Source organism: Candidatus Pelagibacter communis, assembly GCF_001179845.1.
Lineage (GTDB): Bacteria > Pseudomonadota > Alphaproteobacteria > Pelagibacterales > Pelagibacteraceae > Pelagibacter > Pelagibacter ubique_Q.
The window spans coordinates 1-113,637 of sequence record NZ_CVSB01000026.1; the positions used below are offsets into that span (position 1 = coordinate 1).

Sequence of the window (113,637 nt, forward strand, 5' to 3'; positions counted from 1 at the left end):
ATAAGCTTCTTGGTTTGGTAACCAAATATCAGGATGCACATCGATTTCACCCTTACCTCTATCAATCGCTGCGTAAATTGCTGTGTTGTTTCCAGGAACAAGCTCAGCCTCTCCACCCATTTTATCTGTAACAACTGCTGCTAATAAATTTGCAATAGCTGTAGCACCTGTCCAGCCTGGATCTCCAATTTTAACCTTTTCTGCTTGTGCAGAGAACATTGCTAAAATCGAGATTAACCCAGCTACAAGTGTAGTTTTAATTATTCTCATATTATCTCCTTTTAAATTTATAAATTAAGCTTAACGCGAATTGAGATAACGAGTCAAAGAAAATAAAGTTATAAAAAAAGAGTATAATAACTAAATATAGTTTATTCTGGATTTGCCGTAAGAGTTTTGATCTCTAAAATATTTTCGTTTGGATCTTTCACAAAGAACGTTTCTTGTTCGTACTTAGTACCTTTAAATCTTAGATAAGGTTCATCATAATATTTTGTACCACTATCTTTTAATCTTTGTTTAAGAGCATCAAAATCTTTTCTAGATAAATGAACTCCAAAATGAGGAACTGATACATTGCCCATATCCACATCATGTCTTTCATTGTCTAATTTGTGTTCACTTTTGTGAAGTGTTAATTCATTACCCCAAAAATCAACATCAGCCCATTCTTGAGCAGAATTGTCTAATCTGCATCCTAGGGTTTCGCTGTAAAATTTTTTTGCAACTTCTAAATCTCCACAAGGTATTGCTAAATGAAAACAATTAGTGTTTTTGTACATAATTAGACTTTAATATATGAATTTAATCACTATATAAAGCCTGTTTTTAAAACAAATCAGAAAAAAATTTAATAATGAACAATTTTTTACAATCAATAATTGATAGAGACCCTGCGGCAAAATCTAAACTAAGTTTAATTTTAACTTACCCGGGAGTAAAAGCGGTATTCTTTCATAGACTAGCAAACTTTTTTAGTACTGCAAAATTTCATCTAATTGCAAGAATCATTTCTCAATTTTCAAGATTCTTAACAGGTATTGAAATTCATCCAAATGCAAAAATTGGAAAAAATTTATTTATCGATCATGGAATGGGAGTTGTGATTGGAGAAACGTCTGAGATTGGTGATAATGTAACTATTTACCATATGGTTACATTAGGTGGAATTGCACCTAGTATAAATTCAAATGATCAACGTAATATTAAAAGACATCCTACTATAAAAGAGGATGTGGTAATTGGTTCAGGTGCACAAGTATTAGGTCCAGTAGTGGTTGGTAAAGGTGCAAGAATTGGAGCTAATGCAGTAATCACTAAAGACGTTGTAGAAAATGCTGTTATGGTTGGAATTCCAGCAAGAAGTGTTGGAATTGCTGATAGTGAATTTAAACCTTATGGTATTACACCTGATAGTGATAAAAAATCAGATAATGAATAACACACAAAACGATTTTATTTCAGGTATAGGAAACACTCCCCTAATCAAACTAAGAGCTGCTTCAGAAATTACTGGATGTAATATTTATGGAAAAGCAGAATTTTTAAATCCAGGAGGATCAGTAAAAGATAGAGCTGCCCTTGCATTAATTAAAGATGCTCAAGAAAAAAAATTAATTGCTAAAGGTGGAACTGTTGTTGAAGGAACAGCTGGTAACACTGGAATTGGTTTAGGTCTATTAGGAAATTCCTTAGGTTATAAAACAATCATTGTAATGAATGATAATCAAACCCAAGAAAAAAAAGATCTACTTAGAAATCTTGGAGCTGAATTAAGATTAGTACCACCTAAACCTTATAAAGATGATAACAATTTTGTTAAAGTAGCAGCTAGACTTGCAGATGAATTAAGACCAACGAATAATAACGGTGTAATTTGGGCTAATCAATTCGATAATACAGCTAATGCTAAAGGTCATTATGAAGGTACAGGACAAGAAATTTGGGAACAGACTGAAGGTAAAGTTGATGGCTTTGTGTGTTCTTCAGGAACAGGTGGAACTATTTCTGGAGTTAGCAATGCTCTTAAAGAAAAGAATAAAGATATAAAAATTTACTTATCTGATCCAAAGGGTTCTGCTCTGTATAATTATATAAAGAATGGTGAACTAAAATCAGAAGGAGGATCAATTACTGAAGGAATTGGTTCAAGCAGAGTAACAGCTAACTTTGGTGAGGCTAAGATTGATGATGCTTATTCTATAGATGATCATGAGGCACTACCTATACTTTATGATTTAATTCAAAATGAAGGCCTGAGTTTAGGTACTAGTTGTGGTATCAATATCGCTGGAGCAATAAGAATGGGTAAAGAATTAGGGCCTGGTAAAACTATTGTAACAATTCTTTGTGATAGAAGTGATAAATACGCAACTAAAATGTTCAATAAAAAATTCCTAGAAGATAAAGGTCTACCAGTACCTAATTGGTTTTAGATATAAATTTTATCAGCTAATCCGTAACAAAGTATTGCACTCAATAAAGTTAAAATACCTGGTGCAATCACTCCTTCAATAGATGTTTGAGGAGTATGACCTAACTTATTTATTTTAATTGTATAAATTCCCACACAAAAAGCTGAAAGGTTTTGTAAAAATACTAAGTTAAAAAAAGCCCATGTTCCTTGAAGTCCATCAGGTCTTATGAAGCCAACCCAAAAAGCCATAACTACTGCTCCGATAAATAATGATCCAAAAAATCTTGTCATTATAGCGCCTGAATCGTCCATACCAAATTTATCTAAAAATTTCTTTGTAGCAAAAACAGTTTGGTAAGCGTATGCAGCAAAAATTATGAAGTGAATAAGAAAAACGATTAAATAAAATATTCCATTAAATTTTTCAATCATAAATAAATTTTATCAAAAATTAAAATCGAATTAAATAGCTAAATCTGCTAGAATTTATCTATAAAATAAAGCAACAGGAGAAAATATGTCTATATTAGAAAAATATAGTGCTGCACTAAAAAATAAAGACGAATCAGCAATGAATGAGCTTTTGCATGATGATTTTAAATTTACGATGCATAAATCAGGAAATGTTTTAACAAAAAGTGATGTCATTAAGTGGGCTATGAGTGGCGATATCAATCAAGATAAAGTTAGAATTATTTACGAGAATGACGAAGTTGGAATTCACCATGCTTTTGTTACATTTAACGATGGAAATGTTGAGGCGGTAATGGCAGTTTATAAATATGATAAAGGTAAAATCATAAGTTTAGAAACTGGTGCTACTCCAATGCCAAAATAATTATATATATTTTGCGAGATTTCATTTAAGATTATAAAATGAGTCTTGCCACTTCTTATTTATTCTTAGGTGTAGCTGTTTTTCTTGGAGTTACATCAAATAGTTTTGCAAAAAGTGCTGAAGGGTTTACTTTACTTGTTCCGAGTATAATCACTGCTATTACAATTGTTCTGTGTATGTATGCTCTTTCATTGGTAATGAAAAATATTCCGATGGGTATAACTTATGCGTCCTTTGCGGGCTTAACAATTATAGCAACAGTGGTGGTTGGAGTAATTAGATTTAATCAAGTACCTAATTTATACTCATTATTTGGTTTAGCTTTTATTATTGTTGGTGTTTTAATGGTCAACCTGTTAGGTAATAATTAATTATGATTAATAAAAAATATGCTCAACCCTTATTTATGATTTTAATGTCCTTAGGTATGAGTGTTATTATGAGTGGTGTTGTTGTAGCAGTGAATACAGGTGTGTCAGATGGTTTCTTTTTTAGATGGGGATATTCTATAATGTTTGCTTATCCAATTGCTTTAATAGCAGCATTTACTCTAGCTCCTTTAATGAGACCATTGGTAAATAAAATTGCGTCAAAAGAATAATTATGAAACCGTTGTTAGGGTATTTATTTTTAGCTAACGGAATTATATTTGGTATCGCATCAAATAGTTTTGCTAAAATTTCTGAGGGATTTACTAAATTAACTCCATCTGTTTTATGTATTTTGTTTATGTGTATTACTATGTTTTCAATTGCAAAAGCAATGTCTGCACTACCAGTTGGATTTGCCTACTCTACTTATAGTGGTTTAACAGTTACAGGTGTTGTTCTTTTTGCAGTATTAAAATTTAATCAAGTACCTAATCTTTATGGAATAATTGGAATAATTTTAATTATTATTGGTGTAATAATGGTTAATTATCTTGGACGACTAAACTGATACTTTTTTAAAATCTCTGGAAGCTCATGTCTTCCATCTTCATTTAATGGTAATTCGTATTCACCAACCACTGTACTAGTATCTAAAGGTGAATATAAATGAGGATACATATCTCCATTAGATGCCTGCTCCCACAATAAATGTTCAAGGTTAAATGCATTTACTCTTAACAAAACTAGATTTTCTTTTTTAGAATAATGTTTATTTAAAGTTTCCTCTACCTGATCCTCTTCAGAAAAGTGAATATAGCCATCTTTAAGATCTTTTTCTGATCCACCATAAGTTCCAGATTGTTTAGCCTTTTGCCACTCATCTTTATCTATAACTTTGAAAATAAATTCTAAATTCATTTTACCAAGAAGAATTTGGACCTTTTAAGAATTCTATTTCTTCTTCAGTGGATTCTCTTCCTAAAATTTGATTTCTATGAGGATATCTATGAAATTGTCTGATTGCTTTTGTATGATCTTGCCAAAATTTTTTTATTTCATTGTATCCTTCGTGTTCTCTTAAATATTTGTTTAACAAGTAATAGGCCATTTCATGATCGCTGATTTCCTCGCTATGAATTAAAGGTAACAACATAAAAAATCTTTGATTTACATTCATAGCTTCTAAATAACCTGAATAAACTGCATCGTTTACAATCAATCTAGTTTTTTGATCTTGAGCAAAAGCTTTTTTGTCATTTCTAAACATATTTCTTGAAAACTGATCAAATAAAATTACTAACGCCAAACAACTCATAGGATTATCTTGCCAATCATCATATTCATTTTGACAAGCATGTTCATAATCTTTTAAAAAATTATCTTTAATTTTTTGATCAAACTTTTCATTTTTTTTGAACCGCATTTCAGAAGGGGTTTCTTTAAACCAGAAATCTAGAATTACTTGTGCTCTTTCCGGTATCATTCAGCTAAAGGTTTTAATAATTTTAAAATCTTTTTATGATTGGCTTTATTATTTGAAACAATAATATTTCCTCCAACAACAGGGTTTTTGTTTCCCCAGGTCGTTACTATTGCTCCTGCTGCTCTAACGATTGGCATTATTGGATGAATATCCCAAATTTTGTTCGCGCATTGTGCAACCATTTCAAGTCTACCTTCTGCTAATTGACAATAAGTCAATGCATCAAAACAAGGAAACTGCATTCTTTTTATAAATTTTGTAATTTTAGATTGCTGTTTTAAAGTTAATTGATTGTGAAATGCGGCAGCTAATTTTGCATTCGTAAAATTTAATTTTGAGTTAACTTTAAGTTTTCTTTTTTTATTATTTTCAAAAACATATGCAGAATTTTTGTTTATATTTAAATAATATTTTCTCATTTTAGGAAAATTTGCTAATCCTAAAATTGGTTCTCCATTGTAATTTAATGAAATAAGATTACTCCAACTAGGATTACCTACAACGTATGATCTGGTTCCATCAATTGGATCAATCACCCATGAAAACTCACTCTTTGTATTTTTATGACCGTATTCCTCTCCTATAATTTGATGATTTGGGAATTTTTTTGAAATTTTAGATCTTATAAATTTTTCAAAGGCTTTGTCTGATGTTGTTACAGGATCGTAACCTTTGCCTTTCATCTTATTGGTTATCTTAAATGGTTTATCTAACTTAGCGTAATAAAACTTAGTTAAATCTTTAGCAAGTTGATTTAAAAAGCTTGCATATATTGGATATTTTTTTGTATCAAATTTTTTCACAATGAACTCTTACTATTTAATTTATGTTGATTAAAGTTAAATTTTAAATAATCCTTAGCTTACTATTATGAAAATTGAGCTAATTGAAAATAAGGTTTATTTTAATAATGGGTCTGAAAAAAAAGAAATTCACCCATTCTGGTTACGAGAAAGAGTTAATGGTGAGGAATATTTAGATAAAGGAACTCAGCAAAGACTTTTTGATCCTACATTTTTAAGTAATGATGTTTCAATAAATAAAGTAAACCTTAATGAAAAATACCTAGAGGTTAATTTTAATGATGGTGTTAATTCAAAACTTGAAATTGATAAAATTGCTTCTGAATTTTCTAAAGAAGATATTGTAATTAGATCTATTGAAAAAACTAAATGGGACTCAACATTAAAAAATATAAAAAATTTTGAATACCAAGAAAATTTTTATGAAAGTAAAGAGATGCATGATCTGCTTGTTTCATTTTATAAATTTGGTTTTGTAATAGTAAAAAATATTCCAACATCTAAAAATTATATTGTTGAATTTGCAAATTCAATAGGCAGTGTTCGAAGAACAAATTTTGGTGAATATTTTGACGTAAAATCTAAACCTGATCCAAATGATCTTGCTTATACTTCATTAGCTTTGGCACCTCATACCGACAATCCTTATAGAAATCCTGTTCCATGTATTCAACTTTTGCATTGTATAGAAAGTAAAGTTTCAGGAGGATTATCTACTTTAGTAGATGGTTATACAGTTACTGAAGATTTAAAAAATCAATATCCAGAATTTTATAAAATTTTAACTGAAGTAAAAGTTAGATTTAGATTCATAGATAAAGAAGTAATTTTAGAAACTATCTCTCCTTTGATTGAACTAAATGAGGATAAAAGTTTCAAGCAGGTAAGATTTAGTCCTAGATTAGACTATGTTCCAATTTTAGAAAAAGAAAAACTAGATCTTTACTACCAAGCAAGGAAAAAAATATCCGAAATGTATAATTCAGATAAATATAGAATTGAATTTAAACTTGAGCCAAAAGACTTAATGATGATGGATAATCATAGACTACTCCATGGGAGAACAGCTTATGAGACAAAGGAAGGTGAGAGATTTTTACAAGGTTGTTATATTGATTACGATAGTACCGAGGGAAAACTTAGGCACTTAAAAAGAAAGTTTAATCTTTAAACAAATTTTCTATTTGCGCTTCAGCCTCTTTGATTGATTTTTCATAATCTAGTGCCATTTGATCTGCACTAATTATATCTACTTTTTCTATACCAAAAAAGTTAAGAATAAATTTTAACCAAGGAGTAAGAAAATCTTCTGAACTATTTAGTTTTGTTCCTCCAGAAGTAATCACTAGATAAGCATGTTTGTTTTTTAACAACCCCTCTCTTCTACCATTTGGTTTAAATCTAAAAGTTTCACCTATACGAGCAGCTAAATCCGACCAAGCTTTAAGAGTTGCTGGAGGTCCATAATTATAAATTGGCGCTGAAATTATTATGATATCACTCTCTTTTAATTCTTTTACAAGCTTGTCAGAAAGCTCAAACATTTTTTTATGTTCTCCTGTTTGATCTTTTTCATCTATGTTCATTCCAGATTCTGTAAGCCCACTTACAAAAAGCATCTCATCATCTAAATCTCTATAAATTACTTCATCTTCTGGTTTTTTAATTTTATCTAAAAGTTTTTTTGCTAAAGCTCTAGAGGTAGAGCCTTTTTTTCTAGCGCTGGAATCTATTTGATAAATCTTCATTAATACTTTTTATCCGAATTTTTGCATAAATGGAAAGATTTCAATTATATAAAATCCTATTGCTTGTAATTGATTAGTTAAAATTAAAATACCTGTAATTAGCAGAGTTATTCCGCCAATTTTTGAAATTAAATTTATGTTTTTCTTAAAATTTTTAGAAAATAATAAGAACCTTTGAATTAAGTATCCAGACAAGACAAACGGGATAGCGAGACCTAATGAATAAGAAATTAACAAGATTACAGCTCTTGATAAAGTTTCTTCAATAGATGCCAAAGCTAAAATTGAACCTAAAATTGGACCAATACATGGTGTCCAGCCAAAACCAAAGGCAACACCAATCACATATGGAAAAAGAATATTTCTTGATTCTTTTGCATCAAATCTTTTTTCAAAATTTAAATATGGAATATTGATAATTCCAATTAATTGAAGAGAAAAAATTATGATTACTATTCCTGCTGAAATTCTTAACACTTCTGAATTTTGTAGTAATGTCTGTCCCAAAAAAGATGCTGATGCACCTAAAAGAACAAAGACAGTTGAGAACCCTAAACAAAATAAAATTAATGGAAAAAAATTGATTTTTTTTTGATTTAAAATTTCTTGTAAAGATTGGCCAGAGATATAAGAAATATATCCAGGTATTAAAGGTAGAACACATGGAGATAAAAAACTTATAAGTCCTGCTCCAAAAGCAATTAGGTATTCAAACATTTATCCAGTATTTTTCATTGCTGCAGAAATACCTGCAATCGATGTCATTAAAGCATCTTCAAGGAATTTTTTTTCTAAATTTTTATATTTTTTATTTGTTAGTTTGTTCATTACATTTGCCTGAAGTATATTTAACATCTCTGTATAGTTATTTCTTATAAATAAAGCTTTTCTAAATTCTTTTCTCTCTTTTACCACTTCTTTCGGGGTAATTTTATTATGCAATTTGACCAGTGCCTCAAATTGAAATCTTAATTTTTTACCAATTCTTTTTAATGAGGCATCAGCTAAGTTATTTTCATAAATAACTGAAATTTCTGGATCCACCTTAGAAATTACCATATCTAGGATATCCATCGTTGATACAAAGTATGGCCAATTTCTTTCCATATCAGTCATTGTTCTTTTAAACTTTTTAATTGAACCATATCTAAGTGCTTCAGTTGTACCAAGCCAAGCGGGTAACATTAATCTAATTTGTGTCCAAGCAAATACCCAAGGAATAGCTCTTAAACTTTGAATATTATCAACATTCTTTCTTTTGGTTGGTCTTGATCCAATTGCAAGTTTTCCTAGTGATTTATGTGGCGTAACTGTTTTGAAGTAACGAATAAAATCCTCGCTTTGATTTAGATATTTTCTATATGAAGATGTAGAAATTTCTGACATTTTTTGAATTAATTCACGCCAATTAATTTTTGATCTTGGTGGAGGGTTTAAAGAAGCGTCCATTACAGCTCCTATATAGCTACATAAATTGTACTCAGCTAAAGGTTTATAGCCATACTTTTGCTGAATTACTTCTCCTTGATCGGTAATTCTAATTTTTCCGTTAACTGTACCAGAAGGTTGTGACTTTAAAGTGGCCTGTATTGGACCACCTCCTCTTCCTGGAGATCCGCCTCTGCCGTGAAAGAAAACAAGATCTATTTTATATTTTTTAGCTAAATTTCTAAGCTCTTCTTGAAGTTTATATTGATGCCAACTTGCAGACAATTTTCCAGCATCTTTACTGGAGTCTGAATATCCAATCATGACTTCCTGTTTTGACTTAATCATTTTTCTGTACCATGAAAGTTTGAACAAGTTTGTCATAACACCGTTAGCATTTTTTAAATCATCCAGAGTTTCAAAAAGTGGAACAACTCTTAATAAATTTTTTGTTTGTGCCTGCATTTGTAAAAAATAAACAGATAAAATATCAGATGCTGTGGATGTCATCGATATTACATAAGCACCAAGACATTGGGTTGGTTCTTTAGCAATTTGTTTAAAAGTATTCCATACCTCTTTGTTTTCTTTATCTCGAATATTTATTTTATCTACAAAATTTTTTCCTTGTTTAATATTTTTATTTAAAAGTTTTATTTTTTCACCTTCACTTAGAGAGGAATAATTTATTTTATTTTTCTTTTTAAAGATTTCATTTAAAAGTTTTTCATGTCGATCAGACTCTTGTCTGATGTCTAATCTTGCAAGATTTATTCCAAAACATCTAACTCTTCTAATTAAGTCTAGTAAATCAGCATTTGCAATATGTTGACCTTTGTTTTGATTCAGAGAACTTCTTACTTCTCTCAAAGGGTTAATAATTTCATATTTATCTTGGAGTAATTTTTTTTCATCTAAAGGCTTGTTTAAATTTATGTGTGCTTCTATTAATTGATGAGTATTTCTTACTTTGTCTCTTAATGGTCTTAAATAAACTCTATATGGTTCAAAACTTTTTCCAGTAACTCTACTGATTGCAGGAGAACATTCTTCCATGGATAAATCTTGAATTAATTGAGTAAGTTCTTTCTCGTACAGTTTTGCAGCTTGCCATCTAGAAAATAAAATTACTTTCTTAGTTACTTCTGAAGTTACATTTGGATTTCCATCTCTGTCTCCACCCATCCACGAACCAAATTGAATAGGATTAAAATTTCTAGGCAAGTCTTTGTTTAAATTTTTTCTAAAAATATCATTCAATCTTTTATAAACCTTAGGAATAGTATCCCACAAACTATCTTCAATTACAGCCAGTCCCCATTTTGCTTCATCCAATGGAGAAGGTTTAGTTCTTTTTAGTTCATCAGTTTTCCAAATTATTGCTATTTCCGAATATAGTTTTCTATCTAATTCTATGATTTTTGAGGGGTATTTTTTATAGAGATGTCTTTGCTCCATTATTGATATTAAATTTGCGTATTTTTGAATTAAAGTTCTTCTTTTAACCTCTGTTGGATGAGCAGTAAGAACTATCCCAATATCTAGCTTGGTAGCTAAATCATAAATTTTATTATTTGAAATTTTTTTATTTTTAAAAAGACTCTCAATTATATCTTCTATAAATAAATTTTGACTTTTGCTTTTAAAATAAGGATTTTCATACTCATTTAGTTTTCTAGATGCATCTAAAGACTCGGCCAAATTCATCAAATTAAGAATGTGCGAAAAAGCCCTTGTGATTTTAAAAGTTTTTTCTGGCGAAAGTTTTTTTACTTCTTTTGATATTTTTGAGAAAACTTTACTTTTATTTTTGTCTAATAATGTGTTTTTTGAAAGTAATCTTAATTTTTCAACAATATTAAAAAAAGCTGGTCCTTCTTGATCTTTAATTACTCTTCCAAGAAAAGTTCCTAATAATCTAATATCTTCTCTTAAAAGCTTTGTTGGTATTCGCTCATAGTAAAGATCTCTTTTCTTCATTACTTATAATAAATTTTTTTTGTAAAACTCCTCTTACATTTGTTTTTACACTAAAAAAGAATCCTGAATATCTAAATTTTCGCAGATCTGCTTTGCTCATCCCTTTTGTAGCCGTTGAAACGTAAAGTTCTTTTGTATTTTTACCTCCAAATGCACAATTAGTTATATTTTTTGCTGGAAACCGAATTTTGTGAATTAATTTTGCTTTTTGATTAAAAACAGAAATACAAGCACCATGGAAATGTGCTACCCATAAATTTTTATTTTTATCTAAAGTCATACCATCAGGTGCACCATCTTGGATTGAGAATTTTTTAAATATTTTTTTACTAATAATTTTATTATTTTTGTTTATTTTGATTTTATAAATATTTTTTTTTGAGCTGTCGGTATGATAAAAATTATACTGATCAATAAATGCTGGTCCATTTGTAATTCTATAATTTTTATCAACTTTTATTAAATTAAAATTTTTATCTAATTTGTATAAAGAACCTTTTTCAATTTTTCTTTCCAGGTTGTCCATGGTGCCAAACCAAAGATTTCCAGCAGGATCTGTTTTTCCATCATTAATTCTATTTAGTTTCAAGTTTGGTTCTATCTTAATTGACTTTAAAATTTGTTTGGATTTTAAATTTTGAATTCTTAGTTCACCTTGTAACCCTAAAATAAAAATATGATCTTTGATATGAGTAATAAAACCAATTTCTTTGTTTACTTTAAAGATTTTCTTTTTTTTATTTTTAATGTTGAAAGAGCAAATTTTCTTTTTTTTAATATCTACAAAATAAATTGAGTTATGTTCACTAACCCACAACGTTCCTTCACCCAAAGTACATCTTATTTTCCAAATAGGTTTTGGTTCTGAGGTTATTATTTTATTCATTTACTTCAAACTTTTTTATAAAGTCTTCATCGGGATTAATACCAATACCTATATTATCAGTTACTGATGCAAAACCATTATTGTTTTTAACTTGATCTAAAATTGAAAATTCCTCCTTTGGCAAATCTGTGATAAAAATATTTTTTTCTGTAGTATCAAACTCGAGCATTGATTTTGATGGAAATAAACCACCAGGCATATCTGGTTGTGCTGTCAGCAAATGAAGATTAACTGCAATACTAACTGCAGAGCCCCATACATGATTAATTACTGGTATAAAATTTGCTTGCGCTAGTGCTGCAACTTTTAAATACTCCGTAATGCCGCCAAGTCCACAAACCTCTGGTTGAGCTATATCAATACATTTATTTGATATTAATTTATTCCAGCCATATTTAGTAAATTCAGCTTCTCCTCCTGCAATGCTAGTAGAGATTTTTTGTTTTAATTCTCTGTAACCCTCATAATCTTCAGGAGCTACAGGTTCTTCAAACCAATAAATATCTAGTTCATCTAAACCTTTTCCAACATAAAGAGCGTCTTTCAAATTATAAGCGTGATTTGCATCAACCATTAATTTAAAATCTTTTCCAACAGTGTCTCTTACAGCTTGAACCAACTTTAAATCTTCGTTTGGACCTAATCCAACTTTCATTTTCATTGCTTTAAAATTTTTTGTTTTTATTTTCTTAGACTCTTCCTTGAACAGGGCGATCAATTCATCAACTGATTTTTTTTGTAACATCATTCCATATCCATACACTGGAACTTCATTATTACATTTACCCCCTACAAGTTGATAGAGAGGAGCATTTGTTTTCTTTCCAAGAATATCCCATAAAGCAATATCTACTCCTGATAATGCTTGAATTGGCATGCCCTTTTGACCACTATCTCTTAAAAGATTGTATACTTTTTGCCAGATATGTTCTTTGTTTAAAGGGTCTTCACCAATTACTAAAGGCTGTATAACCTTTTCAACAATAAACTTGTTCGCTAAAGCTATATTTCCAGGACCAAAACATTCACCCCAACCTGTTATTCCTTCGTCTGTTTGAACTTCAACAAGATGGGCTGTACGATGTTTATAATACTGTTGTGAATAGCCAAGTTCTTTTTCTAACTCATATCTAAGTACATGACTTTTAATAGAAGTTATTTTCACAATAGATTATAAAGCAACTACCTTCGAGTTTTGCTCTCCTAGGTTTTCTATTGATAATTTCATTGTATCACCTGCTTTTAAGAATTGTTGCGGCTTCATACCCATTCCAACACCTGGAGGTGTTCCAGTTGTAATTATATCGCCAGCTTGAAGAGACATAAATTTACTTAAATAAGATACAATTATATCAACATTGAATATCATTGTGCTTGTGTTACCTGTTTGCATTCTTGTACCATTAACATCTAAACTCATTTTTAAATTATTAACATCTGCAATTTCATCTTTTGTAACTAAGTAAGGTCCAATTGGTCCATAAGTATCATGAGATTTTCCTTTAACCCATTGACCCATTTTTTCAATTTGCCATTCTCTTTCACTGATATCATTTACTAAACAATAACCTAAAATATGATTTTGAGCTTGGCTCTCAGAGATATGTTTTGTTTCTTTTCCTATAACAATTCCTAATTCAACTTCCCAATCAAGTTTTTTTGATCCTGAAACTATTTCAATATCATCGTTTGGTCCATTAATTGAACTTGTGGCTTTCATAAAAGTAATTGGTTCAGATGGAACCTCAGCACCTGTTTCAGCTGCGTGATCAGAATAATTTAATCCAATTGCAACAAATTTACCCGGCTTAGTAATACAAGATCCTATTCGATCACTTGCAGATAATTCTGGTAAAGAAGATAAATCAGCACTTTGTAATTTAGTAATAGTCTCAAAATTTAAATGATCAGGATTTAAATCTTTAACATGAGAACTAACATCTCTTATTATACCATCTTTATCTAAAACACCTGGTTTTTCGTTTCCTTTATTTCCTACTCTTAATAATTTCATATTTTTCCTTTTGTTATTTAATTATATTGAAATTCCACCATCAACATGAATTGTACTTCCAGTTGTAAATGTTGCATCATCACTTGCTAAATAAACAGCCACAGCTGCTATTTCTTCAGCAGTGCCTAATCTTCCCATAGGTTGTCTTGCTATAAAATCTTTTTTTGCTTGAACAGGATCTGGACTTTGATTGACCCTATCTTGCCAAGAAGGTGAATAAACTGTTCCTGGTGCAATAGAATTACATCTAATATTTTTTTTAACAAAATCTGCTGCAATCGCTTTTGTTAAACCAATAACTGCGCCCTTTGTTGTTCCGTAAACAAATCTATTTGGAAAACCTTTAAAACTGGATGCGCATGAAGATATATTAATAATACTTCCGCCATTTTGTTTGATCATTAAAGGTAAAATAGCTTTGCACATAAAGTACATCGACTTTACGTTTACATTAGAAGAAAAATCCCAATCTTTTTCATCACATTCCAATATTGTTCCATGATGAACAAATCCAACAGCATTAAATAAAACATCAACTCTATCTAAAGTTTTTGTAAATTCTAAAATTGCATTATTATCTGTTGAATCTAGCCTTTGCACTTTAATCTCAGGAAATTCTTTATTTAAATCAGCTAAAGTTTTGTCATTTAAATCAGTAGCAGTTACATGAGCACCTTCTTTATGAAATGCTATTGCTGTTGCTTTTCCAATACCTTGGCCTGCTGCTGTTACGAGAATTTTTTTACCTTCTAATCTTCCACTCATTTTTTATTTATCCTTTCGATTTCATTATAAAGTGAACTATGATCAGTGTTTCCATGACCATTATCGACCAAGGATTTATACATTTCTTTCACTAAATTTGAAATAGGTAAATGAGTATTATATGAATTTGCACACTCCAAAATGTTATTCATGTCTTTTAAATGGGTAGATGTTTTGCCTTTTGGGGTAAAATCTTTATCTATCATTCTTCTTCCATGAGTTTGTAAAATTTTACTATCTGCCCAACCTCCAGAAAGAGCTTTAATTAATTTTACTGGATCAGCTCCAGCTTTTTCACATAAAGTTATTGCCTCTGCAACCGCTCCTATGGTAACTCCTACTACAATTTGATTTGCTAACTTTGAAACTTGTCCACTACCAATTGGTCCAACCAAAGTTGGATTTCCCATAGCTTTTAAAATATTTATAGAATTATCAAAGACAATTTGCTCTCCCCCAACCATTATAGCTAATGAAGCTTCTTCAGCTCCAATTGTTCCTCCTGAAACCGGTGCATCTAAATAATTTACATTTTTTGATTTTAGAATGTTTCCATATTTTGTTGCTATCGTTGGTTTAACCGAACTCATATCAATAACAGTTGATCCAGATTTTAAATTGTCTAATAAATCTAAATTATTCATTATTGAATCAACAGCGCTATCGTCTGTTAACATTGTAATAATAAAGTCATTATCTTTAACAACTTCACCTAAAGTTTTTGATATTTCGGCCCCAAATTCTTTTAAAGGTTCTGCCTTACTAATTGAACGATTGAATGCTTTTAATTTAAAACCAGATTTTAATAAATTTTTAGCCATTGGAAGACCCATAAGGCCTGTTCCAATAAACCCTATTTTCATCATGGTTTTGGTCTAAACTCGTGGAAGTTTTGTGTCATCGCCTCTGGGAAGAACATAACACATGCTAACACAATTAACTGAATTACTATAAATGGGGCAAAACCTCTAAATATATCTGTTAATGAAATGTGTGGAGGTGCAACAGATTTTAAATAAAAAGCGGCAGGTCCAAACGGTGGACTTAAAAATGAAACTTGCATGTTTACACAGAATAATATTCCAAACCAAATAGGATCAAATCCTAGAGCAATAACTATTGGTAAAAATACAGGCATTGCTAACAATACAATTCCAACCCAATCCATAAATGCTCCCATAATCAAAAACATAATCTGCATCATGAAAATTAAATACATTGGTTTTAAATCATAAGCCAAAATAGTTTCTGCTACATATTTTGGACCTCCTGCAAGAGAATAAGCACCTGCTAAAACTGTAGCACCAAAAGTAATTGTTAAAATAGTTCCTGATGCTTTAAAAGTTCTTGTTAATGCATCTTTAAATAAAAACCACGTAAGTTCTTTTCTTGCAAAAATTATGATTAATGTAGCAACCACGCCCATACCAGCTGCTTCTGTAATTCCTGTCATTCCAGAATATATTGAACCTAATACAATTATTACTATACCGATCGGTGGTAAAAGACCTGGAAGGTAAGACATTTTCTCTTTAAAAGTTAAAGCTGGTTCATCACTTAAAGGTGCTAAATGCGGCTGCAATCTTGTTCGAATTAAAATGTATGTAATAATTAAACCTGAAATCATTAAACCAGGAACAATAGCTTCCTGAAACAACATAGTAATTGAAGTTTCAGTAGTTAATCCGTAAATAATTAAAACAATTGAAGGTGGTATCATGGTTCCTAAAGATCCTGATGCACATATAATACCTATCGACATATCCTGATCATATTTTAATCTCAACATTTGAGGTAATGCGATCAAACCTAATAAAACTATTTCTCCACCAATAATTCCACTCATCGCCGCCATAATTGTTGCCATAATGGCAGTTACTACACCAACACCACCTCTAGTTTTTCTTAACCACGCATTTAACGCATCATAAAGATCTCTTGCTATATTTGAACGTTCAAGCAAGGAGGCCATAAAGATAAATAAAGGTACTGATAAAAATGAATAGGTAACAACTAATGAGTAATACCTAGAAAGTAATATTCCTAATGCATGTTCACCTATGTATAAAAATACTAGCACTGCACCCATAAAACCAGATGCAAAACCCATAGGAACACCTATAGATATAAGCAATAATAATCCTACTATAAGTATTATCGAAAGTGATCCTATATCCATTTTATTTTAATTCTTTAGAAGGATCGTATTGTTTTTCCTTAGGATTTCTCCAATCAATAATCAAATTATTTACAGATTGAACAGCAATAAGAAAAACACATAGAAGTGTTAGTGGCTTCATAGTAGCTGGAATTGGTGGATCCCAATAAGTTGCAAATCTCTCCCAATTTATAAATGATCTGTATGCATCTTCCATACCCCCATAAATTACAGCTGCAGCGAAAAGAACAATAATTAAAGTACTAATTAGGTCAAAAATTCTCTGTGTTGGTCTACTAACCCAATCATACAATAATACTATTCTAATATGGCTTCTTAATCTTGTTGCATATATACCGCCAACTAAATAACAAACTCCGGCAAGCCATAAACATAGTTCATTTGCCCACAAAGTTGGTTTAAACAACACATATCTCATAAAAATTTCATACATCATCACAATTACAATTACAGGAATTAGATATTTAATTGTGTGACTTAAAAATAAGGAAACTCTATCTATCCAATTTATTGGAAAATCATCTTTACTCGCGACTTTTTCATTTTGTTCTTGTAATTCTTTATCGATCATTGAGTAAAAATTTAAATAAATCGAAGGGCCTTTGCAGGCCCTTCAAGATTTTTTTTATTACATGATACCGTTAGCTTTCATATAAGCTTTGTGTATCTCAATAAGTGCCGCAGCTTCTGGAGATTTAGTCTTCCATTCTTCCCAAGCAGCAAGTGCAGCTTGTCTGAATTTAAGTCTGTCTTCTCTAGACCAGTCGTGAAGAGTAACGCCCATTTCGTTTAAAGCTTTAACAGCTTCAGCATTTTTTCTTTCAACTAAGCTAGTGATAGTTCTTCCAGCAATTTCTATTGCTGCTAACATAGCACCTTTTTCATGCTTCTTTAACTTCTTCCATACTTTCGTATTACAAGCCAAGTGGTCAGCTGGCATAGAGTGGAAACCTGGGTATGTAGCATATTTGTTTTGCTCATAGTGTCCACCAGCATAGTTTGTAGCTAAAGATGAATAGTCAGCACCATCGATTAGACCAGTTTGTAAAGCAGTTGGAACTTCACCAAAGTCCATTACGATTGGCTTAGCACCTAATGCTGTAAAGATCATACTTTCCATTCCTGGAGGTGATCTAAATTTAAAGTCTTTTAATGAAGCAACATCCGGAATTGGTCTGCTAGATATTAAAGACTCATGTCCTGGTATCCACCAACCAATTAATGTCATTCCATATTTGTTATAAAGTGCATCAACAGCTTCTTGAGCTCCTGGGAAATTCAAGAATTCATATTGTTGATATGGGTTATCGTATCCACCCATTACATCACCTGCAAATTGGAACGCTGCATTTTTACCAGTTTGGTAACCAGCACCAGTCATATCACAATCGATAATTCCAGTTTGTGCAGAGTTAAACACCTCAGCAGATTTACCTGTTACTGATGATGAGTAGAACATTTCTACTTTTAAGCTTCCGCCAGAAAACTTCTCTACGTTTTTAGCGAATTGAGCAGCAACTTCACCATTTGGTGAACTAGCTGTAAAGTGTGTTTCAATCTTTAAAGTCTTTGCATTAGCAGAGCCAAATAAAGCTACTGAAACAATAGCCACAGCTGCTATAGTTTTAGATATAAGTTTAAACATTATCTTCCTCTCGTTTATGTTTTTTCGAAAGTTAATCATAAAAGATTTTTGAGATCAATAATTTCGTTTAACTTTTATATATAGAAATTATATATATTAACTAAACAACTTATAGTTGTTCTAAACTACTTCTGAAATAAGAGGTTTTTTATTGAAAAAACAGAAGATATTGTCGACAGCCATCATGCTCATAGCTAGTCTTGTTTCATGTGTTGCACTTCCAATATGAGGCAAAACAAAACAATTATCTAATTTTAAATATCTTTTATCTAAGTTTGGTTCATTATTAAAAACATCTAAACCTGCTGCATAAATTTTTTTGTTTTCTAATGCATCTATCAAAGCATCATCATCAACAGTTGATCCTCTTGAAGTATTTATCACTACAGCATGTTTTGGTAACAAGCTTATTGTTGAAGAATTAAGAATATGTTTGGTTTCAGTTGTTGCTGGTGTGTGTATACTTACAAAGTCACACTCTGGTAGCATAGTCTTAATATCAGAAAAATACTTTGCTCCATCCTCTAGATCGTCAGGGAGTTTATTTCTGTTGTAATAAATTATCTTCATTCCAAAAGCCTTAGCACTTTTTGCAGCTATTCTTCCAATACGACCCATACCAATAATACCTAAGGTTTTACCTGTAACAGAATTTCCAATCATAAATTTAGTTAAATCTGGTTTTTGATTTTTCCAATTGTCTGCTCTGACTAAATTATAGGCTTCACCAATTCTTCTAGATGCAGCTAAAATCAAAAGTATAGTGGTTTCAGCTACTGCCTCATTTAATACATTGGGAGTATTTGTTACTTTAATTTTTTTTTCTTCAGCAGATTTAATTGAAATATTATCATATCCAACACCAACCTGAGCTATAATTTTTAATTTGCCATTTAAATTTTTAAAAAAATTTTCACCAATTTTATCAAAACCTGTTGATATCATACCATCATAATCATTAACAATTTTAATTAATTCACTTTCTGGAATAGGTTCGTCTTTTGGATTAAGAGTTACTTCAAATTCTTTTTGAAGTTTTTCTTCTGCTAAATCTGAGATTTTTCTAGAAACTAATATTTTCGGCTTCATATTAGTGAGAATCTCTTGGTAAACCTTTGGTATGTGAGACGTCTAAATATTTACCTCGAGAATTAATACATGCACCATCATCCAATTGACCAACAGTATTCCTAAATATTTCCTGCCAAGGAGTTTGATTATTTGGTTTAAATACTTTTTTATTTTTTCTTCGTTTTTTAAACTCAGCTTGAGAAATCAATAAATCAACTCTTCTTTTATTTAAGTCTATTTTTATTTTATCGTAAGTTTTAACAATTCCAAGATCTCCACCTACTGCAGACTCTGGTGAAACATGTAAGATTGATGGACTTTCTGATGTTCCACTTTGTCTTCCATCACCCAAAGTTGGTAGATGTCTAATTCCTTTTTTTAATAATCTATCTGGTGGTTGCATGTTAACTACTTCGGCTGATCCAGGATAACCAACGGGTCCACAACCTCTAATAATTAATAGAGAATTTTCATCTATTTTTAATTTCTTATCATTAAGTCTTTTGTGATAATCCTCGGGACCTTCAAAAACTATAGCTTTACATTCAAAAACATTTGGGTGTTTAGGATTTGATAAATATTGATCTCTAAATTCATTACTGATTACAGATGTTTTCATAATAGCAGATGAGAAAAAGTTGCTTTTCATAACTAAAAAACCAGCTTTTTCAGTCAATGCATTCTTAAATGTTTTAATTACTTTGTTATCTACATCAACTTTCTTTCTTAAATTTTCTCCTACAGTTTTTCCTGTAACTGTCTTTATTTTTGTATGAATTTTTTTGTTTTTAATTAATTCTTTCATTACCGCAGGTATTGCTCCAGCTCTGTGAAAACTTTCCATTAAGTATTCTCCTGCAGGTTGGCAATTTACCAATAAAGGAATGTTGTGCCCAAGTTTTTGCCAATCAGAAAGGTCAAATTTAATTCCCATATGTTTTGCAATAGCACTTAGATGAGCTGTACAATTACTAGATCCACCAATAGCACTTGCAACAACTACTGCATTTTCAAAAGCTTTACGTGTCATAATTTTTGATGGGGTTAAATCTTCATGAACCATTCCAACGATTCTTTTTCCTGTTTCGTAAGAAATTTGTTCTCTCTCTCTATAAGGAGCTGGAATAACAGCACCCCCTGGTAAAGACATACCTAGCGCTTCAGCAACAGAGTTCATTGAAGAAGCTGTTCCCATTGTATTACAATGTCCAGCACTTGGGGCAGAAGATGCAACCATATCCATAAATTCCTCGTATTTAATTTCTCCTTTGGCTAACATTTTTCTTGCTTCCCAAACTACCATTCCTGATCCAGCTAATTTTCCTTTGTAAACTCCATCTAACATTGGACCACCTGACAAAACTATTGCTGGAATGTTTACAGTTGCTGCAGCCATTAAAGCTGCCGGAGTAGTTTTATCACATCCTGTTGTTAAGATAACTCCATCAATTGGGTATCCATATAAAACTTCAACTAGTGACAAGTAAGAAAGATTTCTATCCAACATTGCTGTCGGTCTTTTTCCAGTTTCTTGAATTGGGTGAGTAGGAAATTCCATTGGTATGCCACCTGCTCTTCTAATTCCATCTTTTATTCTTTTACTCAAAGACATGAAATGTCTATTGCATGGAGATAGATCACTGCCAGATTGTGCTATTCCTATAATTGGATTGCCAGATTGTAATTCTTTTCTTGTAAGACCATAATTTAAATACCTTTCTAGATATAAGGCTGTCATGTCAGGGTTTTTTGGATTATTAAACCACTGTTGACTTCGGAAACTCTTTTTTCTTTTTTTAGGCATAATTTAAATAATGGTTTGTTTAAGTTATTGGTTATATAATAAATTTATGAATAATCTAATAGTTTTAAACAAGAATGACAATGTGGGCGTTAGCCAATTTATTATTCCTGAAAAAACTAAAATTGAAGGTTATGAGATCAGCACTATTGATCCGATCCCTTTTGGACACAAAGTTTGTTTAAAAACTATTAAAAAAGGTGATCCAATCATAAAATATGATCAAATTATTGGATTTGCTTTAGATGATATTAAACCAGGACAACATGTTCATTCTCATAATTTAGAATTTAGAGAATTTAAAAGAGATTTTAAAGTTACTGATAAAAAACATGTTATTGATGAAAAAGCAGACACCTTCTTTAATGGAATTTTAAGAGATAATGGACAGGTTGCTACCAGAAATTACATTGGAATTGTAAGTACTGTAAATTGCTCAGCTACTGTCACTAAAATGATAGTTGAGAGGATTAAATATTCTGACATTTTAAAAGATTATCCAAATATTGATGGCATAGTTCCAATTACTCACTCAACAGGATGTGGAATGAATACTGAAAGTGAAGGAATGCAAATTTTTCAAAGAACTATAGATGGATTTAAAAATCATCCCAATTTTTCTCATGTTTTTGTTATAGGTTTAGGATGCGAATGTGCGCAAGTCAGTTTATTTGATGAGTCTTTAAAAAAACATAACCGAATTCATTTTCTAACTATCCAAGATGAAGGTGGAACTAAAAAAATAGTCGAAAAAGTATTATCTCAAATTAAAAATTTGCTTTCAGATGCTAATAACGTTCAAAGAACCTCACAACCAGTAAGTCATCTAACTTTAGCTCTTCAATGTGGTGGTTCAGATGGATATTCAGGAATAACCGCAAATCCTGCACTAGGAGTTGCAGCAGATCTCTTGGTTAAAAAAGGTGGAAGTTCAATTTTATCAGAAACTCCAGAGATTTATGGAGCTGAACATTTATTAATTAATAGAGCAAGCTCACAAGAGACTGCTGACAAGCTAATAAAAAGAATTGAATGGTGGAGACATTATACTTCAATTAATAATAGTTCTATGGATAACAATCCTGCACCAGGAAATAAAAAAGGTGGCCTTACAACCATATTGGAAAAATCCTTAGGCGCTGTTGCAAAAGGAGGAAACTCAATCCTTCAAGATGTATTGCATTATGCTGAACCTTTAAAAAATAAAGGTTTTAATTTTATGGATTCTCCTGGTTATGACCCTGTATCTGTAACTGGTCAAGTTGCATCAGGTGCTAATGTTATTTGTTTTACAACAGGACGTGGATCTTGCTTTGGCTGTAAACCAGTTCCAAGTTTAAAACTTTCAACAAACTCAGCGATGTTTGAAAGAATGTCAGAGGATATGGATATTAATTGTGGTACAATTGCTGAAGGAAAAGAAAAAGTTGAAGAAGTTGGTCAAAAAATATTTGAATTAGTTGTAAATACTGCCTCAGGGAATAAATCAAAAAGTGAAATCAACGGCTACGGTGACGAGGAGTTTAATCCTTGGCAAGTTGGCGTTGTAATGTAATTTATTTTTCCTGTGCCTCGACAAACATCCTTAATTAACGTAATTTTATTAGCCGCTGGTGGATTTTTTATGTTTGTTTGTATGGACTCTACAGCAAAATATCTTGGAACAGTAATGCCAGTTACTCAAGCAATTTGGGGGAGGTTTTTTTTTCACTTGGTATCTTTAATTATATTTTTTTTAATTTTTAAGCCAAAAGTAAATTTAAAAAAAAATTTTAAAGTCCAAATAATTAGATCGATATTAATGGTGACTGCCACCTCTTTTATGTTTTATTCTTTACAGAAATTTGACTTGGTAGATATTTATGTTGTTTTCTTCACAGCGCCTTTGATCGTCTCGTTGCTTTCAGCATACTTCCTAAAAGATATATTGAGTACAAAAGGTATACTTTTAATGTTATTGAGCTTTAGCTCGATTGTTTATTCACTAGGTCCAAGTATGAGAATATTTAGTTTAGATTTAATATTCCCTATTGTTCCTCCAATTTGCTGGGCTCTTTATCAATTTTTTACTAAAGTTGTATCAGGTGATAACGATCCATTTGCTGCTATATTTTATACTTCAATCTTAGGTGCAATAATTTTTAGTATTTTTATATTTTTTAATTGGGTGCCATTAGAGAAAAATATCTTTTGGCTTTATTTAGTAATTCTTGGTGTGGCAGGTTTTGTAAGTCATTCTTTGATTATATATGCAATACAACTTTCTAATTTGTCATTTGTAACTAATTTTCAATACTCACAATTAGTTTGGTCTACAATTATTAATTTCTTAATTTTTGGTGTACCGTTTGATTATAATAAAATTGTTGGTGTAATAGGAATTATTGTTTTTGGTATAATGTTTATAAGAACAGAAGGTAAAAAGAAAAGTTAAATAGTGAGGTTTAAATGAAAAATATCGGTTTTATTGGTGTTGGGTATATGGGCTATGGAATAGCTAAAAATATTTTAAAACATAAAAATAAGCTTTTTGTAATTGCTAATAAAAATAGAAAACCAATTGAGAAAATTATCAGCGATGGAGCTGAGGAAGTAAAATCTTTTGAAGACTTTTCTAGTAAAAATTTAGATGCGATGTTTATGTGTGTTACCAACACTCCTATAGCAAAACTAATTTCTGAAAAAATATCTGATATTTTAGATAGTAAAACTTTAATTATTGATATCACTACTCACAATAAAACTGGCTCAATGGAAACTGAGAAAATATTCAAAGCAAAAAATATTAATTATGTTGAATGTCCTGTAATGGGAGGACCTGTTCAAGCAGAGGAAGGTATATTGGGAGGAATTGTTGGAGCGTCAGATGAAAATTTTAAAATTGCTGAACCATACTTTAATTTTTTCTGTAAAGAATATTTTCATTTTGGGACTGTTGGAATGGGAGCAAAATCTAAGCTTTTAAATAATTTTTTATCCCTTGGAAATGCTGCATTAGTTAATCATTTGGCTAAAAGTGCTACAGAAATGGGTTTAGATTTAAAAAAAGTATTTGATGTTGCAAAACTTGGTTCTGGAAATTCTGCAGCACTCAATAGAGTTTTTGACAATCTTTTAAAAGGTGATTTTACTGGATTTAAATTTACGGCAAGTAATTCTGTAAAAGATTTAACTTATATTCAAGACTTGTTAAAAGATTTTCCTGAAGCTGAAAAAGTTGCAGAGGTAAATAAAAATTATTTTCAAAAAGCTGTTGATGATGGTTACGGTGAAAATTTTATAAGTGAATTAATAAATAAAAAATAATTTAAGAAGCAACTTAAGTTACCGGGAATCTACTAAAGCACTAGGTTGTATTCAATAAATATATTTACTCAAAATTAAAATAAATAAATTGAAATTGTATAAATTATAATTACCTTTTTATAGAAGGAGGTTTATGTTAATACTTTCACCACCTGATACTTAGCTGAACAGCTCATATTTCAAAAATATAACAAAAAATAAATTCCTCTCGGAATTATAATGCCAAAGAGGCGATACAAGGGAGCTCTTTAGGTATACACTTAAAGAGCGAACCCTTTAAAAACTAATTTACAGATTTTAATATTTCTAGTGGAAGTGGAGCTTCTGGGTATTTTTTTTGACATAACTTTTCATAGTTTTCACAAAAACTCATGATGGTTTTTTGAACTTCTTTTTTATCTTTATTTGAAAGATTTAGGTCTTTAATTAATTCACTGCAATTTTTTTCTAATTCTTTTATTTGCTCTCCTGAAAAAAATTCTCCTGTTTCTATTTCCCAATAAGTGTCTTCAAGCTCATCATCAGTTAAATCATTTAATTTTTTCTGTAATAATTTTATAGTTTCGTCCTCTGTTGCCTTGTCTCTCATGGGAGAATTCTTAAGTTTTCCAAGGCATTTATCTCTTAATCCATCAATGAAATGAAAATAAGGTTTACCTTCAGAAAAATCTCTAAAGTGATTTGTATTAAAATATTTATCAATAGCTGTTTCTGTTGAAACCTTTTCTTTGCCCTTAATTATAGCTATTTGAACGTAAACTTCTTGGCTAATATATTCTTCAATATGATCTTTAACTTTTTGAGGTATCATTCTAACTTAGTACTTAATGTTCTTCTCTGTACCTATTATGACAAGCCTTACAATTACTCCACATCAATTTAGTAAGGACGCCCCCCACATCGTCAGCATCTTCAATTATAGACGCAAGTTGTGTCATATCATCAGAAGCCTTTAGCATTAATTTGGTAAATTTATCTTTTTCTTCCCATATTATGGGTAACGCTTCGGTATCAAATCCTTCTTTTGTATTATCAGGAAATAATTCAGATAACACTCTATAATTTTCACTCATTTCATTCATTAATAATACAGCATCTTCAAAATCAAGATTTGAAGTTAATGACTTAACTTTTTTTGCTGTTCGATAGTTTTTACTAAACAAGGCTTGTCTATTTTTAATGATTTCCTCAGCAGTCATCTCTGCATTTGAATTAAACCCAATTAATAAAATAATTGTTGATAATAAAAATATTTTAAAAGAACTGTTTATGTGTTTAACTAAAGTATGCATATAAAAAATACCATAACAGAGTATGGTGTTATTTCAAAGATTTTGCATTGGGTTAGTGCGTTACTACTATTTATTCAAATTCCACTTGGTTTCTATCTTGTAGATTTAGACTTTGGTGAACAAAGAATTAATATTGAAAATATCCATATCATAATAGGATTGTCTTTATTTTACTTAGTAATAATAAGATTACTTATTAAGATATTTAATCCTACACCAAAATTAGAACCTAGTATTTTTAAAGGACAAAAGTTTTTAGCAAAATTAAATCATCTACTTTTATATGTGACAATTTTATCAATCACAATTTCAGGGATTTTAAAAAAATTATTTAATGGAGAAACATTAATAATTTTATTTAAAGAAATAAAAATTCAAGATAATTTTGGATTAGCTGATCAATTTTATGAAATTCATATTTTATCTAATTATTTTATGATCGCTCTAATTTCAATTCATGTACTGGCTGTGATAGTACATAAAATTTTTTTTAATGATAATTTATTAAAAAGAATGCTTTAAATTTATTAATGACAATTAATTCCAAATTTTTTAAGACGCCAATAATTATATGGCCATGGAGTTAAAAATCCAACAATCAACATTATCGGTACAACCCACCATGTTAAAATTGCTCCACCAGTTAATAAATAGTCTGTAAGGTTCATCATTATTTCCATGCTTAGCATTGAAATCAAACTCATACCTGACGCAGTTTTTAAGGCTCCATTAAATGAGAAACCTTGCTTAATAAGAATAATAGTTTCAAGGATTATACTTGTGATTAAGCCATTAATAATAGCTAAAATCATAATCGCTAAAATAGGAAATGGTATTTGTGTTAATTGAAAAAATAAAATTGTCCCAAAATCACCTATAGAACAACCAATTACACACCACATAGTATTTTTTGCGCTGCGTTTCCAAGTGTGTTTACAAGACCAATGAAATGTAGAGGTACTCATAATTATTTGATAATAATATTTAATGATCTTTAAACAAGTATTTGACGAAAAATCTTCAACATATACTTATATTATCGCTTCGGCAAAAGGTCGCGAGGCCGTTATAATCGATCCGGTAATTGAAAATGTTGAAAGCTATATAAGTATTCTAAATGAATTAGAATTAAAACTAGTCAAAGTAATAGATACTCATATTCATGCTGATCATGTAACTGGTGCAAGTAAACTAAAGCAAGTAACAAATTGCTCTACACTTATGGGAGAACACACGCCTGCTGATGCTGTAGAAATTAAAGTAAAAGATGATGAAATAATAAAAATTGATCAATTAGAAATTAAAGCAATGTATACACCAGGTCATACTTCAGACAGTTATAGTTTCTTAATGGATAACTATTTATTTTCAGGAGATACTCTTTTAATTAATGGCACCGGTCGAACTGATTTTCAAAATGGTAGTTCGAAGGATGCTTATAACTCGATCTTTAATAAATTGTTAAAATTACCTGAGGACACCATTTTATATCCAGGCCATGATTATAACGGCAAAGAATCTAGTACAATTGGTAATGAAAAAAAATGTAACCCAAGATTGCAGGTTAAAAATGTTGATGAATATGTTGAGCTTATGTCAAATCTTAATTTAGCAAAACCAAAATTGATAGATATCAATGTAAGTAGAAATATAAAATTAGGTGCTAATTAAATACTACAAATATTAAAAACCAATAAGAGACTAATCCAGCTGAAATTGTTGCAATAATATTTTTTGAAAAATAACCTACAATAACAGCAACTAATGCTCCAAAAATTTTGGGATCATTCATTTCTATAAAAGTTCCAAAATCATTTATAAATATTCCTGGAAATATTATTGCTGGGAATACTGCAGAAGGAACATATTCTAACACTGCTTTAATTTTATCTCCCAACATATCTCTACTTATTAAAGCGATCATAGTCATTCTGGTGAGGTACGTTAATATTCCAGCAAAAATAATTGCAGTAAGTGTCATTTTTTTAACCTCAACAATAGTGCAGCTACAAATAAAGCAATTATTGGTGAAATAATTATGTAGGATTTAAATGGAGCATCAAAAAATAACAGAGAACTTAAACCACAAGTAATCATTACAATTACATGATCTAATTTTTTTAAATCCTGAACAACAATTGCTATAAACGTTAAAGGAATTGCAAATTTTAATCCGAGTTCCTCTGGAACAAATGATCCTAAAACAATACCTGATAAGGTTGCAATTTGCCAACAAACCCACATTGTGCAGCCAGTACCAATTAAATGATAATGTAAAAATTCTTCACTTCTATTTTTTTTGAAAAACTTATTAGACTCTGCAAAGCCTTGGTCTACAACGATATATGAAATTAACAATTTTTTAAAAAAAGATAATTTTTCTAAATACTCAGATAAAACTGCTCCATATAATAAATGTCGAGAATTTATAATACCAACAGAAGCAACTGCAACTAAACTAGATGCACCCCCTGATAACAATTGTAAAAATACTATTTGTGAAGCTCCTCCAAAAATTATGAAAGACATTGCGTAGACTAAATACGGGTGAAATCCAAGTTCAACACCGATTGCTCCACAAATTATTCCAAATGGAATTACTGAAAGCATATGTGGAGAAATATCCAACATCCCTCGAGTGAATAATTGTTTTTTGGTAAGCATTTGGTTGTTTTATTAAAAACAAACTATGTGATCAATATTAATCGGTCTTTTAATTCCAAACTTTTCGTCAGCTTCATGTTGATGTTCGTGATGGGAATGAACAAAAACTGGTATTAATAAATCGCTGTTGGTTTTTAAAGTATAAATAAAGTTTGTTCCTCTAAATTTTCGATCTACTACTTCTAGCTTTAGATTGCTTTTATCATCGTGCTCAAGGTCTTCTGGCTGTAATAAAAGTTGTACCTTAGAACCTTTTGGATAATGCTTAATAAAATTACCTTTAATTGTTCCAAGATCATCATTTTCTAATGAGTTTTCTCCTGTTACTTTTGCTGGAATTAAAATTCCACGATTTAAAAAATTTACTACTTCGACTGAGTTTGGAAAATGATAAACATTATAAGGATCATCAAACTGTTTTATTTGGCCATCTAATATGATCGCACATTTGTGTCCTAAATAAAAAGCTTCGTAAGAGTCATGAGTAACGATTATTGTAGTAATCTTTAATTTGCTTAAAATTTTTTTTAATCTTACTTGAATTTCTTCTTTAAAACTTTGATCTACATTCGATAATGGTTCATCTAACAACAAAAGATCAGGTTGTGTAATTAAAGATCTTGCAAGGGAAGCTCTTTGCGCTTCTCCAGCGCTTATTTCATGCGGATATTTTTTAAGTATTTTTGAAATATCAAGTAAATTAATGATCTCTTTAAAAGTTAGTTTTTTTTTCTTTTTTGTTTTATTTCTCTCAGCGCCTAACAATATATTCTTTTCAACTGTGTAATGAGGAAATAAGCTGTTATCTTGAAAAGCTAAAGATACATTTCTATCTTCAGGCTCAACATGTTTATCTTTAGAAGATATTAATTTTCCATTTAATTTAATTAAACCCTTCTCAACATTCTCTAAGCCAGCAATTGTTCTTAAGATTGTTGTTTTTCCAATTCCTGAAGGACCTAAAATACATAAAGTTTCTCCTTCATTTTCAATTACAAATGAAGCGTTTTTAACTTTGATTTTTCCACCAATTGTGAAATCAACATTTGTAATCTCTAAAAAATTATTTTTCATTTTTCTCTTAGAATATATTTAGATGTAAACATAATAAATATAGTTGCAATTAAAATTAAAAATAATGATGGAACTGCAGCAGCTTCTAACAAATCTTCAGATGCAGATATATAAGCTGTTGTTGCAAAAGTTTCAAAATTAAATGGTCTTAAAATAAGGGTTATTGGTAACTCTCTTATTATTTCTAGAGAAATCAATATAGCTACAAATAAAAGAGAATTTCTTAAGAAAGGAACATGAATATTCATGAAGGTTTTCTTTTTGGAGTAACCGAGTAGATATGAACTTTCATCAACTGAAATATTTATTTTTTCATAGCCTGACTTAATTCCATTAAATGCTAATGAATAAAATCTTACAAAATAAACTAAAACAAGACCAAGAACAGAACCAATAAAGATTTTTTTAATAGACAGAAATCCAAGAGTTTTAACAATGTTTTCATCAAACCAAGCAATAAAAGTAATAAATGCTACGGCTAAAATAACACCTGGAATAGCATAACCTGATATAGATATAGTTGATAAAAAATTTAAAACCCTATTTCTAGAAACTCTATTTCCATAATTTGAAATTAAAGAAAATAAAATCAAGACTATGCTAGATAAAATCACCAAATAAATTGTATTTAAAGTAAGTGAAATTACATCAATATCAAAAAGATTTTCTGGAAATTTAATTGTCCAATATAACATTTGACTTAAAGGAAATAAAAAACTTAAAAAGAAAATTATAAAACAAAACAAAAATGCAAAAAAAGATTTTTTTCCAGACAATGTAATTTTTTCTTTTTGTTTAAATCCACCTCTTGAATTAAAATGGTATTTAGCTTTTTTTCTAGAAAAATTTTCAATTATAAAACATGCAAATATAAATATTAGTAAGAAAAAGGACAATCTATTTGAAAAAGCCAAGTCATCAAATGTAATCCATGAATTATAAATTCCAGTGGTTAAGGTGTTTATTGAAAAAAAATCAACTGCACCAAATTCTGCTAATGTTTCCATCGCAACAAGAGATAACCCAGCAACTATAGCTGGCCTGGCAGCTGGTAATATTAAAGAATATAAAGATTTAAATTTTGAAAAACCTAAACTTCTTCCTAAATCAATTAAGTTTTGAGATTGATATAAAAATGATGCTCTAGAGAGAATATATACATAAGCGTATAATGAAAATGAAAGGGAAAGTACCGCTCCAAGGACACCATCGAACTTTGGGATATGCTTGTTGTATTCCCCTTCTCCAAATAAATTTGTCAAAATTGTAAAAGCTGTACCATAATTTTCAAAAAAGGCCGTCAAAGAATATGCATAAATGTAAGGTGGAACAGCGAAAGAAAGTATAAGACCCCATTTAAAGAAATCACTAAAAGGAAATTTATAAAATGAAACCAAGTATGCAGATGCAGTACCTATTATAAATGTTAAGATTAAAACACAGAATAGTAGTGTGAAAGAATTAAAAATATATTCAAATAAAAAAGTATCTTTTAATACTTGATAATAATTTGAGGTTTCTTCAAAAAAACTAAAAAAAACTGTAACGATTGGAATTAATACGCCTACTGACACCAATAAAGAGGATAGAAACCAGATATTTAAATTCTTTAACATTAAGGGTTTTATAATATAAAAAAATTTTTTTAATATGATTTTACTTTGATGCAGAAAGGTATTTTAGTGTATTTTCTGGTGTTGTTTCTATATACGGGTCATCATCTGTGCCTGAATTATTAATTCCAGGCTCCTGCCACCATTTTTCAACAATACCGTCATTAATAACTGCCATATATCTCCAACTTCTTTGGCCAAATCCATCATGGTCTTTGGAGATTAACATTCCCATATATTTTGTAAAAAGTCCTGATCCATCTGGTATTACTTTAACATTAGAAATACCCATTTTTTTTGCCCAAGCATTCATGACGTATGAGTCATTTACTGAACAACAATAAATTTCGTCTATACCAAGTTTTTTTAATTCATCAGCATTTTTTTCAAATCCAGGTAATTGTTGAGAGGAGCATGTTGGTGTAAATGCACCGGGTAAACTAAATAAAATTACTCTTTTATTTTTAAAAAAATCATCAGTAGATTTATTTGTCCACTTCCCACCAATTGCACATGCAATTTCATTATCCGAAGTATCACCTTCTCTGATTCTAAAAGTTACTTGGGGTATTTTAAATCCTTCAATCATATTTTTTAATGCCCACGACAATTTTTAGGAAAGGGTAAAGATCCTAAAGGAGAGTGACGTGGGCACCGTCTAAAAAGAAATATATCATCATTTAAAAGGAGTGAGGATGTCTAGAGCCTCGTCTTTTTCAATCTCAGATAATTTTCTATTATTTATTTTTCTTTTAATCTTTTCACACTCTGATGAGCATGGTTCACATGTTATCTGACCCTCAAGTGAACCGCTCATTACAGAAGAATTACTTAAATCAAAATTAAATAAATTCTTTTTCACTATGTGTTACTTCCAACCAGCAGCTGTCATAACTTCTAATGCAGCAGCTTGATTTTTTCCATAAGTTGAAACTTTAGTTGTTAAATCTTGTTTAAAATCTAACCCTAAATTATTCACAACTAGTGGACTTGGAGAAACACCATCAATCATTGGAAACTCAAAAGTATTATTTGTAAAGTGTTCCTGAGACTCTGGTGATAATAAAAAGTCAACAAGTGCAATCGCATTTGCTTTATTAGGTGCGCCTTTAACTAAAGCAGCACAACTAATATTCATGTGTGTACCTCTATCATTTTGATTTGGGAAAAACGCTTTAACTTTTTTTGCAGCTTCTTGTTGTTCAGCACCTTTTTTACCTGAAAGCATAAGTGCTAAATAATAAGTGTTAGCTACTGCAATATCAGCTTCGCCAGCTGCTACTGCCATAATTTGAGCTCTATCGTTTCCTTTAGAGTCTCTAGCCATGTTAGCAACAACACCTTTTGCCCATTCAGCTGTAGCTTTTTTTCCATTATTTGCAATTAATGAAGCTACAAGAGATTTATTATAAATATTGCTAGATTTTCTTATTACCAATCTACCTTTCCATTTTGGATCAGCTAAACCTTCATAAGTCAAACCTGATAACTCAGCTCCACTAACTCTCTCAGGTGAATAATAAATAATTCTTGCTCTTTTTGCTACTCCAACCCATTTATTGGTTCTGAAGTTTTTTGGAACAGATGCTTTAATTGTTGCAGATGATAAACCACCTTGAAGCAAACCTTTTGCATCCATAGCACCACATCTTCCAGCATCCGCAGTAATATAAAGATCAGCTGAAGAATCTGCTCCTTCTTCGGCTATTCTTTTTTCTAAAGCTCCTGATTTACCATTAATTAAATTTACTTTAATTCCTGTGGCTTCTGTAAATTTTCCATACATTTCAGCATCAGCCTTATAATGCCTTGCATTAAATACATTTACCTCATTCGCAATCGCAAAAGTTGATACAAATAAAGATGTAATTAACGCTAAAATTGATAATTTTCTCATTAAACTCCTTAATTATTACGTTATTTTTGAGAATGAGAACTATTCTCAATGAGAATGATTATCAATCGCAATAGTGTCGCAGCTTTAAATTTATTAATAATTTAAGGGGTTTTGCTATTTTTCTCTATTTCCAGTCGCCAATTTTACTGAATAAGAAATTTCTGAAAGCTTGAACTCTAGCTGTGTTTTTTAAGGATTGCGGGTACACAAAGTGTGCCTCTGTTATAGGCCCTTCTACTTTTGGAAGTACTTTAATTACGTTATTAGAATTTGATACTAAATATTCTGGAAGAGCTGCTAATCCAACACCTGACTCAACAGCTAACAATAATCCCATTACACTATTTACTTTCATTATTGTTTTTCTTTTCTTTCCATCGTGCATTCCAATTTTTAACGCCCAATCAGGGTTATAAACTGGAGAAGGAGCACCTTTTCCAAAAGAAATAAATTTATGTTTATTTAAATCACCTATTGTTTTTGGCATTCCATTTTTTTCTAAATATTTATTTGATCCGTAAATATAGTATTTAATATCAACTAATTTTTTCTGAATATAATTAAGTTGTTTTGGTCTTCTCATGAAAATTCCAATATCAGCTTGTCGAGTACTTAAATCTAATTCTTTATCATCAAAAACTAATTCGATTTCAATTTCAGGGTTAAGTCTCATAAATTCTTGAATTCTTGGTGTTAACCAGTGAGTTCCAAAACTTCTAACAGTAGTAATTGTTAATTTACCTGTTGGTTTATTTTTTTGATCTCCTAATGAAGTTTCCACTTCTTTAAGCTTACTAATTACTTCATGAGCTGTTTTAAATACATATTCGCCATTTTCTGTAAGAGTTAATCCTCTTGCATGTCTTTCAAACAATTGAACTTTTAAATCTTGTTCTAATGATTGAATTTGTCTACTAATTGCTGATTGGCTAAGATTTAAATTGACAGTAGCATTCGTAAAACTTCCTGCCTCAGCTACTGCATGAAAAATTTTTAATTTGTCCCAATCCATTATTTATTTAAATCAACTAATACCCTTCCTGAAATTTCACCTTTTAAAATTTTTGGATAAGTTTCAATCAATTCTTCCAAATTTACTGTTAAAACTGATTTTTCTAGTAAATCAAAATCTATTAATTTTGGAGCCTCTGCCCAAATAAATTCTCTTCTTTTAATACTGCAATTAGCAGAGTCCATTCCCCAAACTTTAATACCTCTTAACATAAAAGGAAGTAAATTTGTATTAAGCTCATTGCTGTTTGCATTTCCACAAACTGCAATTATTCCATTTGATTTTGTTTGAGCAATTGCATTTGCTAAAATTTTTCCACCAACAGTATCAACTACACCATCCCACAAACCTTTGTCTATTGGTCTTGGGTCTTTATCAAATTCAGCCCTATTTATAATGTTTTTAGCTCCTAATGATTTTAAATAATCTGATTTAGAATCTTTTCCAGTTACTGCAGTTACATTATATCCTAATTTTGTTAAAGCCATCACAGCTACACTGCCAACTCCACCTGTTGCACCAGTTACCAAAACATCGTTAACTTTTTCTCCTAACAAAATACTTTCTCTTGCTTGAATAGCAAAAGCACTCATTAAAGAAGTTAAACCTGCTGTTCCTAAAATCATTGCTTGTTTGCTTGTCAAGCTATCTGGTTTTTTAACTAAAAAATCTCCACTTACTTTTGCAATTTGTGAAAACCCTCCAAAAAAAACTTCCCCTACTCTAAATCCGGTAAGTATTACTTCGTCACCTTCTTTAAATTTAGGATTATCACTTCCAATAACTTTTCCTGAAAAATCAATTCCTGGAATATGAGGATATTCTTTAACTAATCTTCCTCCATTTTTTAGAATCATTCCATCTTTAAAATTTAAATCTGAATATTCTACTTTTACTGTTACATCCCCATGTTTCAAAAAACTTTTATCTAAAGACTTTACTTCTCGCGAAAAATTTTCGCCTTCTTGGTTAAGGACTATTGCTTTGAATTGATCGGACACTTTAATCTTTTAACGTAGTGCTGATAAATCGTAAATATCTATTTTGATAACTTAAATCTTCTTTAAATTGGCCTAAGTAAAAATTAGTTACTGTTGTTGCTTGTTCTTTTTTAATACCTCTCATAGTCATACACTGATGAGTTGAATCTATTGTAACTGCTACACCTTTTGCATCCAAAGCTTCCATTAAAGTATTTGCTATCTGAACTGTTAATCTTTCTTGCGTTTGTAATCTCTTTGAAAATATTTCAACTACTCTTGCAATTTTGCTTAATCCTACAACTCTTTCATTAGGTATGTAGGCAACATGAGCTTTTCCTATAATTGGAGCCATGTGATGTTCGCAGTGACTTTGAACTGATATATTTTTTTGAACAACCATGTCACTATAACCTTCAACATCGCCGAAAGTTTTATCTAATACTTTTTTTGCATCCTCATTGTAACCTTGAAAATATTCTTTGAATGCTTTTACAACTCTTTTAGGAGTCTCTAACAACCCTTCTCTTTTAGGATCTTCACCCATCCAAGATAAAATGGTTCTTATAGCCTCTTCAGCTTCTTTATCTGAGACTTTTTTTGTGTCTATATTTTTGTCGTCTGTGTCTTTTACTAATTTCATAGCGCCTTTTTATACAGTAATTACCTTAATTTAAAAATATTTAATATATTTAGATATGTGCTACATAATCACCTCTTATGTTCAAAAAAAGAGAAAATATCTACGATATTGAAGAGGGAAATCTTCTTTCACCCAAATTTGATAATGATGGGTTGATCCCAGTTATTACTATGTGCTCAAAAACTAAAGATATTTTAATGCATGGATATATGAATGTAGAAGCTCTTAAAAAGACAATTGAAACTAAAGAGGCACACTATTTTAGCAGATCAAGAAAAGCTATTTGGCACAAAGGTAAAACAAGTGGTTTTACACAAAAGGTTACTGAAATAAGAATTGATGATGATCAAGACTCAATATGGTTAACAGTTGATATTGGTGATGGAGCTAGTTGTCATGTTGGTTATAGATCTTGTTTTTATAGATCTATTCCTATGGGACCAATAGAAAATGGAAGAAAAGTTGAAATGGAATTTCTTGAGAAAGAAAAAAAATTCGACCCTGACGAAGTTTATAAAGGTCAGCCAAATCCTACAAAAATTTAAATGAGCGAGAAGCAAAAAAATGTTCTAGGTGAAGATCTAGAAGAATGTTCAAATGATCCTTTAACAGGTTGGTTTCGTGATGGTTGTTGTAACACGGACGAGAATGATCATGGACTTCATACAGTTTGTGCTAAAGTTACTACCGAATGCTTAGAGTGGATGAAAGAAGCAGGTAACGATTTAATTACTCCACATCCTGAATTTGGGTTTCCAGGTTTAAAAGACGGAGATGGATGGTGTTTGTGTGCTAGTTGGTATGCAAGAGCAGTTGAAGCCGGTAAAGGGTGTCCAATATTTTTGAAAAGAACCCACGAAAACACTCTTAAATATGTACCTATCGAAACTTTGAAAAAGTTTGCAATAGACTTATCTTAATTACATATTTCCATATCTTGGACCACCACTTCCTTCCGGTGTAACCCAAGTTATATTTTGAGAAGGTTCTTTAATATCACATGTTTTACAATGAATGCAATTTTGAGAATTAATTACAAATTTATTTACATCATTTTCTTTTTGAACCTCATAAACTCCTGCAGGACAATATCTTTGAGCAGGTTCATCAAATTTTTCTAATGTATAATTGATTGGTAAATCAGGATCTTTAAGTCTTAAATGAACCGGCTGATTTTCTGCATGATTGGTTCCAGTTAAATACACTGAACTTGTTTTGTCAAAAGTTATAACATTATCATATTTTGGATAATCTATTTTAGGCATTTGGTTTGCAGGTTTTAATGTTTCATGATCAGCATGTTTATGTTTAAGGGTAAAAGGAAGTTTTCCTCTAAATAAAATTTGATCGATACCTGTAAAAATTATTCCTAAAATTAATCCCCAGCTAAAACTAGGTTTTACATTTCTGGCTTCATAAAGCTCTTTATATAACCAACTATTTTTAAATTTATCTTCATAAATTGATAAATCCTTGTTTTCTTTTAAGTGTTCATTAATAGTTTCGGCTGCAATGATCCCACTTTTCATCGCTGTATGAGAACCTTTAATTTTTGGCATATTCAAAGTTCCAGCGTCACAACCAACTAGTAAAGCTCCAGGCATATACATTTTTGGTAAACTTTGAAATCCACCTTCAATTAAAGCCCTTGCACCGTAAGAAATTCTTTTTCCACCTTCTATTATTTTTTTTATTGCTGGATGTGTTTTAAACCTCTGAAATTCATCATAAGGTGATAAATGTGGATTTTTGTAATCTAGACCAATTACATAGCCCAGAAAAACTTGTTTATTTTCTGCATGATACATAAAACTACCACCATATGTATTGTTATCTAATGGCCATCCAGCTGTATGCATAACTAAGCCTTCTTCGTGATTTTTATCCTCTATTTCCCAAATTTCTTTGAAACCAATTCCGTATTGTTGAGGATCTTTACCTTTGTTTAGTTCAAATTTTTCAATAAGTTGTTTGCCTAAGTGGCCTCTGCAACCTTCTGCAAAAACAGTTACTTTACCTAAAAGTTCAATACCAGGTTCAAAACTATCTTTTTTATTACCTTCTTTGTCTATACCCATATCTTGAGTTGCAACACCTTTAACAGATCCATCTTCGTTATATAAAATTTCACTTGCTGGAAATCCTGGAAAAATCTCTACACCTAAATTCTCAGCTTGTTCAGCAAGCCATCTACATAGATTTGCAAGACTAATAATATAATTTTTATGATTTTGTTGCACTGCAGGTAGGAGCCAAGTTGGCCAACTTAAAGATTTGGTTTTTGCTAAAAATAAAAATTTTTCTTTAGTTACTTTTGTTTTGATTGGAGAATTTAATTCTCTCCAATTTGGTAGTAATTCATCTAGAGCACGCGTTTCAAATACATTTCCACTTAAAATATGAGCTCCAATCTCCGATGCTTTTTCTAATAAACAAACATTTAGATTTGGATCTAATTGTTTTAACTTTATTGCAGTTGATAATCCTGATGGTCCTCCACCAATGATTACAACATCATATTCCATCGATTCTCTAGACATACTCTAGTTTTTAACTGTAAGGATTATTTTTGTATAGTGTTTAATTTGTTCAGCTCTTCCATGAACTGAGGCAGTGCCTCAAATAAATCAGCTTCAAGTCCATAATCTGCAACACTAAAGATTGGCGCTTCACCATCTTTATTAATTGCAACTATAACTTTACTTTCCTTCATTCCTGCTAAATGCTGAATGGCACCCGAAATTCCGACGGCGATATATAGATCTGGCACCACTACTTTTCCTGTTTGACCTACTTGATGATCATTACTTATGTATCCAGCATCTACTGCTGCTCTTGATGCTCCAATTGCTGCACCTAGCTTGTCAGCAATTTCTGTAATTAATTTAAAATTATCCCCACTTTGCATTCCTCTGCCACCTGATACAACAATTCTTGCTGTTCCAAGTTCAGGTCGATCAGATTTAATTTCTTCTCTTTTGATAAATTTTGTATTTGAAAACTCTTCACTAGCATCCACTTTTTCAATTGGGGCTGATCCACCTGTGCTCTCACATGGATCGAAAGAAGTGGGTCTGATTGTAACGCACTTTTTAGCATCATTACTCTTAATTGTTGCAAAAGCGTTACCGGCATAAATTGGTCTTAAAAAAGTATCTGGTGATATTACTTTAATGATGTCACTTACTTGCGATGTGTCAAGATGAGCTGCAATTCGTGGCATCAAATTTTTTCCAAATGTATTTGCTGAACAAACAATGTGAGAATAATTTTCTGCTAATTTAACAATCACTGGAGCAAAATTTTCTGCTGTGAAGTTTTCATAGTGAGCTCCTTCTACACTCAATACTTTTTTTACTACTGGAAGTTCAGATAATTGTTTTGCAGCATCTGCAGAATTTTGACCAATAATTACAGCATGAACATCTGAATCGATTTGAGACGCTGCTGTAGCTGCATTAAGAGTAAATGGTCTTAATTCTTTATTATTGTGTTCTGCTATAAGTAAAACTGCCATTAAATTACCTTCGCCTCATTTTTTAACTTTTGAACTAATTCAGCAACATTTGCTACTTTTATACCTGCTTTTCTTTTTGGAGGTTCCTCTACTTTTAATTGTTCTAATCTTGGTGATACATCCACACCTAAATCAGAAGCAGCAATTTCCTCTATAGGTTTTTTCTTAGCCTTCATTATATTTGGTAGTGATGCATATCTTGGTTCATTAAGCCTAAGATCACAAGTTACAATAGCTGGAACATTTATTTCAATTGTTTCAAGACCTTCATCTATTTCTCTGGTTACTTCTAATTTATTTTCTTTTACATCAATTTTTGAGGCAAATGTTGCCTGTGGCCAATTCAATAAAGCACTCAACATTTGGCCTGTTTGATTACAATCGTCATCAATTGCTTGTTTGCCCATAAATACTAAATCTGGTTTTTCTTTATCTACTATTTTTTGTAAAATTTTTGAAACAGCAAGTGGCTCTAGAATTCCATCAACTTTTACATGAATACCTCTATCTGCACCAACTGCTAAAGCTTTCCTAACTGTTTCTTGAGCTTTTTCTTCTCCAACAGTTACTGCAACTACTTCTGTAGCTTTACCAGCCTCTTTAATTTTTACAGCCTCTTCTATTGCATTATCATCTGGAGGATTGGTTGACATTTTTACATTGTCAGTAACTACACCAGTTCCATCTTCTTTAACTCTGATTTGAACGTTGTAATCAATAACCCTTTTTACAGCTACTAAAATTTTCATTAAGCTCTTAATAAATTATTTTCTGAATCATATGGACTCTCATCTAAGACAGTAGCGTCGTACATTTCACCTAATATATCAACTTGTAATTTGTCGCCCACATTCGAACAATCTGGCTTAACCATTGCAAGAGCTATTGATTTATCTAATCTAAAACCAAATTCACCCCCGGTTGCTCTTCCAACAACTTTTCCGTCTTTAAAAATTGGATTATTTCCAAGCACATCTGCATCTTTAGTATTATGAACCTCTAAAGTAACCAATTTATTATCAAAACCTTTTTCTCTCCATTTGTTAAGTGCTTCTAACCCAATAAAGTTTCCTTTATTTGGATGAACAAATCTATCAAGACCAGACTCATATGGTGAGTATTCAATTGATAATTCTGTACCAACTAGTTTATAAGATTTTTCTACTCTTAAACTATTCATTGCTCTAATTCCAAAAGGTTTAATTCCTAAATCTTTTCCCGCTTCCATTAATTTGTCAAAAATATGGTTTTGATATTCAATTGGATGATGTAGTTCCCAACCAAGCTCACCCACAAAGTTTACTCTCATTGCATTTACTGGAGCATAGCCAACATTTACATTTTTAGCAGTCAACCATTTGAAATTTTCATTAGAAAAATCGTCTGTTGATACCTTTTGCATTAATTGTCTTGCTTTTGGACCAGCTACTACCAGAACTCCTGTGCTATTTGTTAGATCTTCAAATATTACAGACCCATCATCTGGCATCCATTTTTGTATCCAATCATGGTCTAATCTTAAATTTGCTCCAGCAGAAACTAGGTAATAACTATTTTCCGCTTCTTTCATTATTGTAAATTCTGAATGCACTCCACCTTTAGTGTTCAAAGCATGGCATAAATTTATTCTTCCAACTTTCTTAGGAAGCTTGTTTGCAACTAAATAATCTAAAAATTCCTCTGCTTTAGGTCCCCTAATTCTGCATTTTGCAAACGCAGTCATATCTAAAAGACCTACGTTTTCTTTAACATTTTGACATTCTTTTTTAATAGCATCAAACCATTTCGATCTTCTAAATGACCAATCATCTTTTTGTTCCATTCCGTCTGTTGCAAAAAAATTAGGTCTTTCCCATCCAAACTTCTGACCAAACACAGCACCTAAATTTTTCATTCGTTCATAACAAGGAGCCGTTCTTAATGGTCTTGCCGCTGGTCTTTCTTCATCTGGATAGTGAACAATAAATACATGGCTGTATGCTTCTTCATTTTTTACTTTCAAATAAGATTTAGTTGCGTAGTTTCCGTAACGTCTTGGTTCAACTCCTAACATATCAATTGTAGGTTCGCCATCAACGATCCACTCTGCTAACTGCCAGCCTGCACCACCTGCTGCTGTTATTCCAAAACTATGTCCTTCATTAATCCAAAAATTTTTAAGTCCCCAAGCTGGTCCAACAATTGGATTTCCATCAGGAGTATAACAGATTGCTCCATTATAAACTTTCTTAACTCCAACTTCTCCAAACGCAGGAACTCTATGAATTGCACCTTCAATGTGTGGAGCTAATCTGTCTAAGTCTTCTTGAAATAATTCATATTCTGAATTTTTTGATGGCCCTTCTACATAACAAGCTGGTGCACCATCTTCGTAAGGACCTAAAATTAGTCCTCCAGCTTCTTCTCTCATATACCATCTACTATCACTATCTCTTAAGACACCCATTTCTGGTAATCCATCTTTTTTTCTTTTTTGAATTGCGGGATGTGGTTCTGTAACAATGTATTGATGTTCAACAGGTATGACTGGAATATCCAATCCTACCATTTCACCTGTTTGTCGTGCAAAATTTCCTGAACATGAAATAACATGTTCGCACTCTATTGATCCTTTATCTGTTTCTACAACCCATCCTTCTTTAGTTTGTCTCATTGATAGAACAGTTGTATTTCTATAAATTTCAGCTCCTCTATTTCTTGCACCAGTTGCTAATGCTTGTGTTAAATCTGCTGGTTGAATATATCCATCTTCAGGGTGTTGTATTGCGCCAACCAAATCATCTGTATGACATAATGGCCAAATTTCTTTTACTTGTTCTGGCTTTAAAAATTTAACATCTACTCCAATAGTTCGAGCAACACCTGCGTATTGATGGTACTCATCCATTCTATCTTTTGTGCTTGCTAGACGAATATTTGAAACCACACTAAAGCCAACATTTTTTCCAGTTTCTTCCTCTAATGTTTTGTAAAGATTAACTGCGTATTTATGAAGTTGTCCAACTGAATAACTCATATTAAATAAAGGAAGCAAACCTGCAGCATGCCAAGTAGATCCTGATGTTAATTCTTTTCTCTCAACTAGAACAACATCAGACCAGCCTTTTTTTGCTAAGTGATAAAGTGCACTAACCCCTACAACTCCTCCACCAACTACTACAACTTTAGTTTTTGTTTTCATTCTGCGATTCCTACTAAATTTTTAATTGTTACGAAACAAAAATGTATCTGTGGACAATCAGATTGAGCTTCCAAGGGGGATTGGGCTAGATACCATTGTGGTTAACCAACAGTCTTTTAAAGTGCCCTCGGAGGTGTACTTTTCGACTTGCCAATTGAATTTGTGATAAATCTTATCTTTATCAAGAATGATAACTTCAAATTGAGCCCATTTGTCACTACTTCCAAGTTCAGTTATTGTGTGACTCAGGTGATTGATCATCATGCTATAAGAGTCACTTTTTATCATCATCTTAAACTTATTTAATGGCCCCGTAACCCTTTTGTTGTTTGGATGTGCAAATTGCCAAGTTTGTTCGATACCACTATCTTTGTAATCAAGATCATTTTGCTGAAGTCCACTAAGTTGAATTTTAACAACTTCTTTAGGGCTTATTGTACTATTAGGGCTTAATAATTCAGCTTTAGAAAATGAAATAGAGAAAAAAAATAATATTAAAACTTTAGAGATTATTAGCAGTTTTTCTAACATCGCTTAAAAATTCTTGTCTCTTTGCATCACTTACAAAGGGTACTGCAAAATATCTTCTATAGACAATGTTATATATGCCACACATATGAAACACTCCTCGTTTTAACCTTCTAATTGGCAAGTTTAAGAAAAATGTAGTGATTGCCAATCTTGGTGAACCATATGTGCAAAAAATTATAGCTTTTTTAGCTTTTAAGTTTCCGATTGGATAACCGTAGTTTCCTACCAACTGTTTAAATTTGAAAGCCCAAGGTGGTGCCAATACTTTATCAATCCAACCTTCAACTATCGCTGGCATTCTAAAGTTCCAAATTGGAGCAATTAGTACAATAGTATCACAATCTTCAATTCTTTTTCTATGATCTAAAACTTCTTGATCAGGTTCCTCTCCAGCAAAAACAGGATCAAATTTCTCTTTATATAAATCAACAACATCTACCTGATTTCCATTTGCTTTTGATTGCTTAACGAATTCGTCTCGAATTGCTGCATTAAATGAATTGTCATTGTAGTGCCCATACACCAGGAAAATTTTTTTCATTTTATAAAATTTTTATTCTGTAGTTTTGTATTTACTATTATTAATTATAAATACAAATACAATTGGAAGAATTAAAGTTAAAAGTGTTACAACTATCAATAAAATTCCAAGTTCAGAATAATCTGCTGTGGTTTGTATTTCGCCAGAAACCTTATCTTTAACCTCTCTTGTTACAGTAAATATTTCATTTAAATATTTTGTTCCTAACGCACTCGCTGATAATGCTAGATTTGTAAACGATGCAAAAACTGCAAAAAAGGTTGCCTTTAAATGTGCTGGAGCATTTTTTGCTATCCAAGCTAGTAGAGGAATCATTGATACCTGGCCAAGGGGAGACTCTAATGCAGTATTAATTAATGCAATAAACTTAGCATCAACTACTCCAGCTGTTAACGAAGCTGTCCAGTTATGAAAACCATAATACATTCCAACACTTGGTAAAAACAAAATTGCACCCGCAATACTTAATACAATAATTATTTTTGCTATTGAATTGTTCGCCATAAACGGTCTTAATAAAACAATACCAGCTAATGTTAAAATTGATGCAAGTAGTGATAGAATCGAAAAAAACTGTTCATTAAATCCTAGTTCATCAATTTCGAACCATGTTAAACCAGGGCCAGGACTTGGCATGGCTCTAAATACAAAAATAATTACTGCTGTACCTACAATTGTTAATCTTAGTTCCTGAGGTAATTCCTTAATAAGTTTAAACATTAAAAACAAAATGATTATGACTGAGCCAATAAACACAATTTCTTGTGCAAACGGAACCTTAAAGGAACCAATAGACAGTGTGAAAATAACAAAAACTAAACTTCCTCCTAATATCCACCAGTTTATTTTTGTTTTCTCGTTACCTCTTTCATCTTTAAATTCTAGACCTTTATATTTTAAAGTTTGTATTTTTTTATGTCTTAAATAATTTGCTAAAATTACACCTAGTATAGAAACTAAAGGTATTACAAGAGCATAAATGTAGATAGTTCCATATAAATTTATCTTATCGGCCTTCTCAAGGCTTTCCACATCTCTAAACAATATTACATTAACTAATGCAACAAGTACTGTGCCACCAATAATAGCAAACCGTCCAAGTGTCTGCATTGTTGTATGCATTATTTTTATTTGATCTTTAGAATAATCATTTCCTGTTTCATCAACCAAAGGAACTGCCTCAACTGTCATAGCATCGGCTACGACGTCCTGAACCACATAACCAACTGGAGCTAAAATCACGCTTATCACAAACCATGTTTCTACCGAAAATACCTGGGACATATCTTCAGTATGAATAATCAATCCATACATAATTAGTAAGCTAAGAGCTATCAATGAAGCTCCAAAGTAGACCATATAATTTTTTCTCTCCCAGATTAGATCTACTAAATGTCCTAATGGCATTTTTAATGCCCAAGGAATTCCAGCCCAAAAACCTAGGCCTGCTAAAAATGCTGCTGATAAATTTAAATAATCTTTAACAAAAAATGTACCAACTATACCTGTTAAACCAGAAATACCCGCAGCCATATAAACCATTAATGGAGGTAGATAAGTCCATTTAAATTGACGACCCAAATCTAAAAATGTGCTGTCTAAAAATTTAATTATTTTGCTCATTAGTCACTTAAAACTGGAAAAGCTTGTCTAACTTTTAGAAAATATTTTTGATATTCCATTTTAGTACATTTGTTTTCAATATACTTAATATCATTTTTTTCCATCAATTCTTTTGCCTTTTCGTCTCGTATACCGAGCTGTAACCATAAAACTTTAGCACCAATTTTAACTGTATCTTCTGCAATAGCATAAACTTCTTTTGATGGTCTAAAAACATCTACAATATCAACCTGATCATTAATGTCAGATATTTTAGCAAAAACTTCTTCTCCTAGAATTTTTTGACCCTCAGCTCTAGGATTGACAGGATAAACTTTAAATCCATATTTTTGCATATATTTCATAACTATAGTTGATGCTTTTGTTGGGTCGTTACTAACTCCTACCATTGCAATTGATTTATATTTAGAAAGAACTTCTTTGATATCACTCATTTTTTATTTTTAATTTGTTCTTCACAAAATATTTTAGCTTCAGGAACTGTCATTGGTTTTTCTAGTTTTTGGCTACCAGCAATACATGCATCTATTGCTCTTTTTTGATTATAATCTTTAAAATTATAAATTACTAACATTCCAACAATAATAAAAAGAACTATTAAAACATTCTTTATCATTATTTATTTTTCCATTTTGGTTTTCGTTTTTCGAGGAACGCAGAAATTCCTTCTTTTGCATCCATTGCCATCATATTAAGGGTCATCATTTTACTTGTATAAGCGTAAGCTTTACTTAGTGGCATTTCTAATTGTTTGTAAAAAGCTTGCTTTCCAATTTTTATTGTTAAATTAGATTTAGAAGCAATTTTATTTGCTACTTTTAACACTTCTTTGTTTAATTTGGCTTTTGAAAAATTATCATTTATCAACCCTATTTCTTTTGCATAATTTGCATTGATAGGTTCTCCAGTTAAAAGCATTTTCATCATAGGTTTTCGATTTATCTTTCTACTGACAGCCACCATAGGTGTACTACAAAACAAACCAATATTTACACCTGGTGTAGCAAACAATGCGTCCTTAGTGCTATAAGCTAAATCACAACTTGCAACTAATTGACAGCCGGCTGCAAATGCAGCTCCATGAACTTTAGCAATTACAGGTTTTCTACCTTCAACAATTTGAAGCATTACTTTTGAACAAAGATTAAATAATTTTAAATATTTATCTCTCTTTTTTAGACCTTTGACTTCTTTTAAGTTATGACCTGCGCTAAATCCTTTACCAGCACCCTCTAATATTATTACTTTAACTTTTTTATCAGTATCTAATTTTTTTAATGCCTTTAATAAATCTGAAAGATTTTTGAATGATAAAGAGTTATAAGTTTTTGGTTCATCAATAATAATTGATGAAACTTCGTTGTTATTTTTTTTAATTTTAATGTTACTAGTCATTTAATCAGTTAATCCATCGGATCTAGCTTGATTTCTTTCTATATGAATTGGTAAAACTTTGCCATAAATAGCTTTAGAATGTTCTGGAGTGTTTACTCTCCATGGATCTAAAACATAAGCTGGAATACACATATATCTTGATTTTTGTCCTTCAACTTTTGTTACCCTATGCAAAGTAAATCTACCTTTAAATATTTGTAAATCTCCTGGCTCTAATTTCAATTGTCTCACTCTAGCTCTATCTCCTGCTATAACTTTTTGAACTTCTTCGAAATTTTCATTTCCTGGTTCTCTAATATTTGGACAGTACTCAAATACTCCTCCCTTCTCAGGTTTTTGTATCATTAAACTAAGTGTAAATTCACAACTATCAAAATGCCATGGGAGTACTCCATCTGGTTTCATAACATTGTATGCATGACATGCTAAAGGATCTGCCCATCTGTAAATAGGAGAAATACCTAAACAAGCAGATACAAATTTTAAAAGTTCTTCTGTTTCGTATAGATATTTCATTTCGGAGTCTTTTGGAAAACAATCTGAATTCAAATATCCATTATATCTATTCATAAAAGTTCTTTTTGGATGATCTTTTGGTAATGAAGGATCATCCTTTGCATACAAGTAAGCATTTATACTCTCTTTAGACATATAAACTTCGTCTAACTGTTTTTCTAACTCAGAATTCATTACCTTGAGTGATTTAGGCAAAATAAAATTTGGAATTGTTGAACAACTATGTTGATCAAGCTCTTCTTTACATTTTTTAACTATATTTTTAATTATTGGAGAATTTAAATCATGTATTGGATATTTTTCTAAATCTACAATAGTCTTGAGTCTATCGTTCATTAAATTTTATTTTAACTTTCCCTCTTCTCTCATTTTTGCTCTTATCTTGGTTGCTGATATTTTTTGGGTTTCTTCATCCAAAACTATTTCCTCAATCTTATATCCAACTCCCCTACCATAACAAATATTTGTAATGTTAGGTACTAACATTATTTTAAATTGTCCTTCAAATTCAGGATTTAATCTGTCTTCAATGTTTTTTTTTACCGTTTCAAAATCAAAAGGATTATCATCAACACCTTGTACATCTCTAATTTGAATACAAACTTGTCCAGTTTTTTTAATAATTTCTTTAAACAAAGTATAATGTCCATCATGAAAAGGCTGCCATCTTCCTAACATTTGTGCTGTTGGTTTTTTGTTATCCCATTGGTGTGTCATTTTTTTATCTCCTCTATTATTTTTGGTGCCCAATTTTTTGCATCCTGAGTTATTACATGAAAATCAAAATTCTTAGGATTAACAAACATCTGATTAGTATCTTCAAATCTTCCTTTTTTAATTGTATCGACCCATACTCTAAAATCTGCTGGAAATAACTTTCTTGCTTCAGGGGTTGGTGCAATAAAATCAGCAATTACATAATGGCCATCTGCTTTTAATTTTAAAGCTGCCTCAGCCATTCTTTTTGCTTGTCTTACCCTTCCTTCTTCAGAAAAATCCCAATCGTTTGCAGCTTTTCTTACCTCGTCTGCATTCAGTCTTTTAGCATTTAATAGTGGAGCCATTTCATTTGCTAGAGTTGTTTTACCAGCTCCAGGTAAACCCATAACTAAAATAATTTTCATTAAATGTCTTCTAACGGATGATGGGACATTAATTCAAGTCCATTTTCACCTACAAGGTACTGTTGTTCAAGTTTTACACCTTCTTTACCACCAATTTTACCAATATAACTCTCAAGCGTAATTGTCATGTTCTTCTCAAAAGTTCCACCTTCTTCACCACCATCAGTTGGATATCTTATTTGAGGCCACTCATCACATAAACCAATTCCATGAACCATACATGAATATCTATTTCCATAATATTCATCAGGCAAAACCCAAGATTTTTTTATAAATTCTTTAAAACTCATTCCTGGTTTTATTAATCTAAAATTATGATCAATTTGATTTCTAGCCATTGAATATAGTTTTTTTTGCTCATCATTAAATTTATGTCCAACTACAAAGGCCCTTGATATGTCAGCACAGTATCCATAGGGACCAACCATATCTGTATCAAAAGCAACAATTTCTCCCTGTTGCATAACTTTATTACTACTCTCTTGCATCCATGGATTTGTTCTTTCACCAGAAGATAAAATCCTACACTCAATCCACTCACCTCCATTTTCAATATTCGTTTTATGTAAAATTGACCACAATTCATCTTCAGTCATTCCTGGTTTAAGATCTGATCTCATTTTTGATACACCTTTTTCTGCAACTTCTATTGCTGCTTTCATACAAGTCAATTCATCAGGTGATTTTATTACCCTTGCTTGTTCTAAAATCAATTTTGCATCTACAACTTCAATGTCTTCTTTATTTAAAGCTGTAACCGCAGGACCATTTAAAACATCGATTGCAATTTTTTTTGTTTTAAAATAATTTTTTGATAAATCTTTAACTTCATTTATCCATTTTGATAATTGTAAATTTGCTTGATCTCCATTGCTGAAATAATCCCATGTGATTGCAGGTCTTATTTCGTCAATTAGATTTAAATGCTTTGATAATATTTCACAATTAAAATACTCATAAAGAATTGTTGGTCCATTTACAGGAACAAAACAATATCTTGTTAAATTATGCATATTATAGACACTCATGTTTACTGTATCTAAAGCATAACGAACATTCACTGGATCAAAGAGAATACAAGCCTCTAAATTGTTTTTTACTAATTCTTTTCTGACCCTATCTAAACGATATGATCTTAATTTATCAAAATTAATCTCGTCTTCTCTTAATCTTTTTTTGGTAATAAAATTTTGTCTTGGTTTTTTCTCAGGAGCTATTTTTCTACTAAACCTCATAATACCCTATACAACCCTAACCATGCGTTAACATCTTTGCTTGCAATATAGTCAGATTTAAAAAATTCTACTTCTTCCCACTTCTTGCTATCTTTCAGTATATCAATTTTTTTATCAAAACCATACTCTTCATGAATTCCTTCATTAATTGTGAAACAAATTAAACCACCTGGTTTTGTGATTCTTATAAATTCATCTAATGCATTTGGTTTTACATGCCCAAAAGTAAATGTTCCAACACACATAACTCCACCGTAAAAGCTATCCTCAACTTCTATTGGTTGGTTTAAATCAACTTTAACTAATTTTTGATAAAGATCTTTTGGAACTGTATCTAATAAAGTTTGAGATAAATCAGCTCCATGAAAATTTTTATAACCATATTTTTTCAACTCAACTCCAACTAGACCTGTTCCACAGCCTGCATCAAAAATTAGCGTATCTTTATTATTTTCGTGCTTATTGAAAGTTGCTACGGTTTCCTTTGGGCCTGTATAGTTCCAATCAACCATATCTTTATTATACTTATCTTTATCTCCCCACTCGTCGTAGTACTTCATGACTTCATCTGTGGTTTTAAGTTTATAAATTGGAATTTTGTTTCCTACGTCTTTTTGTGCCATTAGCTTCTCATTTTTTGGCCACTTGGATCATAAAGTGGTTCTTTAATTATTGAGCAATTAAATAAATCTCCATTTATTTCTACTTGAACTTTATTTTCAGATTTAATTTTTTCCTGATCAACAAAAGTAAAAGCAACACTCTTGTTTACAAAATGTGCAAAACCACCTGAAGTAACGTAACCTATACTTTGATCTCCATTCATAACAGCCTCGTTATTTGTTACATCAATATCATTGGTTTCAACAATTAAAGGTATAAGTTTGTTTGAAGAATTTTCCTTTTGTGCACTCTCTTTACCTATAAATTCTTTATCCCAATTGATAAAAGCATCTAATCCTGTTTCTTTAGCAGTAAAATCTGGTCTATAATCTAATGTCCAGGCTCCCCAATTTTTCTCAAGCCTCATCGACATTAATGCTCTTCCACCAAAGGGTTTGATATTAAATTCTTTTCCAGCTTCAATAAGTTCTTCGTATAATTTTAATTGATAATGAGGTGCTACATAAATTTCGTAACCAAGTTCTCCTGTAAATGAAATTCTATTTACTAATGCAGGAACTCCACCAACAAACATTCTTCTAGAATCTCTAAATTTAAATTTTTCATTTGAAACATCATCTCTTACTATTTTTTCTAAAACCTTTCTTGAGTTAGGTCCTGCAATTGATAATCCATGAAACTCATCAGATCTATTTTTATAATTTAAATTAAATTTATATATGTGACTTTCAAACCAACGTCTGTGCATTTCTTGAGCAGCTCCAGAACCAAATACCATGAATTCATTTTCATCTAAACATGCCACAGTTAGATCGCCACATAATTTTCCTCTATACGACAACATTGGAGATAAAGATATTCTTCCTGGTTTTGGAAGTCTTCCAGCCATTATGTGATCTAAAAATTTTCTAGCATCAGGACCTTTGAATTCATGTTTTGAAAAATTTGCAACTTCGATTAAACCAACATTTTCTCTAACATTAATAACTTCTTTTGAAACATAGTCGTGTGATCTCGATCTTTTAATAGTAGGCTCTTCGTGTGCATCTTCTTTATCATTTGCAAACCACAAAACATTTTCTAATCCAAAACTATCTCCCATAACAGCACCTTGATTTACAAAACGATCATAAAGTGCAGTGGTTTTTTGTTTTCTTCCTTTTGGTAAAGTTTCATTTGGAAAAGTCATAATAAATCTTCGTTCATAATTTTCTGAGGATTTGATTGTTCCATATTGAGGTGAAGCGTAATCTCCAAATCTAGCAACATCCATTGCCCAAACATCAATGGAAGGTTCTCCGTCAATAATCCACTCAGCAATACATTTTCCAACACCACCGCCTTGGCAAAATCCAGCCATGACACCAACTGCAACCCAATAATTTTTCATTCCAGGTACTGGACCTATAAGAGGACTTCCGTCTGGTCCAAAAGTAAAAGGTCCATTAACTATATTTTTTATACCTGCGCGCTCTAAAGCAGGCATTCTCTCAAACCCAATTGCTAATCGATCTTCAATATTATCTAATTTTGGCTCCAATAATTCATGACCAAAATTCATTGGAGTTCCTTCTACTTTCCAAGGAGTTGATTTTGGCTCATAAGTTCCAAGCAACATCCCTTTTCCTTCTTGTCTAAAATAAATATTTCCCTCAAAATCTGTTCCAATAGGCAGTCTTTGATCACCCATTGCTTCAATTTCTGGAATAGGTTCAGTGATTAAATAATGATGCTCCATTGGTTGAACTGGAAGATTTAATCCCGCTAATTGACCGACTTCTCTTGCCCACAAACCACCTGCATTAATTACTATTTCAGCATTTATATTTCCTTTGTCGGTAAATACTTCCCATGATCCATCTTCTTTTTGTTTCGTGTCTTTCACGACAGTGTGAGTATAATATTTTCCACCATGAACTTTTGCAGCTTTTGCAAAAGCATAAGTTACACCTGACGGATCAACCTCTCCATCAATAGGATCCCACAGAGCTAACAAATATCTAGATGGGTCAATTAAAGGATGTTTCTTTTTCACTTCCTCTAGAGAAATAAATTCTTGATCAAGACCCATATATCTTGCTTTTGATCTTTCTCTTTTTAAATAATCAGCCCACACTTCATTTGATGCTAAATAAAATCCTCCACTGGGTTTAAAGCCAACAGAATGACCAGACTCTTTTTCTATCTCTTTATAGAGACCAATCGTGTAAGCCATCATCCTAGAAATATTTGGATCAGATGAAATTACATGAACATTTCCTGCTGCATGCCAAGATGAACCGGAAGTAAGCTCATTTCTTTCAAGCAAGATACAATCCTTTAATCCAAATTTAGATAAATGATAAAGAATAGAGCACCCTACTACACCACCTCCTATGATTACTACCTTCGCGTGCTTTTCCATTAGTATTTAATTTCCTTATTCACTTTTTTTAGAGATTTATCTGTGCCATGATGGAAATGTTTGCTCATATCAGGCATATATTTCATTGAAATTGGTTTCTTTCCAATTGCAACTGACATTTCTCTTACGTGATGTGCTTCTGCTCCACAACATATACCAATAAAATTTATTTTATTTTGAACGCACTCTTTTGCGAACTCTGCCATTTCAAATCTGTTACAAAACAAATTATCTAAAGCTACTGGGAATGCATTTCCACCTGGAATACAGTCACAACCATGATCAGTGATATTTAAGAAACCAGGTTCTTCCTCTGTTGTTCTATAAGGTACTGGAAGTCCAGCAACATGACATGAAACTTTTTCTCTAACCTTTTTTAATAATTTCATTGTCATTTCAGGTCCTCGATAACAATTTAAACCAACTACATCTGCACCTAAATCTTCCATCAGTTTGCAAGCATCTTCAGCACTATGTCCTTCTCTAGTTTTATCCCCTCTAGGAATTGCAAAATTACAAACTGCAATAAGACCTGCATCTTTAATAGCTTTTAAAGCTATCTTCATTTCTTCTGTCCAATTTATTGTTTCTGCTATTACAAAGTCAACACCAGCTTCTTTTGCCCAAGCTACTTGTTCTTCGTACATTTGTTGACATTGTTTATGAGTATTGGGATCTCCTGGATCAAATACGTTTGTATTAGCCACATCTCCACAAACCATAAGATCTAAATCTTTAAACTCAGCAGCGGCATCTTTTGCAATTTTAAGAGCACCTTTTTGCATTGGTTCTAACAAATGTTCTTTACCAATTATTCTGAGCTTTTCTCTATGACCGTAATAAGTAAATGCTTGAACAACATCAGATCCAGCTCTAATAAATTCTCTATGTAACTGAGTTACTACTTCCGGATGTTCTAAAACTACTTCTGGAACAAATGGACCTGCTGATAAATATCCTCTTCTTTCCATTGCAAAAAGATATCCTTCAGCACACATTATTGGGCCTTCATTTAATCTAGTAATAAGATCTTTTTTCATAATTTATCCTTTCATTTCATTATATTGTTTGCAACCCATTTGTGGAAATGATGGGTGGGATTATCCATCACAGGCGAAAAATTTCCCCCATTATAAGATGGTGACTTTCTGCCATCCTGCATTCCCTCAATTATATTTAAATCTTCACTTTGAACTCCTTTCCAAAGTTCAAAGTTTTGTTTTCTAAGTGATTTAAATTTTTTCGAATTTGCCGCTTCGTTACCAACATAAAAAATTTCCATATGTTCTTTTGTATATTCATTATTTACTGGTTCTAGCCAGTAGGCGTAAAAATGATCTTTATGAATCCCAAGCATTACATTTGGGAAAAGAGCAACGTATTCTGCAATATGTTCTTGATCTTTTGGCCAATTTGGGAATGTTGGAAATTTTAAGTTACTTTTAAATCTTGGGTTATAAACCATAGTACCTTGGCCTGCAAAACGGTTAGGTAAACCTTGAATGTGATAATGATCATCAATTTTTGAGTAAGAGTTTAAACCAGGATGAACCCATGGTAGATGATAACTTTCACAATAATTTTCTATTGCAAATTTCCAATTACATTTAGCATTTAAATTAAAATAACCATAATCTTTTGAATAAACGATTAATTCTCTATCTTTTATTGGCCAGAATTTTTTCCATCTATCACTTAAAGGTTTAATATATTTTTCAAAATCAATTTCATTATTATTTAAATTTACAAAAATTAAATCTAACCAAACATGAGATCTAACTTCCTTAAGACCGCTTTGTGATTTGCTAAATTTATCACAATTATGTTTATTCATTCCACCAATATGCGGTGTAGCTATTAACTTTCCACTCATGTCATATGACCAAGAATGATACGGGCATCTTATTACATTCTTAATTTTACATTTTTCTTGAAGAATCTTAAAACCTCGATGACTACAAACATTATGAAAAACTTTAATTTTATTATTTTTATCTCGTAAAATAATTAATGGAATTCCTAGCAGATCAAATGGTTTCGCGTCTCCAATATTTGGTAAAGAGCTGCCAACACCAATTACCACCCATTTATTTTCAAAGATTTTTTTTCTCTCAATAGATAAATAATCTGGATCAGTGTAACACTCATTTGGTAAGCCATGAGCTTTATCGATATTTTTATTTACAACTCTTATTTTTTTTAAATCAACTATTTGAGATAACTTTTTCATTTCAACTTTTATTAAACCTCCTTGTTTAAGTTGGAATTAATTAAAGCTAAATTTTTACGATTCTCTTATAATGATTTGTTGAAATACGGTTTTACAATTTAAAATATAAACAAATTCTTTGAAAAAAAAATTTGCAGAAAATTTCATAATTAAACTTTATCCCTTAATAAAAAGCATTTAAAGACAATTTGACTTCAACTAAAGGTTGAAAGAGATTTGCAATATTTTCGTTGATATGTTGTAGTGTTTAATCAAAAATTAACTAACGGAGATATAATGAAAAAGTTAAAAACAATTCTGTTTTCTGCGCTTTTAGCATTCGGCATGACTTCTTTTGCAAATGCTTGTGGAAAATTAGTTATAGCCGAACAAAACTGGGCATCTGCCGAGTTAATGGCAAACGTTGATAAAATCATTCTCGAAGAAGGATATGGATGTGACGTAGAATTAGTACCTGGTGCTACTATGCCAACATTTACATCTATGAATGATAAAGGAACACCTGACATGAACCCTGAACAATGGGCAAATGCAGTTTACACTCCTTTAAAAAAAGCGGTAAGCGAAAAAAGATTAATTATTGCTAATAAAGCTCCAATTACTGGTCTTGGAGAAGGTTGGTGGTTAAATCCAGCAGCTTTAGAAAAACACCCAGAACTTAAAGGAATGACAGCTGTTCAAATTTTAGAACGTCCAGACTTGTTTCCTGATAAAGAAGACCCGTCAAAAGGTGCTTTCATGGGATGTCCAGCGGGTTGGGGATGTCAATTAGCTAATGCAAATTTATACAGAGCATTTGAAATGGAAAAAAAAGGTTGGAAACTTATTGATCCAGGTTCAGCTGCAGGTTTAGATGGTTCAATTGCTAAAGCGTCAGATTCTGGTGAGCCGTGGTTTGGATATTATTGGAACCCTACATCAATGGTTGGAAAATATAATTTACAGCCAGTTGATTTTGGTGTTCCTTTTGCAGGTAGAGATAATTGGGACAATTGTATCACTCTTGCAGAACAAGATTGTGCAAATCCAAAGCCAACAGCTTGGACAAAATCTGAAGTAAACTCAATTGTAAGTGCTAACTTTGCTAAAACTGGTGGAAAAGATGTACTTAAATATGTTGAAAGTAGAACTTTCCCAGGCACAGTGATGAATGGAATGTTAGTTTATATGGCTGACAATCAAGCAAAAGGTTCTGATGCTGCTGTTGAGTTTTTAATAAAGCATGAGGATATTTGGACTAAGTGGGTATCTTCAGATGCTGCAAAAAAAATCAAAAAAAGTTTATAATTAACTTTTAATTACGAGCCTATTTAATATAGGCTCGTAAAGTTTAATATTTATGGAATTTTTTACTGAATTTCCAGAAATGGGAAGAAGATCCCAAATGGAGCTAAGAAAAGGTATCGACTTAGCTTTTAGAAATTTTTCAAAAGAATATGGAGACAATATAGAGGCATTTTTTGATCCATTATTATTTTTTTTAGTATCATTAGAAAAATTATTACTATCTACACCATGGATAATAATTATTGCAGTAATTTGTGGATTAGCATGGCTGGGTTCAAAAAGTTGGAAATTAGTTACAGGAAGTGCAATTGCTTTTTTATTAATTGGTTATTTTGGAATGTGGGAAGATTGTATGGCAACAGTTGCAATTATTACTGTATGTACAATCATTTGTATTGTTGTTGGTATTCCAATAGGAATTGTAATGGCTAGATCCTCTAGAGCAGAAAAAACAATACTTCCTATTTTGGATATGATGCAAACAATACCAAGTTTTGTTTATTTGATACCAATTTTAATGTTGTTAGGTATAGGAAAGGTTCCAGGATTAATCGCTGTTTGTGTTTATGCAGTTCCTCCAATTATTAGATTAACTAATTTAGGTATTAGAGAAGTAGATAAAGAGACTTTGGAGGCTAGTGAAGCTTTTGGAGCAACCACAACTCAAAAATTAAAATCTGTTCAAATTCCGCTAGCTTTACCGACTGTTTTTGCAGGTGTAAACCAGACCATAATGATGGCTTTAGCCATGGTGGTTATTGCTTCTATGATAGGTGTAAAAGGTCTTGGTGTACCAATATTAAGAGCTGTTTCTAACCAATATTTGGCTCTTGGTATGATGAATGGATTGGCAATAGTAGCTCTCGCAATTGTCTTTGATAGGGTAACTCAAGAATATGGGAGAAGGATTCAAAAGCATAGAGGTCAGATTAAATAGTTGATACTTTGATGCATCGAATTTTCTAGACTCATATTTCAAAATAAATAAAGATCTCCCCTATGAATTTTTCATTGGAAATAGGTCCTAAAACAGAGGTTGATACAGTTCCAGCATTGTCTGACGTTTACATTACTATGCTACCTGGAGGTGATTACAGAGAGACTGCTGATAAAGCGGTAGAGCTTGTAAAGAAAGGATTTAACCCTGTGCCTCATTTTCCTGCTAGATCAATGCATGATGAAAAAGAACTTAAAGATTATGTTTCTAGATGCAAAGATGGAGGAGTTAAGCAAGCTCTAATTATTGGTGGTGGCAGAGAGCCAGCAGGTAAGTTTGATAGTTCCTTTCAACTTTTAGAGACAGGTTATTTTGAAAAAATGAAAATAGGAATTGCTGGACATCCCGAGGGGAGTCCTGATATATCCGACTCAGATTTAGAAAAAGCTATGATAGATAAAAAGCCTTACGCTGATTATATTGTAACACAATGGTTACTTGATCCTCAGCCTATTATAGATTTTATTTCTAAGCAAAGCGTACCAGTGCATGTGGGAATTACTGGGCCATTAAAAATATCTAGCTTAATTAAATTTGCTAATATTGTTGGGGCAAAAAATTCCTTAAACTTTCTTAAATCTAATTTTACTAAGGCATTAGATTTACTGAAACCTAAAGACCCTAATGATTTAATTGGGAAAGTTAAATCGCACACTGATAACTTCCACATTTATACATTCGGCGGCTTGAAGGAAACTAACAAGTGGTTGAAGGAGAATAGTTATGTCTAATGAATTTGACTATACTAAACTAAAACATGTTACTTCTGTTGATCAATCTGACAGAGAAGTACCATATAACTTAAGACAAAGTGGGCCAACAAAAGTTGAAATGTTAATTTCAACAAGGGTAAGAAAATCACCTTATTGGCATTTATCAATGCAGGCTGGTTGTTGGAGAGCAACTGTATACAACAGAATCTATCACCCAAGAGGTTATGTAAAACCTGAAGATGGTGGAGCTATGGTTGAATACGATGCTATCGTTAACCATGTAACTATGTGGAACGTTGCTGTTGAAAGACAAATAAGAGTAAAAGGTCCTGATGCAGAAAAATTTACTGACTATGTAATAACTAGAGATGCAACAAAAATTTCTCCTATGCGTGCAAGATATGTAATTTTGTGTAATGCATACGGTGGAGTTTTAAATGATCCAATTCTTTTAAGAATTTCAGAAGATGAGTTTTGGTTTTCATTATCTGACTCTGATATTGGAATGTATTTACAAGGTGTTAATGCTGATGGAAGATTCAATTGTACTATTGAGGAAATTGATGTCAGTCCAGTTCAAATACAAGGACCTAAATCAAAAGCATTAATGAAAGATTTATGTGGCGATCAAGTTGATTTTGATAATATGCCTTTCTACGGCTTAGCAGCGGCTAAGGTTGGGGGAAGAGATGTTGTTATTTCTCAGTCCGGTTTCTCAGGTGAAGCTGGTTATGAAATTTATTTAAGAAATTCAACTTTGTACGCTGAAGATATGTGGAATGCTGTGCTTGCAGCTGGAAAAAAACATAGCTTGATGGTTATTGCTCCTGCTCACCATAGAAGAATTCAAGCGGGTATTCTTTCATGGGGACAAGACATGGATCAACAACACAATCCGTTCCAATGTAATTTAGGTTATCAAGTTTCTTTGTCTGGAAAAGGAGAATGGAACAAAACTGCAGATTATGTTGGTAAAGCTGCACTAGAAAAAATGAAAGAAGAATTAAAAGCAGGAAAAAAACCTTACAAACTTCAATTAGTTGGTATGGAATTAGGCGGTAAACCTATTGATAATTATGCACCTGACTTTTGGTTAGTTTCACCAGAAAGTGGCGGAGATCCAGTAGGATTTTTAACTTCACCTTGGTGGCATCCTGAGAAGAAAACAAACATTGCAATGGGATATGTTCCTTTTGACGGAACATTAAATGCAAATGGTTTTCCAAAAGGTAAAGTGGGAACTAAATATAAAGTTCATCTACCAGAACAATATTCAGAAACTCCAGGAACACCTGTAGATGCTGTTGTGGTGGATATTCCATTCAAAGAGTCTTTCAACGCAAATACAAGAGAAGTTGTAAAAGGCTAAAATTTACTATGGGGAGCTAATTTCAGCTCCCCTTTTAAATTCTAATGACCAAAAGTTTTCTAATAGCAGTTTGCATTATCATTGCTATTGCTTTAATAATATTTCCATTGATTGTTTCTTATAAAGCTCAAAAAAATAAAAATAAAAAAAATTAATGTTTGGTGAATTTTTAAATATAATTTTCAAGTCAATAAAATTAGATAAAACTCTTTATTCAGATAACAAAAATTTTGGCGAAGCTTCAATATACTTTGCTGGTATTATAATGATCCTAGATGGTATCGCTGGAGCTGTAGCAGCTAATACCATTATTAAAACGGCTATTGCAATGTCTGGTCTAACTGCGATAGTTACTTGGCTAATATGGGCGATCTTTATTTTTGTAATTGGAGTTAAACTATTTCCTGACAAACAAACTAAAGTTGCGTTCAAAAAAGTTTTAACAGCTGTTGGATTTGCACATGCCCCTGGATTATTAAGATTTTTTGCAGTTACTCCAGATTTAATGATACCAATAATTTTTCTTACACAGTTTTGGATTTTTGCAGGTTTAATAATTTCAACTAAACAAATATTGAGTTTAAAATCTAATTTTAAATCTTTTGGGATTGTACTTTTATCTTTTTTAATTATTGCATTTTTATCTATCTCATTTGTGATGAGTAGAATGAATATGCTTCCAGTAAGTCAAATCAGTTAAAGTGGAAATATAGTCTTAGATACTCTACAAGATTTACACAATTTAAACCCAGTAAGAATTAAATTTTGAGTAACGCTCTCGTCTTCTTCTTTACATTCATCACAAATATTGTTTAATTCTTCAGTATCTACCTTTAAATTTATTTCATCAATTTTATCAATCATTATCTGTCAAACCAGCACCTGCTGCACCTTCTTTTAAACTGTCACTCTCTTCTACAAAAGTTTCTTCGGATAATTTGTATAAATTATTCCATTCATTGTCTGTAAAGCTATCTTCATTTTCAAGTATACTAACCTCAACTTCATTGGCTATCTTAGGAAATTCTTGATCAATAAAATTTGAAAAAATATTTACATTTAGATTTAGTAGCATTTTTTTTTCATCTATTTTTACATTAATTTTTTTTCCAATAATTTCTGATGAACGACTTATGAAGGAAATAAAAATTATTGGATAAGCAACATTTTTAAACTCAATTTTTTTTAAATTTTCTAAAACATTTATTTGATCTAAAAAACTTACACCTAAAGTAATTGGACAGTAAGGATTATTCGATGAAGAGTTATTTTCACTAATTAAATTTAAATTTTCAAATTTACTTTTATTTTTTTGATTAAAATATTCATTAAGGTGCTTAATACCCGGTAAACTAAATAGCTCTAACAATCTTATACTTTTTCCCGTTTCCTCGGAAACTCCCCAAGAATATCCTGCTGCCTTTGAAGCTCTTTTAACAGTAGTTTCAATTTCACTCAGTGATTTCATTATTAAATATTGGTTTTATATACCCACTGCTCATCATAACTTTTTAACTCATTTGGAAGTGGAGCTCCTTGGAACATACAAATTCTTAACCATTTGTCAGATCGTGGATCAAATTTTAATGCCCCAAAAAAAGATAATTTTAATCTTAGCATATCAATTGGCATTAAATCTTTACCAATTGTATTATCTTGTATTTCTGAATAAGGAAATTTTTCTACAATGAATGCTCTTCTAACAACATGTCTTAGCTCAGAATTTGATGTTAAAAATTCAGCAATAGTTAAACTATTTTTTGAGACTAATAATTTATCATAAAGTTTTTTTATATCTCTTGCTATTGCTAATGGCTGTTCTAATTCTGATCCATGCTCCTCAAAACGATCAGCTAATCTAGGTTCCTCTTTATTTTTTGAAATAAACCAAAAGTTTTTATTATTTTCTTTTTCTTCAAAATTAATATCTAAAATGTTTGGATACTTTGCTTCAATGATATTACGCAATTCTTCAACTTTTCTATGAGTTGGAATATTAAAATATTTTTCTTCATCTGAGCTCATTTCTTTTACTAAAGGATTTACAATATTATTATAAGGTTCCATCATTATTGAAACAATGTATTCAATACATTCCTCGCAAGTATTGTCCTCTAACCATTGATAGATTTTGTTAAAAGGATATTCGATCTCAAAATTAAAATCTTTATTTATAAAGTTTAAAAATTTTTCAACATCTTTTAGTAATGATGTGATTTTTGTTTGCTGATATTCACTATCAGTATTCCAGCTTGTAATATTTTTTAAAGATTTTTTTACACAATCTATAAACAAATCACTATCTTGACTTTCTACATCTTTGATTTCTCTAATTTTCTTAAGTGCTTTTTCTCTACTTAAAATCCAATTATTTAATAGAGTTGGGTGATTGACTATAAATGGAGCCATGCCCAAGCCTGTAGAATTACCTATTCCCAAGTTTTTACAAATATTATCATCTAGCTTAACGGCTGTTTTTGGATTTTTGTGATAAGCAACATGATTAACTTGATCAAAAGTAAATTGTCTTACCAAATATACCAACATCATTTCTAATCTAAATGGACCATTAATTTCTTCACGATTTTTAATTCTAAATCGATCTGCAAGACCAAATTTACCCGAGCCATATACTGCTGTAGTCCTATATAAATAGCCTACTTTTGATAATAAGTTTAAATCTGGTTGCTGACCTTTGCTCAAACTTTCAACTACGTGATTATAAATTCTTACTGATTTGTTTGCTCTTGATAAGGTTAATTCTTTGTAAGAAAGCCTACCAACTTCTTGTTTTGGAACTTCATTTTTTAATCTTTCAATGTCTTTTTTTGTAGGAACACCATCATGTAATGTAAAAGCTGCATCCCATTTTGTAGCAATAACTCTGTCTGATCTTTCTTCATCTTTGATTTCATTTGCAAAACAAACTAAAGAATAAACTCTTTTATTTTTTTTAAATGAATAAACAGCTTCTCCAAAACCATTTTCATTTAAATTAAATAAATCTCTTTTATATTCCCACTCTTTAAATTCATTAAGAAAACTTCTTAAAAAAGATAATTTTGATTGATGAAAAGATCCTAGCCTTGATAATTTCATTATCGTGTTTGGGTCTCTTAATTCAACTTTCATAATTAAATCGATTTATAAAAATTGTACCAGTTATTTCCAAGTATTCCATGTGTCTCGGTATCTGAAAAACCTGCTTTTTTAAGACCTTTTTCAATATTTGAGAACCCTCTTGCATCAAGAAACCAATCAGGTTGTTTTGGAAAACCTGGTTTATTTTTCGAACCCTCACCATAATTTTTACTTTTAGACCAAGAACCATTTCTCATCCATTCAACAACAGTATCTGGATGATCTAAACAAAGATCTGATCCTATTCCTATTTTTTTTACATCCATTATTTCAGCAGTTTTTGCAACCATTTCACAAAAACTATCTAGAGTACAATTTGTATTATCTTTTAAGTGATGAGGGTATAATGACAAACCCAACATACCACCACTATCACTCAAAATTTTTAATAAATCTGAGGATTTGTTTCTTTTAGCTGGATGCCAAAAAGAAGGATTGGCATGAGTAATTGCAATTGGTTTTTCACTAAACTCAATTGCGTCTATAGTACTTTTTTCTGCAGAATGTGACATGTCAACCACAAGACCAACTCTATTCATTTCTCTTATAACTTCACGTCCAAAATTTGTAACTCCACTATCTACTTTTTCATAACAGCCTGTTGCTAGCAAAGATTGGTTATTATAAGTAAGTTGCATAAATCTACATCCTAATTCATGAACCTTTTCTACAAGATTTATGTCATCTTCAATTGGTGAACAGTTTTGAAAACCAAAAAATATTGCAGTTTTATTTTCTTTATTAGCTTTATCAATATCTTGGAAATTCTTACCAAGAAAAATTAAATCCGAATTTTCATGAAATAATTTTTCCCATTTTTTAATTTCAAGCTGTAATTCATCGAAATCTTCATGGTAGACAATGGTAACATGGACAGCGTCTAATCCAGCAGATCTATTGATCTCAAAGATTTTCCTAGACCAATTACAATATTGAAGATTATCAATTTTATAATTCATAGTATGCTTAACTCTAATCAATATGCATTTTAAATACTATTAATTTTATTGAAATTTTAAGTTAATTTTGAAATAAACAGATTGATCAATTTTCATGAAAAAAAATAGTAAATTAAAAGTTTCAATCATAATGGGAAGTCAATCTGACTATAAAGTAATGAAACTAGCCGAAAAAACCCTAAAAAAAATTGGAGTTTCATTTGAAACAAAAATTATATCTGCTCACAGAACACCACAAAGAATGTATGAATATGCTGCAAAAGTTGAACAAAATAATATAGGAGTAATAATTGCAGGTGCTGGAGGATCTGCTCATCTTCCAGGCATGATATCAGCACTTACACATGTACCAGTACTTGGTGTTCCTGTTGAAAGTAAAAAACTTAAAGGTTTAGATAGTTTGTTATCAATTGCACAAATGCCTAAAGGAATTCCTGTGGGAACGCTTGCTATAGGAGAAGATGGCGCCATTAATGCTGCTTTATTAGCTGCAGCAATAATTGCTAATAATAATTCAAATGTTCGAAAAAAACTTAAAAATTTTAGAGCATCACAAACTAAATCTGTAAAGAAATCTCCAAAATAAAATGTCAGAAATTACTCTTGGTATCATTGGGGGTGGTCAACTTGGAAGTATGCTTGCAATAGCGGCTAAAAAATTAAATGTTAAAACTGTTGTTTTTTGTGATGACATAGATGCGCCAGCACAAAACTTTTGCAATCAATTTGTTATAGGCAGTTATGATAATAAAGAAAAAATATCAGAATTTATAAATCAAGTTGATTTAGTAACTTATGAATTTGAAAATATTCCATTCGAAACATTAAATGAAATAAACAAATTTAAACCTGTTTTGCCAAAGCCTTCCGTTAACAGATTAATTCAACATCGATTGGCTGAAAAAGATTTTGTTAATAAGTTAAATATTAGAACAACAAGATATGTTTCGATTGAAAAAAAATCTGACATAGATGCTTTAGAAGATTTTTTACCAGGAATATTAAAAACAACAACACTTGGTTATGATGGCAAAGGTCAATATCCAATTAAATCAGGTGATGAACTTAATTCATTGAATATTGATTTTTCAAAAGGATATATTCTTGAAAAACTTGTGAAATTAAAAAAAGAGATTTCAATTATAATCACAAGGTTTAGTAATAATAAATATGAAATTTATGAACCAATAGAAAACACTCACGAAGATCAAATTTTAAAATATTCAAAAATACCTGCTGAAATTAATGAAAAAATTTTTAATCAATCTAAAGATTGGGCAATGCTAATAGCTGAAGAACTAAAATATGTTGGAACTTTGTGTGTAGAATTTTTTATTGATAGAAATGATAATCTTTATGTTAATGAGATTGCTCCAAGAGTACATAATTCAGGACATCTAACAATAAATGCTTTTAATGTGAGTCAATTTGAAAATCATATTAGAGCTGTATGTGGTTTAGAACAAATCCCTTTAAAAAAAATATCTAATGCTAAAATGATGAATTTGCTTGGTGATCAAATTACTCATTATAGAAACATGCAAAAGTTTAGTGATAATGAATTTTTCTTTGATTATTTAAAAAAAGATATAAAAGAAAAAAGAAAAATGGGTCATATCACAACTTTAGTATAAATGTTAAAATCAATAGAAGGTAATTTTGATAATCCAGAAGTTAATGAACTTCTAACTAAACATTTTGTTGAGCTTAGAGCCGCTTCACCGGAAGGAAGTGCTCACGTCCTAGATATTCCAGGTTTAAAAGTGCCATCAATTAAATTTTGGAGCTTGTGGGATGATGAAAAACTAATCGGTTGTGGTGCTTTAAAATTTTTAGATAAAGAACATGGGGAATTTAAGTCAATAAGAATTCACGACAATTTTAGAAAGCAAGGCCAAGGAATTAATGTAATCAATCATTTAATTAAAGAAGCTAAAAAGCTTAAAATAAAAAGATTAAGTATCGAAACAGGAGCGGGTGATTTTTTTATACCAGCAAGAAAACTTTTCAAAAAAACTGGTTTTACAGTATGCGAGCCATTTGCACACTATAAAGAAGACATCAATTCTGTTTATTTAACTAAGCTTATTGATGATAGATAAAAATTATTTTTTAATTGTTTATCTATTTTGTTGACAAAACCCAATAAAATCTAAAGAAAGCCAATATTACTTAATTATAAGTAATAATTAAACATAACAAAAAGTAAGAAGAAAAATATGAGTCTACAAGGTAAAGTAAAGTGGTTCAATCCAACCAAAGGTTTTGGTTTTATTGAAAGAGAAGATAAAGAAAAAGATGTGTTTGTACATGTTTCAGCGGTAAGAGATGCTGGTATGAACGGTTTAGATGAGGGTCAAGCTTTGACTTTCGATGTTGAAGATGGTCCTAAAGGTCCTTCAGCAGTTAACTTAAAAACTGCATAATTTCACAACTTCCTATTGGCTGAAAAATTTATTTAAATTTAATTAATTTATAATTCAGCCAATACCTTATTTAATAACAACCTTTAAACACAATTATTAATTATAGAATAAAGTAAAAAAATTAATAAATTAATCAAAATTATGATTGGAATTTTAGGTGGAATGGGAACTCAAGCTGGACTTGATTTTTGTAACAAGCTTGCGGTTCTGAATAGAGGAAAAATTGATCAAGAGTATCCATTATTTTTACTTTATAATAAATCAAATATTCCTGGCAGACCTGAGTCTATAGGCTCTCAAACTAAAAATCTTTCAAACAAATCTACAAATAAAACAAGTAGAGCAAAATATAATAAAGTTTTAAAGAGTTTGCTTAAAGGTTGTAAACTTCTAGAAAAGAATAAATGTAAATTTATAGTAATACCTTGCAATACGGCGCATTATTGGTTCGATGATTTACAAAATAAAATCAATATTCCAATAATCAACATGCCGAAAGAGGTTTTCAAATTTACAAAAAAAAAATGTAAGAAAAACTCCAAAGTTGGTCTATTAGCAACTGAGGGCACTCTTAAAACTAGAGTTTATAAAAAATTTTTTGAAAAAGATTATCAATTAATAGAGCCATCTCAAAAAATACAAAAATTTTCTGTTAATAAAGCAATTAAATTAGTAAAAATGGGTAATGTAAAGTCAGCAGCAAAAGCAATTAAACCTGCAATTGACTCCTTAATTAAAATGAAATGTAAAAAAATTATTTTAGGTTGTACAGAGCTCCCTATTGCGATTTTTGCATTTAAATCATTTAAAAATGTTAAATCCTCAAAAGTTTTCTTAGATCCTAACTTAATTTTGGCTAATTCAGCTATGGTTAAGCATAAAAATTAGTTTATGTCTAACAAGACTGAAAAGCCATATGTGTTGAGAGCTGCTGAGTTTGTTTATTCAAATATAATAGAAATTAAAAAACAAAATCCTGAAATCAATAATATACAAGCTTTTGAAATTTTTATGACTACTAAAGAATATGACATTTTATGTTCTGGAGAATTTCATGATAAATGGTTTTTAGAACTTAAGAATAATAAATTTATTGACCAAATAACTAAAAAAAAAATTAATGAAGAAACTTTAAGACTTTTAGAACTTCAAAAAGATTCCATGGTTAAATTTTTAATGAAGATACCAAAGCTTTATTATACTAAGAGTCATTTTCCACTAGAAATTTCACAGAGAGCTTTTGATCACTTGTGGAGAGTTTGTGAAAGCTATGAAATGTGGTGCAAAGAAACTGATCAAGAAAATTTGATATATCTAAATATTATTGAGTAGTATTATTTATATAGAGTAATGATCTAGTAACTTCTATTCGTTTTTTAATTAATTTTTGTAAATTTTGATTATCTAATTTTTGTCTAGTCATTTTAATTCTTGTTTCAACTAATTGTCTTAAGTCTTCATCAAACGAATTTTTTTGAATTTTATTTTCTATTTCTTCTTTAACCAACGTTTCTTTAATTAAAGTTAAAGAATTTTTTCCAGTTTCTTTTTCTATATGTTGATTAATAATGAAGTGAGCACTAGCTTTATAGATATTACCTGAGGTAATTGCTGTCACGCTTGGACCAACTATTGAAAGAATAGGTACAAAACCCGTCAAAAAGAAAAAAGATAGTATAACTGTTAAAATTCTTAATAGTCTAAACCTCATAGTTGAACAATAGGTGATTTGATATTTCATATCTATATTTAATTTGTTCATTATAGGTGTTGATTTATTTGATTTTACTTAATTTATTTGTTTATTGAATATAATGATTAAAATTTTTCCTTTTATATTTATAATTCTATGGTCTTCCGCATTCATAACCACTAAACCTATTATAGATAACAGTGATCCATTTGCAGCTCTAGCTTTTAGATTTGCTTTAGTTGCCTTAGGTTTTTTTTTATTTTCTATTTATTCAAAACAAAAAGTTTTTGTAAGTAAAAGAAATTTTTTTGAATCTTTTTTTAGTGGCGTCTTATTTCATGGTTTTTATCTTGGGGGAGTTTTTTACTCAATTTCAATAGGTATGCCTACAGCAATAGCAGCGTTAATTGTCACTCTTCAACCAATTCTCACAAATGCATTGAGCGGTCCCATCTTAAATGAAAAAGTATCTACAAAACAATGGATAGGTGTTTTGTTGGGATTTGCTGGGACAGGACTTGTATTGAGTTTTGATGTTGGTTCAAAAATACCAGCAGCAGGATTGATAGCAACTATAATAGCTTTATTAGCAATTACATTTTCAACTTTATGGCAAAAAAAATTAAGCAACAACTTGCCTCTATCTGTAAGTAATATGAATCAAGCTATTGGTGGATGTATATTTCATTTATCAGCAATTATATTATTTGTTGATCCGTATATTGATTTTTCACAAACATTTATTATTGCAATGAGCCATCAAATATTTTTGGTATCGTTTGGAGCATTTACAATATTAATGTTTTTAATTAAAAATAACTCAGCAAGCAAAACTGTTTCTATATTTTTTTTAATCCCAGCAACATCTGCTTTTATGGCCTGGCTTTTCTTAAATGAAAGTTTAACTAGCTTAGATTTAATTGGATTTCTAATTACTTCTATTGGAGTTTATATCGCAACAAGAGATTGAAAATTTAAGTTTATAAAGATTCAAAGCCAAACTCTAGAGAGGCGTCTGTGATAGAATGATATAAAGATTCGCCAAAACTTCTTAGAGCAAATAATCTTACTTTATTTGGATTTTCACCTAACCTATCTACTGTGAAAGCTATTCCATTATAAGTTGAGTTAATTGAATTATTGTTGTCCAATGTATTAAAATTAAAAGGACATCCTTTTTTTAAAACTTCTATTGCATCATTTCCTTCGATTTCAATAATAGCTCTAGAATGAGATAAATCTGTTACAGCAAAATCTGTATCTTTAAATTTATCTACTACATTTTTTATTAAATCTTTTTTCGTTGAAACTAAAAGCCAATTTTTTGGTCCATTCCACATAATCCTTGTAGTTTCATTAAATACTACGGTTAAAGGTTCATTATTTAATTTTAAACCATCAATATCAATACTCTCAAATGAAATTGAAGAATTTTTGTACTGAACTATTTGAACAATTAATAAATTTTTGATTTCAGATATTTTAAGTATATCATTTCCATTTTTACCCTCATAATCTCCAAATTGACCTTTCTCATAAACATTTGATAAAGCTGAAATTAATGTCATGATCTAACCCTTTCACCTTTTGGGTCTACATAATGTGATGAAACTATTTCAACTGGTATTACTTTATTTTTAAGTGGCGACATCGCAAAAAGCTTTTGACCAATCATGTTTTTTCCATCTTTCAAAATTGCCAAAGAAAAAGGATTGTCATACTCAACGCTCCAACATGATGCAGATATATGACCTAATTTAGGATTTGGTAATGGTGCTTTATCATCTTTAACTAAATGTGAACCTTCAGGTATACTTGTTTTTTTATCTAATGGAACTACCCCTACTACTCTTTGTCTATCTTCGGCAGTAAATGCAGATCGTTGTAATGATCTTTTTCCAATAAAATCTTTCTTTTTACTAACAAGACCTTCTAAAGCGTTATCGTATGGAATTGTTCTACCATCAAGTTCTGATCCAGCAACATGTCCCATTTCAATTCTAAGAGTTGATAATGCTTCTGTTCCATATGGTTGAATGTTAAATTCTTTACCAACTTCCATTATTTTTTCCCACATAAAATTTCCATAATCAGACTCAACATTTACTTCGTAAGCAAGTTCTCCTGAAAACGAAATTCTAAATATTCTTGCTTTAACACCAAATAAATCTTCCTCCATGTAGCCCATAAAAGGCAAGCCTCCATTTGATACATCAGAATTTGGAAATAATTTTTGTAATAAATCTCGAGATTTAGGTCCAGCAATAGCTGCTCCAGCCCATTGTTCTGTAGTTGAAACTACATTCACATTTAATTCAGGCCAAACTAGTTGCAAATAATATTCTAAATGAGAAAGAACGTTTGCTGCTTGAGCTGTAGTAGTGGTCATATGATAATGATTTTCTGAAATTCTTGTAGTTGTTCCGTCATCCATAACAATTCCATCTTCTCTTAACATTACACCGTATCTAGCTTTACCAACTGGTAGCTTCAACCATGCATTTGTATAAACTCTATTTAAAAACTCTGCTGCATCAGGACCTTTAACATCAATTTTTCCTAAAGTTGTTACGTCACAAACTCCAACATTTGTTCTCACATTTTTTGCTTCTCTTTTAGAGGCCTCAAATAAATTTTCATTTCCTCTTTTATAATATCTTGGTCTTAACCAAACACCCGCATCAACAAAAACTGCATTATTTATTTCATGCCATGAATGCATTGGAGATTTTCTTGTTGGTTTTGAATGTTTTCCAACCTCTCTTCCTACTATTGCTCCAATAGAAACAGGAGTATATGGAGGTCTAAAAGTTGTATGACCTACTGCAGGAACAACTTTATTTTCAATTTCGGATACTAATTGCAATCCATTTAAATTACTTGTTTTTCCTTGGTCTGTTGCCATTCCCAGAGTGGTATATCTTTTAACATGTTCAATTGATCGATACCCTTCTCTTAAAGCTATTTCTACATCAGATACGGCTACATCATTTTGAAAATCTAAAAATCTTTTATAATTTTTACCTTTCGGCAATGGGACACACCAAAACTTATCATGTTGAGAAGATTTTTTTTCAACAACATTTGGAATAGTTATCTCGTTATTATTTTCAGTAATTTTTTTTGATAATTCACTTCCTGCTTTAAATGAAGTTTTTAAAGTTTCCTCCAGTGAAAATACACCATTAGCTGCACCTAAAGTGATTTCATTTTGTTTTGATTGCCCTGGAACAAATGCATCAATTTCCTCTTTAAACTTTGTTTTATTTCCTGATTGTGAAGCTAAATGAATAGTTGGTGTCCAAAAACCTGAAACGCAAATACAATCACATTGAATATTTTCTATTTTACCAAGTTGTTTTTTGTCTTCTGAAATACTTGCAATATCTGCAGATTTTACTTTTTTATATCCTTGTGCTGCAACCACAACATATGAATTTTTAATATTAATTCCTAAATTTTTTGCTTCATCAATTATTTCTGACTCAGGTTTTTTTCTTGAGTCTAAAACAACTGGATCTACTCCATATTTTTTAAATTCAATTGCTGTTTCGTATCCACTATCATTGTTTGTAAATACTAACGGTTTTCTTCCAACTAAAACACCATATACTTTTAAGTATTCTTTAGCAGCTGAAGAAAGCATAACTCCTGGCGTATCATTATTTCCAAAAACTATTGGTCTTTCAATTGATCCAGAGGAAATCAAAACTTCTTTTGCACGAATGTACCATAGTCTTTTATTAGGATGATATTTTTTAGTTGATGGCAAATGATCACTAACTTTTTCTGACATCACAAGCATGTTGTGATCATAGTATCCAAAAATTTGGGATCTATTTTTTACAACAACATTTGGCATTGTTTTAAGTTCTGCAATTATTCCCTCAGCCCAATCTTTTCCTGATTGGTTACCAATATTGACATCGCTTGTTAATAAAGATCCACCAAATCTTGGTTTGTCTTCTGCTAAAATAACTTTAGCTCCATTTTTTGCTGCAGCATACGCACCTGCCAATCCCGAAGGTCCTGAACCTGCGATTAATAAATCACAATATTCGTATTTATGTTCATACCTTTCTTTATCATGTTTAGTTGAGGCTACGCCTAAACCAGCTGCTTTTCTTATAAAAGGCTCATAAATTCGATACCAAAAACTTTTTGGCCACATAAAAGTTTTGTAATAAAAACCTGCTGGTAAAAAAATTTTTAGAAAATTATTTATTGCACCTATGTCAAAATTAACACTTGGCCAACAATTAACACTTTTAGCCTCTAAACCCTCAAACAACTCCTGTTCTGTAGCTTTTATATTTGGCTCTGTTTCACCATTTCTGTAAAGTTGAACAACTGCATAAGGTTCATCTACACCTGCTCCAAAGAAACCTCTGGGTCTGTGATATTTAAAACTTCTTCCTACTAAATGAACTCCATTTGCTAATAAAGCTGAAGCTAATGTGTCACCTTCATAACCAAAGTAAGTTTTTCCATTAAATTTAAAAGATAATTTTTTATCTCTATTTATTAACCCGCCATTTTCAATTCTAAAAGCTTGAGTCATTAAGCAACTTCCTCATCAGCTTTGAAGGTTCTGAAAATTTCATGAGTTGTGGTATCTCTCTCAACCTTTATCCATTGTCTACATCCAGAAATATGTTGCCATAGCTCTAAATGCTTTCCTCTTAAACTTTTTCTATTGTAAACAAAATTATCCCATTCTTGATCAGAAACTTCTTTATTAAGTTCTGGTCTTTTAACACTTGCATCACCACCATACGAAAATTCATTTTGAGACCTCATTCCACAGTGCGGGCAATTTATATAAAGCATTTACGATATCCAGGTTTTTGTTCCAAGTCCCTTTTCATCAATAAGATGGCCAGTACTAAATCTATTTAAGCTATAACCAGCATTTAATTCGTGAACTCTATCTTGTGCAATTGTGTGTGCAAATGTCCATCCTGATGCAGGTGTGGCTTTAAATCCTCCATAGCACCATCCACAATTTAAATACAATCCTTCAATGTGTGTTTTATCAATAATTGGTGAACCATCCATTGACATATCCATTATACCGCCCCAAGTTCTCAACATTTTTAATTTACTTAAAAAGGGCATCATCGCTATTCCTTCAGTTAAAACGTGTTGTAATGTTGGTAAATTTCCTCTTTGAGCATAACTATTATACCCATCAAGATCACCTCCCATTACCATCTCACCTTTATCTGATTGACTTACATAAAAATGACCGGCACCAAATGTAACTACTTTATCTAAAACTGGTTTAACTGGTTCAGAAACACAAGCTTGAAGTAAATGTGTTTCAATTGGTAAAGTCATATTTAATTTTTCAGCTAATATATTTGTGCTACCAGCAACACAAATACCAACTTTTTTTGCTTTAATATTTCCCCTTGAAGTTCTTATACCTTTTATTTTTCCTGCGTTAACATCAAAACCAATCACTTCACAATTTTGAATTATATCTACACCCATAGAGTCTGCTTGTCGTGCATAGCCCCATGCAACAGCATCATGACGAGCAGTTCCAGCACTTGGTTGCATCAAACCACCAAAAATTGGAAATCTTACGTTGTCTGAAAAATCAGCCATTGGAATAATTTCTTTAACTTGCTCTCTATTTAAAAGAACTGCATCTATTCCATTTAATCTCATCGAATTTCCTCTTCTCGCATATGCATTCATTTGTGCATCAGAATGCGCAAGGTTAATTATTCCTCTTGGAGAAAACATTACATTGTAGTTCAGATCCTGACTCATCTTTCTCCATAAATCCATTCCAAACTCACTGAACAATCCATTTTCATCGTGCATATAATTGGATCTAATAATTGTAGTGTTACGTCCTACATTTCCTCCTCCAATCCAACCTTTCTCGATAATTGCAACTTTTGTAATGTTGTGCTCTTTGGCAAGGTAATATGCGGTAGCTAATCCATGACCACCACCACCTATAATTACAACATCATATTCTTCTTTAGGTGTTGGATCTTTCCAGGCTAAATCCCAATATTGATGATTAGAAAAAGCATTTTTAACTAAGTTAAATATTGAATACTTCTGCATCAAATAATTTTATAACAAAGAATATAAATAGTGCTTATTTTTTTTATATATATTTTTTAGAAGTTTCCAAATATCTCAAAAAAGGATAAGAAGTCACAGGTAAATGTTTTTAACTTAAAGGATTATTCATGAGCGATGTAAAGTCAGATATTCAGATAGCTAGAGAAGCTAAAATGCAACCAATTAATGATATTTTAGCAAAGATAAATGTCCCTGATGAGAGTGCAGCTTTCAGCCCAATGGGAAGACACATCGCAAAAATAAATTTGGAATATTTAGACACTCTTAAAGATAAACCAGATGGAAAATTAATTTTAGTAACTGCAATCACTCCAACTCCAGCTGGTGAAGGTAAAACAACTACTTCTGTTGGATTGAATGATGGATTAAATAAAATCGGAAAAAAATCTATTGTTTGTTTAAGAGAACCAAGTCTTGGTCCTTCTTTTGGAATGAAAGGTGGTGCAGCTGGCGGAGGATATGCTCAAGTTGTTCCTATGGAACAAATAAATTTACATTTCACAGGTGATTTTCATGCAATCACATCAGCTCACAATCTGTTATCTGCATTAATTGATAATCATATTTATTGGGGAAATAAATTAGACATAGACGTTAGAAGAATTGTTTGGAAAAGAGTTATGGATATGAATGATAGATCTTTAAGATCAATAAATATAAATCTAGGTGGTGTTGCTAATGGATTTCCAAGAGAGGATGGTTTTGATATTACTGTTGCATCAGAAATAATGGCAATCTTTTGTTTGTCGAATGATCTAGAAGATTTAGAGAAAAGAATTGGGAATATTACAATTGGATATAACCGAGATAAAAAACCAGTTTATGCAAAAGATTTAAATGCTCAAGGGCCTATGACTGTTCTTCTTAAAGAAGCCATTAGACCTAACGTAACACAAACATTAGAAAACAATCCTGCAATTATACATGGTGGTCCTTTTGCAAATATAGCACATGGATGTAACTCAGTTATTGCAACAAAAACTGGATTAAAACTTGCAGATTACGTTGTAACAGAGGCAGGGTTTGGTGCTGATCTGGGTGCTGAAAAATTTTTAGATATTAAATGCAGAAAATCAAATTTAAAACCTAGTTGTGTAGTTATAGTTGCAACAATCAGAGCATTAAAAATGCATGGTGGAGTTGCAAAAGAAGATTTAAAAAACGAAAATGTAGATGCACTTAAAAAAGGATTGGTTAACCTTGAGAGGCATATTGAAAATGTTAAAAAATTTGGGTTACCAGTTGCAGTTGCTGTTAATCATTTTATCAAAGATACAGATAGTGAAGTAAAAGCACTAATAGATTTTTGCAATACTTTAGGTGTTAAAGCAAGCCTTTGTACTCATTGGGCAAATGGTGGTGAGGGAACAAAAGATTTAGCAGCACATGTTGCTGAATTATGCGAAAAAGATGAGGCAAAATTTAAATTCTTATACGAAAGTAAAACACCATTGTTTAAAAAAATAGAAACTATAGCAAAAGAAATTTATAGAGCTGATGAAGTAATTGCTGATACTAAAATAAGAGAACAACTAAAAAACTTTGAAGCAGCAGGATACGGTGAATTACCAATTTGTGTTGCAAAAACTCAATATAGTTTTTCAACTGATCCTAATTTAAAAGGTGCTCCATCTGGCCATGCTCTTCCAATAAGGGAGGTAAGACTATCATCAGGTGCTGAATTTATAGTTGTTATTTGTGGAGCGATAATGACAATGCCTGGTCTTCCAAGAGTTCCAGCAGCAGACTCAATTAAGTTAAATAAAAAAGGTGAAATAGAAGGTTTATTCTAAATTTAAATAGTCTAACCAGTTCTCCAATTCTCTCATTCTGGAAACTTTATCTAATTTATTATTCTCAATTTCTATGTGTTTGATGTGATTATCTATTTCATTCTCATCTTTAAAAGCCCCTTTTTCTAAAAGTCTTTTTTTTCTGAAAATAATCAAATTGATCATTTTATTATAAGTAATCTCAGGGTGGTATTGAAGACCCCATATATTACAGTTACCAACTTTAAAATTTATTCCTTGAACATTATTTATTGAGTTTGAAGCTAATAAAATTGAATTTTCTGGCATTGTTACGACTTCATCAAAATTAAATGCTGGTGTATTAAATTTTTGATCTTTATTTTTATAGAGTGGATGATTTAAACCATTGTCATTAATTTCTATATTTGAGGCAATACCTCTATGAGATCCTCTTGTGCATTTTTTTACTTCTCCACCAGCTGCGGTTACAGCTACTTGCATACCCCAACATATTGCTAAAATTTTTTTGATTTTTTGCTGACATTCTTTCATAAATTCAATTTGTCTTTTTATTTCTGGAGTATTGTTATAGATATTTAAACTACTACCACCCCAAATAAGACCATCATAGCTTTCAAGTGCATCAATATTTTGATAAATATTTTCATCTGAAGAAGGATTAACTACGTGAGTTTCTAATTTATCTGTGAAATAAGCTAAGCTATCTTTAAGGCTTTCTGTATGTGTTTGAATTCCAGCCTCAGAAAAACTTTGGTTTTCTTCTCGTAAGTTTCCTTCTACTATCAATATTTTTTTCATTAAAATAATTCTCCAGAAATGCTTTTCATATACATTTCTTTTAGATCATTTTGACTTAACTTTTTAGGATTTCCTCCTGTTGATGGATCTTCAAATGCCATTAAAGAAAGCTCATCTAAATCAATATTATTACAATCCATCACATCTGATAATTTGTTTGGAATATTTAAATTTTTTCTTAATTCCAAAATCCAATTTAAAAAACTATCAAAATTTTTATTTAAATTAAGATAATCACAAATTGATATTATTTTATTTTCAATTGATGATTTATTAAATGTTAAAACATAAGGCATAAATATTGCGTTTGATAAACCATGGTGAACATTGAATTTACCGTTTACAGGGTGGCTCAATGAATGGATTGCTCCCAGTCCTTTTTGAAACGCAGTCGAACCCATTGAAGCTGCAGAAAGTAAATCCATTCTAGCCTTAACATCTTTTCCATTTTTAAAGGCTTTAATTAATGAATTTTTAATTAATTTCATTCCTTCTATTGCCATACCATCAGCCATTGGATGATATCCTGGTGCACAAAACGCTTCTAAATTATGAGCTAGTGCATCCATTCCTGTTGCTGCTGTTAATCTTGGAGATAATTCTAGTGTAAGTAAAGGATCTAAAATAACAATCGAAGGTAACATTTTTGGGTGAAAAATAATTTTTTTTGCACCTGTTTCTTTATTAATGATTGCAGATGCTCTACCAGTTTCAGATCCAGTCCCAGCAGTGGTTGGAACTGCAATAATTTTTGAAATTTTTGAAATGTCAGCTCTTGTCCAGTAATCACCAATATCTTCGAAATCCCATAACGGTCGAGATTGTTTACACATAAATGCTATAGTTTTTCCAACATCTAAACCACTTCCACCTCCTAAAGCTATTACACCATCACAGTTCGAGTTATTATAAACTTTAACGCCTTCTTCTACATTTTCTCCAATAGGATTTCCCGTAAAATTAGAAAAGGTAGCTAAATTTTTAAAACTTTTTTTTAATCTTAATATTACATTTTTTATTAAGTCTAAGTTAATTAAATCCTTGTCTGTTACGAATAATGGATTTGAAATATTTAACTCTTTACAGGCTAAGGATAAATCTTCAATTCTATTTTCTCCTATCCACATAATGGTTGGATAATTCCAATTAATACCCATAACAAAATATAATTTTATTTTTTTAAAAATTGTTAGTAAGATATATTTATAAATTTATTAATGATAGGAAAAATTCTATGTCAAAAGTAGCAATCATAGGCGCTGGTCCATGTGGACTTTCAATATTAAGAGCATTTGAGCATTTAGAAAAAAAAGGAGAAAAAATTCCTGAAATAGTTTGCTTTGAAAAACAAGAAAGTTGGGGTGGTTTATGGAACTACAACTGGAGAACTGGTTCAGATCAATATGGAGATCCTGTACCTAACAGTATGTACAGATACTTATGGTCTAATGGACCTAAAGAGTGTTTAGAATTTGCTGATTATTCTTTTGATGAACATTTTGGAAAGCCAATTCCCTCTTTCCCTCCAAGAGAAGTGCTGCAAGATTATATTTTAGGAAGAGTGAGCAAAGGAAATATAAAAAGTAAGATTAAATTTAATACAAGAGTTACAAATACTAATTATAAAAATGATAAGTTTGAAATTAGCTACCAAGATAAAGTTAATAATAAAATTTTAAATGAAACGTTTGATTATGTGGTAATCTCTACAGGTCATTTTTCTGTACCTTTTATTCCTGAATATAAAGGAATGAATTCTTTCCCAGGAAGAATAATGCACTCACATGATTTTAGAGATGCAGAAGAGTTCAGAGGAAAAGATGTGATTGTTTTGGGAAGCAGCTATTCAGCTGAAGATATAGCCCTACAATGTAATAAATATGGTGCTAAAAGTGTAACGATTGGTTATAGGCATAATCCAATGGGCTTTAAATGGCCAAAAGGCATGAAAGAAGTCCATTACTTAGATGGGTTAGAAGGAAAAAAAGCTATATTTAAAGATGGAACAGAACAAGATGCTGATGTAGTTATTTTATGTACTGGATATCTTCATCATTTCCCGTTTTTAGATGAAAGTTTAAAATTAAAAACTCATAACAGATTATATCCACCAAAACTTTACAAAGGTGTTGTGTGGCAAGATAATCATAAACTTTTATACTTAGGTATGCAGGACCAGTTTCATACATTTAACATGTTTGACTGTCAGGGATGGTATGCAAGAGATGTGATCATGGGGAAAATCAAAATGCCTAGTGATGAAGAAATAAAAAAAGACATAAATAAATGGGTTTCAATGGAAGAAAAATTAGAAAATCCTGATCAAATGATTGATTTTCAAACAGAATATACAAAAGAGCTTCATGATATGTCTGATTATCCAAAAATAGATTTTGAATTAATTAGAAAACATTTTAAAGAATGGGAACACCATAAGGTAGAGGATATTCTAACTTATAGAAATAAATCGTTTTCGTCTCCAGTAACTGGATCTGTTGCACCAATCCATCACACACCTTGGGAAAAAGCGATGGATGACTCAATGAAAACTTTTTTAAACAAATAAAAATTTAATAATTTATTTTTAATTTTTTGTTTTTATTAATTGAATTTAATAATGCAATCATTAGTGGGATTTTTTTCTTATTAATTTTTCTTAAAATATAGGGGGCAATTTCATTGGCTAAATCAGCTCCTTCAATGGTATCATTTCTCATAAATTTCTTTTTTGCATTTTTAAAAGAAAATCCTTTACCTAAGTATTCTCCCATTTTGCTATTTCTGCCACCTACAGCACTCACATAAAGATCTCCAATACCAGCTAAACCATATACTGTTTCTTCTCTTCCTCTAAAAAATTTAATTAAGTATTTCATTTCATCTATTGATTTTCTGAATAAAGCAGAGGAAGTATTATTTCCTTGACCCGATCCAATTATCATCGAATAAATATTCTTAATAGCAGAGGAAAACTCAACACCTTTTACATCTGATGAATATTCTGTTTTGTAATAATGAGTTGAAATCATTTTTCCAATTTTTTTAGCAATACTTATATTTTTATTTGCTATTACAGTATAACTTTTTACCTTCCTTGCTAATTCTTTTGCTAAACAAGGTCCTTTTAATATTGAAATGTTTAAATTTTTTTTATTTAAATTTAATTGCTCAGACATACTTATTAATTTTTTACTTTTTTTTTGAAATTTTAAACCTTTTGTTAAAACAAGTATTAAAGTTTTTTGTTTAAGATCTTTTAGATAATTTTTTATCATGTCTATACCTACTGAGCTTACAGCAACGACTATTAAATCCCATTTTTCATTCAAAAGTTCAGGACTAAATTTCTTAAGATTGAGTTTATTTGATAAGTTAATTTTTAGAGCTGGATGAAATTTTTTTTTATTCTTTAATTTTTTTAGTAAATTTAGGTTATATGGTTCAGTCAAAGTTACTTTTTGATTGTTGTCAATTAAAGGAACAGAAAAAGCTGCACCCATTGCTCCTGCTCCAATTATTAAAACTTTTTTCATAAATATTATGCTAAAGTTTTTTTAATTGCTTGCTGCCAACCTTGCAATAAGTGATTTCTCAAATTTTTATCAATTTTTGGTATAAATTCCTTATCTTTTCTCCATGTATTTTTAATATGATTTAATGATTTAAATTCTCCTATTTGGTAACCTGCTAACAGCGCGGCCCCGAGAGCAGTCGTTTCTAAAATTTTAGGTCGAACTACTTTTAAATTAATTATATTTGCCAAAAATTGTGAGAACCAATTATTAGCTACCATACCACCATCAATTTTAACTATTCTGGGTTTTAAACCATCTTTATTCATTGAATAAAATAAGTCATTACTTTGATAAGCAACTGACTCAACGGTCGCTCTCACTAAAGTTTTCCAATCACTATCTCTTGTAAGTCCTGTTATTAAACCTCTTACATCAGGTCTCCAATAAGGTGCACCTATTCCACTAAAAGCTGGGACAACATAAACTTCATTGTTAGTTTTTGTTGATTTAGCTATTTTTTCAGTTTCGTAAGCATTGTTTATTAGTTTAATTTTATCTCTCAACCATTGTACCCCTGCTCCTGCTATGAAAATAGATCCTTCAAGAGCATACGTAGTCTTATTGTTCAATCGATAACAAATTGTGGTTAATAACTTATTTTTTGAATTAATTTTTTTTGATCCAGTATTCATTATTATAAAAGCGCCTGTACCATAGGTGCTTTTAATTGATCCTTTTTCAAAACAAGCTTGTCCTACAGCTGCAGCTTGTTGATCTCCTAAAACAGCTGAAATGGGTATTTCTTTTCCTATAACTCTCTTGTCTGTTTTTCCAAAATTATCTGCAGAATTTTTTACCTCTGGCAAGATGCTCCTTGGAATTTTTAATTTCTGTAAAATTTCATTATCCCATTTATTGTTATTGATATTAAACAACATAGTTCTACTTGCGTTGGTAGCTTCAGTTAAATGCTGTTTACCTTTAGTTAATTTCCAGATTAAGAAGGTATCTACTGTACCAAATAATAAATTATTAGTTTTTAATAACTTTTTTGAAACCATTACATTTTCTAAAATCCATTTTATTTTAGTGGCAGAAAAATAAGGATCTATAAATAATCCTGTTTTTTTTCTAAAAGTATTTTCATAATTTTTATTCTTTAGAGATTTACAATATTCCTGGGTTCTTCTATCTTGCCAAACAATTGCATTATAAACAGGTTTTCCAGTTTTTTTATTCCACAAAATTGTAGTTTCTCTTTGATTTGTAATTCCAATTGTAAGTATATGACCTTTTAAAATTTTAGCTTTTTTGATTACTCGTTTTAACGCTTTAAATGTTGTCGACCAAATTTCATTTGGATTGTGCTCTACCCAACCATTTCTTGGAAAGTATTGTTTAAATTCATATTGAGATATAAATTGAATATTGCCTTTAATATCAAATAGCACTACTCTCGAGGAAGTTGTCCCCTGGTCAATCGAGATAATAAATTTTTTCAAAATACTAATCTATACCGAGATGTTTTTTTCTTTTTCCAACCCAAGTTCTAATTAAGTTATCAAAAATTAAACCTATAAATGCAACGCAGATACCTAAAGTTAAACCGATTCCTGCCCCATTTTTATCTGAAAGTGCTTTTAAGATATACTGACCAAGATCCTCTGTTCCAATGAAGGCTCCTATTATCACCATGAATAAAGCAAAAACAATTGTTTGATTTAGACCAAGCATCATGTGTGGGAATGCTAGTGGAAATTCAATTTTTGTTAATCTTTGAAATTTATTAACTCCAGACATTGTTGCGGCCTCATGCAAACCAACCGGAACGCTTCTTAAACCTTCAATTGTGTACCTTGTTGCAGGAATTGTGGCATAAACAATTACTGCAATTAATACAGAAGTATCTGTAATCCCAAAAAGCATCATCACAGGAATTAGATATACAAATGATGGGAAAGTTTGAAAAATATCACAAACCCCTAGCATAAACGCAGCGGATTTTTTATTCTGAAAACATAAAGTGCCAACTGTAAATCCTATCAAACAAGAAATAACTACACCAAAAGTTGCCATATATAATGTAACTAGCGCTCTATCCCACCATGGGCTTAATGCTATAAATAAAGTTAAAGCAGCAACAACTAATGCTGAACGAATTCCTCCAATTAAATACCCTGCACCAACTGCTAGTACCAATGTAGCAACTGCAGGCATTCTTAAATATAAAGCTCTCATCGGCTGAAGCACATCTTGAATTAACCATGTATTGAATGCTTTAATATACACGAAGAAAGTATCAAAAATCCAATCAACTCCTTTATTCCAAAAATCTGCTGTTGATATTCCTTTGTTATGTGGAATTTCAAACAAGTAATTAAAACTACCTTTGAAAATAAAAGTGCCAACATATGCAAGAATTATTCCAATTACGAATGAAGCTGCAAAAAATATTACGTTTTTATTTCTTTGGAAAAATGTCAGATTACCAAAATAATCTGTTTGTTTATTTGCCCAAGCTAAAGACATTTTATCAAGAAGAATTGCAATTAAACTAATACACAATCCTGCTTCCAATGCTAATCCAATATTAAGTTGGTTCAAAGCTAATAATAAGTTAAATCCTAAACCTTTTGCACCAATGAAAGCAGATATGACTGCCATTGAAAAACAAACCATAATAACTTGGTTAACTCCAATTAAAATATCTCGTCTTGCTGTAGGAATTAACACCTTGAGCATTAGTTGCCAATTTGTACACCCACTCATTCGTCCTGCTTCAATAACTTCTGGAGGTATAGCCCTTAAACCCAATATTGTAAGTAATATCATTGGCGGAACTGCAACAACCATAGTAATTATTACAGCAGCATGATCTCCAACTCCAAATAGAACAAGTGCAGGAACTAATACAGCGTATTGTGGCATTGTCTGCATCACAAGAAGAATTGGGTACAATGCTTTTTCAATACGTTTGCTTTTGTAAGCTGCAATACCAAGACCTAAACCAAAAATAAATGAAAGTGGAGCCGCAACAAGTATAAAAGACAGTGTTTGCATTGAAGGTTTCCATTGACCAAATATAGAAATATAGATCATTGTTAAACCTGCAAACAAAGCTAATCCTTTTCCACTTAATTTATAAGAAAGTATCGCTGCTCCAGCTGCAACAATAGTCCAAGGTAAACCTGGTAACTCTAACCAAGGATAAGCATCAATAAAATCCCAACTAGTGAATGCAACAATAGTTTCTAAGCCCCCCAATAAAATTTCTCTAATTAATTCAATTAAAAAAGTCATGAATGCAGTTAAATTTCTACTTATCTGTAAAAGTATTGGTCGAGTTTTAAATTCTTGAGTATCTTCGTTCCAAAACTCCATTGGCATCCACTCATTCATTAAGAAAAATAAAGAATCATTTATCCAAATAGGCAACCATCCTAGAAGTGGAGGTAATCTCCAAAATACATCAAAGGCATAATACCTAACCTCTTTACCTAGAAAAAAGTAAACACTTTGGTTTGGATCTTTAACAAATTCTGCCTGGCCTCTTATAAATTTATAAGTTTCAGGAACATCAATAGCAAAACATAAGGCAAAAAATACAATTAACAAAAATAACCATTGAAATAATTTTGGATATTTTTTTAAATACTCCATATTTTAACTACCGTTTTTTCTTCCTCCAAAAACTGTATCTATTATTTTTGAAGGTTTAATTGATCCTACAATATTATTATTTGAGTCAACTACTCCTACTAATTTTTCTTGAGTAAGTATTTTTTCTGCAACATTTTCTATAATTTCATCTTTTGATACTTTTAAATCTCCTAAATCATCTTTACTTGAAGCATCCATTACATCCTCAATAATCAAAACCTTCTCTCTCGGCACTTCTTCGGTAAACTTTCTTACATATTCAGTTGCTGGGTTTAGCACGATATTTGCGGGTGTATCTAATTGTTCAATTATACCATCTTTCATAATCGCTATACGATCAGCTAACTTTAATGCCTCATCAAAATCATGGGTAATAAACATAATTGTTTTTTGTAATTTTTCCTGAAGTCTTAAAAACTCATCTTGCATTTCTTTTCTTATTAATGGATCTAATGCAGAAAAGGGTTCATCTAAAAACCATATATCTGGTTCCACAGCTAATGATCTTGCGATCCCTACTCTTTGTTGTTGCCCGCCTGAAAGCTCTCTTGGAAAATAGTTTTCTCTTCCGTCAAGTCCAACTAGTTTTACCATTTCCATTGCTCTATTAATGCTATCTTCAGTATTGGTACCTTTGATCTGTAGTGGGAAAGCAATGTTTTCAACTACTGTTTTATGAGGTAACAAAGCAAAGCTTTGAAAAACCATTCCCATTTTATTCCTTCTAAGCTCAATAAGCTCTTTATTATTTAGTTCTAATAAATCTTGACCTTCAATAAAAATTTTTCCACCAGTAGCATCTGTTAATCTTGAAATACATCTTAGAAGTGTTGATTTGCCTGAACCAGATAGTCCCATTACTACCAACATTTCTCCTTTGGCAACTTCAAAAGAGGCGTTGTTTACTCCAACTATACATCCTTTTTCTTGGAAAGTTTTTGCATCTACATTACCGTTAGACTCTTCAAGCATCTTTTTGGCATTTTCTCCAAAAATTTTGTAAACCGATTCACATTTGATTACAATTTCAGACATAAATTTTTTTAAAGTTATCTTAAATTAAATAAAATTAAAATGTTAATAATTGTTACCTTTCTTAATTAAAAATTTTTAATAAAATAAACTCTAGTATCAATTCCTGTGCTTAAAAAACTTAAAGCTTCTCCACTTATAGTAATACTTTCATCAACACCTACATTATTTCCACTAACCGTAAAACCAGCAAAACATTTGCCTTTTTCTTTGTCCCATTTTACAAAAGTTTCATCAATTTTATTTCCATTAATTGTATAAAGCTCATGTGCTCTAAAATTTAAAAAATTTGCACCCATTATTGCTCTTTGTGGAATTAGTTTTGTAGCTTTACATACCTGTTCATATACCTCATCTGTCAATTTATAGTGATCTGTGCCATCAAATGAAACTAATATTCCTGAAGGCAATTTAGATATTAATTCACTAAGCTTTTTTTCCTCAGCAATTCTTTCTTCTTCTAATTTCATTCTTTTTACTAAGTCATCACCTTGACCAAAAATTCCATTTAAAATGCTGAAAGACATAATCACTACAAGAGTAATAATTATGAGACCAATAAATTCTCTTATTGATTCATGTAAAGCTTTTATTTTATTAAGATAATTTTCTTTTGACATTATTCTTGTAACTTACCGTTTTTCCAAATGCCTGATTTTTGTTTTCCATCTGCCCAAGTAAATGTTCCTTGGCCATTCATAAAACCTTTGGACCACTCTCCTTCATAAGTAGACCCGTCAGGAAAAGTTAAAGTTCCTTGTCCGCTCCATTCACTATTCTTAAATTCCCCTTTATAAATATAACCATTAGGCCATGTTTCGATACCTTGACCTTGTTTTTTTGTGCCAACCCACTCACCTTCATAAGTAGTTTTATCTGTATAAACCCATTTACCATAACCGTTTTCACAGTTGCCTTCTTTACAACCAGTGCTTCTTGCTAAAACAGAGGACGAAGCTAATAACCCTATAATTATAGTAATAATAATTTTATTCATTTTAATATTTTACACAAAATCATTTAAAAAAAAATCAGACTTTTTTTTCCCTTTTTTTACATGAATAGAAAAATATATATTTTTCTGAGTTTTCACTTTTAATATTTTTAGTAATTTCATGGATTAATTCACCTGATTTTCTAGTTACAATAGCAGATTCTGAATAATTTTTTTCTGCATCAATTGCTTTAAATAAAACAACATCTTTATTAACAATTTTAACGTTTAGTTTTGTAGATTTTGAAAGAAATAAAGAAAGCCCATCTATAAAAAGTGTTTCGGGTTTTATTGCTTTAATTTGAAATTTATCTAAATCCTTGTCTTTTAATTCTTCTGGTAAAAAAGTTTTGTAATTATATTCTAAATTTTTAATTATTTTTTTTTCTAGCTTACATTTTAAACTTAAATTAATATTTTCTTGTATATTTATATTTTTTGCAAAAGATAAATTAAAAAAAAATAAACTTAATAGAACAACTAAAAAAAATTTTTTAATCATAGTTAGTCATACTTAAAAAAAATCTCCCCCAACTACGTTGGGAGAGATTATAAATTTAAACTTTTACCTTATTTGGTAAATGCTTGCCAAACTGACTTATTATCAGCTAACCATTTTTTAGCTGCATCTTCGTGAGTCATTTTGTCAACGTCAACTAAAGCTGCCATTGCACCAATTTGACTTGTAGAGAATGACATTTTCTTAAACGCTGCTGCTGCATCAGGATGAGTTTTTGGGAAATCCTCATGAACTGCTTTTTTCAAGTATCCATCAGGAGAACCACATTTACCATCTCCACCATCTTCTGGTCTGCAACCAGCTGTGTATGGAGGGAAGTCAATAAATGTAAAACCAGCACCATCTGTAAAGTTAGGCGTCCAGTTGAAGATAATTGTTCCTCTTCCTTCTTTTTCAGCTGCAGATAATTCTGCCCAAAGTGCATCAGCACTTCCAGCAAATTTAACCCACCATAAGTCACCTAAACCTAGTGCATCAACCCTTTGTGGAATTAAGTCACCATGCCAAGTTTGTGGACCTTCCAACATTCTTCCTTTTCCATCTGGAGAGTCAGGTGTTGTAAAGTTTTTTGCACAATCTGGATTTTTTAAAGCTGTCCAATCTGGTAGACCTGGGCATAATCCTTTTTCAGCAACCCAGTTTGGATATCCCATATCCTCAAGAGTTCTTGCTTCATGATCACCCCAATCTAATAAACCACCTTTATCTAAAGCAGTAGTAAATGATTTACCGAATGCAGATTCCCATACCTCGTGAGATATAGTTACATCTCCAATTCTAATTGACTCATAAACTGCTTGTGAGTCAGCGTTTACGTATTTTACGTTATTACCCATACTTTCGAAAATTCCACCAATAACATAAGCCATTACAATTTGAGATGACCAGTTATGTGTTGGGATTACGATGGGCTTTTTGCTATCAGCATTTGAAATTCCTGCAAAACTTACAACAGAAATAACTAGAGCAGATAGTAAAGATATTATTTTTTTCATATATACCCCTCTATTATTAATATATTAATACTTAAAGTATGTTCCTATTTAAAGTTATAGTCAACTCGTTTTGATTATATTATGGTCTCACTTAAATTTAAAAAATGTTAGGCACAAGCAAAGATATCAAATATCCTGGTTTGAATATTTTACCACCTGGAGTTGAAAGACATGTTGTTAATGGTGGTGGTCTAACTGGTTTTCAGATTTTTCCTGATGATGAAGTAGAAATAATCAATAATGAAGGAAATCAAATATGTGAGATTATTTGTTTTGGAAAAGATGGAAATTCAGATCTTGGAATTTTAAATCTTAAATCAAACAATGAAAAAAACTTTATAAGAAATATTCTTAATGGGAATGATGAAACAATTTTAGCGACCAACTATCAGTTAAAAAAAAGAAATTTAAAAATTTCTAATTCAAAATCATCAATTATATTTGATCTAGACGCAGAACCTGGTGAAAAAATTAAATTAAAATCAAAAGATAAATGTTACGCAATATTTTCAGCACCTGGCGAAGATATGGATGTTACAAAACAAAATCCACCAACTGATTTAACTATATTTGTTAAAAGAGCTAAAATTGTTAATGATAAGGAATTAAATGTAATTCCTGATCCTGTTTTCGAACCTACTTACGAAGAAAATATAAATAAAGAAACTTCAATATCTTATGAGGTTAAAGAAGGAGATTATATTCAGGTGATAAGTCCAACTGGCAGACAATGCTCTGACTTTGTGGCTTTCGACACAAGAAAATTAGAAAAAGGAATTGAAAAAGGATTAGACTGGCAAACCACGAGAACATTCATGGGTAATACTTTCCCAGGACCAGGTTTGTTCTCTAAATTTTATGATACAGATCATGAGCCACTTGTTGAAGTAATAAGAGATACTGTTGGTAAACACGATACTTTTAATCTTGCATGTACTTCAAAATATTATGAAGATGCGGGGTATTTTGGTCACCCAAACTGTTCGGATAATTTAACTGAAAGTATGTCGAAATATGGTGTTCAGAAACAAAAAGGTTGGCATGCAATTAATTTATTTTTTAACACCTCAGCTGGAGGATTGAATTCTGTTATTTCTGATGAATCTTATTCAAGGCCTGGAGATTATGTAATGTTTAAGGCTTTAAAAGATTTAACAATAGGAACAACTGCATGTCCAAGTGATATAGATCCTTGTAATTCATGGAATCCTACAAATATATTTGTTAGAACTTACGATAAAAATAAAGAATTTAGAAAGTCATTTGGTTTTAGAATGAAAACAGACTCTGAAAATAAACTTACTAGAAATTCTGGCTTTTATGAAAGAACTTCAAAATTAACTAGAAACTTTGTTGATGCTAGAGGTTTTTGGCTTCCAAATGATTACACCAAGCATGGTTTGGTTAATGAGTACAACGCTTGCAGAAATGATTCTGTATTAATTGATCTATCATCACTAAGAAAATTTGAAATAATTGGTCCTGATGCTGAAGAGTTAATGAATTACACTCTTACAAGAAATATAAAAAAACTTTCTGTTGGACAGGTTGTATATTCTGCAATGTGTTACGAAAATGGAATGATGTTCGATGATGGAACTCTTTTAAGATTAAGCGAAACAGGTTTTAGATGGATATGTGGAGATGAGTATGGTGGAGAATGGCTTAAAGAAATTGCAAAGAAAAAGAATTTTAATGCTATTGTGAAAAACTCTACTGATCAAATTAGCAATGTATCTTTGCAAGGTCCAAAAAGTAGAGAAATTTTAAAAAAAATTATCTTTACACCACCTACACAGCCTTCGATAGATGAATTGGGCTGGTTTAGATTTACAATTTGTAGAATAGAAGAGCTTCAAGGTATTCCGTTAATTGTTTCTAGAACAGGTTATACTGGTGAGTTAGGTTATGAAGTTTGGTGTCATCCAAAACATGCTCCTGAAGTTTGGGATAAATTAATGGAAGCAGGTAAAGATGATGGATTGATACCAGCAGGATTTGCTGCCTTAGACAAACTAAGAATTGAGGCAGGTTTAATTTTATATGGCGCAGAGTTTGATGGAGAGCAAGATCCTTTTGAAGCTGGTATTGGTTTTGCCGTTCCACTGAAAACAAAAGAAGAAGATTTTATTGGTAAAGAGGAATTGATTAAAAGAAAAGCTAACCCACAAAAGAAATTGGTAGGCCTAGAACTTAATGGAAAAGAAATAGCAGGACACGGAGACTGTGTTCATATTGGAAGATCACAGGTTGGTATAGTTACCAGTGGATGCTTGTCCTCTACTTTGAATAAAAATATTGCTCTTTGCAGAATAGATATTCAATACTCAGAAATCGGTACTGAAGTTGAAATAGGTAAAATCGATGGTCATCAAAAAAGGATTGGTGCTAAAGTTGTTGGTTTTCCATTCTACGATCCAACCAAATCAAGAGTCAGAGCTTAAAAATAATGCCAAAAGAAAAAAAGACGTTATTAGATTTTTGGGAAGATCAAATGAGACAATCTCACACCGCTAGTAACTATTTTTTTAGAAAATCTCCTTCTCACTATCATATGATGTTATTAGTTATGTCTGCACATAAAGAAAATAAAAAACTATCTGTAGAAGAACTTAAAACTAAATTATTTAAAACATCTAGACCAAAATCTGCATTAATTATTACTGAAGCTTGTGAAAAAGGATTCTTTCGTCTTGAAAAAACATCAACAGACCAAAGGATAAAAAATATAATTCCTAGTGATTCATTTATTAAAGAATTTAATGAATACCTGGATACCTTAAAAAATATAAGTTATTAGCGATAAATTTCATAAAAATCGAAATATCTAAATTATATATATAATTTTTAGTTCTATAAAAAATTATATTAATTACTATTTGCAAAAAATAATGTTTTCACATGACGACATTACCTTCGAAAGCAAAAGTAGTTATAATCGGTGGTGGAATTCACGGTCTAAGTACTGCTTGGAAACTTTCTGAAACTTACAAAAATCCTGGTGACATCGTTGTCTTAGAAAAAAAAGATACTGCTGCTGGTGCAAGTGGAATTGCTTGTGGAGTTGTAAGAAATAATTATTTCCAACCAGCAATGAGAGAATTAATGGCTCACTCAGTTTCTGTGTGGGAAAGTGATCCTAAAGCATTTAAATATAACCCAGTTGGTTATTTACAAATATCACCTGAGGTAATGCACGAAGATGTTGCAACTATTTACGAACAACAAAAAGCTATTGGATACGAGTCAGTATTTATAGAAGGTGAAAAAGATTGTTCGAATTATATGAAGGGTATTTTTGATGATTGGCAAGCACAAGGTATTACTTCTGTACTTCATGAAAAAAAAGGTGGATACGCGTTTAACAAAGATTCAATTAAAGCACTAGAGAGTAAATCTACATCAAATGGTGTGCAAGTAATGAAAGGTGTAAAAGTTACAGGATTTAAAAAAGGAAGTAACAGTCAAGCTGTTACAGGAGTAGAAACAGACAAAGGTACAATTGAGTGCGAACAGGTTGTTATCGGTGCAGGTCCATGGGCGAGAGATTTTTGGAATATGTTAGAGTTACCTAAAACTGCTAACATTAAAGGCAAAGACGGTAAAATGCATGTAACAGATATGTGGACATATTGGATGTTACAAGAAGGTGTTATTGGTGTTGAACCTGATTTTTTGAAAACAAATGATGGCAAACAACCACCTGTAGTTCATGTAGATTCGACTGCTCCGTTATATTCAGACAAAACTAAAAAATTATTAACAGATAAAATTTGGGGAATTTATTACAAACCTGACATTGAAGGTTTAGGTGTTCAAGGTGGTACTTCACCTTACATAGTCAAAAAACATTTTGATCAAGTTAATGTTGATCCTTATGGAATTGAGTCACCTGAATATCAAACAACTGATGCATTTAGTGAAATGTGGTGTTCAGCTTTAGCACATTGTCAAAAAAGATTTGAAGGTAAATCTGATTTATATAGAAAAGGACCTTCGGGTGGTCTTGGATGCATGACGCCAGACTCTTTTCCAATTTTTGATAGATTTTTTGAAAACGTTTACATGATTGCAGATGCAAACCATGGATACAAAATGATTGGTGTTGGTGAGCTTGTTGCAAAAGAAATTCTTGGTACTGAAAGTGATTTATTAAAACCATTTAGATTCAACCGTTACGAGAAGGGAGAACTTCACCCTACTTCGAACAGTCCGTTTCCTTGGAGCTAGACTCTAAGCCTAGACACAAATAAATTTTTCAGCTACGTTTGAATAAATTAAATTCATTGAGGGGTGAAAATGACAGATCTAGAAAAACACGTTAACCAACCTGGACGTGCAAAATTAGTAAAAGACGTAAGAGCTAAAATTAAAGAATTAGGAATAACTTATATTTATTTTCAATTCATTTCAGTCACTGGAAGAGTTGTTGGAAAAGGTATCCCTGCTGACCATTGGGAAAGAACTGCAGAAAAAGGTTTTCAATTAGTTTATGGTTCTACTGCAAATTTATTCTTAGATCGTCATAATAATTACATCGGCTACGGACCAGAAGCTATGGAGCTTGTGGGAATTCCTGATCCAGAAACTTTCGTTCAATTACCTTGGGACAAAAGAGTTGCAAGAGTATTTTGTACATGTTTCAGAAACAGAGAAGAACGAGAAAATCCAGGTGGTCATTTAACTTCTGACTGTAGAGGAAATTTAAGAATTTTCATGGATGAATTTAAAAAGAAACATGGATTAGAATTAAGAGTAGGTACAGAGCCTGAAATGATGTGGTTAACTAAAAACGAAGATGGAACACCTTCAGGAAAAGGTTTCTCAAAACCTTTCTGTTACCATATTGATCAATTTGAGTCTTTAAGACCAGTATTTATGAAAGTAATAGAATACGCTAACGCAATGGGTCTTGATATGATTCAGGGTGACCATGAGGATGCACCAGGTCAATTAGAATTAAACTGGACTTACGATAACGTTTTAAGAAATGCAGATAGATTATCTACTTACAGACAAATTTGTGCTCAAGTTGCAAGAGAACATAATTTAATTGCTTGCTTTATGACAAAACCTTTTATGGGTGTTTCTGCAAGTGGATGTCATACAAATATGTCTTTATGGAAAGGTGGAACTGTTAAAGTAAATAAACTTGGCCATAAATCTTTACCAGGGGTTGATGGAGTGTTTAGTTATGTTGAGGGTGGAACAAATACTTTCATGCCTGATACAAAGGATATGCAAATGCCAGGTAAAATTGGTTTACAATCTATTGCAGGTATCATGAAACACTTGCCAGCATTAACGGCTCTTGGATCTTCAACTGTAAATTCTTACAGAAGATTATGGGATCAAGGATTTTGGGCTCCTGTTTACGCTGACTGGGGATATCAAAACAGAACTTGTGGTTTAAGAGTTTCTGCTCCAGGAAGATTTGAGTATAGATCAGTAGACTCGATGCACAATCCTTACTTATTAGGTGCTGCTTTATTAAAAGCTTGCGATGAAGGTATAAGTAAGAAAATGAAACCAGCAGCTCCAGAATCTAGAAATATTTATGAAGCTCAAAAAGCTGGTAAAGATGTTAAAAAACTTCCATTAAGTTTAGGTGAAGCTTTGGATAGACTGGCAGAGGATGAAGTAATCAAATCTGCAATGCCAGATGAAATGTATAAAGTTTTCCATTGGTACAAAAACGATGAGTGGGAAAGATTTCTTGGTGCAACAACACAATGGGATCTGGATACTTATCTTGATTGTCTACCGTAGGTCACAGAAATAGATAGAAAGGGTATAAATATATGTGTGGGATAGCAGGTTTAATTCATAGAGGAAAATCTTCTAATGTTGGAAGTGAATTGCAAGGCATGCTTCAAGCATTAAAACATAGAGGAGAAGATTCAACAGGTTACGCTTTATATGGCGATACTGATGGTAAAAATTTCATCATGCGTTTTAAAGTTGGAGAAAACGTTGGAGAAGGAAGTTCATCAGTTATGGAGGATGTATCTGTTTACGATGAAAGAAAAAAAATTGTAGATGAAACTCTTTCTGAAATGGGAGCTAAAATAGTTAAAGAAGAAAGAACTCTTCCATACTCTTTAAGGTATGAAATTGACTACAATGTTAAAGACCTTTTGGAATTTTCACAACGTATAGAAAGTATTCCAGGTGTTGAAATTCTTTCTATGGGTAAATCATTAGAAGTGATTAAAGATCTAGGAAACGCTAAAATGGTTTGTGACAGATATAGCTTAGATAAAGTTGTTGGAACACATGCTATAGGTCATGCTAGAATGGCTACAGAGTCTGGTGTAGATATCAAATCTGCCCACCCTTTCTGGGGATATCCATTTAGCGATGTATCTGTAGTTCATAATGGACAATTAACAAACTACTGGAATAACAGAAGAGTTTTAGAAAACAAAGGTATGAGATTTATGTCTGAGTGTGACTCAGAATTAATTGCAGTTTACCTTGCTGAAAAAATGAGAGATGGAGCAACTTTAGAAGAAGGAATGAAAGCATCTTTAACTGGTTTAGATGGTGTTTTTACTTACTTTGTTGCAACAAAAGACTCTTTAGGAATGGCAAAAGATACTATGGCTGCAAAACCTTTGGTCTTATATGAGTCTGATGATTTGGTTGCTATGGGGTCTGAAGAAATTGCAATTAGATCTGTATTACCACAAGAAATTGATACATATGATCCGTTTGATGGGGAGGTGAAAGTATGGCAAATCTAAAAACAGTTTCAAAAAAATCAAAAGCCCAATCAATGGGTATGCACACAGAAGTATTAACAGGAAGAACTCAACAAAAATTCTTTAATCCTGATGAAGCAGAAAACTTTTATTACTTTGGTACATACGATGTAGATTTCAATAAACGAACAGAGCTAGATGTTAAAGACATGACAGCTCCTGAGGCTAATAAAGAAATCGATAACTTAATGAGCCAAGGATATGGAACAATAGTTATTAAAAACCCTCAAGGTAAACACAGTCTTGGAGTTGGTATTTTGAATAAACTGAATTTAATTTTTGAAGGAAGTTTAGGATACTTTGGAATGGGTTCTTGTGATGGTCCAATAGTTAGAATTAATGGAAGAGTTGGATGGTCATGTGCAGAAAATTTAATGGCTGGTAAAGTAGTAATCGAAAAAAATGCTGGATCTTGTTTTGGCGCAGCAATTAGAGGTGGGGATTTAATTTGCAAAGGTAGTGTTGGTGCCAGAACTGGTATTGATATGAAAGGTGGAACTATAATAATTGGTGGTGACGCTGGTGCCTTTACTGGTTTTATGATGCAAAGAGGTAGAATTATTATCCTTGGAGATGTAGGGATAAATTTAGGTGACTCGATGTACGATGGGACAATTTTCGTAGGTGGAGAAATTGGATCATATGGTAGTGATGCTGTAGACGCTGAGTTAACTAAAAGTGATCAAGATTGGCTAAAGAGAAAATTAAAAGTAGCTGAGATTGGTGAAAATTTTGACGTTAGTAAAATGAAAAAAATTGTAGCAGGTAAAAAACTTTGGAATTATGACAATTTGGAACCTACAGAGAAGAAGGGAGCAATATAATGCCTAAGAAAAAATCTAAAAAAGTTAAAAAAAATGGAAAAGGTGTTGGTGGAAAAGCTGATGTCCATGCACATGAAGAAGGTAAAAGAAATAAAAGTTTATTAGGTCATAATGCTATCTTCACACCTGAAGTAATAGACGACATTCATATTAAATCTCAATTAGGAAGATACAGAATGCGAGGAATGGCATTGATGAAAAAAATTCCTACATTTGATGATTTAGTTTTCTTACCTGGAACACTAACTAGATTTGTAATCGAAGGTTACAGAGAAAAATGTGAAACGAAAACTGTTATTGGACCAAGATGTGAAAATCCAATTGAGTTAGATATTCCAGTTTATATTACAGGAATGAGTTTTGGTGCCCTTTCTTATGAAGCAAAAACTGCTTTAGCAAGAGGAGCAACTATGGCAGGTAGTGCTACATGTTCTGGTGAAGGTGGAATGATACCTGATGAGAGAAGATATTCTGAAAAATGGTACTACCAATGTATTCAATCAAGATATGGTTTTAATCCTCATCATGCACAATTAGCAGATGGTATTGAAGTATTTATTGGACAGGGTCAAAAAGTTGGAATGGGCGGACACTTAATGGGTCAAAAAGTTACTGACCAAGTTGCTGAGATGAGATCATTACCATCTGGTATTGACCAAAGATCTCCAGCGAGACACCCTGACTGGTTAGGACCAGATGATTTAGCTTTAAAAGTAGAAGAGCTAAGACAATTAACAAAAAATAAAGTGCCAATTCAATTAAAATTAGGTGCATCTAAAGTTTATGATGATGTGCGTATGGCTGCAAAATGTGACCCTGACTCTATTTACTTAGATGGAATGGAAGGATCTACTGGAGCAGGTCCACATATCGCTGCTGCAAACACTGGTATTCCTGGTATTGCTGCAATTCGAGAAGCTAGAAGAGCAATCGATGATGTTGGAAAAACTGGAAAAGTAACATTAATTTATGCTGGTGGAGTAAGAGACGGTGCTGACATGGCTAAAGCTTTGGCTCTTGGAGCTGATGCAATAGCTATTGGTACAGGATCAATGATTGCATTAAACTGCAACAAAGATATCCCAGAAGCAAACTTTGAAAAAGAAATGGGAGTAAAAGCAGGTGAATGTTATCACTGTCATACTGGACGTTGCCCAGTTGGTGTTGCTACTCAAGATCCTAAATTAAGAGCAAGATTAAACCCTGATGATGCTGCATTAAGAGTTTATAACTATCTTCACTCAATGACTTTAGAGGCTCAGCTTTTAGCAAGAGCTTGTGGTAAAACAAATATCCACTCTCTAGAGCCTGAAGATTTAGCTGCTTTAACATCAGAAGCATCAGCTTTAGCAAAAGTTCCGTTAGCTGGAACTAACTACACAGTTGGTGTTGATAACTACCACAAAATATAGAGGTAACTATGCCAAAGAAAAAAAATAAAAAAGTAGCAAAAACAAAAGAGATCAAAGGTCAGTTAGGTAAAAAGAAAGAGACTGCCAGAGAAAAAATGATTGGTCAGTCTATTGGTTACAGATACGATGTTAATCTTTTACCTGACTATTCTAAACTAACTCCTTTTCTTAAGAAATATATAGAAGCAATGGGATGGGATGATTTAAATTGGTTGGAAGATGTACATATGGGCTATGAAGAAGACAGACCTGCGGTATTCTGTAGAAATGCAAATGGATGGGTTACAATTCCGAAATCAATAAAACTACCAAATAATCAGCAAGATAGAGATATGATTGCAAGAGAACTTTTGGTTAAGTTTCAAATGTCTCCAAAACATCCACTTGTTGATTTAAAAAAAGCTTATTTAAAATTTTAATAATTCAATTAAGAGTTGATTATTTTTAAAAACCTAGTGAATATACTAGGTTTTTAAACCTTTTTATATTTGTATCGAATCACAAAATTTAATAGGCTTCCATAAACTAATATGGAGAGAGAATATGACTGATCAGTTAGGTGCTCTTACAACCATATTTACAGAATTTTACTACTGGGTAACAGTAGTGCTGATGTTCTTAATTCACGTCGGTTTCTGTATGTATGAAGTTGGAGCTTCTCGATACAAACACCATCAACATACTCTTATGAAAAACACTATGCTGATACCTTTGGTAACAGTAACTTGGTTTTTCTTTGGTTGGTGGATTTATTGGGCATTCCCAACAGGACCGGGAATTGCGCCTTCAATAATGAATGAAAGCACTGCTCTAATCACAGACGAGTCTGCGTTTAGTGCTACATGGTACACAGCAACAAGTGAGTTAATGGCTGTCAATTTAGGAGACCACATTTCTGGTGTCTTCTGGGCTGCCTTTTTATTATTCTCATGGACTGCTGCATCTATTGTTTCAGGAGCAATCATTGAAAGAATTACAACTTTTGCATTTGGTATTTTAGCCATCGCAATTGGTTCAGTATTTTGGACAATTGATGCTGCTTGGGGATGGCATTTTGATGGATGGATGCTTAAAATTTTAGGATATCACGATGCCTATGCATCGGGGGTAATTCACGCAATCGCGGGTGGATTTGCTCTAGGTGTTCTAATGGTTTTAGGACCACGAATTGGTAAATTTTCATCAAGTGGTGAACCAAGAAACATTGGACCAAGAAATCCTTGGCTAGTTACAGTTGGATTATTTTTAATTTATACTGGATTCTGGGGATTTTATGCTGCATGTAACATACCTATTTTTGACCTAGGACCTGAATACGGTATGGAAGGTGTAACTTATTGGACAGCTACAAACATATACGTAACCCCTACTACACTTAGTGGTATTACTTTTAACTTCCTGATGTCGTTATCAGGTGGATTATTAGCTGGTTATTGGATTGCTAAAGGTGATCCTTTCTGGACTTACTCAAGTGGACTAGCAGGTGTTATCTGTGCTTCAGCTGGAAATGATTTATATCACCCAATTCAAGCAATGATCATTGGTATGATCGGTGTTGTGATTGCATACAAACTACATTACTGGGTTGAACGTAAGTTCAAAATTGATGATGCAGTTGGTGCAGTAGCAGTACATGGTTATGCTGGATTTGTTGGTCTAGTAATTTGTGGTTTTGTTTTAAATGGTTATCCATCATCTGGTTACAGTGTTGGAGCTATGTGGGATGGAACTACTTATGCTACTATTAACCCATTAGGACAATTTCTAGGAGCAATAATAATGTTCGTAGTTCTTGGACTAATACCAGGCTATATCATAGCTAAAGTACTTAACGGTATGGGTAAACTAAGAATCCCACGTGAAGTAGAGATAGCTGGATTAGACTATGAAATGATGGAATCTGCTAAAGAAGATGAAAAAGCAGTTTCATCTGCAACCAGGTAAAGGAGAATAATATGGCTACAGTATCAAACTGGATAGATCATCTTAGTGCTGAGGAAGTTGCCGGAGCAATTTACCCGGGAGCTGGTTCAGTAGAAGGAATGCTGGTCATTATTGGTATTATTTTATGGGTTGGTTGGCACGTTCTTACAGCAAGATCTGAAAGTGAAGAACTTTCAAGACTTGCAAAGAAGAGGCATAGTGCTAACGATCATAAAAGCAATATTACTGACTGGTAATTTAAATTAAAATTTGGGCGCTACTTAAATGTGGCGCCCTTTTTTATATTCAATATTCATGGAAGATAATAAAGAAGAACTAAGACCCTCAAAAATGAGAGGTGTAGCATTTCCTAAGGCTAAGTATGGTGCAATACTAGCTGTAATTGTAATTATTGTTGTGAATTTAATTTATTATAAAGAAACAATTTTATCTTTTTTTAAATAATTGTGTTAACCTAAATTGTGTCTAAAAATTTATTTCAAATTGCCAAACAAAAAAAAATTAAATATTTTTTAATAAGTTTTGTAGATTTATTTGGTGTACTAAGATCAAAATTAGTGCCTGCTCACGCGATAAAGGATATGCAGAATGCAGGAGCTGGTTTTGCTGGATTTGCAGCATGGTTAGATATGACACCTGCTGACTCAGACATGTTTGGAATTCCCGACCCAGATAGCTTAATTCAGCTTCCTTGGAACAAAGAAGTTGGATGGTTAGCATCTGATCTATGGATGAATGGCAAACCAGTAGATGCATCACCTAGGGTGATGTTAAAAAATCAAATAAAAAAATTAAAAAAACAAAATTTAACAATGAAATCGGGCGTTGAGTGTGAATATTTTTTAATTTCACCTGACGGAAACTCAATTGCAGACCCAAGAGATACACAATCCAAACCTTGTTATGACCAATCTGCATTAATGAGAAGATATGATTTAATTAAGGAGATTTGTGACTGTATGATTGAAATGGGATGGGGCCCTTATCAAAACGACCACGAGGATGCTAACGGTCAATTTGAAATGAATTGGGATTATTCAGAATGCCTAAAAACTGCAGATAGACATACCTTTTTTAAGTTTATGGTAAAAACAATTACTGAAAAGCACGGATTAAGAGCAACATTTATGCCTAAACCATTTGGAAATTTAACCGGTAATGGTTGTCATGCTCACGTATCAGTTTGGCAGGATAATAAAAATAAATTCTTAGACAGTAAAGATAAACTTGGATTAAGTAAAATGGCCTATAATTTTTTAGGTGGAGTAATTAAAAATGCTTCATCTTTATCTGCGTTTTTTAACCCAACAATCAATAGTTATAGAAGAATAAATGCACCACCTACAAAATCTGGAGCATCGTGGTCACCGAGTAGTATTTCGTATACAGGTAATAATCGAACACACATGATCAGAATTCCTGATCCAGGAAGATTTGAATTAAGATTAATGGATGGTTCTGCTAATCCTTACTTATTGCAAGCAAGTGTTTTAGCAGCTGGTCTGTATGGTTTAAAAAATAAAGTTGATCCAGGTAAACCTTTGGATTGTAATATGTATGAAGACCACGCTAAATATCCAGACTTACCCAAACTACCTGATGAACTTGCACAATCATTAAATTTATTAAAAAATAATAAAGATATGAATGATGCTTTTGGCAAAGATGTAATTAATAGTTATATAAAATTAAGAAGTTCAGAAATGAATGAATTCAAGTCAAAAAATAGTTTTGATAAAACAAAAGATGTTACAAAGTGGGAAAAAGATAATACTCTAGATTGTTAGTACATGACTATATTATCTAACGGTCATCAATGGAAATACACAGAATTTACTGATAATAAAAATTATTCATTTAATAAAAAAGAAATTCTTAATTCTTTAACCTCAGAAGAAATTGATGATGCTTATAAGAGTATTTCTAAGTGGAAAGGTTATTCTCCTACTCCTCTGCTTTCTTTAAATAAACTTTCAAAAGAATTAAATTTAAACAAAATCTTTTATAAAGATGAAAATAAAAGATTTGATTTAAAATCTTTTAAAGCTTTAGGCGGAGCTTATGCAGTAGAAAAAGTAACCAAAGGAAATAAAGATATAGTAGTAGCAACAGCTACTGCAGGTAATCATGGAAGATCTGTTGCGTGGGGGGCTAAAAGATTAGGTCTAAGCTGTAAAATATTTATTAGTGAATTTGTGAGTGATGCAAGAGGCAAAGCTATGTCTGCACTTGGAGCAAATGTAGTAAAAGTAAAAGGCAATTATGAAAAATCATTGATTGAATGTATAAAACAATCTACTGAAAACAATTGGCAAATAGTTCAAGATGTTGCTTGGAAAAATTATACGATTGTACCTAAGTATACGATGGCAGGTTATACAGTCATGATGAAAGAAATAGCTGATCAAATCCAAGAGGAGAAAATAACCCACATCATTTTACAGGCAGGTGTTGGTGGCATGGCTGCTGCTATGGTTGCAGGTATTGCAAGATATTTAAATCATATTCCAATAATTATAGTTGTTGAACCTGATAGCGCAGCATGTGTAATGGAAAGCATTAAAACTGGAAAAATAGAAAAAATAAATATTAAAAGAGAAAGCTTAATGGGTGGTATGTCTTGTGGCGAAGTATCATTAGTCCCATGGGAAATACTCAAAAATTCAGTTAAACATTGTATTAGCTTACCAGATGATGATATTGCAAAAACTATGAAACTACTTGGAAATTCAAGCTTTAGTGATGATAAAATAGTTGCAGGAGAAAACTCAGCACCTGGCGTAATCAGTCTGATTACGAGTTGTGAAGATCAAGCAATTAAAGAAAAATTAGATCTAAATGAAAAATCTAATGTTTTGGTTTTTGGTTGTGAGGGAGATACTGATCAAGAAATGTATCAAAAGTTAATTAACCAAAATTAAACCAATGAGTAGCAAAGGTATTTTTTGGATAAGAGAGGATTTCAGAATTGAAAATAATCCTGCTTTATCTTTTGCGACACAAAATCATGATAATGTAATTGCATTATATATTTATAATAACAATGATTTTGACAACAAAAGAGAAGCTCAAAAATGGTGGGTTTTTAAATCTCTAGAAACTTTAAAAAAAGAATTATCAGATTATAAAATTAATCTTGAAATAGTAAAAGGTGACGAATTAGAAATTTTTTCTAAATTTAATAAAAAGGATAACCTTTCAGTTTATTGGAATAAAATTTATGAGCCAGATGTTATAGCCAAAGGAAAAAAAATACGTGACTTATTTGTTAAAAATAAAATCAATTATAAATATTTCAAAGGAAATATTTTAAATGAATTTCAAGAGATAACAAAAAATGATGGAACCCCCTTTAAAGTGTTTACTCCTTTTTGGAGAAATGCGGAGCAAGTTTATTTAAATAATCCTCTAAGTAAAAATTATATTGTTAAAAAGAGAACAAAAAAGATTTCATTTTTTAAAAAGTGTATTGAGCCAAATGATATTTTGCCAAAAAAAGATTGGTATAAAAAATTTGATAAATATTGGAAAGTCTCAGAAAATGATTCAAAAAAAATACTTAAAAATTTAATTGAAAATAAAATTAAAGATTATGGAACTTCTCGGGATATACCATCTATCGAAGGAACCTCTAAATTATCTCCCTACATCAAACATGGCCAAATTCATGTAGGCAGTATTTGGAAAAAATGTTCTGAAATTAAATCAAAAGGAATTGGTTATAGAAAATATATTAATGAACTTGGTTGGAGAGAGTTTTCACATAGTTTAATTAATTATTTCCCAGAATTCTTAAAAGGAAATTTTAGAAAAGAATTTGATAAATTCCCTTGGGCAAAAAATGAGAAATTCTTAAAAGCATGGAAAAGAGGAATGACCGGTTATCCTATTGTAGATGCAGGTATGAGAGAACTATATGAGACTGGATGGATGCATAATAGAATAAGAATGGTTGTTGGTTCATTTTTAGTCAAACATTTGAGAATTAATTGGACTGAAGGTGAGAAGCATTTTAGAAATTGTCTACTAGATTTTAATAAAGCAAATAATGTTGCTCAATGGCAATGGGTTGCTGGCTGTGGGGCAGATGCAGCACCTTATTTTAGAATATTCAATCCAATACTTCAGGGTGAAAAATTTGATAAAGAAGGCAATTATGTAAAAAAATGGGTTCCTGAACTCAAAAATGTACCAAACAAATTTATTCATAAACCATGGGAAATGGAATTAAAGTATCAAGAAGCTATAAAAACAATTATTGGTAAAGATTACCCGGGACCTATTGTTGTTCATGAAAAAGCTAGAGCTGCAGCTCTTGAAGCATTTCAATCTTTGAAGAAAAAATAAATTTAATTTTATTCTCCAATAAAATGATGAATTATAGTTCTTTTTTGAGACTCTAATCTGTGTTCAAATAAATATATGCCCTGCCAAGTTCCAAGCAACAATTCACTATCTTTCACACTTAGGGAAATTTGATTATTTGTTAATGCGGATTTAATATGTGCAGGCATATCATCTTTTCCCTCCGTAGTATGAACATATAGTTTGTTATCCATAGGTGCTAATTTATCAAAATAATTTATTAAATCTGTTTGTACATCTGGATCTGCATTTTCTTGAACAATTAATGAGGCGCTTGTGTGCTGGATACTTAAATTAAGAATACCATTTTTAAAGTTTTTTTGACCAATCCAATGAATTGTATCATTAGTGAACTCATATAACTTTTGACCATTAGTCTTAATTAGAAGATTATAAAATTCTTGTTTCATTAATTATACTCCTTCGATGTAAGCTCATACAAACGACTAATGGTTCGTTTAAATGGTTTTTCTAATAATTTTGAAGAGGTAAATTGATCTAAATTTATATCAGCTGTAACTGCTAATGAAATTTTTTTATCATAAATTACATCTAGCAAAGTGATAAAACGTTGTTGTTGATTTGAATTTACATCATTAAATTGAGGTATTTGATCTATTACCATGAATTTACAGTTTTTAACTATTTCTAAATAATCTTCCGCTCCTAAATTTTGATCACAAAGTTGATTAAAGTCACATCTAACAATTCCCTCATAAAAGTTTTCTAATTTAAATTCTCTTCCTTTAACATTAATTGTTATTGAAGATTTTTTTTTATCTTTTGTTATAGTTCTAAAAAATTTATTAATCTTAAAATTGGTTTCTTGATTAAGTGGAAAAAAATATCTTTGTTTTTGATTATCATTAGATTTTCTATAATCGTCCTCAATTTTTAATTCATACTCGATTGATTGATCTTCCATTATTTTTATAAAAGGTATAAATTGTTCACGTTGAAGACCCTCTTTATAAAGTTCCGAAATTTTAGTATTTGAAGTAAGAATAATTTTAATATCTTCTTTAAAAATTTGTTCAAATAGTTTTCCTAAAATCATTGCATCAACAATATTTGTTACTTGGAATTCATCAAAATAAATTAATGAAGCTTTTGATTTTAAATTTTTAACAAATTGATTGATTACATTTTCTTCATTTTTATCTTTTTGTTCATGGACAAAATCATGAAAACCTAACATAAATTCATTAAAATGTTTTTTTAATTTTTTTTCTTCAAGATGATCATAAAAGAAGTTTAAAATCATTGTTTTACCAACCCCCACACCACCATATAAATAAAATCCTTTTTTAGTTTTTTGTTTGGAAAATAATTTTGAAAAAAATGATTTGTAATTACTATTATGATAATCTTCTAATTTTTTAATTACTTTGATTTGATTAGTATTAACTTCTAAATTTTGATTTTCACAATAAGATACGAATTCTTTTTCAAATTTTTTTGGCATCAATTTTTTTTAGTTTTAAAGTCGATACCATACTCTGATCTTGGTCCTTTCCTTAGTCCAAATGGACCTGAGATAAATAAAGTTAATGGTTTAGTTCCTGGTTCCAAATCTACTCGATGCAAATTATTTGCTGATCTAAAACCAATATACCCTGGTGGACGCCAAAACTTGCCAGTGCTTAATGTTTCCCAATAACCGCCTCTTAAAATTATAGTGATATAAGGAAATGTGTGATTATGAACTCCTTCTCCATGGTCATCTGCTAGCATCTCATGAATTAATATATTGAAAGGAAACCATTTAGGTCTATGCCTCATCAAAACATAATATCTATTCATCCAAGGTTTTGCTTCTTCAAATTTAGGATGTGAAGGTCCTCTATCTAAAACAACTTTTTTTCTTCCAATAAAACTAAGGAATTTTAGAAACATTTTTACTTATATTCTATTATCGAGTTATCCTTAACTATGTATAGTTTATTATCGAAGATAAATGGTTTTGAAATTTGATTACCATCTAATTTAAAAGTATTAATAATTTCTCCAGTCTGAATACTTGCAACGATTAGCATACCATTACTAAGTGATAAAAAAATATTATCTGAACCTAAAGCTATGCCAATAGGCTTAATAAATTGACGCTGTTTAGATTTAAAATTAATTAATAAATTATTCGATTTAATTATATTTCCAGTAAGACTATCAATAAAATATAAAAAACCTTCATTAGAAACGGTAAAAATTAAATCATCAGTAATGACAGGTCTAATATTTGAATTGATTTTTTGTTTCCAGTTTAAAAAACCATTGTTTTTATTAATAGAATAGAACTCATTTCTATTATTTGAAAAAAAAATAGAATCTTTTTCCAACACTATATCAGAGGTTATCAATGATGCTGACTCAGCATAAATTAAGTTATTTTGTGTTGGTGTTTGCCATAATAAAAATCCCTTATTAGCATCTAAAGCTGTAATATCGCCAATTGAATTGGTGAAAATAACTTTTTCATTATCAATTACAATTGATAATGTTTTTTTCGTCTTAACAAAAAAATTATCTGTTTGATAGCTCCAAATTCTGTTTCCATTTTTTATTGAAAAACAATGAAGTATATTCTCATAATCAACAATATAAAGTTTATCTTTATAAATTTTAATTTGAGAATTAAATGGAGTTAAGTTTGTTTTGCTCCATAATAACTCTCCATTTTTTAAATCGACAGCATAATATTTTGATAAATTATCTGTAATTATTAAAATATCGTTTTCATGAGTTATATTAAGTAGAATATTTGATTTTTTCTCTTGTTTAGAATAAAAATTTTTTTTCCATATCAATTTTTGTGAATAATCATATTTTTTTAAAGTACCTTGTTTTTCAAAAAATATAATACCATCCGATTTAAAAACTATTGTTGGCTCAAAGTTTGAAAAATTTTTAATTTTTTTTATTTTATATTTTGAAACACTTTTAAAATCACTGTCAAATTCTTCTCTACCATAATTGTTTCTTAATTCTTTAAATTTGTTATTTTTGATTATTTTTGATAATTTAATTTTAATATTTTTGTTAAAATCCTCTTGTATAATTTCTTTATTATCTTTTTTTTTCAAAACTACTTCTTTATTCCCAGAAGTGGTTTCGTCTTTAAAAAAAGTTTTTTTTTCTAATGAACAGCCTGAAAAAATTATTAAAATAATAAAAAAAAACTTAATCACTTAAATCTCTATTTAATCTTTTTTGTGCTTGAGTTTTTATATCTATGTTGGGATTTTCTAAAGTTATTATTTGATTAAAAAATTCTTTAGATTTTTGTTTTTGGTCTTTTGAATAAAAATATTCTGCCATTAAGTATAACGCATGCGATTTCCATACACTTTTTGAATTTATTAATGGATTTAAAATATTTAATAGGTCACTTTCTTGTGCTTTATCTGCATTAAATAATGCTTTTTTATAGATAACCAAGTTTTTAATTTCTTTATCTAGTGTAACGTTTTCAATCAAAATATCAAAATAACTGTTTATTTCACTTTGGTTTGAAATTAGTTTGTTGTCTATAATAAAGTAGAGAGATAAAGTTGAATACGTTGGGTCTTGCTCATTAATAATTTTCACTAAATTTTGAATTGTTTTTTCTTTAGTTTTTTCAGAATAAGCTAAAGTAGTTAAATTAAAATTATTTGAAATTTCTTTTTTCTTATTAGTTTTGTAGCTATCAAAAATGAAAGCGCTCACTAAGAAAACAACCAAAATTACTATTGTTGAGATAATTTTTATTTTGTTATTAATAAAAAAATTTCTAACTTTTTCTTGTCTTGTATTGCTATTTATAATTGAAATATCTTCTTCCATAACTAAATCATATTCCTTAAAACATATTGGAGTATGCCACCATTTTTATAGTACTCTAATTCATTTTTAGTATCAATTCTGCATAAAGTTTTAACTTTTTTGATGTCACCAGAAACGTATTTTATCTCAATAGTCACCTCATCAGATGGATTAATACCCTTTTCAACATCCAACACACTAATTAATTCTGAACCAATTAAGTTAAGGTTTTTTCTATTTACATTATCTGTAAATTGTAAAGGCAAAATTCCCATTCCAATCAAATTAGATCGGTGAATTCTTTCAAAACTCTCTGCAATAACTGCTTTTATCCCTAGTAATTTTGTTCCCTTGGCTGCCCAATCTCTAGACGATCCAGTTCCATATTCTTTTCCACCAATTACAACTAAATCTGTTCCTCTTTTTTTATATTCAACAACTGCATCATAGACAGGAAGAACTTTTTCTTCTGGATATAACTTTGTAAAACCGCCCTCTGTACCAGGAGCCATTTCATTTCTAATCCTTATATTTGCAAAAGTTCCTCGCATCATAACTTCATGGTTGCCTCTTCTTGAACCATATGAGTTATAATCTTTAGGTAAAATTTGGTGTTCCATAAAATATTCACCAGTTGGACTATCTTTTTGAATACTGCCGGCTGGCGATATATGATCAGTTGTAACCATATCACCTAAAATTAATAATGGTCTTGCGTCCTTAATTTCTTTAAATCCTTCTGGTTTATCTGGTAACGAATCAAAAAACGGAGGTTTTTTTACATATGTTGATCCCTCATCCCAATTATAGATGCTGCTTTTATCAGTTTTAATTTTTTGCCATTGGGTTGGGCCCTCTGAAACATTTGAATATCTTTTTATAAACATTTCTGCATTAAGAGATACTTTTAAAGTATCTTCTATCTCTTTATTTGAAGGCCAAATATCTTTTAAAAATACATCGTTTCCTTCTCTATCTTTTCCTAATGGATCTTTGTACAAATCAATTTCCATATGCCCAGCAATTGCATATGCAACAACTAGTGGAGGTGAAGCCAAATAGTTAGCTTTTATATGTGGAGAAATTCTTCCCTCAAAATTTCTATTTCCAGATAAAACTGAAACAGCATAAATATTTTCTTTTTGGATCGCTTCTACAATATTTTCTGGAAGTGGTCCTGAATTTCCAATGCAAGTAGTACAGCCATACCCAACTAAATTAAAGCCAAGCTGATCTAAATAAGTGTTTAATCCAGCTTTTGCCAAATAGTCTGTAACTACTTGAGATCCAGGTGCTAAAGAAGTTTTTACCCAAGGTTTAACCTGCAAACCTTTTTCAATAGCTTTTTTAGCTAATAGTCCAGCCCCGATTAGAACATTTGGATTAGAAGTGTTCGTACAAGAAGTTATTGCAGCAATTAATATTGAGCCATCTTTAATTTCGTAATCTGTATTTGATACTTTCGAAATTGACTTTTCATTTTTATTTGTAGCTTCCTGCAATACTTTTTGAAACGAACTGGGTGCGTCTGTTAAAAGAACTTTGTCTTGAGGTCTTTTAGGTCCTGAAATAGTTGGTACGACTGTGGACATATCTAAAGATATAATATCAGTAAATTCTATTTCGTTACTCGCCCATAAACCTTGTTCCTTGGCATAATTTTCTACGATATCAACAGTTTGTTGATCTCTTCCAGAAAATTTCAAATACTTTAATGTTTCTTCATCGATAGGAAAAAAACCACAAGTAGCGCCATATTCTGGTGCCATGTTTGCAATTGTTGCTCTATCCGCTAGTGTTAAATTTTTTAAACCCTCTCCATAAAACTCAACAAACTTACCAACCACCCCTTTATCTCTTAACATTTTAACAACAGTTAATACTAAATCAGTTGCAGTGGTTCCTTCTGGCATTTTATTTTTCATTTCAAAACCAATAACTTCTGGTATTAACATAGAAATTGGTTGACCTAACATTCCTGCTTCAGCTTCAATTCCTCCAACACCCCATCCTAAAACAGATAAACCATTTACCATTGTTGTATGACTGTCAGTTCCAACCAAAGTATCTGGAAAAAGATATTTTTCACCTTTATATTCTTCTGACCAAACAACTTTTGACAAATATTCCAGATTTACTTGATGACAAATTCCTGTTCCTGGTGGAACTATTCTAAAATTATTAAATGCCTGTTGTCCCCATTTTAAAAAAGAATATCTCTCACCATTTCTTTCAAATTCTATATCGACATTTTTTTCAAAAGAATCTGCTTTTGCAGATTGGTCAACTTGCACAGAGTGATCAATTACGAGATCAACTGCAGACAGTGGATTAATTGTATTTGGATCTTTATTTTTTTCTTTAACTGCTTCTCTCATTGCAGCTAAATCTGCAACAGCAGGTATTCCTGTATAATCTTGAAGCAAAACTCTTGCTGGTCTATATGCAATTTCAGTTTTAGATTTTTTTGTCTTTAGCCAATTTTTAATCGCTTCTATTTGAGATTTCGTTACACTTAAGTCGTCTTCGTATCTTAATAAATTTTCTAGTAAAACTTTTAGTGATTTTGGAAGTTTATTTATTCCTTCAAGTCCTTTTTTTTCTGCTTCATTTAATGAATAATAATTATACTCCTTGTCATTAACTACGATTTTTTTTAGTGATTTATAAGAATTTTTGTTTCCTGGGGTCATATTATAAATAAAAAGTTATTATGCTTGTTAAAAGAAGCAGTGACATAGCATAATTAAAGTAATTAATAAATTTCTGATTTGTCGCAAATTTCCTGAAAAATTTACCTAAAAAAGTCCACAGAGTTATACTAGTTACTGAAACAATTAAAGCCATAATGATAATTTGAGTCGTATAACTTACAAAGGTTTCTCCTGGATTAATATAAGTTGAAACAAGAATAATTGATGCAATAACGCCTTTAGGATTTAAAAATTGAAAAATAAAAGTTTCATGAAACTTAATTGGATTTTTGTTTTTATTTTCCTGATCAGAAGGTCCTGAAAAAGAAATTTTGTATGCTAAATAAATTAAAAATAGAGTTCCTAAGTATTTCAATACCTCTTGAATTAAAGGATAAAGCTTAAAAATATTTATCAGACCTAGAGCTAAACATAATAACAAAAAAGGAAATCCTAAAGTTACACCAATTATATGAGGTAGTGTTCTTAGAATACCAAAATTGAAACCAGAATAGAAAGCAACGAAATTATTTGGTCCAGGAGTAAATGCAGCAACAATTCCAAATAAAGTTATAGAAAGAATTTCAGGATGCATTACTAAGCGATCGGTAATCCATTTTCTGCTTTTTGAGAGGGATGAACAAGTGTAACTTTGCCATCAGCATCAATTGCTCCTAAAACCAATACTTGAGAAACTATTCCGGCAATATTTTTTTCAGGAAAATTACAAACAGCAATAACTTGTTTTCCTTTTAAATTTTCCTCATTATAATAATGTGTAATTTGAGCCGAAGATTGTTTAATGCCAATTTCGCTTCCAAAATCAACTTCAATAACTAATGAAGGTTTCCTGGCTTTTTCATTTTTTTTTACAGAAATTACAGTACCGACTCTAATATCTACTTTATCAAAATCATTATAGGTAATTTGCTCTTTAATCATAATATAATATAGTGTTTTAAGTTTATGAGTATAGATAACAATTTATATGAAAAATCAATCAAGATTTTAACTGACTTAATCGCATTTAAAACTATCTCAGGTCAAGATAATAGTGATTTAATTGATTATTGTGAAAAAATTTTAAATAACATCGGAATAGATACTTTCAAAGTTTATGATGATGATAAAAAAAGAGTAAATCTTTTTGGAACTCTAAAAGCAAAAAATCAAAGCACAAAAAAACCAATTATATTATCTGGGCACACTGATGTCGTTCCCGTATCTAAAGGTTGGAGCAGTGATCCTTTCGTTGCAACTATAAAAAATGATAAATTATATGGAAGAGGCTCATGTGATATGAAAGGATTTATTGCATGTACACTTGCTTATGCACCTATCTTCAAAGAAAGTAATTTAGATAGAGACTTACATTTCTGTTACACATTTGATGAAGAGACTGCATGTATTGGAGCTCCTTTATTAATAGAGGAATTGAAAAAAAGAGATATCAAAAATGGAATTTGTATAATTGGTGAACCAACTAAAATGAAAATTATTGATGCCCACAAAGGTATGAATGAATACACAGTTCACTTTGGAGGACTTGCAGGACATAGTTCTAAACCTCATTTAGGAGTAAATGCAGCTGAATATGCTACTAGATATGTTGGAAAACTTTTAGAAATTAGACAAGAATTAAAAAAAAGAGTTCAAAAAGATAGTATTTTTGATCCTCCACATTCAACTTTATCAATTGGTGGAATTAAAGGTGGTATTGCCCATAATGTCATTGCAGATAAATGTAGTGTTGAATGGGAAACAAGACCAGTTGTTAAAGAAGATGGGGAATTTGTTACGAATGAAATTGATAAATATGCAAATGATGTACTCTTACCAGAAATGAAAAAAGTATTTCCAGATTCTTATATTAAAAAAGAAGTGATAGGTGAAGTCGTTGGATTTAACAGATTAGATGAGTCTGAGGCATGTGAATTTGTATCAAATATAACTGGTGATAATTCTAGAGAAGTAGTTTCTTTTGGTACAGAGGCTGGTTTATTTCAAGAATTAGGAATCAGTACAGTTGTTTGTGGACCTGGATCTATAGAACAAGCTCACAAAATTGATGAGTTCATAGAATTAAATGAAATGAAAAAATGTCTTAAATTTTTAGAAGGTGTAAAATCAAAATCTACTTTGAATTAATAAAAAAGCCCACCACATTAAAGTGATGGGCTTTGTTGTAACTAACTAAGAGGTCTTATTTTTATCTTTTAGATATAGCTAAATGAACAACAGCACCTAATGATGCTCCTATTATCCAGGCATATCCTCCTCCGCCACCTAGATTAGCGAAGAAATCACCTAAACCAAAAATTAAAATGTTTGGCCATACCGTTCCAACAGCAATGTATCCTGATAAAATCCAAGCTAAAATTGCTTTACGATTAAAGCCGCCATTGTAATGATATTTTGCTTTCGCACTATCATCAAACAAATCATCAACATCTAATTTTTCTTTTTTGATTATATAATAGTCAACAATCATTATACCAAAGACTGGAGCTAAAATGGCACCTAGTGTATTTACAAATGGAAATAATCCCATTTGTGTTATAACAGCTACCCACATACCTCCAATTATAAATCCAAAACCAGCAGTAATTAATCCACCAATTTTAAAATTAATTTTACTTGGTATTAAATTTGCTAAGTCATATGCAGGCGGTATAAAGTTCGCAACCATATTAATTCCAACTGTCGCAGCAAAAAAAGCAAATGCAGCAATTATTGTTAATCCTAAGTTGTCAACTTTAGCAACCATATCTGTAGGACTTGCGACGTACTCACCAAAAATAGCAATTGTTCCACCGGTAATCATTAAAGTAATAAAAGAGAATAAAACTACGTTTCCTACTAATCCCCATAGGTTACCTTTTTTCATTTCATCTTCATTTTTAACAAATCTAGCAAAGTCTCCGAAATTGATTACTACTGCAGCAAAATATCCAACCATTATTGAAAATACTGCTAAGAAAGCTCCAAATGATCCTAAACCTTCAAAACCACCTGATCTTTCTCCACCAGAAAATATATTTCCAACTTCTGAAAATAATCCACCACCAGCTTTAGCCCAGATAACAATCATTAAAAGTATCATAACAGCATAAACTGCTGGTCCTGCGAAGTTTAAAAATCTTTTAACAAGATCTACACCTTGCCAAAATAGATAAACTTGGAATAAAGAAACAAATATAAATGAAATCCACATTACACCTGTCATTCCTAGCAGCATTACTTCACCTTCTATGCCTGTAATACCTGTTATTAAAAGTGCTACGGCTGTAGAAGCAGCATAGGTTTGTGCTCCATACCAAAACATGGCAACAAGACCTCTGGCCATTGCTGGAAAGTTTGCACCAAAGACACCCATACTTACTCGAGCGAATACTGGATACGGAATTCCATGTTTTACACTTGGTTTACCTGATAGGTTAACAAGCCACATTATAAAAAATCCTGCAAGAATTAATGCAAGAAATACAGCCCAACCATTTAATCCTGACGCTAAAAACAAAGACGCTGCCAAAGTATAACCAAATAAACTTTGAACATCATTTGCCCAGACGTTAAAGATTTCAAACCACCCCCAATTCTTTTTATTAGCTGGTGTCGGCGCTAAATCAGAATTATAGAGTTTTGACGATCTACTCATCTTGATCTCCTTTTGTTATGGTTTAAATAAATTTAAACCCGTTATCTCATCCATAGTGCGACACTATGTACTTTTAAGGAGAGTGTAAATAAAAATATTTATCAACCAGAAATAGAATTAGTTGCTCCAACCACCTACTGCTTTTACTTCTAAAAATTCTTCTAGGCCGTGTTCACCTGCTTCTCGACCTATTCCAGAATGTTTAAAACCACCAAAAGGTGCATCAACAGCAATACCGGCTCCATTAACATCTACCATTCCAGATCTTAATTTTCTTGCAACTCTTTGTACTTTTTTGGAGTCTTGGGTTTGTATATAATTTGTTAGTCCATAAGCAGTATCATTTGCAATTTTAATTGCATCTTCCTCTGTTTCAAAAGGAATAACAGATAAAACGGGTCCAAAAATTTCTGTTCTTGCAACTTCCATATTATTATTTACATCTGCAAAAACAGTTGGTTTAACAAAGTATCCTTTGTCTAATCCATCAGGTTTACCTGTTCCTCCAGCAACTAATTTAGCACCTTCATCTATTCCTTTTTGGATTAAAGTTTGTATTTTATTGTATTGAGTTTCTGAAATAACTGGACCTATATGTTCTCCTTCTTTTTTAGGATCACCCACCTCAAAATTTTCAGTATATTTTTTTAATCTCTCAATAGCTTCTTCATACATTGATTTTTCAACTAACATTCTTGTCGGTGCATTACAAGATTGTCCAGAATTTCTAAAACATCTTAAAGCACCTCTTTCAATAGCCTCTGGATCAGCATCTTTAAAAATTATATTCGCTCCTTTACCACCTAATTCTAAGCTTACTCTTTTAAAATCTTTAGCAGCATTTTGTGAAATCAAAGCTCCTGCTCTTGTTGATCCCGTAAAAGAAATCATATTAATATCTGGATGACTTGTAAGAGCATCACCTGTTGTTGCTCCATCACCATTAACTAAATTGAACACGCCTTTTGGAAATTTTACATCATCAATAATTTCAGCAAGTATCATTGATGAGAGTGGTGCTAATTCTGATGGCTTTAAAACCATTGTACAGCCTGCAGCTATTGCTGGCATTACTTTTAAACAAACTTGGTTCATAGGCCAATTCCATGGTGTTATTAATGCACAAACACCTTTTGGTTCATAAATTAATCTTTGATTAGGAGCATGCTTTCCTAATGGTTTTTCAAATTCAAAATTTTTTAAATATCTAATAAATGATTTAATATGACTTGCTCCTGTGCCTGCTTGTAATTTTGTTGCAAAATCTTTTGGAGCACCCATTTCAAGTGTTATAGCTTCTGCAATATCTGTCCATCTTTTCTTATAATTTTCATATAATTTTTCTAATAATTCAATTCTCTCCT

The 113,637-nt window shown here is 31.2% G+C and carries 122 protein-coding genes; 43 read left to right on the top strand and 79 right to left on the bottom strand.

Features of this window, described 5'->3' with window-relative positions:
- Window positions 1–270: glycine betaine ABC transporter substrate-binding protein (locus AMN81_RS01390; RefSeq protein ID WP_306452590.1), on the bottom strand; the 270-nt coding region annotated here is incomplete at its 3' end.
- Window positions 271–371: 101 nt separating this feature from the next.
- Window positions 372–782 carry a VOC family protein gene (locus AMN81_RS01395; RefSeq protein ID WP_072090354.1) on the bottom strand — a complete coding sequence of 137 codons (411 nt, stop codon included), beginning with the start codon at window positions 780–782 and terminating at the stop codon, window positions 372–374.
- Between the two features lie 74 nt (window positions 783–856).
- Between AMN81_RS01395 and epsC the strand changes: the two genes are divergently transcribed.
- Entirely contained in the window at window positions 857–1,441 is a 585-nt protein-coding gene (gene epsC, locus AMN81_RS01400) for a serine O-acetyltransferase EpsC (RefSeq protein ID WP_072090355.1), read from the top strand.
- A complete protein-coding gene (locus tag AMN81_RS01405) occupies window positions 1,434–2,435 on the top strand; it encodes a cysteine synthase A (protein WP_072090466.1) in 1,002 nt (333 codons plus the stop codon). The genes epsC and AMN81_RS01405 overlap by 8 nt, the downstream gene beginning before the upstream one ends.
- On the opposite strand, the gene AMN81_RS01410 is transcribed toward AMN81_RS01405, so the two are convergent.
- Window positions 2,432–2,848 (bottom strand): hypothetical protein, encoded by a 417-nt coding sequence (locus AMN81_RS01410; RefSeq protein WP_072090356.1) that lies wholly within the window; start codon window positions 2,846–2,848, stop codon window positions 2,432–2,434. The genes AMN81_RS01405 and AMN81_RS01410 overlap by 4 nt on opposite strands.
- A gap of 85 nt (window positions 2,849–2,933) precedes the next feature.
- Between AMN81_RS01410 and AMN81_RS01415 the strand changes: the two genes are divergently transcribed.
- From AMN81_RS01415 to AMN81_RS01430, 4 genes are read left to right on the top strand one after another with little or no spacing between them, the layout of a single operon-like run.
- The gene (locus tag AMN81_RS01415) at window positions 2,934–3,254 is read left to right on the top strand and encodes a nuclear transport factor 2 family protein (protein WP_072090357.1); all 321 of its coding nucleotides are present in this window, start codon (window positions 2,934–2,936) and stop codon (window positions 3,252–3,254) included.
- 38 nt (window positions 3,255–3,292) lie between these two features.
- Window positions 3,293–3,625 carry a DMT family transporter gene (locus AMN81_RS01420; RefSeq protein ID WP_072090358.1) on the top strand — a complete coding sequence of 111 codons (333 nt, stop codon included), beginning with the start codon at window positions 3,293–3,295 and terminating at the stop codon, window positions 3,623–3,625.
- Between the two features lie 2 nt (window positions 3,626–3,627).
- Window positions 3,628–3,855 (top strand): DUF2798 domain-containing protein, encoded by a 228-nt coding sequence (locus tag AMN81_RS01425; protein WP_072090359.1) that lies wholly within the window; start codon window positions 3,628–3,630, stop codon window positions 3,853–3,855.
- A gap of 2 nt (window positions 3,856–3,857) precedes the next feature.
- Window positions 3,858–4,193: a DMT family transporter gene (locus AMN81_RS01430; protein WP_072090360.1), complete on the top strand. Its 336-nt coding sequence runs from the start codon at window positions 3,858–3,860 to the stop codon at window positions 4,191–4,193.
- On the opposite strand, the gene AMN81_RS01435 is transcribed toward AMN81_RS01430, so the two are convergent.
- The 3 genes from AMN81_RS01435 to AMN81_RS01445 are packed head-to-tail and all read right to left on the bottom strand — an operon-like array spanning window position 4,172 to window position 5,911.
- Window positions 4,172–4,543, bottom strand: a complete 372-nt coding sequence (locus AMN81_RS01435; protein WP_072090361.1) for a DUF952 domain-containing protein — start codon at window positions 4,541–4,543, stop codon at window positions 4,172–4,174. The genes AMN81_RS01430 and AMN81_RS01435 overlap by 22 nt on opposite strands.
- Before the next feature lies 1 nt (window position 4,544).
- The gene (locus AMN81_RS01440; protein WP_072090362.1) at window positions 4,545–5,108 is read right to left on the bottom strand and encodes a DUF924 family protein; all 564 of its coding nucleotides are present in this window, start codon (window positions 5,106–5,108) and stop codon (window positions 4,545–4,547) included.
- Window positions 5,105–5,911, bottom strand: a complete 807-nt coding sequence (locus AMN81_RS01445; RefSeq protein ID WP_072090363.1) for an inositol monophosphatase family protein — start codon at window positions 5,909–5,911, stop codon at window positions 5,105–5,107. Before AMN81_RS01445 ends, AMN81_RS01440 begins: the two co-directional genes overlap by 4 nt.
- Window positions 5,912–5,978: 67 nt before the next feature.
- Between AMN81_RS01445 and AMN81_RS01450 the strand changes: the two genes are divergently transcribed.
- Window positions 5,979–7,082 (top strand): TauD/TfdA family dioxygenase, encoded by a 1,104-nt coding sequence (locus AMN81_RS01450; protein WP_072090364.1) that lies wholly within the window; start codon window positions 5,979–5,981, stop codon window positions 7,080–7,082.
- Here AMN81_RS01450 and AMN81_RS01455 read toward each other — a convergent pair.
- The 13 genes from AMN81_RS01455 to AMN81_RS01515 form a co-directional block, all read right to left on the bottom strand.
- A complete protein-coding gene (locus tag AMN81_RS01455; RefSeq protein WP_072090365.1) occupies window positions 7,072–7,659 on the bottom strand; it encodes an FMN-dependent NADH-azoreductase in 588 nt (195 codons plus the stop codon). The two genes, AMN81_RS01450 and AMN81_RS01455, sit on opposite strands and share 11 nt — an antisense overlap.
- Window positions 7,660–7,668: 9 nt before the next feature.
- Window positions 7,669–8,376: a cytochrome c biogenesis CcdA family protein gene (locus tag AMN81_RS01460; protein ID WP_072090366.1), complete on the bottom strand. Its 708-nt coding sequence runs from the start codon at window positions 8,374–8,376 to the stop codon at window positions 7,669–7,671.
- Entirely contained in the window at window positions 8,377–11,067 is a 2,691-nt protein-coding gene (gene ppc / locus AMN81_RS01465) for a phosphoenolpyruvate carboxylase (RefSeq protein WP_072090367.1), read from the bottom strand.
- Entirely contained in the window at window positions 11,042–11,953 is a 912-nt protein-coding gene (locus AMN81_RS01470) for an SMP-30/gluconolactonase/LRE family protein (protein ID WP_072090368.1), read from the bottom strand. Before AMN81_RS01470 ends, ppc begins: the two co-directional genes overlap by 26 nt.
- Complete coding sequence (locus tag AMN81_RS01475; protein ID WP_072090369.1) at window positions 11,946–13,118, bottom strand: mandelate racemase/muconate lactonizing enzyme family protein; 1,173 nt, start codon at window positions 13,116–13,118, stop codon at window positions 11,946–11,948. The genes AMN81_RS01470 and AMN81_RS01475 overlap by 8 nt, the downstream gene beginning before the upstream one ends.
- 6 nt (window positions 13,119–13,124) lie before the next feature.
- Complete coding sequence (locus AMN81_RS01480; RefSeq protein ID WP_072090370.1) at window positions 13,125–13,967, bottom strand: fumarylacetoacetate hydrolase family protein; 843 nt, start codon at window positions 13,965–13,967, stop codon at window positions 13,125–13,127.
- A gap of 21 nt (window positions 13,968–13,988) precedes the next feature.
- Window positions 13,989–14,732 carry an SDR family oxidoreductase gene (locus AMN81_RS01485; protein WP_072090371.1) on the bottom strand — a complete coding sequence of 248 codons (744 nt, stop codon included), beginning with the start codon at window positions 14,730–14,732 and terminating at the stop codon, window positions 13,989–13,991.
- The gene (locus AMN81_RS01490) at window positions 14,729–15,598 is read right to left on the bottom strand and encodes an NAD(P)-dependent oxidoreductase (RefSeq protein ID WP_072090372.1); all 870 of its coding nucleotides are present in this window, start codon (window positions 15,596–15,598) and stop codon (window positions 14,729–14,731) included. The genes AMN81_RS01485 and AMN81_RS01490 overlap by 4 nt, the downstream gene beginning before the upstream one ends.
- Window positions 15,595–16,911: a TRAP transporter large permease gene (locus AMN81_RS01495; protein ID WP_072090373.1), complete on the bottom strand. Its 1,317-nt coding sequence runs from the start codon at window positions 16,909–16,911 to the stop codon at window positions 15,595–15,597. The genes AMN81_RS01490 and AMN81_RS01495 overlap by 4 nt, the downstream gene beginning before the upstream one ends.
- A gap of 1 nt (window position 16,912) precedes the next feature.
- Window positions 16,913–17,482 (bottom strand): TRAP transporter small permease subunit, encoded by a 570-nt coding sequence (locus AMN81_RS01500; protein ID WP_072090374.1) that lies wholly within the window; start codon window positions 17,480–17,482, stop codon window positions 16,913–16,915.
- Window positions 17,483–17,539: 57 nt separating this feature from the next.
- Complete coding sequence (dctP, locus tag AMN81_RS01505; RefSeq protein WP_072090375.1) at window positions 17,540–18,556, bottom strand: TRAP transporter substrate-binding protein DctP; 1,017 nt, start codon at window positions 18,554–18,556, stop codon at window positions 17,540–17,542.
- A gap of 120 nt (window positions 18,557–18,676) precedes the next feature.
- Window positions 18,677–19,645, bottom strand: a complete 969-nt coding sequence (locus AMN81_RS01510) for a 2-hydroxyacid dehydrogenase (protein ID WP_072090376.1) — start codon at window positions 19,643–19,645, stop codon at window positions 18,677–18,679.
- A 1-nt stretch (window position 19,646) separates the two neighbouring features.
- Window positions 19,647–21,431, bottom strand: coding sequence for an IlvD/Edd family dehydratase (locus AMN81_RS01515; RefSeq protein WP_072090377.1), 1,785 nt, complete (start codon window positions 21,429–21,431; stop codon window positions 19,647–19,649).
- A gap of 46 nt (window positions 21,432–21,477) precedes the next feature.
- On the opposite strand from AMN81_RS01515, the gene AMN81_RS01520 reads away from it, so the two are divergent.
- Genes AMN81_RS01520 through AMN81_RS01530 form a run of 3 tightly spaced genes read left to right on the top strand, consistent with a single transcriptional unit; the run spans window position 21,478 to window position 24,734 of the window.
- A complete protein-coding gene (locus AMN81_RS01520) occupies window positions 21,478–22,983 on the top strand; it encodes a UxaA family hydrolase (protein WP_072090467.1) in 1,506 nt (501 codons plus the stop codon).
- A gap of 12 nt (window positions 22,984–22,995) precedes the next feature.
- Window positions 22,996–23,862, top strand: coding sequence for a DMT family transporter (locus AMN81_RS01525; RefSeq protein WP_143312054.1), 867 nt, complete (start codon window positions 22,996–22,998; stop codon window positions 23,860–23,862).
- Window positions 23,863–23,876: 14 nt separating this feature from the next.
- Window positions 23,877–24,734 (top strand): NAD(P)-dependent oxidoreductase, encoded by an 858-nt coding sequence (locus tag AMN81_RS01530; protein ID WP_072090379.1) that lies wholly within the window; start codon window positions 23,877–23,879, stop codon window positions 24,732–24,734.
- Window positions 24,735–25,017: 283 nt separating this feature from the next.
- On the opposite strand, the gene AMN81_RS01535 is transcribed toward AMN81_RS01530, so the two are convergent.
- On the bottom strand, window positions 25,018–25,545 hold the full coding sequence (locus AMN81_RS01535) for a hypothetical protein (RefSeq protein ID WP_072090380.1): 528 nt from the start codon (window positions 25,543–25,545) through the stop codon (window positions 25,018–25,020).
- 13 nt (window positions 25,546–25,558) lie between these two features.
- On the bottom strand, window positions 25,559–26,026 hold the full coding sequence (locus tag AMN81_RS01540) for a c-type cytochrome (protein ID WP_072090381.1): 468 nt from the start codon (window positions 26,024–26,026) through the stop codon (window positions 25,559–25,561).
- On the opposite strand from AMN81_RS01540, the gene AMN81_RS01545 reads away from it, so the two are divergent.
- Window positions 26,021–26,548: a cytochrome b gene (locus AMN81_RS01545; protein ID WP_072090382.1), complete on the top strand. Its 528-nt coding sequence runs from the start codon at window positions 26,021–26,023 to the stop codon at window positions 26,546–26,548. The two genes, AMN81_RS01540 and AMN81_RS01545, sit on opposite strands and share 6 nt — an antisense overlap.
- Before the next feature lie 5 nt (window positions 26,549–26,553).
- Here the strand turns inward: AMN81_RS01545 and AMN81_RS01550 are convergent, their stop codons facing one another.
- The gene (locus AMN81_RS01550) at window positions 26,554–26,991 is read right to left on the bottom strand and encodes a DUF4396 domain-containing protein (RefSeq protein ID WP_072090383.1); all 438 of its coding nucleotides are present in this window, start codon (window positions 26,989–26,991) and stop codon (window positions 26,554–26,556) included.
- A 22-nt stretch (window positions 26,992–27,013) separates the two neighbouring features.
- Here AMN81_RS01550 and AMN81_RS01555 point away from each other — a divergent pair, with 22 nt between their 5' ends.
- A complete protein-coding gene (locus AMN81_RS01555) occupies window positions 27,014–27,697 on the top strand; it encodes an MBL fold metallo-hydrolase (protein ID WP_072090384.1) in 684 nt (227 codons plus the stop codon).
- Here the strand turns inward: AMN81_RS01555 and AMN81_RS01560 are convergent.
- The 10 genes from AMN81_RS01560 to folE all read right to left on the bottom strand — a co-directional run bounded on the left by AMN81_RS01560 (window position 27,690) and on the right by folE (window position 35,909).
- Window positions 27,690–28,007 carry an AzlD domain-containing protein gene (locus AMN81_RS01560; protein ID WP_072090385.1) on the bottom strand — a complete coding sequence of 106 codons (318 nt, stop codon included), beginning with the start codon at window positions 28,005–28,007 and terminating at the stop codon, window positions 27,690–27,692. The genes AMN81_RS01555 and AMN81_RS01560 overlap by 8 nt on opposite strands.
- Window positions 28,004–28,690, bottom strand: coding sequence for an AzlC family ABC transporter permease (locus AMN81_RS01565; RefSeq protein WP_072090386.1), 687 nt, complete (start codon window positions 28,688–28,690; stop codon window positions 28,004–28,006). The genes AMN81_RS01560 and AMN81_RS01565 overlap by 4 nt, the downstream gene beginning before the upstream one ends.
- A gap of 12 nt (window positions 28,691–28,702) precedes the next feature.
- On the bottom strand, window positions 28,703–29,764 hold the full coding sequence (locus tag AMN81_RS01570; protein WP_072090387.1) for an ABC transporter ATP-binding protein: 1,062 nt from the start codon (window positions 29,762–29,764) through the stop codon (window positions 28,703–28,705).
- Window positions 29,761–31,380: an ABC transporter permease gene (locus AMN81_RS01575; protein ID WP_072090388.1), complete on the bottom strand. Its 1,620-nt coding sequence runs from the start codon at window positions 31,378–31,380 to the stop codon at window positions 29,761–29,763. The genes AMN81_RS01570 and AMN81_RS01575 overlap by 4 nt, the downstream gene beginning before the upstream one ends.
- 40 nt (window positions 31,381–31,420) lie before the next feature.
- Complete coding sequence (locus tag AMN81_RS01580; RefSeq protein WP_072090389.1) at window positions 31,421–31,966, bottom strand: peroxiredoxin; 546 nt, start codon at window positions 31,964–31,966, stop codon at window positions 31,421–31,423.
- A gap of 87 nt (window positions 31,967–32,053) precedes the next feature.
- Window positions 32,054–32,239, bottom strand: a complete 186-nt coding sequence (locus tag AMN81_RS06345) for a hypothetical protein (protein ID WP_075536367.1) — start codon at window positions 32,237–32,239, stop codon at window positions 32,054–32,056.
- Between the two features lie 6 nt (window positions 32,240–32,245).
- Window positions 32,246–33,274, bottom strand: coding sequence for an extracellular solute-binding protein (locus AMN81_RS01585; RefSeq protein WP_072090390.1), 1,029 nt, complete (start codon window positions 33,272–33,274; stop codon window positions 32,246–32,248).
- A gap of 124 nt (window positions 33,275–33,398) precedes the next feature.
- Window positions 33,399–34,286 carry a LysR family transcriptional regulator gene (locus AMN81_RS01590; RefSeq protein WP_072090391.1) on the bottom strand — a complete coding sequence of 296 codons (888 nt, stop codon included), beginning with the start codon at window positions 34,284–34,286 and terminating at the stop codon, window positions 33,399–33,401.
- Window positions 34,286–35,287: an MDR family oxidoreductase gene (locus AMN81_RS01595; protein ID WP_072090392.1), complete on the bottom strand. Its 1,002-nt coding sequence runs from the start codon at window positions 35,285–35,287 to the stop codon at window positions 34,286–34,288. The genes AMN81_RS01590 and AMN81_RS01595 overlap by 1 nt, the downstream gene beginning before the upstream one ends.
- Window position 35,288: 1 nt before the next feature.
- Window positions 35,289–35,909: a GTP cyclohydrolase I FolE gene (folE, locus tag AMN81_RS01600; RefSeq protein ID WP_072090393.1), complete on the bottom strand. Its 621-nt coding sequence runs from the start codon at window positions 35,907–35,909 to the stop codon at window positions 35,289–35,291.
- 77 nt (window positions 35,910–35,986) lie between these two features.
- Between folE and hisI the strand changes: the two genes are divergently transcribed.
- Entirely contained in the window at window positions 35,987–36,454 is a 468-nt protein-coding gene (gene hisI, locus AMN81_RS01605; RefSeq protein WP_072090394.1) for a phosphoribosyl-AMP cyclohydrolase, read from the top strand.
- The gene (locus AMN81_RS01610) at window positions 36,455–36,829 is read left to right on the top strand and encodes a DUF2237 family protein (protein ID WP_072090395.1); all 375 of its coding nucleotides are present in this window, start codon (window positions 36,455–36,457) and stop codon (window positions 36,827–36,829) included.
- On the opposite strand, the gene AMN81_RS01615 is transcribed toward AMN81_RS01610, so the two are convergent.
- From AMN81_RS01615 to AMN81_RS01700, 18 genes are read right to left on the bottom strand one after another with little or no spacing between them, the layout of a single operon-like run.
- Complete coding sequence (locus AMN81_RS01615; RefSeq protein ID WP_072090396.1) at window positions 36,830–38,449, bottom strand: electron transfer flavoprotein-ubiquinone oxidoreductase; 1,620 nt, start codon at window positions 38,447–38,449, stop codon at window positions 36,830–36,832.
- 23 nt (window positions 38,450–38,472) lie between these two features.
- Window positions 38,473–39,426 (bottom strand): electron transfer flavoprotein subunit alpha/FixB family protein, encoded by a 954-nt coding sequence (locus tag AMN81_RS01620; RefSeq protein ID WP_072090397.1) that lies wholly within the window; start codon window positions 39,424–39,426, stop codon window positions 38,473–38,475.
- Entirely contained in the window at window positions 39,426–40,175 is a 750-nt protein-coding gene (locus tag AMN81_RS01625; protein WP_072090398.1) for an electron transfer flavoprotein subunit beta/FixA family protein, read from the bottom strand. Before AMN81_RS01625 ends, AMN81_RS01620 begins: the two co-directional genes overlap by 1 nt.
- Window positions 40,175–42,607 (bottom strand): GcvT family protein, encoded by a 2,433-nt coding sequence (locus AMN81_RS01630; protein ID WP_072090399.1) that lies wholly within the window; start codon window positions 42,605–42,607, stop codon window positions 40,175–40,177. The genes AMN81_RS01625 and AMN81_RS01630 overlap by 1 nt, the downstream gene beginning before the upstream one ends.
- A gap of 57 nt (window positions 42,608–42,664) precedes the next feature.
- Window positions 42,665–43,138, bottom strand: a complete 474-nt coding sequence (locus tag AMN81_RS01635; protein ID WP_072090400.1) for a hypothetical protein — start codon at window positions 43,136–43,138, stop codon at window positions 42,665–42,667.
- Window positions 43,110–43,679: an NAD(P)H-dependent oxidoreductase gene (locus AMN81_RS01640; RefSeq protein WP_072090401.1), complete on the bottom strand. Its 570-nt coding sequence runs from the start codon at window positions 43,677–43,679 to the stop codon at window positions 43,110–43,112. The genes AMN81_RS01635 and AMN81_RS01640 overlap by 29 nt, the downstream gene beginning before the upstream one ends.
- Before the next feature lie 12 nt (window positions 43,680–43,691).
- A complete protein-coding gene (locus AMN81_RS01645; protein ID WP_072090402.1) occupies window positions 43,692–45,302 on the bottom strand; it encodes an MFS transporter in 1,611 nt (536 codons plus the stop codon).
- A complete protein-coding gene (locus tag AMN81_RS01650) occupies window positions 45,302–45,736 on the bottom strand; it encodes a CoA-binding protein (protein ID WP_072090403.1) in 435 nt (144 codons plus the stop codon). The genes AMN81_RS01645 and AMN81_RS01650 overlap by 1 nt, the downstream gene beginning before the upstream one ends.
- The gene (locus AMN81_RS01655; protein WP_072090404.1) at window positions 45,733–45,918 is read right to left on the bottom strand and encodes a hypothetical protein; all 186 of its coding nucleotides are present in this window, start codon (window positions 45,916–45,918) and stop codon (window positions 45,733–45,735) included. The genes AMN81_RS01650 and AMN81_RS01655 overlap by 4 nt, the downstream gene beginning before the upstream one ends.
- Entirely contained in the window at window positions 45,918–46,697 is a 780-nt protein-coding gene (locus tag AMN81_RS01660) for an enoyl-CoA hydratase (protein WP_072090405.1), read from the bottom strand. The genes AMN81_RS01655 and AMN81_RS01660 overlap by 1 nt, the downstream gene beginning before the upstream one ends.
- Entirely contained in the window at window positions 46,698–47,549 is an 852-nt protein-coding gene (locus tag AMN81_RS01665) for a HalD/BesD family halogenase (RefSeq protein ID WP_072090406.1), read from the bottom strand.
- A gap of 6 nt (window positions 47,550–47,555) precedes the next feature.
- Window positions 47,556–47,930: a cytidyltransferase gene (locus tag AMN81_RS01670; RefSeq protein ID WP_072090468.1), complete on the bottom strand. Its 375-nt coding sequence runs from the start codon at window positions 47,928–47,930 to the stop codon at window positions 47,556–47,558.
- A complete protein-coding gene (locus AMN81_RS01675) occupies window positions 47,927–48,337 on the bottom strand; it encodes an adenylyl-sulfate kinase (protein WP_072090407.1) in 411 nt (136 codons plus the stop codon). The genes AMN81_RS01670 and AMN81_RS01675 overlap by 4 nt, the downstream gene beginning before the upstream one ends.
- On the bottom strand, window positions 48,337–49,572 hold the full coding sequence (locus AMN81_RS01680; protein ID WP_072090408.1) for a M24 family metallopeptidase: 1,236 nt from the start codon (window positions 49,570–49,572) through the stop codon (window positions 48,337–48,339). Before AMN81_RS01680 ends, AMN81_RS01675 begins: the two co-directional genes overlap by 1 nt.
- Complete coding sequence (locus AMN81_RS01685) at window positions 49,569–50,195, bottom strand: class I SAM-dependent DNA methyltransferase (protein WP_072090409.1); 627 nt, start codon at window positions 50,193–50,195, stop codon at window positions 49,569–49,571. Before AMN81_RS01685 ends, AMN81_RS01680 begins: the two co-directional genes overlap by 4 nt.
- Window positions 50,195–52,600 (bottom strand): GcvT family protein, encoded by a 2,406-nt coding sequence (locus tag AMN81_RS01690; protein ID WP_072090410.1) that lies wholly within the window; start codon window positions 52,598–52,600, stop codon window positions 50,195–50,197. Before AMN81_RS01690 ends, AMN81_RS01685 begins: the two co-directional genes overlap by 1 nt.
- The gene (locus AMN81_RS01695) at window positions 52,600–53,640 is read right to left on the bottom strand and encodes a homocysteine S-methyltransferase family protein (RefSeq protein ID WP_072090411.1); all 1,041 of its coding nucleotides are present in this window, start codon (window positions 53,638–53,640) and stop codon (window positions 52,600–52,602) included. The genes AMN81_RS01690 and AMN81_RS01695 overlap by 1 nt, the downstream gene beginning before the upstream one ends.
- Window positions 53,641–53,651: 11 nt before the next feature.
- On the bottom strand, window positions 53,652–54,830 hold the full coding sequence (locus tag AMN81_RS01700; RefSeq protein WP_072090412.1) for an aromatic ring-hydroxylating oxygenase subunit alpha: 1,179 nt from the start codon (window positions 54,828–54,830) through the stop codon (window positions 53,652–53,654).
- A gap of 276 nt (window positions 54,831–55,106) precedes the next feature.
- Between AMN81_RS01700 and AMN81_RS01705 the strand changes: the two genes are divergently transcribed.
- The 5 genes from AMN81_RS01705 (at window position 55,107) to AMN81_RS01725 (ending at window position 59,896) form a co-directional block, all read left to right on the top strand.
- Window positions 55,107–56,117, top strand: coding sequence for a glycine betaine ABC transporter substrate-binding protein (locus tag AMN81_RS01705; protein WP_072090413.1), 1,011 nt, complete (start codon window positions 55,107–55,109; stop codon window positions 56,115–56,117).
- 52 nt (window positions 56,118–56,169) lie between these two features.
- Entirely contained in the window at window positions 56,170–57,054 is an 885-nt protein-coding gene (locus AMN81_RS01710; RefSeq protein ID WP_072090414.1) for an ABC transporter permease, read from the top strand.
- Window positions 57,055–57,116: 62 nt separating this feature from the next.
- A complete protein-coding gene (locus AMN81_RS01715; protein ID WP_072090415.1) occupies window positions 57,117–57,845 on the top strand; it encodes a methylenetetrahydrofolate reductase in 729 nt (242 codons plus the stop codon).
- Complete coding sequence (locus AMN81_RS01720) at window positions 57,838–59,196, top strand: aminomethyltransferase family protein (protein WP_072090416.1); 1,359 nt, start codon at window positions 57,838–57,840, stop codon at window positions 59,194–59,196. The genes AMN81_RS01715 and AMN81_RS01720 overlap by 8 nt, the downstream gene beginning before the upstream one ends.
- A gap of 154 nt (window positions 59,197–59,350) precedes the next feature.
- Window positions 59,351–59,896, top strand: a complete 546-nt coding sequence (locus AMN81_RS01725) for a hypothetical protein (protein WP_072090417.1) — start codon at window positions 59,351–59,353, stop codon at window positions 59,894–59,896.
- On the opposite strand, the gene AMN81_RS06365 is transcribed toward AMN81_RS01725, so the two are convergent.
- The 4 genes from AMN81_RS06365 to AMN81_RS01740 are packed head-to-tail and all read right to left on the bottom strand — an operon-like array spanning window position 59,893 to window position 63,296.
- Window positions 59,893–60,060, bottom strand: coding sequence for a hypothetical protein (locus tag AMN81_RS06365; protein WP_179850555.1), 168 nt, complete (start codon window positions 60,058–60,060; stop codon window positions 59,893–59,895). The genes AMN81_RS01725 and AMN81_RS06365 overlap by 4 nt on opposite strands.
- Entirely contained in the window at window positions 60,053–60,664 is a 612-nt protein-coding gene (locus AMN81_RS01730) for a DUF3726 domain-containing protein (RefSeq protein WP_072090418.1), read from the bottom strand. Before AMN81_RS01730 ends, AMN81_RS06365 begins: the two co-directional genes overlap by 8 nt.
- A 2-nt stretch (window positions 60,665–60,666) precedes the next feature.
- Window positions 60,667–62,328 (bottom strand): hypothetical protein, encoded by a 1,662-nt coding sequence (locus AMN81_RS01735; protein WP_072090419.1) that lies wholly within the window; start codon window positions 62,326–62,328, stop codon window positions 60,667–60,669.
- A 2-nt stretch (window positions 62,329–62,330) separates the two neighbouring features.
- Window positions 62,331–63,296, bottom strand: a complete 966-nt coding sequence (locus AMN81_RS01740) for a membrane dipeptidase (protein WP_072090420.1) — start codon at window positions 63,294–63,296, stop codon at window positions 62,331–62,333.
- A 94-nt stretch (window positions 63,297–63,390) separates the two neighbouring features.
- Here AMN81_RS01740 and purE point away from each other — a divergent pair, with 94 nt between their 5' ends.
- From purE to AMN81_RS01770, 6 genes are all read left to right on the top strand, one after another.
- Window positions 63,391–63,882: a 5-(carboxyamino)imidazole ribonucleotide mutase gene (gene purE, locus AMN81_RS01745; protein WP_072090421.1), complete on the top strand. Its 492-nt coding sequence runs from the start codon at window positions 63,391–63,393 to the stop codon at window positions 63,880–63,882.
- A 1-nt stretch (window position 63,883) separates the two neighbouring features.
- The gene (locus AMN81_RS01750) at window positions 63,884–64,930 is read left to right on the top strand and encodes a 5-(carboxyamino)imidazole ribonucleotide synthase (RefSeq protein WP_072090422.1); all 1,047 of its coding nucleotides are present in this window, start codon (window positions 63,884–63,886) and stop codon (window positions 64,928–64,930) included.
- A complete protein-coding gene (locus AMN81_RS01755; RefSeq protein WP_072090423.1) occupies window positions 64,931–65,398 on the top strand; it encodes a GNAT family N-acetyltransferase in 468 nt (155 codons plus the stop codon).
- A 117-nt stretch (window positions 65,399–65,515) separates the two neighbouring features.
- The gene (locus AMN81_RS01760) at window positions 65,516–65,722 is read left to right on the top strand and encodes a cold-shock protein (RefSeq protein WP_008545539.1); all 207 of its coding nucleotides are present in this window, start codon (window positions 65,516–65,518) and stop codon (window positions 65,720–65,722) included.
- Window positions 65,723–65,863: 141 nt separating this feature from the next.
- Window positions 65,864–66,610 (top strand): aspartate/glutamate racemase family protein, encoded by a 747-nt coding sequence (locus AMN81_RS01765; protein ID WP_072090424.1) that lies wholly within the window; start codon window positions 65,864–65,866, stop codon window positions 66,608–66,610.
- Between the two features lie 3 nt (window positions 66,611–66,613).
- Entirely contained in the window at window positions 66,614–67,054 is a 441-nt protein-coding gene (locus AMN81_RS01770; RefSeq protein ID WP_072090425.1) for a hypothetical protein, read from the top strand.
- Here AMN81_RS01770 and AMN81_RS01775 read toward each other — a convergent pair.
- Window positions 67,044–67,484, bottom strand: coding sequence for a hypothetical protein (locus AMN81_RS01775; protein WP_072090426.1), 441 nt, complete (start codon window positions 67,482–67,484; stop codon window positions 67,044–67,046). The genes AMN81_RS01770 and AMN81_RS01775 overlap by 11 nt on opposite strands.
- 52 nt (window positions 67,485–67,536) lie before the next feature.
- On the opposite strand from AMN81_RS01775, the gene AMN81_RS01780 reads away from it, so the two are divergent.
- Window positions 67,537–68,385 (top strand): DMT family transporter, encoded by an 849-nt coding sequence (locus AMN81_RS01780; RefSeq protein ID WP_072090427.1) that lies wholly within the window; start codon window positions 67,537–67,539, stop codon window positions 68,383–68,385.
- Between the two features lie 10 nt (window positions 68,386–68,395).
- Here AMN81_RS01780 and AMN81_RS01785 read toward each other — a convergent pair whose 3' ends face one another.
- From AMN81_RS01785 to AMN81_RS01800, 4 genes are read right to left on the bottom strand one after another with little or no spacing between them, the layout of a single operon-like run.
- The gene (locus AMN81_RS01785) at window positions 68,396–68,983 is read right to left on the bottom strand and encodes an aminomethyltransferase family protein (RefSeq protein WP_072090428.1); all 588 of its coding nucleotides are present in this window, start codon (window positions 68,981–68,983) and stop codon (window positions 68,396–68,398) included.
- Window positions 68,980–71,976 carry a sarcosine oxidase subunit alpha family protein gene (locus tag AMN81_RS01790; RefSeq protein ID WP_072090429.1) on the bottom strand — a complete coding sequence of 999 codons (2,997 nt, stop codon included), beginning with the start codon at window positions 71,974–71,976 and terminating at the stop codon, window positions 68,980–68,982. The genes AMN81_RS01785 and AMN81_RS01790 overlap by 4 nt, the downstream gene beginning before the upstream one ends.
- Window positions 71,976–72,245: a sarcosine oxidase subunit delta gene (locus AMN81_RS01795; RefSeq protein WP_072090430.1), complete on the bottom strand. Its 270-nt coding sequence runs from the start codon at window positions 72,243–72,245 to the stop codon at window positions 71,976–71,978. Before AMN81_RS01795 ends, AMN81_RS01790 begins: the two co-directional genes overlap by 1 nt.
- Window positions 72,246–73,502 carry a sarcosine oxidase subunit beta family protein gene (locus AMN81_RS01800; RefSeq protein WP_072090431.1) on the bottom strand — a complete coding sequence of 419 codons (1,257 nt, stop codon included), beginning with the start codon at window positions 73,500–73,502 and terminating at the stop codon, window positions 72,246–72,248. It lies immediately after the preceding gene.
- A 128-nt stretch (window positions 73,503–73,630) separates the two neighbouring features.
- Here AMN81_RS01800 and AMN81_RS01805 point away from each other — a divergent pair, with 128 nt between their 5' ends.
- Window positions 73,631–75,316, top strand: coding sequence for a formate--tetrahydrofolate ligase (locus AMN81_RS01805; protein WP_072090432.1), 1,686 nt, complete (start codon window positions 73,631–73,633; stop codon window positions 75,314–75,316).
- On the opposite strand, the gene AMN81_RS01810 is transcribed toward AMN81_RS01805, so the two are convergent.
- Window positions 75,308–76,096 carry a type 1 glutamine amidotransferase gene (locus AMN81_RS01810; RefSeq protein ID WP_072090433.1) on the bottom strand — a complete coding sequence of 263 codons (789 nt, stop codon included), beginning with the start codon at window positions 76,094–76,096 and terminating at the stop codon, window positions 75,308–75,310. The two genes, AMN81_RS01805 and AMN81_RS01810, sit on opposite strands and share 9 nt — an antisense overlap.
- On the bottom strand, window positions 76,096–77,253 hold the full coding sequence (locus tag AMN81_RS01815) for an iron-containing alcohol dehydrogenase (protein WP_072090434.1): 1,158 nt from the start codon (window positions 77,251–77,253) through the stop codon (window positions 76,096–76,098). Before AMN81_RS01815 ends, AMN81_RS01810 begins: the two co-directional genes overlap by 1 nt.
- Before the next feature lie 77 nt (window positions 77,254–77,330).
- Here AMN81_RS01815 and AMN81_RS01820 point away from each other — a divergent pair, with 77 nt between their 5' ends.
- Window positions 77,331–78,662: an NAD(P)-binding domain-containing protein gene (locus AMN81_RS01820; protein WP_072090435.1), complete on the top strand. Its 1,332-nt coding sequence runs from the start codon at window positions 77,331–77,333 to the stop codon at window positions 78,660–78,662.
- 4 nt (window positions 78,663–78,666) lie between these two features.
- Here AMN81_RS01820 and AMN81_RS01825 read toward each other — a convergent pair whose 3' ends face one another.
- The 8 genes from AMN81_RS01825 to AMN81_RS01860 all read right to left on the bottom strand — a co-directional run bounded on the left by AMN81_RS01825 (window position 78,667) and on the right by AMN81_RS01860 (window position 86,812).
- A complete protein-coding gene (locus AMN81_RS01825) occupies window positions 78,667–79,629 on the bottom strand; it encodes a 2-dehydropantoate 2-reductase N-terminal domain-containing protein (RefSeq protein ID WP_072090436.1) in 963 nt (320 codons plus the stop codon).
- 5 nt (window positions 79,630–79,634) lie between these two features.
- Window positions 79,635–81,113, bottom strand: a complete 1,479-nt coding sequence (gene glpK / locus AMN81_RS01830) for a glycerol kinase GlpK (RefSeq protein ID WP_072090437.1) — start codon at window positions 81,111–81,113, stop codon at window positions 79,635–79,637.
- 4 nt (window positions 81,114–81,117) lie between these two features.
- Window positions 81,118–83,271: an ABC transporter permease gene (locus AMN81_RS01835; RefSeq protein ID WP_072090438.1), complete on the bottom strand. Its 2,154-nt coding sequence runs from the start codon at window positions 83,269–83,271 to the stop codon at window positions 81,118–81,120.
- A gap of 3 nt (window positions 83,272–83,274) precedes the next feature.
- Window positions 83,275–84,306 (bottom strand): quaternary amine ABC transporter ATP-binding protein, encoded by a 1,032-nt coding sequence (locus tag AMN81_RS01840; RefSeq protein ID WP_072090439.1) that lies wholly within the window; start codon window positions 84,304–84,306, stop codon window positions 83,275–83,277.
- Window positions 84,307–84,371: 65 nt separating this feature from the next.
- The gene (locus tag AMN81_RS01845) at window positions 84,372–84,923 is read right to left on the bottom strand and encodes a hypothetical protein (RefSeq protein ID WP_072090440.1); all 552 of its coding nucleotides are present in this window, start codon (window positions 84,921–84,923) and stop codon (window positions 84,372–84,374) included.
- Complete coding sequence (locus AMN81_RS01850) at window positions 84,923–85,300, bottom strand: MORN repeat-containing protein (RefSeq protein WP_072090441.1); 378 nt, start codon at window positions 85,298–85,300, stop codon at window positions 84,923–84,925. The genes AMN81_RS01845 and AMN81_RS01850 overlap by 1 nt, the downstream gene beginning before the upstream one ends.
- A 34-nt stretch (window positions 85,301–85,334) precedes the next feature.
- Window positions 85,335–85,799 (bottom strand): hypothetical protein, encoded by a 465-nt coding sequence (locus AMN81_RS01855; RefSeq protein WP_072090442.1) that lies wholly within the window; start codon window positions 85,797–85,799, stop codon window positions 85,335–85,337.
- Between the two features lie 68 nt (window positions 85,800–85,867).
- On the bottom strand, window positions 85,868–86,812 hold the full coding sequence (locus tag AMN81_RS01860; RefSeq protein ID WP_023854169.1) for an ABC transporter substrate-binding protein: 945 nt from the start codon (window positions 86,810–86,812) through the stop codon (window positions 85,868–85,870).
- A 104-nt stretch (window positions 86,813–86,916) separates the two neighbouring features.
- Between AMN81_RS01860 and AMN81_RS01865 the strand changes: the two genes are divergently transcribed.
- The 14 genes from AMN81_RS01865 to AMN81_RS01925 all read left to right on the top strand — a co-directional run bounded on the left by AMN81_RS01865 (window position 86,917) and on the right by AMN81_RS01925 (window position 102,103).
- Complete coding sequence (locus tag AMN81_RS01865; protein ID WP_072090443.1) at window positions 86,917–89,256, top strand: DUF1989 domain-containing protein; 2,340 nt, start codon at window positions 86,917–86,919, stop codon at window positions 89,254–89,256.
- 5 nt (window positions 89,257–89,261) lie between these two features.
- Window positions 89,262–89,612, top strand: coding sequence for a hypothetical protein (locus tag AMN81_RS01870; protein WP_072090444.1), 351 nt, complete (start codon window positions 89,262–89,264; stop codon window positions 89,610–89,612).
- 101 nt (window positions 89,613–89,713) lie between these two features.
- Window positions 89,714–91,042 carry an NAD(P)/FAD-dependent oxidoreductase gene (locus AMN81_RS01875; RefSeq protein WP_072090445.1) on the top strand — a complete coding sequence of 443 codons (1,329 nt, stop codon included), beginning with the start codon at window positions 89,714–89,716 and terminating at the stop codon, window positions 91,040–91,042.
- 69 nt (window positions 91,043–91,111) lie between these two features.
- On the top strand, window positions 91,112–92,581 hold the full coding sequence (locus tag AMN81_RS01880) for a glutamine synthetase family protein (protein WP_072090446.1): 1,470 nt from the start codon (window positions 91,112–91,114) through the stop codon (window positions 92,579–92,581).
- A 32-nt stretch (window positions 92,582–92,613) separates the two neighbouring features.
- Window positions 92,614–93,558: a class II glutamine amidotransferase domain-containing protein gene (locus AMN81_RS01885; RefSeq protein WP_072090447.1), complete on the top strand. Its 945-nt coding sequence runs from the start codon at window positions 92,614–92,616 to the stop codon at window positions 93,556–93,558.
- Window positions 93,546–94,400 (top strand): GltB/FmdC/FwdC-like GXGXG domain-containing protein, encoded by an 855-nt coding sequence (locus AMN81_RS01890; protein WP_072090448.1) that lies wholly within the window; start codon window positions 93,546–93,548, stop codon window positions 94,398–94,400. Before AMN81_RS01885 ends, AMN81_RS01890 begins: the two co-directional genes overlap by 13 nt.
- Window positions 94,400–95,812 carry an FMN-binding glutamate synthase family protein gene (locus AMN81_RS01895; RefSeq protein ID WP_072090449.1) on the top strand — a complete coding sequence of 471 codons (1,413 nt, stop codon included), beginning with the start codon at window positions 94,400–94,402 and terminating at the stop codon, window positions 95,810–95,812. Before AMN81_RS01890 ends, AMN81_RS01895 begins: the two co-directional genes overlap by 1 nt.
- 8 nt (window positions 95,813–95,820) lie before the next feature.
- On the top strand, window positions 95,821–96,231 hold the full coding sequence (locus tag AMN81_RS01900) for a hypothetical protein (protein WP_072090450.1): 411 nt from the start codon (window positions 95,821–95,823) through the stop codon (window positions 96,229–96,231).
- 124 nt (window positions 96,232–96,355) lie between these two features.
- On the top strand, window positions 96,356–97,756 hold the full coding sequence (locus AMN81_RS01905) for an ammonium transporter (protein WP_072090451.1): 1,401 nt from the start codon (window positions 96,356–96,358) through the stop codon (window positions 97,754–97,756).
- A gap of 11 nt (window positions 97,757–97,767) precedes the next feature.
- Entirely contained in the window at window positions 97,768–97,992 is a 225-nt protein-coding gene (locus AMN81_RS01910; protein ID WP_072090452.1) for a hypothetical protein, read from the top strand.
- 58 nt (window positions 97,993–98,050) lie between these two features.
- A complete protein-coding gene (locus AMN81_RS06370; RefSeq protein ID WP_179850556.1) occupies window positions 98,051–98,200 on the top strand; it encodes a hypothetical protein in 150 nt (49 codons plus the stop codon).
- A 17-nt stretch (window positions 98,201–98,217) separates the two neighbouring features.
- Entirely contained in the window at window positions 98,218–99,543 is a 1,326-nt protein-coding gene (gene glnT / locus AMN81_RS01915; protein ID WP_072090453.1) for a type III glutamate--ammonia ligase, read from the top strand.
- Window positions 99,544–99,546: 3 nt separating this feature from the next.
- Entirely contained in the window at window positions 99,547–100,677 is a 1,131-nt protein-coding gene (locus AMN81_RS01920; RefSeq protein WP_072090454.1) for a diaminopropionate ammonia-lyase, read from the top strand.
- A gap of 4 nt (window positions 100,678–100,681) precedes the next feature.
- Window positions 100,682–102,103: a cryptochrome/photolyase family protein gene (locus tag AMN81_RS01925; protein WP_072090455.1), complete on the top strand. Its 1,422-nt coding sequence runs from the start codon at window positions 100,682–100,684 to the stop codon at window positions 102,101–102,103.
- 8 nt (window positions 102,104–102,111) lie between these two features.
- Here AMN81_RS01925 and AMN81_RS01930 read toward each other — a convergent pair whose 3' ends face one another.
- Genes AMN81_RS01930 through AMN81_RS01965 form a run of 8 tightly spaced genes read right to left on the bottom strand, consistent with a single transcriptional unit; the run spans window position 102,112 to window position 109,554 of the window.
- Window positions 102,112–102,531, bottom strand: a complete 420-nt coding sequence (locus tag AMN81_RS01930; RefSeq protein WP_072090456.1) for a secondary thiamine-phosphate synthase enzyme YjbQ — start codon at window positions 102,529–102,531, stop codon at window positions 102,112–102,114.
- Window positions 102,531–103,586 (bottom strand): cell division protein ZapE, encoded by a 1,056-nt coding sequence (gene zapE, locus AMN81_RS01935; RefSeq protein ID WP_072090457.1) that lies wholly within the window; start codon window positions 103,584–103,586, stop codon window positions 102,531–102,533. Before zapE ends, AMN81_RS01930 begins: the two co-directional genes overlap by 1 nt.
- Complete coding sequence (locus AMN81_RS01940; RefSeq protein ID WP_072090458.1) at window positions 103,586–104,017, bottom strand: hypothetical protein; 432 nt, start codon at window positions 104,015–104,017, stop codon at window positions 103,586–103,588. The genes zapE and AMN81_RS01940 overlap by 1 nt, the downstream gene beginning before the upstream one ends.
- A 2-nt stretch (window positions 104,018–104,019) precedes the next feature.
- The gene (locus tag AMN81_RS01945) at window positions 104,020–105,306 is read right to left on the bottom strand and encodes a PQQ-binding-like beta-propeller repeat protein (RefSeq protein WP_072090459.1); all 1,287 of its coding nucleotides are present in this window, start codon (window positions 105,304–105,306) and stop codon (window positions 104,020–104,022) included.
- The gene (locus AMN81_RS01950; protein ID WP_072090460.1) at window positions 105,299–105,943 is read right to left on the bottom strand and encodes a hypothetical protein; all 645 of its coding nucleotides are present in this window, start codon (window positions 105,941–105,943) and stop codon (window positions 105,299–105,301) included. The genes AMN81_RS01945 and AMN81_RS01950 overlap by 8 nt, the downstream gene beginning before the upstream one ends.
- A 2-nt stretch (window positions 105,944–105,945) precedes the next feature.
- On the bottom strand, window positions 105,946–108,615 hold the full coding sequence (gene acnA, locus AMN81_RS01955; protein WP_072090461.1) for an aconitate hydratase AcnA: 2,670 nt from the start codon (window positions 108,613–108,615) through the stop codon (window positions 105,946–105,948).
- 1 nt (window position 108,616) lies between these two features.
- Entirely contained in the window at window positions 108,617–109,210 is a 594-nt protein-coding gene (locus AMN81_RS01960; protein WP_072090462.1) for a LysE family translocator, read from the bottom strand.
- 2 nt (window positions 109,211–109,212) lie between these two features.
- The gene (locus AMN81_RS01965) at window positions 109,213–109,554 is read right to left on the bottom strand and encodes a tRNA-binding protein (protein WP_072090469.1); all 342 of its coding nucleotides are present in this window, start codon (window positions 109,552–109,554) and stop codon (window positions 109,213–109,215) included.
- Window positions 109,555–109,581: 27 nt separating this feature from the next.
- Here AMN81_RS01965 and argE point away from each other — a divergent pair, with 27 nt between their 5' ends.
- The gene (argE, locus tag AMN81_RS01970; RefSeq protein WP_072090463.1) at window positions 109,582–110,763 is read left to right on the top strand and encodes an acetylornithine deacetylase; all 1,182 of its coding nucleotides are present in this window, start codon (window positions 109,582–109,584) and stop codon (window positions 110,761–110,763) included.
- Window positions 110,764–110,824: 61 nt separating this feature from the next.
- Here argE and AMN81_RS01975 read toward each other — a convergent pair whose 3' ends face one another.
- The gene (locus AMN81_RS01975) at window positions 110,825–112,273 is read right to left on the bottom strand and encodes an NCS1 family nucleobase:cation symporter-1 (RefSeq protein WP_072090464.1); all 1,449 of its coding nucleotides are present in this window, start codon (window positions 112,271–112,273) and stop codon (window positions 110,825–110,827) included.
- 117 nt (window positions 112,274–112,390) lie between these two features.
- Window positions 112,391–113,637 (bottom strand): aldehyde dehydrogenase family protein (locus tag AMN81_RS01980; RefSeq protein ID WP_072090465.1); only part of this gene is annotated, 1,247 nt, incomplete at its 5' end.

Bases quoted from the DNA above. Each gene is read 5' to 3' on its own strand.
- AMN81_RS01930 (WP_072090456.1), bottom strand. From the start codon at position 102,531: ATGAAACAAGAATTTTATAATCTTCTAATTAAGACTAATGGTCAAAAG.
- AMN81_RS01410 (WP_072090356.1), bottom strand. From the start codon at position 2,848: ATGATTGAAAAATTTAATGGAATATTTTATTTAATCGTTTTTCTTATT.
- AMN81_RS01855 (WP_072090442.1), bottom strand. From the start codon at position 85,799: ATGATTAAAAAATTTTTTTTAGTTGTTCTATTAAGTTTATTTTTTTTT.
- AMN81_RS01760 (WP_008545539.1), top strand. From the start codon at position 65,516: ATGAGTCTACAAGGTAAAGTAAAGTGGTTCAATCCAACCAAAGGTTTT.
- AMN81_RS01565 (WP_072090386.1), bottom strand. From the start codon at position 28,690: ATGCTTACCAAAAAACAATTATTCACTCGAGGGATGTTGGATATTTCT.
- AMN81_RS01495 (WP_072090373.1), bottom strand. From the start codon at position 16,911: ATGGATATAGGATCACTTTCGATAATACTTATAGTAGGATTATTATTG.
- AMN81_RS01490 (WP_072090372.1), bottom strand. From the start codon at position 15,598: ATGATGAAAATAGGGTTTATTGGAACAGGCCTTATGGGTCTTCCAATG.
- AMN81_RS01485 (WP_072090371.1), bottom strand. From the start codon at position 14,732: ATGAGTGGAAGATTAGAAGGTAAAAAAATTCTCGTAACAGCAGCAGGC.
- AMN81_RS01590 (WP_072090391.1), bottom strand. From the start codon at position 34,286: ATGGATTGGGACAAATTAAAAATTTTTCATGCAGTAGCTGAGGCAGGA.
- hisI (WP_072090394.1), top strand. From the start codon at position 35,987: ATGTTCAAAAAAAGAGAAAATATCTACGATATTGAAGAGGGAAATCTT.
- AMN81_RS01925 (WP_072090455.1), top strand. From the start codon at position 100,682: ATGAGTAGCAAAGGTATTTTTTGGATAAGAGAGGATTTCAGAATTGAA.
- AMN81_RS01405 (WP_072090466.1), top strand. From the start codon at position 1,434: ATGAATAACACACAAAACGATTTTATTTCAGGTATAGGAAACACTCCC.
- AMN81_RS01885 (WP_072090447.1), top strand. From the start codon at position 92,614: ATGTGTGGGATAGCAGGTTTAATTCATAGAGGAAAATCTTCTAATGTT.
- AMN81_RS01555 (WP_072090384.1), top strand. From the start codon at position 27,014: ATGATCTTTAAACAAGTATTTGACGAAAAATCTTCAACATATACTTAT.
- AMN81_RS01865 (WP_072090443.1), top strand. From the start codon at position 86,917: ATGTTAGGCACAAGCAAAGATATCAAATATCCTGGTTTGAATATTTTA.
- AMN81_RS01520 (WP_072090467.1), top strand. From the start codon at position 21,478: ATGAATAATCTAATAGTTTTAAACAAGAATGACAATGTGGGCGTTAGC.
- folE (WP_072090393.1), bottom strand. From the start codon at position 35,909: ATGAAATTAGTAAAAGACACAGACGACAAAAATATAGACACAAAAAAA.
- AMN81_RS01835 (WP_072090438.1), bottom strand. From the start codon at position 83,271: ATGGAGTATTTAAAAAAATATCCAAAATTATTTCAATGGTTATTTTTG.
- AMN81_RS01650 (WP_072090403.1), bottom strand. From the start codon at position 45,736: ATGAGTGATATCAAAGAAGTTCTTTCTAAATATAAATCAATTGCAATG.
- AMN81_RS01740 (WP_072090420.1), bottom strand. From the start codon at position 63,296: ATGAATTATAAAATTGATAATCTTCAATATTGTAATTGGTCTAGGAAA.
- AMN81_RS01580 (WP_072090389.1), bottom strand. From the start codon at position 31,966: ATGATTGAAGGATTTAAAATACCCCAAGTAACTTTTAGAATCAGAGAA.
- AMN81_RS01810 (WP_072090433.1), bottom strand. From the start codon at position 76,096: ATGAAAAAAATATTGATAGTAGAAGGAAACTTACGAGAAGAAAACCAA.
- AMN81_RS01780 (WP_072090427.1), top strand. From the start codon at position 67,537: ATGATTAAAATTTTTCCTTTTATATTTATAATTCTATGGTCTTCCGCA.
- AMN81_RS01630 (WP_072090399.1), bottom strand. From the start codon at position 42,607: ATGAAAACAAAAACTAAAGTTGTAGTAGTTGGTGGAGGAGTTGTAGGG.
- AMN81_RS01620 (WP_072090397.1), bottom strand. From the start codon at position 39,426: ATGGCAGTTTTACTTATAGCAGAACACAATAATAAAGAATTAAGACCA.
- AMN81_RS01550 (WP_072090383.1), bottom strand. From the start codon at position 26,991: ATGAGTACCTCTACATTTCATTGGTCTTGTAAACACACTTGGAAACGC.
- AMN81_RS01690 (WP_072090410.1), bottom strand. From the start codon at position 52,600: ATGGAAAAGCACGCGAAGGTAGTAATCATAGGAGGTGGTGTAGTAGGG.
- argE (WP_072090463.1), top strand. From the start codon at position 109,582: ATGAGTATAGATAACAATTTATATGAAAAATCAATCAAGATTTTAACT.
- AMN81_RS01585 (WP_072090390.1), bottom strand. From the start codon at position 33,274: ATGAGAAAATTATCAATTTTAGCGTTAATTACATCTTTATTTGTATCA.
- AMN81_RS01420 (WP_072090358.1), top strand. From the start codon at position 3,293: ATGAGTCTTGCCACTTCTTATTTATTCTTAGGTGTAGCTGTTTTTCTT.
- dctP (WP_072090375.1), bottom strand. From the start codon at position 18,556: ATGTTTAAACTTATATCTAAAACTATAGCAGCTGTGGCTATTGTTTCA.
- AMN81_RS01770 (WP_072090425.1), top strand. From the start codon at position 66,614: ATGTCTAACAAGACTGAAAAGCCATATGTGTTGAGAGCTGCTGAGTTT.
- acnA (WP_072090461.1), bottom strand. From the start codon at position 108,615: ATGACCCCAGGAAACAAAAATTCTTATAAATCACTAAAAAAAATCGTA.
- AMN81_RS01795 (WP_072090430.1), bottom strand. From the start codon at position 72,245: ATGCTTTATATAAATTGCCCGCACTGTGGAATGAGGTCTCAAAATGAA.
- AMN81_RS01940 (WP_072090458.1), bottom strand. From the start codon at position 104,017: ATGTTTCTAAAATTCCTTAGTTTTATTGGAAGAAAAAAAGTTGTTTTA.
- AMN81_RS01975 (WP_072090464.1), bottom strand. From the start codon at position 112,273: ATGAGTAGATCGTCAAAACTCTATAATTCTGATTTAGCGCCGACACCA.
- AMN81_RS01705 (WP_072090413.1), top strand. From the start codon at position 55,107: ATGAAAAAGTTAAAAACAATTCTGTTTTCTGCGCTTTTAGCATTCGGC.
- AMN81_RS01775 (WP_072090426.1), bottom strand. From the start codon at position 67,484: ATGAACAAATTAAATATAGATATGAAATATCAAATCACCTATTGTTCA.
- AMN81_RS01625 (WP_072090398.1), bottom strand. From the start codon at position 40,175: ATGAAAATTTTAGTAGCTGTAAAAAGGGTTATTGATTACAACGTTCAA.
- AMN81_RS01510 (WP_072090376.1), bottom strand. From the start codon at position 19,645: ATGAAGCCGAAAATATTAGTTTCTAGAAAAATCTCAGATTTAGCAGAA.
- AMN81_RS01570 (WP_072090387.1), bottom strand. From the start codon at position 29,764: ATGAAAAATAATTTTTTAGAGATTACAAATGTTGATTTCACAATTGGT.
- AMN81_RS01815 (WP_072090434.1), bottom strand. From the start codon at position 77,253: ATGGGTATTAATTGGAATTATCCAACCATTATGTGGATAGGAGAAAAT.
- AMN81_RS01470 (WP_072090368.1), bottom strand. From the start codon at position 11,953: ATGAATAAAATAATAACCTCAGAACCAAAACCTATTTGGAAAATAAGA.
- AMN81_RS01805 (WP_072090432.1), top strand. From the start codon at position 73,631: ATGAGCGATGTAAAGTCAGATATTCAGATAGCTAGAGAAGCTAAAATG.
- AMN81_RS01680 (WP_072090408.1), bottom strand. From the start codon at position 49,572: ATGAGGTTTAGTAGAAAAATAGCTCCTGAGAAAAAACCAAGACAAAAT.
- AMN81_RS01535 (WP_072090380.1), bottom strand. From the start codon at position 25,545: ATGATACCTCAAAAAGTTAAAGATCATATTGAAGAATATATTAGCCAA.
- AMN81_RS01645 (WP_072090402.1), bottom strand. From the start codon at position 45,302: ATGAGCAAAATAATTAAATTTTTAGACAGCACATTTTTAGATTTGGGT.
- AMN81_RS01710 (WP_072090414.1), top strand. From the start codon at position 56,170: ATGGAATTTTTTACTGAATTTCCAGAAATGGGAAGAAGATCCCAAATG.
- AMN81_RS01845 (WP_072090440.1), bottom strand. From the start codon at position 84,923: ATGTCAAAAGAAAATTATCTTAATAAAATAAAAGCTTTACATGAATCA.
- AMN81_RS01450 (WP_072090364.1), top strand. From the start codon at position 5,979: ATGAAAATTGAGCTAATTGAAAATAAGGTTTATTTTAATAATGGGTCT.
- AMN81_RS06370 (WP_179850556.1), top strand. From the start codon at position 98,051: ATGGAAGATAATAAAGAAGAACTAAGACCCTCAAAAATGAGAGGTGTA.
- AMN81_RS01610 (WP_072090395.1), top strand. From the start codon at position 36,455: ATGAGCGAGAAGCAAAAAAATGTTCTAGGTGAAGATCTAGAAGAATGT.
- AMN81_RS01615 (WP_072090396.1), bottom strand. From the start codon at position 38,449: ATGTCTAGAGAATCGATGGAATATGATGTTGTAATCATTGGTGGAGGA.
- AMN81_RS01755 (WP_072090423.1), top strand. From the start codon at position 64,931: ATGTTAAAATCAATAGAAGGTAATTTTGATAATCCAGAAGTTAATGAA.
- AMN81_RS01530 (WP_072090379.1), top strand. From the start codon at position 23,877: ATGAAAAATATCGGTTTTATTGGTGTTGGGTATATGGGCTATGGAATA.
- zapE (WP_072090457.1), bottom strand. From the start codon at position 103,586: ATGCCAAAAAAATTTGAAAAAGAATTCGTATCTTATTGTGAAAATCAA.
- AMN81_RS01850 (WP_072090441.1), bottom strand. From the start codon at position 85,300: ATGAATAAAATTATTATTACTATAATTATAGGGTTATTAGCTTCGTCC.
- AMN81_RS01425 (WP_072090359.1), top strand. From the start codon at position 3,628: ATGATTAATAAAAAATATGCTCAACCCTTATTTATGATTTTAATGTCC.
- AMN81_RS01790 (WP_072090429.1), bottom strand. From the start codon at position 71,976: ATGACTCAAGCTTTTAGAATTGAAAATGGCGGGTTAATAAATAGAGAT.
- AMN81_RS01460 (WP_072090366.1), bottom strand. From the start codon at position 8,376: ATGTTTGAATACCTAATTGCTTTTGGAGCAGGACTTATAAGTTTTTTA.
- AMN81_RS01870 (WP_072090444.1), top strand. From the start codon at position 89,262: ATGCCAAAAGAAAAAAAGACGTTATTAGATTTTTGGGAAGATCAAATG.
- AMN81_RS01875 (WP_072090445.1), top strand. From the start codon at position 89,714: ATGACGACATTACCTTCGAAAGCAAAAGTAGTTATAATCGGTGGTGGA.
- AMN81_RS01655 (WP_072090404.1), bottom strand. From the start codon at position 45,918: ATGATAAAGAATGTTTTAATAGTTCTTTTTATTATTGTTGGAATGTTA.
- epsC (WP_072090355.1), top strand. From the start codon at position 857: ATGAACAATTTTTTACAATCAATAATTGATAGAGACCCTGCGGCAAAA.
- AMN81_RS01435 (WP_072090361.1), bottom strand. From the start codon at position 4,543: ATGAATTTAGAATTTATTTTCAAAGTTATAGATAAAGATGAGTGGCAA.
- AMN81_RS01480 (WP_072090370.1), bottom strand. From the start codon at position 13,967: ATGAAATTATTAAGAGTAGGAAATAAAGGAAACGAAAAACCAGGTGTT.
- AMN81_RS01500 (WP_072090374.1), bottom strand. From the start codon at position 17,482: ATGATCGATAAAGAATTACAAGAACAAAATGAAAAAGTCGCGAGTAAA.
- AMN81_RS01430 (WP_072090360.1), top strand. From the start codon at position 3,858: ATGAAACCGTTGTTAGGGTATTTATTTTTAGCTAACGGAATTATATTT.
- AMN81_RS01880 (WP_072090446.1), top strand. From the start codon at position 91,112: ATGACAGATCTAGAAAAACACGTTAACCAACCTGGACGTGCAAAATTA.
- AMN81_RS01635 (WP_072090400.1), bottom strand. From the start codon at position 43,138: ATGTTAGAAAAACTGCTAATAATCTCTAAAGTTTTAATATTATTTTTT.
- AMN81_RS01920 (WP_072090454.1), top strand. From the start codon at position 99,547: ATGACTATATTATCTAACGGTCATCAATGGAAATACACAGAATTTACT.
- AMN81_RS01910 (WP_072090452.1), top strand. From the start codon at position 97,768: ATGGCTACAGTATCAAACTGGATAGATCATCTTAGTGCTGAGGAAGTT.
- AMN81_RS01545 (WP_072090382.1), top strand. From the start codon at position 26,021: ATGCATATAAAAAATACCATAACAGAGTATGGTGTTATTTCAAAGATT.
- AMN81_RS01950 (WP_072090460.1), bottom strand. From the start codon at position 105,943: ATGGAAGAAGATATTTCAATTATAAATAGCAATACAAGACAAGAAAAA.
- AMN81_RS01960 (WP_072090462.1), bottom strand. From the start codon at position 109,210: ATGCATCCTGAAATTCTTTCTATAACTTTATTTGGAATTGTTGCTGCA.
- AMN81_RS01900 (WP_072090450.1), top strand. From the start codon at position 95,821: ATGCCAAAGAAAAAAAATAAAAAAGTAGCAAAAACAAAAGAGATCAAA.
- AMN81_RS06365 (WP_179850555.1), bottom strand. From the start codon at position 60,060: ATGATTGATAAAATTGATGAAATAAATTTAAAGGTAGATACTGAAGAA.
- AMN81_RS01515 (WP_072090377.1), bottom strand. From the start codon at position 21,431: ATGCCTAAAAAAAGAAAAAAGAGTTTCCGAAGTCAACAGTGGTTTAAT.
- AMN81_RS01560 (WP_072090385.1), bottom strand. From the start codon at position 28,007: ATGACACTTACTGCAATTATTTTTGCTGGAATATTAACGTACCTCACC.
- AMN81_RS01750 (WP_072090422.1), top strand. From the start codon at position 63,884: ATGTCAGAAATTACTCTTGGTATCATTGGGGGTGGTCAACTTGGAAGT.
- AMN81_RS01660 (WP_072090405.1), bottom strand. From the start codon at position 46,697: ATGACTAGTAACATTAAAATTAAAAAAAATAACAACGAAGTTTCATCA.
- AMN81_RS01415 (WP_072090357.1), top strand. From the start codon at position 2,934: ATGTCTATATTAGAAAAATATAGTGCTGCACTAAAAAATAAAGACGAA.
- AMN81_RS01670 (WP_072090468.1), bottom strand. From the start codon at position 47,930: ATGACACACCAATGGGATAACAAAAAACCAACAGCACAAATGTTAGGA.
- AMN81_RS01840 (WP_072090439.1), bottom strand. From the start codon at position 84,306: ATGTCTGAAATTGTAATCAAATGTGAATCGGTTTACAAAATTTTTGGA.
- AMN81_RS01860 (WP_023854169.1), bottom strand. From the start codon at position 86,812: ATGAAAAAAATAATATCTTTACTATCTGCTCTAGTTATTTCTGTTGTA.
- AMN81_RS01540 (WP_072090381.1), bottom strand. From the start codon at position 26,026: ATGCATACTTTAGTTAAACACATAAACAGTTCTTTTAAAATATTTTTA.
- AMN81_RS01395 (WP_072090354.1), bottom strand. From the start codon at position 782: ATGTACAAAAACACTAATTGTTTTCATTTAGCAATACCTTGTGGAGAT.
- AMN81_RS01725 (WP_072090417.1), top strand. From the start codon at position 59,351: ATGTTTGGTGAATTTTTAAATATAATTTTCAAGTCAATAAAATTAGAT.
- AMN81_RS01800 (WP_072090431.1), bottom strand. From the start codon at position 73,502: ATGCAGAAGTATTCAATATTTAACTTAGTTAAAAATGCTTTTTCTAAT.
- AMN81_RS01695 (WP_072090411.1), bottom strand. From the start codon at position 53,640: ATGAAAAAAGATCTTATTACTAGATTAAATGAAGGCCCAATAATGTGT.
- AMN81_RS01665 (WP_072090406.1), bottom strand. From the start codon at position 47,549: ATGAACGATAGACTCAAGACTATTGTAGATTTAGAAAAATATCCAATA.
- AMN81_RS01905 (WP_072090451.1), top strand. From the start codon at position 96,356: ATGACTGATCAGTTAGGTGCTCTTACAACCATATTTACAGAATTTTAC.
- AMN81_RS01895 (WP_072090449.1), top strand. From the start codon at position 94,400: ATGCCTAAGAAAAAATCTAAAAAAGTTAAAAAAAATGGAAAAGGTGTT.
- AMN81_RS01765 (WP_072090424.1), top strand. From the start codon at position 65,864: ATGATTGGAATTTTAGGTGGAATGGGAACTCAAGCTGGACTTGATTTT.
- AMN81_RS01575 (WP_072090388.1), bottom strand. From the start codon at position 31,380: ATGTTAAAGAATTTAAATATCTGGTTTCTATCCTCTTTATTGGTGTCA.
- ppc (WP_072090367.1), bottom strand. From the start codon at position 11,067: ATGAAGAAAAGAGATCTTTACTATGAGCGAATACCAACAAAGCTTTTA.
- AMN81_RS01700 (WP_072090412.1), bottom strand. From the start codon at position 54,830: ATGAAAAAGTTATCTCAAATAGTTGATTTAAAAAAAATAAGAGTTGTA.
- AMN81_RS01640 (WP_072090401.1), bottom strand. From the start codon at position 43,679: ATGAAAAAAATTTTCCTGGTGTATGGGCACTACAATGACAATTCATTT.
- AMN81_RS01735 (WP_072090419.1), bottom strand. From the start codon at position 62,328: ATGAAAGTTGAATTAAGAGACCCAAACACGATAATGAAATTATCAAGG.
- AMN81_RS01720 (WP_072090416.1), top strand. From the start codon at position 57,838: ATGTCTAATGAATTTGACTATACTAAACTAAAACATGTTACTTCTGTT.
- AMN81_RS01785 (WP_072090428.1), bottom strand. From the start codon at position 68,983: ATGACATTAATTTCAGCTTTATCAAATGTTTATGAGAAAGGTCAATTT.
- AMN81_RS01675 (WP_072090407.1), bottom strand. From the start codon at position 48,337: ATGAAAATTATTTTAGTTATGGGTTTACCTGGAGCTGGTAAAACAACT.
- AMN81_RS01820 (WP_072090435.1), top strand. From the start codon at position 77,331: ATGTCAAAAGTAGCAATCATAGGCGCTGGTCCATGTGGACTTTCAATA.
- AMN81_RS01730 (WP_072090418.1), bottom strand. From the start codon at position 60,664: ATGAAATCACTGAGTGAAATTGAAACTACTGTTAAAAGAGCTTCAAAG.
- AMN81_RS01685 (WP_072090409.1), bottom strand. From the start codon at position 50,195: ATGGCACAAAAAGACGTAGGAAACAAAATTCCAATTTATAAACTTAAA.
- AMN81_RS01440 (WP_072090362.1), bottom strand. From the start codon at position 5,108: ATGATACCGGAAAGAGCACAAGTAATTCTAGATTTCTGGTTTAAAGAA.
- AMN81_RS01455 (WP_072090365.1), bottom strand. From the start codon at position 7,659: ATGAAGATTTATCAAATAGATTCCAGCGCTAGAAAAAAAGGCTCTACC.
- purE (WP_072090421.1), top strand. From the start codon at position 63,391: ATGAAAAAAAATAGTAAATTAAAAGTTTCAATCATAATGGGAAGTCAA.
- AMN81_RS01890 (WP_072090448.1), top strand. From the start codon at position 93,546: ATGGCAAATCTAAAAACAGTTTCAAAAAAATCAAAAGCCCAATCAATG.
- AMN81_RS01825 (WP_072090436.1), bottom strand. From the start codon at position 79,629: ATGAAAAAAGTTTTAATAATTGGAGCAGGAGCAATGGGTGCAGCTTTT.
- AMN81_RS01715 (WP_072090415.1), top strand. From the start codon at position 57,117: ATGAATTTTTCATTGGAAATAGGTCCTAAAACAGAGGTTGATACAGTT.